The following is a 110,388-nucleotide window of genomic DNA, read 5'->3' as shown; positions in this document are numbered from 1 at the left end:
GAGTCCACTATTGGAGTGGAGCTGGCGCTCTACACCCTAATCCAGTACGCGAAGAGGAAGGGTCTGAAGGTTATAGTCGAGGACGTCCTGGACGTTCTGAGCATCTACATAAAACACCTGAGGATGATGGGCCTCGACGTTGACGTCGATTCAATAGACGTGATAAAGATCGGCGGCTCCGAGGAGTGCGGGAACGTGGTGAGGAAGATCGACCCCTCCGAGGATCCCGCGGTCTACACCAAGAAGGTCGATTCCATCCTCAACAAAGAGAAAGGGAAGGTGCTCCACATCAGCCTTGGCCTCGAGAGGTATCTGGCTTTCCAGCGGGACTTCGGCTCAATCTACAACCTCGTCAGCGCGATAAAGGCCAACCTCGGGCTCGACGACAGGTTCAACGTCTACATAGTCGAGGTTCCAATCCTCAGGGGCCTCGAGCTGGATCCCCTTCCCCTCCTCGAGGATATAGCCACGTCCGTTGTCTACCTCAAGGACGTGGAGGGCTACATCTGGGTAAGGTTTAGAAAATCCGTCTTCACCCTTGTGTACGGGGTAAACAGGACCGTCCTCTCTCCAAAAGACGTGATAGAGTGGGCCAAAGGAATCGCGGGGGAGAAAGAATGAAGTTCCTAGGTTTCCTCAGAAGGAAAGTCCCCGAGAAAGAGACCATAGAGGTCGTCTCCAGAAGTCCGGTGGGGCGTTTCAGGGTGAGCAAAATCCTCCGGGTTATGGGAAGGCAGGTGCTAATAGGGGAGGTTCTCGAGGGGGTTGTTTACCCCGCCTACAAGGTAAAGGCCGGAAAGAGGGCCGCCCTCGTCTACCGCATCGAGAAGGAGCACCGGAAGGTCGAGTTTGCGGCTCCCGGGGATAGAGTTGCGCTCATCCTTGAGGGTGAGGTAGAGGCAAAGGCTGGAGAGGAAATCGAGGTCTACCAGTCGTGAGGTGATGGCATGATAATCTGGGACGACCACTTCCACGTTGATCCATATCATGGGCTCTTCCTCGAGGCGGTGAAGGAGTTCCACAGAGCGGGAGGAACCCATCTGGTAGTCGTCTACAAAACGGCCCACGACTACGGCTTTCCGGGATTGAAAGCAGAGGACTTCATGGAGGCGATGGACTTTCACATCGAGCTCGTTGAGAGGATAAACAGGGAGACGCCGGTGAAGGCCTACGCCGTCGTTGGCGTCCACCCGGCCGAGTTTGACTATCTCGCTAGAGAGAAGGGCCTTGAATACGCCAAAAATGAGGTTATGAAGGCTTTGGAATACGCGCAGAAGCTCTGCCTCGAGGGGAAGGTGATAGGCATAGGCGAGATAGGCAGGCCGCACTACGAGGTGAGCGATGAGATCTGGAACGCCAGCATCGAGCTGATGAAGTACGGGATGGCTCTGGCAAAAGAATCCGACTGCGCCGTCCAGCTCCATACCGAGAGCTTCGACGAGGAGAAGTTCAGAGAACTCGGGGAATACGTTAAGGAGGTCGGCATAAAGCCCTACAAGGTCGTCAAGCACTTCTCGCCGCCGCTGGTTAAGGTGGCCGAAGAGGTCGGCGTCTTCCCGAGCATAATAGCCAGCAGGGAGAACATAAGGGCCGCGATAGAGCAGGGAAACAGGTTCATGATGGAAACGGATTACATAGACGACAGGAGAAGGCCCGGAGCCGTTTTAGGACCGAAGACTGTTCCAAAGAGGACGAAGGCTTTCCTGCAGAATGGCATCTTCACGGAGGAGGACGTCTACAAGATTCACGTGGAGAACCCGAGAAAGGTTTACGGGGTTGAAGTGGAGGAGTAGAGGGGCTTTCCTTCGCTCATTACCGTTTTAATGAAGCCCTCGTTTCTTCTTTTGAACTCTTTGGGCTTGATGAAGATTGGGCTAAGCTCTCATAACCCAGTATTTCTCCTTCCGCATTCCCCTCCGCTTTAGCCCCTCGAAGTGCCTCCTGGCGACCTCATAGAAGCCGCTGTCATGGAGGACTATTCCCTCCCTCATGGCATCGAGAGCTGAGGGAGAGAGGTTTTCCAGCGCCTTAAGGAACTCCACCGGGGTGTAGGCAAGTATATCAACGGGCAGGAGGTCCTCGTTGAGCTCGTAAAGCGGCTTCGTCCGCGTGAGGAAGTTTCCGGTTAATTTCCTGGAAATCACTATCAGGTCGTAGTCGCTCGCCCGGTTGTAGTCGCCCCTCGCCCTAGAGCCGAAGAGAATAATAGTGACGTCACCGTTGAAGTAGTCAACTATCCTCCCCACAAAACTCTCAATCTCAGGCGAGACGCTCTGCCGTCCTTTTGACGAAGTTGAGGACTTCCTCCGCATAATCAATCATCTCCCGGGCCACGTCCTCCGAGTAGTACTCGAAGGGGGACCCCTCCGGATAGGCATCGGGATAACGGGGCGCTATGTAGTTCCTGTCGAGCTCCATCGCCCTGTGGAACAGCTCCCTTGGAACCTCAACGCCTTCATCCCGCAGGTTTCTGAGAAGTCTCGTTATGGAGTGGCCGATGGGAGCGAAGCCCATTCCCCGAAGTAGGGCTTTAACCGCTAACTCCGCCGCCTGCTGGGCCTTGAAGCTCGCCCACTCATAGTCCTCCCCTTCCAGATCCCTGAGGGCGGAGCGAAGGGTCTTCTCCGCCTGCCTCATCCACCTATCGTACTCGCTCCACTTGAACATGGGCATCAAGGGGAATTCGGATTGGGAGTATTTAACGCCTTCGTCTTAGCCTTCCACACCTTTGGGAAGTATCGGAGGATTGCTAGTCCCTCTTCTCCGTTAGATCTCCTAGACCTTCTCAACGGGCACGTTGGAGTAAACCACGTACCTAACCCCGTCGACGACGGTCTCGCCCGACTTCCTTATCCTCCTAGAGGTCTCCCCCAGATCCAGGAGAATCGACTGGGGCGGCTTGCCCTCGATCTCAAAGGAGTACGTCAGCTCCCTCTCCTGCCTCGTCCCGTAGTCCCTGACCTCAATGGTCAGGCCATCACCACCCCTGATCACGGAGACATCGTAGGCCGGTCCAAGGGTAGCCTTTACCTTGACGAAGGCCACCGTCCTCCTAGCGCCCTCTGGGAGGAATCCTATCAGGGCGGAGAGGCCGAGAACGAAGACCACCAGCATGAGGGAGTAAGGGGGAAGGGAGAGAGAAAGGTTAGCCTCCCTGTAATAGACGAGGGTCAGGAGACCGGCCGAGAGGAGTACAAGGACGAGAGAACCCAGAACTCCGTGAAGTGCCGGATCGTAGCCCTCAACCCCCCACTCCTCAAACCTCTTAGCCCTCTCAACCGTGTCATCCAAGAGGTGGGCGAGGGGGAGGGCGATGACGAAGTAGACGAGGTAGGAGAGGTTGAGGTCCCAGGGGTGAAACTCAACGCCAAATGCGTTCATAACCCTGTTGAAGACGCCGAGGACAAGGATCGGGGGAAGTACGTAGACCCAGGACAGGAACTTGATTATCCTGGCCGTCCTACCCATGACCGAGGCAGAGACCAACAGGGCCCCAAAAACCGCCAGGAACAGGAGCCTCGGAGAAACGAAGGGCACGTATGACCCCACCAGAGACGAGGCGCCGGGAACGGCTAAAAGGGCATCGACTAAACCGAAGATGAGGGGAACGACCAGGAGAGCCTTGAGGGAGTAGGCGGTAACCTTGATCATCTTACCTCACCATCCTGATGGTTTTGGCTAGTATAGACGAGACATCGGTCCTCTTAACGTCCCACTGAAAGACGTGAGCCAGACCCCTGAGCTCGCTCTCAACGCCCATCTTCCTGAGCCTTACGAGCTCAACTTCATTCCCTTCGAACATCGAGTAGGGGAACAGGTCGAAGACTATCGCTGGAGGCCTGCCTTTGTAGTACCTCATGATGGACTTCAACGCCTGAACCAGCTCACCGGAGTGGAGCAGGTTGGAGACAACGACGACGAGCGGTGAGTACTGGATCAGAACCCTCTCGCTCCTCTTGAAGGCGTCGCTAAAGCTCTCCCCCCTCCCCTGACTTAGCTCAACCTCCATGAGCTTCTTGACGATGGCGTAGAGCTGTCTGTTGCCGGTGGAGGGCATTAGCATCTCTCCCCTGCCGACGACGTAGAGGCCGACGTTGTAGCCCCTTCTCAGGAAGTAATAAGCTAGAGATGCCACGAGCGATACGGCGTACTCCAGGGGGTTCTCCATGAAGCTGCCAACGGCCATCCCCGCTCTGGCGTCGACGTAGAACATGACCGTCTTCTTTCCTTCCCTCTCGTACTCGTTGACCAGAATATCGCCCTTCCTGGCGCTGGCCTTCCAGTTTATGAACTTAACCGGATCGCCGGGCCTGTACTCCCTTATCTCCTTGAAATCCGTAGAGATGGGCCCAGTCAGGGAGTAGCTCGTAAGGGGTATCGGTATCTGGGAGCGCGTGTTAGTGGTCCTAACCCTTCTCGGAGGCTTGACCAGGGGGAGGACGGTTACGGTGACGTTGTTTCCGGCCGGGAAAGTACCGCCCGTTCCGAACTTCAGGAGCGGCTCGACGTAGACCTCGGTCAAAGGCAGGGTGTACCTGCCCCTTCTAGGAACGCGGATTTTAAGTTCAAACTCCCTCTCGAGCTTCCTCGGGCCCTTAAAGACCGCCCAGACGTTGGAACCCGAGGTTAGTTCTACCTCAGGCGGGAGGGGCTGCCTTAGGAGGAGAAAGCCCATCCCACCTTCAACCCTGAGCCTTATCCTCACCGGGATCTCGTCACCCGGACGATAGGGGCCCTTTCCCAGGGATCTCTCCACGCTTATTCCAGAGGGCGGGCTTATGGCCAGCCCAATGGCAAGGGCAAAGAGGGGGAACAGGGAGAGGTATATTATCTCGGCTACGCCAGTGAGGGCACCGAGTATTGCTAGAGAAACGGAGGTGTAGAACAACGATCTAGCGAGCCTCAAGCTTCCTCCCCCGGCCTGAACCTCTTCGGGACTTCCACCCTCTTGAGCACTTCTTCCACTATCGCCTCGGTGGTAACGTCCTCGAAGGAGTATTCTGGCTTAAGAACCATCCTGTGGGCCAAAGCCTCGACCGCGTACATCTTAACGTCATCGGGAATTACGAAGTCCCTTCCCTCGAGCATCGCGTTGGCCTTGCTTATCTTCAGGAGCGTTAGGGCACCCCTTGGACTAGGGCCGGCCTCAACCCTCTCGTCGGCTCTAGCAGTTCTCACTATCTCCGCTATGTACCTCAGTATCTCGCGGTGGATGAAGATGGCGTTCTCGACGAAGTCCTGCATAGCTAGGAAGGTTGAGCGGTCTATAACCGGCTCCATATCAACGGTGGGATCGTCCTTGGCCCACCTTATCCTGGCCTCCAGAATGGCTATCTCGTCGTCGAGGCTCTTGGGATAACCAACGCTCATCCTGAGGGCGAAGCGGTCGAGCTGTGCCTCAGGAAGGGGGTAGGTTCCCTCGTACTCTATCGGGTTCTGCGTTGCCATTACGAAGAAGGGCCTTTCCAACGCTAGGGTTTCGCCCTCTATCGTCACCTGCCTTTCCTCCATCGCCTCAAGGAGGGCCGCCTGAGTCTTTGGTGGGGCACGGTTTATCTCGTCCGCCAGCAAAACGTTAGTGAAGATAGGCCCCTTAACGAGCTCGAACTTCCCGATGTTCTGGCGCCACACCTTGGTTCCGAGGATGTCGCTCGGCAGCAGATCCGGCGTGAACTGGACGCGCCGGTACTCAAGCCCCAGGGCCTTTCCGAAGGCTTTCGCCAGGAGGGTCTTTCCGAGGCCCGGGCGATCCTCGAAGAGGACGTTGCCGTTCACGAGCGAAGCGGCCAAGGCTTTCCTCACTACGGGCTCGTTCCCTATATAGACCTTCGAGATCTCCTTGACAACCACATCTGCCATCTTCGAGTAGGTCTTTAGCTTCTCAGAGTTCTCAGAAAACGCAACCTGGCTCATGCCTTCAACCTCCCGATTATTTTCTCCACGATCTTTATCCTCCTCTCCATGTCCTCCCTTTCGTACTTCCTAACCAGCCAGCCGGGGGTGAGGGAGGAGCGGGGGGTATCACGGTACTCAACCAAAGGCCTTAAGAGCTCCTCCAGGGAGGAGGGACTTCCGTAGACCTTCGAGCCGTAGTAGGCAAGGTAAGCCAGCAGGGGGAGCTTGTTCTTCCTCACGACGAACTCCTCTATAAGCTTCCTCGCCTCCCTCAGGGTTTCATCTTCAGCTATCCTTATCCTCGCCTCGTGCTTCTCCCACTCGCCCAGGAGGAAGGGCTCTATGTCGCTGCTCATGAAGTACCTCCCCACTATGAGGAGCACCACTACCGAAACGACTAGGAAGAGGGCCAAATCTATCAGGAAAGCCCACTGGGGTATGAGAACCCTGAGGTAGTCCCTACCCCAGACGTAGAGGGCCACTAGAACGAAGGCCAGCGTTAGGCCCTTGGCCCTCTTCTCTATGTAGCTGCCGCCGGCGAGGGCCTCTCCAAAGCCCATAACGTAGACTATCAGCGGGGCGAAGCCGAGGTAAAAAACTATCCCCGAGAGCCATGCCGGGGCCCCGAGGTCTTTCAAAAGGCCCGACAGGCCGAAGAAGACCACGAACAAGCCGACTCCCCTAACCAGAAGGTCGAACTTTCTGGGGGTTTCAGATGCCGCCCTGGCCAACGCCGAGCCGAAGATCAGGGTCGCCAGCCCGGGCTGGAAGTGGAAGCCCGTTGGGTTGTAAGGGGAGCCGCTTGGGTAGAAGTACACGAACAGGGCAATCCCCAGCCCCCGGAGAACCCCCGGAAGGGCCGGAACCGAGAATGCATCGCTCAGACTGGCCAGGAACAGCAGGACGAAGAGGTAGACCAGAGACTCCTTCAGGAGCGCGTACTGGTCAAGGGGAGGCTGGGAAAAGGCAAATACCGAAGCCAGAGCAAGGATCGGGAAGACGACGAGCCCAGTTGTGAACCGGAACCTCATTTCACCACCCCCATGGCCCTGAGGGACTCGACGAACCCTTCAAAGTCCTCCCTGGAGATCTCAACGTCCCCGTACTTGGCGAACTCAAATATCCTCGTGACCTCGGTGAGTGGACCCTCGGGAACGTCAAGGGAGAGGAGCGCTGCCTTTATTTCCTTGGGAGTGGCGTCCTCAACGCGGACGCCCTTGGACGACGCGAAAGGAAGGAAGTAGTCCTCGTAGAGCTTCATAACAGCGTTCTTGGGCCTGAGAACGTAAACCTCCCTCTCCCTCCTCCCGGCCCTTAGGATGTGGATCCCTTCAGGGAGTTTGAGGGAGAACGCTTTCCCGTGACCAACGAACTTCCCGTCCACGTAGAGGTCTGCCTCCCGGGAGAGGATCACCCTCACCGGCTCCCCGGGCAGGTACACGTCCCTCTCGAGCTCTATATCCGGACTCCCGAGGGTTTTGAGGCGGTCCAGCGGGGAAGTCTTCCACGAAGGACCTGAAAGGCCGCTTCTGGCGATCGCCACGACTGCCAAAGCCAGGAGGGGGACGAGGAGGATGTACGCGATCTCCTTCCCGACCGAAGCGTGGAAGCCCGAGACGTGAATATCGGGGCCGCTAACGTCGGGGAAGTTAAAGTTCAGGGATGGGGCCTTGCCGCCAACGGAGGGCATGTTTAAATCGGGGAAATTAAAGCTCGTCTTCGGGAGCTCCAGTTTTCCGCCTCCTTTTTTGAGGTCGACCTTTACCTTCCTGTCCCCCAGGTTCAGGTTCAGCTCCCCGGAGATAGGCTTCCCCGAGCGGTCGAAGGCCTTTATGTCGAGGTTCAGTTTGTCACCCTCGACCCCCTCGGGAGTTGAGACGAGGAACTTGTTGTCCGGAGTTTTGATGACGGTGTCGACGTTCGGAACGAGCCTGCCAGAGCTCAGAACCACCGTCTTTCCCCCGAGAGGTGCTCCATCCGCGGAGACCCTTATGGGAAGCAGGTCGAAGCCCGATCCTCCCCGGGGGAACTCAGCCGGCAGGTCGAACTCAAACCGCCCGTTTTTGACGGTAACCGGGAACCTCCCGTAGGGGGTATCGATCTCAAGCCGACCGTCCTCCATCCCCTCAACCTGCCCCAGGAGCTTCAGGTAGTCCCTCCCGCCGGAGGAGTAAGGCTTCAAGTCCAGGTCAACCTTAACAGCCCTCAGGAGCCTTTCGACGGCTTTTAAGTTTCCTGATTTAGGAACGAACTTGAACTCGTGCTCCCCGGGGGTCAGGTTCAGGGGCACAGAGAAGGTCCCGTTCTCTGGAACAACCGAGGCAACCTTCCTGCCGTCCACCAGGACGTCGATGGGGACACCGTCCGGACCGAAGCCCGTGAGGTTGAAGAGACCTGCCGGAACCACGTCGGAGGTCGCGTTGAGTCTGATCTCTAGCGGCGGAAGAACCTCAACGACCGGATCGCTGTCGCCGGTGTAGGGGAAACCAACGTACCTGACCACCAGCCAGTAGCTGCCGGGGCGTAGGCTGGCCGGAACGCTGGCCACGACGGAGTAACTGCCGTCCGAGACGTTCCCCCTTCCGATGACGTAGTCGGCCTCTCCCTTCTCCCTCCCGATGACGACCTCTACTGTTCCTCTGGATACAGGCTTTCCCTTCCACAGGACCCTGCCGAAGACCGTGAAGTTGCTTCCCGCCCTTATCCGGGACGGATAGCCCTCAACGCTCACGTGAACCCTTCCAGGAACCACGACGGGGAACATGACGCTCCCATCACCGCTGCTCAGCCTAACCCAGTAAACGCCCGGATCCTCAGGAGTGTACAAAACGAGGGTGTCCCCTTCGACCTTAACCTCCAGCTTGGAGCTGACATCAACGCGACCTCCCAGAAGGTTAACGAACCTCACGGAAACCGTCTCGCCGGGGGAAACGAGATCCGGGAGGTTTATCACGTCGATGACTGGATCGCCCCACGCGATCCTGGCGTAGGACAGGGAGCCGTTCCAGACCGGGAGGTAGGCCACGGAGTTCCACGGGAGCCCGAGGAGGGAGCGGGAAACTGTGGGCTCAACGGCCAGGGCATCGAGGTAGTAAACCTTCCCATTAACCCCGCTGAGACGAACCTCCTCCCCATTGGGAACGAAGTTCTTAACGCGCGGATTTCTGGGGACGGGGTCAAAGATCACCCAGCCGAGCTTCTCGAACTTCACCTCGGCCCAGTACGTCACGTTCTCCGATGGAACCATCCTGTACTCGGAAGAGGCCGGAAGCCTGTAGCCCTCGACCATCCTGGCCGGCAAGCCGAGAGCCCTGGCCATCATGACGAAGAGCGAAGATATATCGTAGGGGCTCCCCGTTCTGGTCCTAAAAAGGAAGTCCCCAAGCTTACCGCAGCTGTTCACGTAGGACTTACCGACGTTGAAGTACTCCCGCAGAAAAGACTCGATAGCCAGGGCCTTCTCGTAGTCGCTGCCGTTGGTTGCAATAGCGTGGGCTAGCCTCTCAACCTCGCCGGGGATGTTGTAGGAATAGGAGAACATCAGGAGCTTAACGGCGCTGTAGTTTCCGGAGGAAGGCCTCTTAAATTCACGGTAAGTTAGGGAGTACGATTTAACCGGGGTCTCGGCCCGGTAAACATCGAGGTAGGGGTTGACCTGAACCGGAACCGAGAAGTTCAGGACGTGAAGGGGTGCCAGGATCAGTGGGGAGGGGTAGGAGTAGTAAACGGAGAGGTTGATGACTCCAGTACTTCCTCCGGATTCGGATGAATAAAAACCCGTCCAGCCCCCAGAAACACTCCTCGAAGTCTCCCAGCGGCAGTTTAAGTCTAGGGAGTCGTAAGCCGAGAGCCGCAGGTACACTCTAGGCCCTGGGGAGACCAGGAAGTAAGAGCGCGGGGATGATGAAAGGTTAGAAGCCCCTCCCGATGGGGCCATACCACCAGACCCGAGACCCTGGGGGGGCACGGCCACGGGTAGGGGTGAGTAGCTGGAAGCAGCGGCCAAGAGCAGGAACGCCAGCGTCAGGAGCAACAGCGAGGCTATGTACCTCCTCATAAATTCCCCCACTAATCTGGAGAGAAGCCCCGACTTAAATGTTTATCGGAAGGGGATTAACTCGGTGAGCACGAAAAAACGAAGAAACACTAAAGGGGGAACGGTCGGGAGACCCTGACGAGGCCGGGTTTCCCTACCTCCCCCTCCACCTCGAAGACCTTCCCAAGGAACCTCTCGACAACCCAGACGTTGGTGACGAGGTGGTTGGTTACCTCCGCGACCTTCACTTCCCCGCCGGCGAAGGCCAAAAAGGGTATCAGCTGGTCACCGAGGAACCTGTCAACCGCCGCTCCGGTCTTCAGGGCATCGAGGAGCTCGTCCGCCGCTTCTCTGCCAACGACTTCAGCTGGTTTGCCGCGCTTCCCGAGCGCGTCTCCAGCAAGTCTCAGCCCGTCCGTCTCGGCCCAGACCACTATTCCGCTCCCCGGGCCGAGCGAGCGGCTAACCTCGGTCTCTATCCCCACAGGGACATCGTAAAACTCCCGCAGCCTATTCTCGGCCGCCTTTGCCTGTCTCTCCGCAACGTGGGCCGGCAGGTTTGTGGCGTGGCTTATCCCGGCAAAGCGCTTTATTCTACTCCATTCCAGAGCCACTAGAGGTTTCCTCTCCTCCCAAGGCTCAACCCTACCAGCAACAATTCCGCCGCCCTTCGGGTAGTGACCCCTTCTCCTGATCTCGATCTCGGCATTCAGACCCATCCTTTCGAGGGCGAAGAGGGTGACGTTCCTCAGGTAGTCCACGGGCGGACTCCACGGGACGTCGGTTCCACCGGTTACCTCAAAGCTTCCTCCGACGAAGGCCACAGCCGGAAGCAAAGCCTGGAGAACCAGAGTTATACTTCCCGCGGTGCTTATGGGAACGCGAATGTGCTTTGGCCCCGCTTTCCCGGGGACGAACTCGAGCTCGGTCGAGCCCACTTTAGCGCCTCTAACCCTCGCGTCACTGAGCTCCTTTAGGGCCAGAATCCCGTGGAGGTGCTGGGGCCTGAGGCCGGGATTGGGCCTATTGGCGCGGATCTTAGTTATTCTAACCGCCTTTCCGGTTACGACCGAGAGGGCAACGGCCGTCCTGAGTATCTGCCCCCCGCCCTCACCGTAGGAGCCGTCTATCTCTACCCATTCCATCGACCCCACCCCGCGACCCTACACCCGAGACCTAAAAAACCTGACGAAAGCCTTTTAGGGGGTCGATGAGAGGGAAGGGCGATGAAGATGGACGAGCTTGAGTTCTGCGTTAAGAGCCTGAGCTACCCCATCGGGATGCTCCTGGAGAGCCTTGAGCTGAGGAATGGAGAGGAAATACGGGTATCCAACGGAAAGCTGATCCTCCCGGAGATGCCCTTCGCTCCCAGGTGCTACGCGGCCGCAAGAGCACTCTACCTGAGCCTCGACCCAGTGGATGCAAAGAGGCTCTCCGACGACGTAGCGCTGATAAAGGACTTCGCGGACAGGATACTCTCCTCAAAGCTCGCCCCCAAGGTTGAGGGGTACTTCAGAATGGCGGAAGAGCTCACAAAGAGGGGCGAGACCGTTGGAATAGACTGGCTGGAGTACGAAAGGAGGGTGGAGAGGGTCAAACCGATCTTCGAAGCCCTTACCCGAGGAGAAGAGCCCGATGGGCTGGAAAGGCTGACGGTCGACGAGTGCCTCCTGCTGTCCTACCTTGCCAGGGACAGGAAGCTCAAGGAGAGGGTGAACGCGGCCCTCGGGAAGCACAACGGGGCCTTCAGGGAGGCCGTCGTGAGGTACTTCAAGGCCCTCCGAGGTTAAGCCCAACCGCCAGCTCAAGGGCCTCCTCCCGCGGGAGGCCCCTCTTCTCCATGAGGGCCCTAACCAGCTTTGCCAGGGCCTCAACGTTCCTCAAGTTCAGCTTCTCGGGAGGAAAGCTTCTGAAGAGCTCCGGATCAACGGGGAAGCCCAGCCTGTCGGACAGTTCAACGGCAAACTCCTCCACCGTCAGAGGGGGGAGTCTCAGGGTGACCGAGAAGCCGGAGGCCGAGTACTTTCCAGCGTCCGTCGTCTCGACGACCACGGGGTAATCCCTTTCGGGATCATCCAGGATGCCGGCGAGCTCCCCTGGCTCGGGTTCCCGAAGGAGCCTGGCACCCGGGGGAACCAGATCTCCAATGTCGACGCCTCTGAGGTTCTCAACTAGGACGTCAACGCCGAGGGAAAGAACTTCCTCAAGGGAGAGCTCAGGGACGGTTGGAGGCTCGGGTTCCCCAACCCCCTCACCGGCTATCCTCTGGTAGAGGGACTCGCTTACCAGGGTGAACTGATAAACCGTCTTAACATCGCCGAGGTGGAGGACGCCGTTGGAGAGAAGTTTGAGGCCGAGTCTAGCCAGTGCGGAGCTCAGGGAGGACTCCGTCCTCGTTGTTATGGCCCCCTTGCCCTCCACGCTTTCAGTACCCCTGCTCACGAGCCTGTAGTCGGCTGGAAAAAGTCCCCTAGCGTTGAAGAACTCCTCCAGCGTTCTCCTAGCTGTCTCCTCGTCCACGGCGTAGACCTTCACGAACTCCACGTTCTCCCTCTCGTCGACCCCCACAAGCACTACGGCATCGTGCCTTTCCTTCGGGGTCAGGATGTCGTCCATAGGCACCGCCCGGAGAGGATCAGAGGCTCATGGCCCCCAGCAGTTCCCCGGTGTCGAGGTTTATTATCTGGGCCTCCCTCCTCCTCGTGTCGAGGAGGGCCACGCTCTTCACGCCCGTAACGTAGCCACAGACCTCACCGGGGTTTATGAGTATCGTCCTGCCGGCTTCCCTGATCTCGTAGCGGTGGGTGTGGCCGACAACAACGACGTCGTAGAGCCTGCTGTGGGCCAGCGCCCTCACGAGAACCTCGTTCGTCCCGTGGGTTACCGCTATCTTCATGCCGTCAGCCTCAAGCTCTATGAGCTCGTCGTATATCCCGAGGGCCTCGAAGAGACCCTTCCTCTCCCCGTCGTTGTTGCCGAAGACGCCCTTGAGTGGTGCCTCAAGTTTCTTGAGCTCTTCGGCAACGAAGGGGGCAACGAAGTCGCCGGCGTGTATGACGAGGTCAACCTTCTTCGAGTTGAAGAACTCGACCGCCTTCCTTATAGCGGGGAGGTTATCGTGGGTATCGCTCATTATCCCTATCAGCATTCCCCATCACCCGAGAGGATTTCGAAAAGTGGGTTTATAGGGTTATCGTGGACCAAAAGGGCCAGGTGTACAGGTGTGCGGATGAATACTGAAACCGCCGCGGGAAGGTTTATTAGCCTGGTGGGCTAGTCGGTAGAAGGTGGTGGGATGTTCACTGGCAGGGCCCTCATACCGGTCAAGATCCTGAAGCCCTTTGAAGACTGGAACCCCGGCGACATAGCCCTAATCGAGGACTGGAAGGCCAAGGTCATGTGGGAGAGCGGGATAGGCGAGATAGTGGACGAAACCGATAAAATAATCGGGGAGATCGACAGGGTGATAGCTGAGGAGAGGGAGAGCGAGCCCCTCGTCCCCCTACCCGCCGGCCTGTATGAGAGGGCGGAGTTCTACGTCTACTACCTGGAGAACTACGTCAGGAGGAATCCCAGCGATAGCATCGACGTTCTGAGCGTCAAAATGACGAAGCTGGCCAACCTGAAGAAGAAGTACTGCTATTTGAAGGAGCTCCGCTTCAAGAAGATCCTGGAGGCGGTGAGGCTAAGGCCCAACAGCCTCGAAGTCCTCGGGAGACTCGCCCCGGAGGAGAGGAGGATCTACATAGAGCTCTCCAAGATCAGAAACGAGTGGCTGGGTGAGGGATGATGGAAAGAGAGGAGATGATATCGCGCTTCGCCACTTTCCTCAGGGAGTACAAAGACGACGAGGGCAACCAGGTCTACTTAAACAAGCTCAAAGACCTGCTCACCGTCACGCCAAAGCGCTCGCTCTCGATAGACTGGACCCACCTCAACTCCTTCGACCCGGAGCTGGCGGAAGAGCTCATAAACAACCCGGAAGAGGTCCTGGCCTCAGGAGAGGACGCTATCCAGATAGTCCTGCGCGAAGACCTGATGTACAGCGGCGAGCTCAAAGTTCACGCCCGCTTCTTCAACCTCCCCCACACGCTCCTGGTGAAGGAACTCGGAAGCGAGCACATAAACCGCTTCATCCAGGTCGAGGGAATCATCACGCGCGTGAGCGAGGTTAAACCCTTCGTTGAGAAGGCCGTTTTTGTCTGCAAGGACTGCGGCAACGAGATGGTAAGGCTCCAGAGGCCCTACGAGAACCTCGTCAAGCCGGCCAAGTGCGACGCCTGCGGCTCGAGAAACATAGACCTCGACGTGGAGAAGAGCCGCTTCATCAACTTCCAGAGCTTCCGCCTTCAGGACAGGCCGGAGAGTTTGAAGGGCGGCCAGATGCCGCGCTTCGTCGATGCCATACTGCTCGACGACATGGTCGATGCGGCCCTTCCAGGCGATCGCGTTCTCGTTACGGGAATCCTTAGGGTTATCCTCGAGCAGAAGGACAAGAGGCCTATCTTCAAGAAGGTCCTCGAGGTCAACCACATAGAGCAGCTCAGTAAGGAGATAGAGGAGCTCGAGATTTCTCCGGAGGACGAGCAGAAGATTCGCGAGCTGGCCAAGAGGAAGGATATCGTCGATGCTATAGTCGATTCGATAGCGCCGGCGATATGGGGCCACAGAACGGTGAAGAAGGGCATAGCTTTGGCGCTGTTCGGCGGTGTGCAGAGGACTCTGCCAGATGGAACGAAGCTTCGTGGTGAGAGTCACGTTCTGCTTGTGGGAGATCCGGGGGTAGCAAAGAGTCAACTTCTCCGCTACGTGGCCAATTTAGCGCCGAGGGCGATTTATACGAGCGGTAAGAGCAGTTCGGCCGCGGGGCTTACGGCGGCAGCGGTAAGGGACGAGTTCACCGGCTCGTGGGTTCTGGAAGCTGGTGTCCTCGTCTTAGCGGACGGCGGATTCGCCTGCCTGCATCCTGACTCAAGGGTATTGGTGGATGGGAAGTACGTTCGCATCGAGGACCTCTTTGAGCTGAACAAGTCATACAAGGCCCTCTCCGACGGTCAGGTCGTGGACATCCAGGAGAAGGAGATGGCCGTTGTAGCTCTCGACCTCGAAAGAATGAAGACAAAGAATTCAAAGGCCACGATAATCCGCAGGAAGCCTTGGAAGGGAGAGCTCCTCAGGATAAAGTTCCGCTCCGGCAACGAGGTAATTCTAACTCCGGACCACCTCCTGATAGACGGCCAGACCCTCGAATGGAAGGAGGCGGAGAAGTTCAGGGTGGGAAACAAGGTAGTTGCCCCGCTAAAGCTTCCCTCGGTACGAAACAGGGTTTACATACTTGACATCTTGCCCCCCAATTGGAAGGTCAAACTGACTCCTGAGGAGAAAAGAGAGCTGAAGGCCGAAGTTCTTAAGAGATTTAAGAGCCTCGCTGAGTTCAACAGGAAGTACAACGTTTCGAGGGATTTCCTCTCTGGAAAGGGTTCTATAAGTGTTGGAAAGTTCAGGGAGATACTTCGCGAGCTGGGAATCTATGATGAATGGCGCGAGAGGCCCTTAACATATGGTCCAAACTATCGGAGGGAGCGCCTTAAAGTCGCATACATAACCCCCGAACTCGCTTATTTCCTTGGCTTCCTTTACGGGGACGGGTGGATAAAACGGAACGGTTCGAAGGTTCACGTTCGCATAGTGCAGTCAAAGGTACATAACCAGCAGATTGAGAACCTCAGACGAGCCTTCAAGAGCTTCTACGATGGGCAACTGAGAGAGTACGAGCGGACCACAAGAAGCGAACTGTGGGGCAACGAGATAGAGAGCGACTCGATTACGTTCCATGTCAGCTCACCATTGCTTGCGTACCTCTACGAATACGTTACCAAAGACAACCTTAGAAATGTATTTTCCCTGGACGATGAGGCCCTGAAGGCCTTTGTTGCCGGGGCCTTGGACTCTGATGGCTGTGTATCAGTCAAGAATAGCAAGAGAGGAAGCGTTGTTCACGTTGAGTTTCTGCTTTCGAACGACATGGAGCGGGACAGAGCATTTGCACTCCTGCTCCGCAGGTTTGACGTATACGCACGCATTATTCCAGGAAAGGGCGTGAACAGGATTCGGATAACAGGGAGAGAAGATGTGATTAACATCCTTAATGCAGTTGGGAAATACAGCGTCAAGGTTAAGGAAATACCCGCCAAAAAACATCTCGTCTCGTCTAGGAGTGATAAAGTCCCCGCCGAACCAGTGAGCAGAATCGCAAGGAACATCATTGAGAGTGTTCCAGCTAAGCTACTACAGGAACGGGGGCTGTGGAGCACCGTTTATTCCTACGCCAAGGGCAAGTATCAGCCCAGCAGGATTCAGCTGAAAAAGCTTGTGGAGAAGCTCGGCGATGTTCTGAGTCCAGAAATCAGGACTAAGCTTGAAATTCTCTCGATGAGGGATTACTTCCTCGACGAAATCGTCTCTATCGAGCGCATTCCCTACGATGGCTACGTTTACGACCTCTACGTTCCGGGAGAGCACAACTTCTTGGCTGAAGGAATCATAGTCCACAACTGCATTGACGAGTTCGACAAGATGAGCGACAGGGATAGGAGTGCCATACATGAGGCGCTGGAACAGCAGAGCTACCACCACGATTTTGAAATAATGCTCGCTGACGGCAGAAAGGTTAAGATAGGCGAGCTTGTCGATTCCCTTATCGAAGCCAACCGCGATAAGGTAATCCTGGGCAGGGACACGGAGATTCTTCCGGTTGATAACCTCTACCTTCTCGCCTACGACCTTGAAAAAAAGGAAATCGTGAAGGTCAAAGCCGACCGCGTGAGCAGGCACAAAGCGCCGGAGAAGTTCATAAAGCTCACCTTCTCCAACGGCAGGGAAATAGTTGTGACACCCGAACACCCGGTAATGGTATGGGAGGGGGGTAAGATAAGGGAGAAACCCGCTGAGAAAGTCAGGCACGGCGACCTTGCACTCGCGGTTAGACGTTATCCCCCGCTTGAAGGAGACACCCTCGACGAAACTACTGCCAAACTCCTCGGTTTTCTGCTCTCCGAGGGTTTCAGTTACGCTAACCCCTCAAACGGCTACTATGAAGTAGGCTTTACTAACACCGAAGAAGGCCTCGTTAGGGAGTTCAAGGAACTCCTTGAAAAACTTGGCGTCAGGTACGGAGTTCAGATACGCGAGAGGGCTGACGAAAAGAGACTCTACACCGTCCGCATTGGATCTGAGGACTTCTATACGGAACTCAGGGAGAATTTCCCGGAGGCTTTCCCCGGTAAGGGGAACGAGAGACCAGCCAGGAGGAAGAGGGTTCCCGCCAAAATCCTCGGCGCTGGGGAAGAAGCCAAGAAAGCCTTCCTTAACGCGTTCTTCAAGGGGGACGGCTTCGTCGATAACTACCGCGTTGGCCTTACGACGTCATCGAGAGCAATGGCTGATGACCTTCAAGACCTACTGCTCAGCCTGGGGATATACTCTTACATATTCGAGGAGAGACGCGGGGATACCTCATACTACAAGGTCATAGTGAGTGGCACAGAGGACATAGAGCGCTTTGCGGAGATTGTTCGGGACGACCCCAGGATAGCGAAGATAGAGAAGCTCATTGAGACTTCCAGGAGAAAGCGCAACTATCGTGACATCGTCCCAACTGAGGTACTTCATGCCATGAGGGAGGTCTTAAACGCGCTTCACATAAACGATGGTGGCCTGACGAACAACGTAATCGCCCGCCAGAACGCTAACAGGGAGCGCGTTAGGGATTACATCAGAAAAGCCGAGGAAAGAATAGCTGAGCTCAAGGATGCCCTTGAAAGGGAAGACGTTGAAACACTAAGGACCTTTGTAACCGTTAGGGAACTCTCGGAGAATCTGGGTGTCCCGTACTCAACAACCCTTTACAGGCTAAGGACGGGGCACGAGGAAACCGTTAGGGCGTTCATGGAAATCACTGAGAAAAGGTTGAAGGAAGCAGAGGCCAAGCTGGAAAGGGTAAAGGCCTTCGCCGAGGGCAACATCCGCTTCCTCCGCGTGGTAGAGGTTAAAGAGATACCCAACGACCGCTGGGAGTGGGTCTACGACGTTACCGTTGAACCGTACCACCTTTTCGTGTCTCACGGATTAGTCCTCCACAACACGATAAGCATCTCCAAGGCGGGCATCACGGCAACCCTGAACTCGAGGACGACCGTGATAGCGGCCGCGAACCCGAAGTTCGGCAGGTTCAACAGGATGAAGTCCCTGCCCGAGCAGCTCGACCTCCCGCCGACCCTGCTGAGCCGTTTCGACCTGATCTTCCTGCTCCTCGACGAGCCGGACGAGAAGGTCGATGGGGCAATAGCGGAGCACATCCTGAAGGTTCGCCGTGGCGAGGCCGAGGCGGTGACGCCGAAGATACCCTACGACCTCCTCAAGAAGTACATAGCCTACGCGAGGAAGAACGTCCACCCGGTTCTCAGCAGGGAGGCCATGGAGGAGATAAAGAACTACTACGTCAGGATGAGGAAGGGATTCAGGAGAAAAAGCGAGGATGAGGGCCTGCAGCCGATCCCGATAACGGCGAGGCAGCTTGAGGCACTGATAAGGCTCAGCGAGGCCCACGCTAGGATGCGCCTGAGCGAGACCGTGACGAGGGAGGACGCGAGGGCGGCGATAAGGATAATCGAGGACATGCTGAAGACGATAGCCGTCGATGAGGAGGGCATGATGGACGCGGCTATACTGGAGGTCGGGAAGAGCACGAGGAAGCTGAACAAGATCGAGAAGCTCATGGACATCATAAACACCCTCGAGAGCGAGGGCGAATTCGGTGCCCCGGAGGACAGGGTCATAGAGGCCGCAAAGCAGGCCGGAATAGGGACGGAGAACGAGATCAAGAAGCTCCTGAACGATCTCAAGAAGGACGCCAGGATATACGAGCCTAGGGCAGGCTTCTACAAGACACTTTGATTTATTCATCTGCAAAAGGTTATAAACGGGCCCGCCCAGCTATGATGGAGGTGAGAGGAATGAGTGAGAAGAAGGTTGACTTTTACGATTTCGAAAGCCTGCTCGATAAGGCTTACGATGAGCTCCCCGAGAACGTCAAACACCACACATCCCGTTTCGAGGTCCCGCCGGCCCAAGTTACGATAGCGGGCAGCAGGACAATCATCGAGAACTTCGTGGACATAGCAGAGGCCATGAACCGCGACCCGAACCACCTGCTCAAGTTCATCCTGCGCGAGGTGGCAACTGCGGGAACGATCGAGGGGAGGAGGGTAATCCTCCAGGGACGCTTCACGCCCTACCTGATAGCCAACAAGCTCAAGAAGTACCTCAAGGACTACGTCATCTGCCCGGTCTGCGGAAGCCCCGACACAAAGATCATCAAGAAGGACCGCTTCCACTTCCTCAAGTGCGAGGCCTGCGGTGCTGAAACTCCAATCCAGCACCTCTGATCCCATTTTTCCACTCAACCCTTGGACAAGATATCCACCTTTAGCCGGACCTAATTTCATTGAAAACCCTTTTAAACTTTACAAACTACAAGTGCCCAGTTAATCCCAGGGGGAGTTCTCATGGGCATGGAGGAAAAGGTTAGCGAACTGTATGAGAGGAAGAGGAAGATCATGGAGATGGGCGGCGAAAAGGCCGTGGAAAAGCAGCACGCCAAGGGCAAGCTCACGGCCCGCGAGAGGATTGAGAAGCTCCTCGACCCCGGAAGCTTCGTGGAGATAGGCATGTTCGTCAAGCACCGCGGAACGGAGTTCGGCCTCGACAAGAAGGAACTCCCAGCCGACGGCGTCATCACCGGCTACGGAACTATCGACGGCCGCCTGGTTTTCGTCTACGCGCAGGACTTCACTGTCATGGGCGGCTCGCTCGGCGAGATGCACGCGGCGAAGATAAAGCGCGTCATGGAGCTTGCTCTGGAAGCCGGCGCTCCGGTCATAGGCCTCAACGACTCAGGTGGCGCGAGGATCCAGGAGGGCGTTGATTCCCTCAAGGGCTACGGCGAGATATTCAAGATGAACACCCTGCTGAGCGGTGTAGTCCCGCAGATCACAGCTATTATGGGCCCCTGTGCGGGTGGGGCAGTTTACAGCCCGGCGATAGGAGACTTCATTCTGATGGTCGACAATCCAGCTAGCTTCATGTTCATCACCGGGCCGCAGGTCGTTAAAGCTGTCACCGGTGTCGAAGTCACACCGATACAGCTAGGTGGAGCGATGGTACACGCCCAGAAGTCCGGACAGGCCCACCTCATAGGGAAGAGCGACGAGGAAGTCTTAGCGCTCATCCGGAGGCTCGTCGGCTACCTGCCCTCAAACAATATGGAGAAGCCGCCGCGAGTTAAGACGAACGACCTGCCCTTCAGGAAGACCGAGAACCTCTACACCATCGTCCCTGACGACCCCAACAAGGGCTACGACGTGAGGCAGGTTATATACGAGATCGTTGATAGGGACGAGAACGGCAACCCGGACTTCCTCGAGATTCTCCCGTACTTCGCACCGAACGCGGTCGTCGGCTTCGGAAGGATGAACGGCCAGACCGTTGGAATAGTCGCCAACAACCCGATACACTTCGCGGGCGTTCTCGACATAGACAGCTCGGACAAGATCGCGCGCTTCGTTAGAACCTGCGACGCCTTCAACATCCCGATAGTTACCCTCGTCGATGTTCCGGGCTATTTACCGGGCACCCAGCAGGAGTACGGAGGAATCATCAGGCACGGTGCCAAGGTCCTCTACGCCTACGCGGAAGCCACCGTCCCGATGGTGACCGTCATCCTCAGGAAGGCCTACGGAGGAGCTTATCTCGCGATGGGAAGCAAGCACCTCGGTGCCGACTTCGTCTACGCGTGGCCCACAGCGGAGATAGCGGTCATGGGTCCGGAGGGTGCTGCAAACATCATATTCAGGAAGGAGATAGCCGCCGCCGAGAACCCCGAGGAGGTTCGCCAGCAGAAGATAGCCGAGTACAGGGAGAAGTTCGCCAACCCGTACGTTGCAGCCGCGAGAGGCTACATCGACGACGTCATAGACCCCGCTGAAACGAGGGCGAAGATAATCATGTCGCTCGAGGCCCTCGAGAGCAAGCGCGTTAAGCTCCCGCCGAAGAAGCACGGCAACATACCGCTGTGAGGTGGAGAGGATGAACACCCAGGCGTTCATGGAGGGCCTCAACATAACGGTCATCGGCGTTACGGTGGTCTTCGCCATACTCGGCATACTCGCGTTGGTCCTTTATTTCGTGGGGTGGCTGGAGAGAAGGTTGGTGGAGAAGGAGACAAAGGCCGCCCCCATTCCTGCTCCAGCCCCAGCTGAAGCCAAGGAGGAAAAGCCGGCCATACCGCCGAGGGACCTTGCAGTGATAACCGCGGCTGTTCTGGCTTACACCGCCGAGAAGGCGAGCCAGCTCAGGCCCCTGCCGTTTAGGAGGAAGGTTTCAGATGCGTGGCGCCTCTACGGCGTCCAGAGCCAGATGGAGGAAGTTGAGGATTTCAACTACGAGATGGGGAAGTGGTGAAGATGGCGAAGGTCAAGGTCATCGTCGACGGTGTTGAGTACGAGGTCGAGGTTGAGGAGCTCCCGGGAGGGAAGTTCAGGGTAAGCTTCGAGGACAAGAGCTATGAGGTCGAGGCCAAGGGGCTCGGGATAGACGTCGGGGCTTTAAGCGCCCCGGCCCAGGTTTCTGCTCCGAGTGTTCCTTCTGCTCCAGTCCCGGCACCGGCTCCAGCTCCAACCGCTCCAGCAGCATCGACCCCAGCACCAGCTGGAGAGGGCGTAGTCACAGCCCCAATGCCCGGCAAAATCCTCAGAATACTCGTCAAAGAAGGCGAACAAGTAAAAACCGGACAAGGATTACTCGTACTCGAAGCCATGAAAATGGAAAACGAAATCCCAGCACCAAAAGACGGAGTGATCAAAAAAATCCTCATCAAAGAAGGAGACACCGTAAACACAGGCGACCCACTCATGGAGATAGGGTGAAGGGCCATGGCAACGTTCGTAGACTTCCTCAACACCCTCGGACTTCTCCACCTCACGGTAGGGAACGTCATAATGATCATCGTCGGCCTAACGCTGGTCTACCTAGCCATAAGGTACGAGATGGAGCCCCTGCTCCTCCTGCCCATAGGGATAACGGCGGTACTGGTTAACCTCCCGCTGAGCCACATAGCCAACTGGCCCGTTGGAGTTAACCTACCCGAAAACGTCAGCGACAGCATATTCAAGACGATATCCTACATGAGCGACAAATACGGGGAGCCGGGCCTGTTCGACCTGATCTACTACCTCCTCGTCAAAACAGAGGTGGTACCGCTCCTGATATTCTTCGGCCTCGGGGCCATGACCGACTTCGGGCCCATGATAGCGGATCCAAAGACTGCCCTCATGGGTGCCGCTGCGCAGATAGGCGTCTTCGTTGCCATGCTCACGGCCCTCGCCCTGGGGTTCAACCTCAACCAGTCGGCGAGCATAGGCATCATCGGGGGTGCCGACGGCCCGACGACGATCTACCTTACGACGAAGCTCGCGCCGGAGATACTGGCAGCGACGGCGGTTGCAGCTTACAGCTACATGAGTCTAGTCCCACTAATACAGCCGCCGATCATCAAGGCCTTAACCACCCCCGAGGAGAGGCGCATAAGGATGGAGCAGCTCAGGCCGGTCTCAAAGCGCGAGAAGATACTCTTCCCGATAATCACCATGATCGTCATCGGCCTGCTCGTCCCGAGCGCGGCGCCGCTCATAGGCATGCTCATGATAGGCAACCTGTTCAGGGAGAGCGGCGTCGTCGAGAGGCTGAGCAAGGCGGCACAAGAGGAGCTCATGAACATAGTCACCATCTTCCTCGGCCTGGGCGTCGGTTCAACCATGCGCGCCGAGAGCTTCCTCACCCAGCAGACCCTCATGATCCTTGGACTCGGCGTCGTAGCATTCGCAAGCGCCACAGCAGGGGGAGTGCTCTTCGGAAAGCTCATGATGAAGCTCAGCGGCGGCAAGATCAACCCAATGATAGGCGCGGCCGGTGTTTCAGCCGTTCCCATGGCGGCTAGGGTGGTCCAGAGGATGGCCAGCGAGGAGGATCCGGGCAACTTCATCCTCATGCACGCAATGGGCCCGAACGTCGCAGGCGTTATAGGAACCGCGGTCGTGGCGGGTGTTTTCCTGGCCCTGCTCGGGTGACGCTTTCATTTCTTTCCGCCGGCCTAATTTTCTCGCCCAAAACAAAACCTTAAATAATAGAACACCTCTTTAGGTTAAGCGGTGGTGAGCATGAGGGTAAAGACGATAATGACAAAGGACCCAGTGGTCATAGAGCTCCCCGCGACCAGGGGCTACGCCCTCGACCTGTTCAAGAAGCACAACGTCAGGTCTTTTCCAGTCGTCAGTAAGAAAACCGGCCAGCTGGCCGGAATAGTGAGCATAAAGAGCGTTCTCCTTCACCCTGACGAGGATCAGCTGGCCATGCTCATACGAAGGGAAGTTCCCGTCGTCAGGCCGGACGATGACCTCAAGAAGGCCGTGAGGAGAATGCTGGAGATGGACTACCGCAGGGTAGTCGTCGTGGATGAGGACGGAAAAGTTGTGGGCATACTCACCGTCGGGGACATAGTGAGGCGCTACCTGGCCAAGAACGAGAAGCTGAAGGACATCACCATAGAGAACTACTACCAGAGGAACGTCGGCGTTGTGTGGCAGGGGACGCCGCTTAAGGCGGCCCTCAAGGCGCTCCTCCTCTGCAACGCGATGGCGATTCCGGTTATAGACGACGACGGCAACCTAGTCGGAATGGTTGACGAGACCGACCTCCTCAAGGACAGCGAGGTCGTCAGGGTGATGAAGCAGACAGCCCTAGCGGCCTCGAGCGAGGAAGATTGGATCCTCGAAAGCAACCCCACCTTACTCTTCGAGAAGGCAGAACTTCAACTGCCGAAGAAGCCCGTCGAGGACATAATGAACCGCGAGCTGGTCGTTGCTACGCCGCACATGAGCATCTACGACGTCGCCCAGAAGATGGTCAACTACGAGATAGAGCAGCTGCCGGTCATCAAGGGCGAGGGCGAGCTCGTCGGCATCGTCAGGGACATGGACATCATAAAGGTAATCCTCAACAAGTGATTTAACCCCTCCCTCTCCATTCTTAGCGGTGGTGTCTGTGAGAGAGGTTGGAGTTTCCCTCTTCGGTTTTGGAAACGTTGGAAGGGCCGTCGCGAGGGTTCTCCTCGAGAAGGAAAAACTCTTCCGCGAGAGGTATGGTATAGCGCTTAAGGTCGTGAGCATCGCCGACACCAGCGGGGTCGTCTGGTTGCCGGAGGGAATAGACCTCAGGGAGGCCTTGCTAATTAAGGAGACCTTTGGAAAGCTCTCGTCGTGGACGAACGACTACGAGGTTTACAATCTCACTCCGGGGGAAGCGGTGAGAGAAGTTGACGCCGATATCGTTGTCGATGTTACCAACGACAAAAACGCCCACGAGTGGCACCTCACCGCACTCAGGGAAGGCAAAGCGGTCGTCACGAGCAACAAGCCGCCTCTAGCTTATCACTACGCGGAACTTATGAGCGAGGCCGAGAAGAAGGGCCTCCCCTACCTCTTCGAGGCGACGGTCATGGCGGGGACACCGGTTATAGGCCTTTTGCGCGAGAACCTGCTTGGAGATACCGTCGAGAGAATTGAGGCGGTTCTGAACGCGACGACAACCTTCATCCTGAGCAGGATGGAGATGGGGCTCGAGTTTGAGGAGGCCCTCAAACAGGCCCAGAAATTGGGAATAGCCGAGAGGGACCCGAGCGGGGACATCCTTGGAATGGATGCAGGCTACAAGGCCACCATTCTGCACTGCGTAGCTTTTGGGCCCATAACATTCAACGAGGCTAAGGTGAAGGGTATAGCCGAGGTAACGAGAGGAGAGGTTCAGAGGGCCAGGAAGAGGAACAGGACGATAAGGCTCGTAGCAACGGTGGAGAGGGAAAAGGTAGTTGTCGAACCGAAGGAAGTTCCACTGGGGAGCCCCCTTGCAGTTGAGAGCCACGAGAACGCGGCGATTATATGGACGGATCTCCTGGGCGAGCTGGTGATCAAGGGTGCAGGGGCGGGACTGAAGGAGACCGCGAGCGGGGTTGTGGGCGACATCCTGAAGGCCGCGCTGAGACTCTGAGGGAAGATTTTTATCCGGACGGAGAAAGTGGAGCCGGGTGAGAGGATGGAGCACGTCATAGCACTCCACCAGGTCTACGCGGAGCTGCTCTTTCGCGGACTGAAGACGGTGGAGCTTAGGAAGTCTAGGGCCTTCGGCGAGGGCGACCTCGTTTTCCTCTACGTCGCGAGGGGCAATCCCTACGAGCTCCGCGATACGCTCAGGAGGCTCGGCCTCCACGAGGAGCAGACGCTGACGAAGAGGGGAACTATAGCCGGAGGCTTCGAGGTTGGCGAGGTGATGAAGGCAGACCTGGATACCCTCTGGGAGATGACGAAGGAGACGAGCGGCTTAACCCTCGTCCACGGCGAGAACGGGAAGAAGTGGCTGGGGGAGTACATAAGGGACTACGGTTACGCCTTTACCATTGAAAGACCCTTCCTCTTCAAGGAGCCGGTGAGCAGGGAAGAGCTCAGGGAGCGCTACGGCGTCCAGGTAGAGGGGATAATCCACCTCTCGAGGAGGACGAGAAAGGAGTGGGTAAAGAACCTGATAGAGGACCTCCTGACGAGGGAAGTGGTTTACCTCTGATAGGTTTCTTCTTCGGGCCTCTCTCAGGAGGAGTCCCCTGATTTCTCCTCCTGGGCCCCCTGGGAGGCCTCTTCTCCACCGTTCTCTGCCCCGACCTCCTCCGGCTCGACCTTCACGTAGGGGCCGAGGCTTAAACTGTCTATCTCCTCCTGCGTTAGGAGCCTGCTCTTGACCTTCTCCCCTATCAGCGCGCTGTTTCCGAGGGGGTCCATTATCCTCACGGTGAGGGGCTTTTTGCCGTCCTTCACTTCCTCGATGTACTCGAGGATCTCATCGGCCCTCTTAACCGCCTCCTCATCGCCCTCCTGCTCCTTGAAGTGCTTCGCCATCAGGAGGGTCTCGCGAACCCTCTCAAGGACGCCTTCAACGTTGGTGACGAAGCCTTCCGCAGCAGGGCCGGGCTCTATCTTGACCCCTATCTCGTCCAGCTCTATGGTTCCGCTCTTGCTCCTCACGACCCTCGTGAAGAGATCCTTTTCCTCCTCGACTTTGACAGTGTAGAGCTTCGGCGGCCTGTCTTCAAGTATCATGACGTCCGCGTTCCTGTAGCCGCACTTCTCGCAGATTATCGTGCTCTCCATGACCTTTCCGAAGTAGGGGATGTCGTGAACGTACTGGATGGCCTTCAGAGTCCCCTTACCGCCGCATATCGGGCAGTCGCCGAGGGAGATAACCTGAACGTCCTCGGGCCTTGCCTCACTCTCGCGCTTTTCCGTCATCCCTCACCACCCTGGAGAAAGGGAAGGGACAGTTTATAAAGTTGAGCACAGGGAAAATCGAAGAAACGAAGACAAAGAGGATCACTTGGCAAGCTTTATGTCCTCCGGCGTGAGGAGGAGCCTTATCTCGGCCTTACAGACCTTGGCCACCTGGCCGCCAAGGGCGGCGGTCATGCCTTTTATCTGCTCAACGACCTTCTCGAGGATGTCCGGTTTGATCTCAAGGGGGCTCAGATCGACGAGAACGAGGTTGCCCTCCTGGAGCTCTTCAGATATCCTCTCGAGGTCGGAGTAGCTGGTCACGACGATCTTCTTTATGTACCTGAGCTGGGGCTTTACGATCTCCCTGGCGAGGACGTCCTCCTCGAGGGGTATAACGTCAACGTCCCTCGGCTGGACCTTCTCCTCCCTGGGCTCCTTGCCCTTAACGGCCTCCTTGACGGAGGGAGCGGGAGGCTTCTTGGGCTTTTCCTTCTCCTTCTTGATTATGCTATCGAACAGTCCCATATTTTTCACCCCGGGGTTTGATCGTAACGAAAGCTGAACTTTTATGCACTTCAATGTTTATATCTCTTTCCCAAAGGGCGGCAAAATTAAAGGGTCAGGGAGCGGATCCGACCGCTTCTAGCAGTATCTTCCTGAGCTCCTCGGCCTTCTTCATGGCAGTATCGACAGCGTACATGACCTCCTCAAGCTTGAAGGAGCCCCCTTCTCCCTTCTGGACCGAGGATATGTGGCCGGTCTCGTCGGTGGTTACGGTTATCCTGCCGTCCATAACGGTCTCCTCGTCCAAGTTGGGGTCGACCACTATGCTGGAGCCTATCTTGGCGAAGGTAACGGGGAGCGGAACGTGTCTGACCGGGAGGGGCTCGTACTCGTCGAGTTTGGTGAGCTCCCCGGTTTCCTCGTTGTACTCGACCTTTGGAACCCTCGTCGTCATGAGGGCAGCCATCGCCGCCAGGCCCGTTGCGTCGAACAGGTTTCCGTCGTGGTCGAGGACGTGGACGTCGATGAAGACGACCCTAACGAGCTTGCCCGGAACGATGACCAACTTCTCAAGCTCGACCGCCCCGCTCTCTCTGATCCCCCTGTCAACCACGCGGGCAAGTTCGATGGCCCTCTCGTCAGGCGGGCCTGGCTCAAAGGTCGGCGAGGCGAGGGGAACGAGCTCGACGTTGGTCGTCATCACTCCCTTGTCCGGCAGGTCGGGGAAAGGCTCGCCGACGTCGACCTTTATACCCACCAGAACCCTGGTATCGCCGAGCCTCACCCAGGCCGATCCCTCGGCCTTCTCTATGAGGCCGGTTTTGATCTCGACGTCCCTGTAGTCCTCAAAGCCCCTTCCGTCTATTCTCTTCCCCTCCTTGAGGAGGCTGAGTATCCTGTCCCTCATTATGCCGGCCATGATCTCCATCTCACTCATCCCCTGCCACCTCCTGGGCCACCTTGAGGTACTTCTCCTTCAGCGCCTCCCTCTGCTTCTGATAGACGGCCTTTGCCCCCTTGATAGCGAGCTTCACGGCCTCCATGAACTCCTCCTTCGTTAGATAGCCGTCCATCTGGAGGAGCGTTATGTCGTTCTTGAGCGGCATTATCGCCACCGGGACGTCGGCCTCGCCGTAGTTGTCCTCGTCCTTGTTGAGGTCGAGGACTATCTCGCCGTCGATCTTTCCAGCGGCGCACGCGGCCACAAGATCCCTCATCGGAACGCCGGCATCGGCGAGGGCCAGAGAAGCCGCCGTTATTCCAGCGACGCGGGTTCCTGCGTCTGCCTGGAGAACCTCGATGAAGACGTCTATGACGGTCCTCGGGAACATCTCAAGTATAAGGGCCGGTTCGAGCGCTCCCCTTATGACCTTGCTTATCTCAACGCTCCTCCTGTCGGGGCCCGGCTTTTTCCTCTCCTCGACGCTGAAGGGCGCCATGTTGTAGCGGACCCTGAGGACTGCCATGTCGGGCCTCTGGAGGTGCTTGGGGTGGATCTCCCTCGGGCCGTAAACCGCCGCGAGGATCTTGTTTTTGCCCCATTCGATGTAGGCGGATCCGTCGGCGTTCTTTAAAACGCCAACTTCCATGTGGATCTTTCTCAGCTCGTACTTCTTCCTCCCGTCGATTCTCCTGCCGTTCTCATCGATGAGCTTCAAACCCTCAGGCCTACCCATCATTGTCCTTCACCTTCGCCACCATCATCAAGCCTCGGGATCTCCTCGATCACTCCACTCTCCTTGAGCTCTTGGAGTCTGGAGAGGAGGAACTCCTTCACCCTGTCGGTGAGGCCCTGAGTGTGGCTCTCCCTGTCCACCTTCAGTATGGCCTCAACAGCAAGCTTCTCAAGCTCGTCCTTCTTCCCGCTGACCCAGACCCAGCCGTTCTGGCCGACTATTATCCGCGTACCCGTGAGCTTCTTTATCATGTTGATCATCGAACCGCCCTTGCCTATTACCCTGGGAACCTTGGAGGGCGTTATCGTGACCAGTTGTCCCCCCCTCAGAGGGCCTCCTTTGAAGGGCATCCCCTTCGTCGTGAGGTCTATCTGGTTCACCTCGTTGTAGGCCTTTATCTTGGCGTAGATTATGTCCCCAATGTCGAAGATCTTCCTGAGATCGGTCTTGAGGAGGTCTATGCGCTCCTCAACCGCATCCTGAACCCTGAGCCCCGCCTGATAGGGGGCGCCTATGTCGACGGTCCAGCTGGAGAACTTCACGTCTATTATCTTGCCGAGGACGTTGTCCCCGACTTCCGGTATGTACGGCCCCTCGAGGGGTATTACGCGCACGAGGTCTCCCCTGATCTCAACGAGGCCAACCACCGTCGAATAGATCCTGTTGCCTTCCCTGAAGGTCCCCCTTCCGTTCTTAAAGGGGCCCTGCGCCAGCAGCGTTCCTGGAACCACTAACTCCCGGGGTTTTACAAAAACTCTCCTCATATTCCCTTCCTCTCTATCAGTTTAGTTATCGCACTGCCCTTCGTCAGGGTGTTCAGCTTCTCATAAAACTCCTCCTCGACCCCTCCCGGAATCTCGATGAGGAACATCCACGAGCCGTCGCTGGCCCACTCCTCCCTCTTTATGTTCCCGAACTTCCTAACCTCCCCATATGCCCTGCCCACGTAGTCGCTAGGTATCTTGACGGCTATGACCTTCATCTCCAGCTTTATCGGGAGGAGCGGCCTTATGGCCTTGATAACGGCCGGAACCTGTGCCTCCGCGTCCTTGAAGAGGTCTATGTGGACTCCAGCTTCTTCCATCGCCCTGAGAATCCTGTCGACGGGGTGTGGGTAGCCGGTTCTCGGGTCAACGGCGTGCCTGTGTATCACCGTCGCTATGTAGCGCCTCTTGTCCTCGAGCATCTGCCTCCTCTGCTCTGCCGTGAGCTGAACCTCACCCTTGCGGAGAATAACCTTGGCGACCTCGTAGGGGTCGCTGGTTCCGAATATCTTCTCCATCTCGTGCTCGCTCGCTTTATCACCCTTGTGGGCGTCCTTGAAAACGTAGGGAGTGGCGAGGATCTCCTCTATGGGGACGTCCTTGCCCTCCTTGAAGTCCCTAGCTAAATAAGGGTCAACCAATATCTCGAAGGTCTCGCCGTGCGTCTTCAGACGGGCGATTACCGCTTTGTCAACGCTTATGGGCATCGCCCGTCACCTCAGTAGTTCTGGTCGAGTTCGGAGTAGTCCTCTTCCCTCTCCTCGACTTCCTCTTCCTTGAGCTCCTCAAGGATCTCGGAGAGGTAGCGCTCAACGTCCTCCCTTGAGAGCTTCTTCCAGCGCTTTTCGTCGGTTGTTATGTAGGCCACCTCTATCCCTTCCGCGCTCGGCTCCTCGAGGGTCTTCGCGAGGGCCAGTACGGCGAGCTTTATGGCACCATCCATGTCTATGTCATCCTTATAGTGCTCCTCGAAGATCGCCATGGCGGTGTTCCTGCCGCTTCCTATCGCGACTGCCTTCCACTCGAAGTAGGCACCGCTCGGGTCGGTCTCGTAAAGTTCCGGCTTGTCGTTGACGCCGGCCATCAACAAAGCCGCACCGAAGGGCCTCACACCGCCGTACTGGGTGTGGGCCTGCTTTAAATCGCAGATCTTCTTCACCAGAACGGTGAGCGGAACGGGTTCGCCGTAGGTGAGGCGGTAGATTTGAGCCTCGAGCCTGGCCCTGTCAACGAGAACCCTCGCGTCGGCTATTATACCGCTTGGAGCGGCCGCTATGTGGTCGTCGATCTGGAATATCTTCTCGTAGCTGCTCGGCTCGATTAGCCTGCTGGTTATCCTCTTCTCAACGGCCAGAACAACCCCGTCCTTCCATTTAACGCCGACAGCCGTTGCCCCGCGCTTCACTGCCTCCCTTGCGTAGTTCACCTGGAACAGCCTTCCGTCCGGACTGAAAACGGTAATGGCCCTGTCGTAACCGGCCTGCGGTGGTACAAACGCCATCCCAATCACCTCCCAACACTCATTTTCTCGCCCAATAATTAAGCTTTTCTATCAACCCCTCTCGATAGCAATGAGGGCGAGCCTCTGGGCTGTCCTCCTGGCGAGCTCGAGGGGGATGAACGCCACCGGAAAGAGCACGGCCCCAAGGACTACCGAAGCCGTGCCAAAGGGCTTCGCTATGAGCAGACCGAACGCCAGCAGGAGCAGGAGGAGGCCGCTCAGCATAAGCTTCCTGTACATTGCCTGGAGCTGCGAAAGATCCCCTTCCATCCACACCACCGATGGAAAGGGTTTAAATTTCGGGGTTTTAAGCCTTTGGTAGGGGATCAAAATGGAATGCCCGTTCTGCAGTCCAGCCAGGGAAAGCGTCCTGTACGAGGGAGAGATGATAATGATCCTGCTCGACGGTTACCCCGCCAGCAGGGGGCACCTGTTGGTTGTTCCCAAAAGGCACGTAGAAACGTGGAACAAGCTCAGCTGGGAGGAGAAGGAGGCCCTCCTGAAGGGAGTGGAGCTGGCCATGGAAGCCCTGAAAAATGCCCTCAAGCCGGACGGCTTCAACGTCGGGATAAACCTCGGAAAGGCCGCCGGGCAAACGGTTCCGCACCTTCACGTCCACGTCATCCCGAGATGGAGCGGAGACTGCAAAAGCCCAAGGGGAGGCGTCAGAAAGGCCGTTCTCGATCTGGAGGACGAGAACCTGAGCATGAAGGAAAGATGGGAGAGGAACAGGTTGAACAAAAGAGAGATCCAGGAGCTGAAGCATCACTTCGACAAACTTATAAACGCTAAGATTTAGATCACCCCATGCTCTCAGAGTACGGCAGGGACGCGAGGATACTCATAGGTGCAAACGCACTGGGCCAGACCTTCCTGTGGTTTTCGTTCTTCATAATGCCCTTCTATTTAAAGGCCCTGGGCTACGACATGAAGGCCATGGGAGCATTCTTTTCGGCACAGACGATAGTTGGGGGCCTGTTCTTCCTCCTTGCAGGGCCGATATCCCTGCGTCTCGGTTACAGGAAAACCCTCCTCCTGAGCGCGTTTCTGGGTCTGGCCGGCAGGCTCCTCCAGGTGCTGGCCATAGATTCTCTCGTTCTTTTCCTCGGCTTCGTCCTCGTGGGAGTTAACATGGGACTGAGGCAACCTAACTACAACGCCTACCTGAGCGAGCTCGTTCCCGATGAGAGGCGACACGAGGCATTCTCCAAGAGCTTCGGTCTCGGGACGCTCTTCAATTCCTGGGTGTTCTCCTCGCGGGTTTTCTGCCGGGTTATTTTATGGGCCTGTCTCTCACCGAGGAAACTGCCTACAGGATAACGTTTTCCCTCTCGCTCCTCCAGTTCGTCTTCGTCATCCCTGCCCTGCTTATGGTCAGAGACGTCGTTGTAAGGGAAAAGAAGATTAGATGGGAAAAGGCCCTCGTTCTCAAAATCCTTAAGTTCTCCCTGCCGAGCGCGCTTATCGGCCTAGGCGCGGGGATAACCATACCCTTCATGAGCCTCTACTTCAAGCTCCGCTTTGGTGAAACACTCCAAGCGATAAGCTGGATTTTCTTCTTCCAGCAGTTGGCCATGGGGCTAGGCTCCTTTGGATTGCCCGAGCTCGTCAGGAAATACGGGCCCGTGAAGGTCATATCATTCTTCCAGGGGCTCGCCACTCTCCTCTTCGCAATCTTCCCCTCGATAGAGACCTTCGCTTTAGCGGGAGCGGTTTACGTCCTCAGGGCAATACTCATGAACATAATCTGGCCTATAAACAGCTCCTTCATGATGGGGTTCTTCAGAACCGAGGAGAAGGCCACAGCCAACGGAATCCAGCAGGCGTTTTCAACGTTTATGAGAGGAATAGGGAACTCAATAGGTGGAACGCTCTTCGCCGTTTCCTTAGCTTATCCCTTCTACGCCACCGCGCTCCTCTATGCCTCTGCAACGGCACTCTTCTATGCCTTCTTCATCAAGCACAATGAATAAGGAAAAGGCTCACTTACCGGCAAGCTCCTCGCCGCGCTCAAAGGCCCTGAAGTTCATCTCCCAGAGCTTCTCGCGGAGGGTGAGCCTTATGCCCTCAAGCAGGGACTCGCGCCTGAGAGGAATTAAACCCTTACCGTAGGCGTAGCCGAGCATCAGAACGCCCAAAGTGCGGGGGTTTATCTTATCGGCTTCCCTCTGGAAGTTGGCCATGTGAACCGGGCAGATTTTTCCAATGGCCTCCCTTATCTCGTCGAGCTCAGGATACTTTTCCTTGCCGACCAGCGTCGTTGCCGTGTGGATGGGATAGGCGTTGATTATCGCCACGCTATTCTTCCCCAAAAAGCGGGCGTTCCTTAAAGCTTCAGCCGGCTCAAGAGCCAGCATGAGGTTGGCCTTGCCCTCCTCGATGAGGGGCGAATAAACCTCCTCACCGAAGCGCAGATAGCTCAGAACGCTCCCGTAGCGCTGGCTCATTCCAAGGGTCTCGCCTATCCTAACGTTGTAGCCCTCGACCATCGCCGCGTTCCCGATTATCCTGGAGAGTGTTAACCCACCCTGGCCCCCGACACCGGTGATGATAAGGTTGAACTCCATGAACACCACCGAGATTGATTGGGGGAAAGGAATAAAAAGCTAAGCTCAAAAAAATTCGCCTAAAGGATTAGCTCTTCGAAAATCTTGAGCCTATCGCGTTCCTTCAGGTTTACCCAGTCAAAGATTGAGCCCGAGCTTTCCCTCAGGCGGAGCGTCTCGACGAGGTCTTTATATTCTCCTCCCGCGATGCCGTTGGCTATTATAGCGCTCCCCTCGGCGGCCTCTTTGGCCTTTGCCCGGCTCTCAAGCTTGAGGACCTCAATTGAAAAGCCGTAGCTCTCGAAGGCCTCCTCAAGGGCCCCCTTGACGTCGTTGAAGAACCCGGGAATCCTTGAAAAGCGGCCGCTGATGTAGATTGACTCCGGCTTTACCGAGGGCAGTAAAGCGAAGACGTCCTTGACTATGGCCTCTATCATGGCCTTGTAACCTTTCTCGACCCTTTCGTCCTTCCTTGAGAGCTTCACAAACTCCTCAGGGGTTATTGAGAAAGGGTCTATCCCGGCAACGTAAGAGGCACCGCCCTGGAAGAGGACGAGCTTTCCGAAGTCATCCAGTGCGTTGGCCAGAGCGTAGGCAAGTTCACCGTCCATGAAACCCATTCCGAGGTAGCCGGGGAAACCGGCAGTTCCGGCCATGGAATCAACGATTTGGCCGTTTTTGACGGCCATCGCCGAGGTGTAGGCAAAGCCGACCTCGACCGCTATGAGGTTGGTCTGGAAGTAGGGTATGCCCTTCCTCTCGGCTTCCCTCACCATCGCAAGGGCCACGGTGAAGACCTTGTCAGCCGTTCCAAGGTCAATCCTGTTGGCCTTCCTCCACTCGGGAACCGTCGGGAGGTGTATGACGCCGGGCGTGAAGTAGACGTTTAAGTCCCCCGCCTCCCTGAGAAGGAGCATTAACTCCCTCAGGCCGACTATCTTGAGCCTCCTCCTCACGTCGGCCTCCGTGATGAAGGTCGCGAGGGCTATCTCTTCGTCGGTCGCTTCCCTTGCGGGCTTGAGAGGGATTCCGTAGCCGCAGGGGCCAACTATAGCGTCAATCTTTCCGTATTTTTCCTGAACCTCGCGCAGGAGCTCGACGATTATGGCCGGGTTCTCGGTTACTTTATTCCTGTCAACGGCGGTATCAACGATTATCTCGCCGGTCTCGTCGTCGAAGCCGAAAACGTCCATGCTCTTCGTCCCGGAGTCTATACCAACGGCCTTAACCACGTTCCACCACCATCCCGCGGTTGTCGGCACGGGTTATAAAGACCTCGCCGCCGTCACCGTTCTCGCGGAGAAACTCCACCACGAGGGATTTTAGCCTTTCCGCTTGAGTTTTTCCCTCAACGAGGGCATAGAAAGTCGGCCCCCAGCTCGTCTGGCAGGCGCAGTAAGCTTTGTCCAGCATCAGCCTTATTCCCTCGTTGACCAGGTCACAGCAGTAAACGTTCTCCTGGTAGTCGCTCCAGAACTCGCCGAGGAGGTGGTTGAACTGGTAGAGGCCCTCGCCAAAGGTTTTGATGTCGCGCTCGACGAAAGCTGGGAGGATTTTCATGAGGACTATCCGTGAGAGCCTGTCGGCCAGTTCCGGGGGCATCGTCTTCAGGTTGTCCAGTATCTCGTCCTCCCTCTTCCTTACCTCCGCCAGGGCCTTCCTCGGCGTCTCCGGAATGGCAACGACGAAGAGCCAGTCATCTGGCATCTCGCCCCTGAAGATGAGGGGCGGGACCACCTTCTCGCGTTTGTCCACCGGGAAGCCACCCTCGTAGATGAAGCCACCTACCTTGAGGGCGTAGAAGCCGAGGGCCGTTATTAGGCCGCGCCTCATCGCGAGGGCAATATCTTCAAGCGAGAGGTTGAGGTCGTAGAGCTCGCTTACGGCCCTCCCAAGGCTCAAGGCCAGGGTCGTGTGGAAGCCTATTCCGACCCACTTCGGGATGTAGCTCTTAACGGTGACTTCCACCGGAGGAAAGTCGTAGCTCTCGCGGAAACGTTTAAGGAACCTGAGGGCGTCTTTGTCGTTTGAGGTGTCCTTATCGGCTTCCTTTACCTCTATCTCAAGCCTCGGCGTTTCGATGGCGAAGCCAACCGTTCCGTAGAGCCTCCCCATGTCACTGCTTAAGTCCGGGTTTCCGGTGTGGAGGTGGGCTGGAGCGCTTACCCTTATCACCGCGACCACCGAGGATAGAGTCTGGGACAAGTATTTAAGGTGTGCGGAGAATCAGGGAACATGTCCTTCGAGAAGTACTACGAGGTCTTCAAGGCCTACAGCGACGTATACTCGGACGAGTACAGGAGAAGGATAGAAAGCCTAGAACCTCTTCTCCTCAAGTACATGCCCAGAAAGGGAAGGGTTCTCGACCTGGCGTGTGGAGTGGGCGGCTTCTCCTTCCTGCTGGAGGATCTGGGCTTTGAAGTTGTCGGGCTTGACAACAGTCCACTAATGCTGGAGAAGGCAAGGGAGTTCGCGAGGGACAGGCGCTCGAAGGTGGAATTCATCGAGGGAGACGCCAAAAGCCTGCCCTTCGACGAGAACAGCTTCGACTACGTGCTCTTGATAGACAGTCTGGTTCACTTTGAGCCGAAGGAACTGAACGAGGTCTTCCGCGAGGTCGCCAGGGTTCTACGGCCCGGGGGGAGGTTCATCCTTCAGTTCACGGATCTGAGGGAGCTTCTCCCAGTGCTGAGGAACGGCCAGGTTGTCGGTGCCGAGTACTGGATAAGCAGGGTCCTAACGGATCCCGACGAGAAAACCGTCGTGATAGAGTTCCAGAGCGAGAAAGAGAGCTTCAGGGTGCGCTTCAACGTGTGGGGGAAAACAGCGGTGGAGCTACTGGCGAGGCTCTACTTCAGAGGGATACACAGCGAAAAAATGAACGAGCACAGCTACTTCCAAGTCTACGTCCCGAAAAAATGAATCAGGCCTCGAGGCGGAGCCTCTTAATCACAAAGTTCCTGTCCAGGGAAGCCAGGAAAGGAGCGAGCCTTGGGCCGCGGTCCTTGCCGATGAAGACGTTGTAGAGGGCCTTGAACCACTTCTTGCTCGGGATTCCGCGCTTCTTTGCCGCGTCAAATATGACGTTGTTGAGCTCCTCAACGCTGAACCTCTCGTTCTCCTTGAGCCATTGGGCAACTTCGAGCATTGCCTCCCTGACCTCGGGCTGGAGGTCGATCTCCGGCGGTCTTTCAAGCAGGCTGAACTTGACGTCATCGGGTGCGTACTTTTCGACCCAGTTCTTTGCAAGCATTATGCGGAGCCTTATCCTCTCCAGGTCTTCTTCGCTCAGCTCCCCCGGAACGTGTCCCTGCTCCTGGAGGATTCTGATGATGCCCTCCTCGTCGAGGTGCGGCATCTGGACGAGGGTCACGAGGAAGCGGAAGGGGGCCTGGGCCGTGAGCCTCTCGGGAACCTCGGGCATGGAAAGCTCGTAGGTCCTCTTCAGTTCCTCTTCCTCCTCCGGGTTCTTGGCATGCTCAAGGCCGAAGTATATCCTTTCAACCTTGTCGAACTCGTCGTAGAGGTTGAGCAGTCCAAGGCCGAGGTCTATCTTCAGCTCCTTGTTGGGCCTCGACTTGGCGTAGATGAAGCGGATTATTCCAGGCTCTAAAACTTCGTAGAGGTCGCTGAGCAGGATAACGTTGCCCTTACTTCCCGACATCTTGCCCTTCTGGCCCTTTATCCCGACGAACTCGTACATCAGCGTCATGGGGGCCGGCCAGCCGAAGACCTTCTCCACTATCTCCTTTCCGGTGTCATAGGAGCTGCCAGCGGCGAGGTGGTCCTTTCCTGCCGGCTCGAAGTCAACTTTGAAGTGGGCCCACCTCATCGGCCAGTCAACGCGCCAGCGGAGCTTCACGTTGCCCTCTCGGATGTCGGTCTCGCCCTCTCTCCCGCAGTGGGAGCACTTATAGGAGACCTTCCACGCACCGTCCCATCCGAGGAATTCGGCCTCCTTCCTGCAGTGCGGGCAGTAGATCATGACCGGCTGCCAGCTCTCCTCAAGGGGCGGCTGCTTCGCCCTCTCGCGGTACTTGTCGAGGACGGCCTTTATCTCGTCGCGCTTCTCAAGGGCGAGCCTTATCTCCTCGGCGTATTCACCTGACTTGTATAGCTCGCTTGCGTAGAGGAAGTCCACCTCGATGCCGAGCTTCCTCACTTCCTCTTCGAACTTCTCCATGAAGTGCTCGGCGTAGCTGTCGTGGCATCCCCAGGGGTCGGGAACCTCGCGGACTGGCATTGTGAGGTACTCCTTCCATTCCTGCGGGACGTTCTTCGGAACCTTCCTAAAGCGGTCGTAGTCGTCCCACATGTGGATGTGCCTCACCCTCTTGCCCCTATCCCTGAGGGCGTGGCCGACTATGTAAGCGGTGAAGAACTCTCTAAAATTGCCTATGTGAACGTAACCGCTCGGGGTTATCCCGCTCTCGACGACGTACTCCTCCTTGTCGCCCCTTTCCCTGATTATCTTCTCAGCCATGTAGTCAGCCCAGTGAACCATTCTCACCACCGCGCTTAGCTCTGTCGAGGCCCTTTTAAGCTTAAGCTCGGCCACTGGTAACGATTCGGGAAGGGAAAATTTTATAAACATGAATAGTAAAAACTCCCCAAGAATGTAAGGAGGCACCCCAATGGAAGTTGAACTGGAGAGGATGCAGATTTTCTTCCCAGCCTCGCTCGAAATCCAGGAGGAGCTCCTGAAGGCGGGCTTCAAAGTCCCCCACGATAAGGAAACGGGAAGGAAAACGCCGGTTCCCGTAGTGGTAAGTTCGAGGGAAGAGAGAAGACTGAGAAGGGACAGACTCCTAAAGGCGAAGGACTTTGAGAGCGACGGGAAGTTCGCTCTGGTGCCCGGGAAGAGGGCAGTCATGGAGATGGAGCTCACGGAGAAGGGCTTCCTGATACTGAGGCCGAAGCCCCTCGAATACCACCTCGAGGAGATGAGCTTCGTCTCGGTTCCTCCGAGGATATGGGGAACGTGGGCGAGCTTCTCGATACCGTTCTCTTTCTACGAAAACGCTCATGGACTTTTTGAGCGAGTTCAGGCGGGAGGAAACGAACGGCCTCTACCTCGCCTCGAGGGGCTCCGGAAGGAGGATAGAGGTCTACGCCTACAAGGGAAGAACCAGAAAAGACCTTGGAATTCCCGTCTTCGGCTACGCCCTCGGCCTGCACGGGCTTACACTTGCCGAAGACTATCTTAGGGAGAAAGCCAGAGAGAACGACGTTCCGGAGGAGAGGCTCCGCTACCTCAAGCTCGGCCTCAGAAAGAAGAGGGAAACCAAAGCGGACCTGAAGGTGGGGGTCGTTTGGGAGGATGGAAAGCCGAGCGAGATAACGCTGAAGCTCTCAACCACGGAGCCGAGGGTGAAGATTCAAGGCCTTTACGGGGAGCTGGTTGGGAAATCGCGCGGAGAACTCACGAGAACCGAGGACTGGTATATTGTAGTCCACGCGGAGGACTTCATAAATACCCTCCACAAGGTCATAACGGCTTTCGGGTGAAGGTATATTAACCCCAACCCCCTCTTTCATTTTTGGTGAAATCGATGCTTGAGTGGCTCCCCTACGCGGGACTGGCGGCGCTCTTCATTCTGGCCGCGATAGCCCTCACCAGGAGGATGGGCGAAGAGTGGGCGTGGGTGAACAGAAAGATAATCCACTTCAGCATAGTTCCCGCGGTTCTGATGTTCTACTGGGGACTTATCCCGGCGTGGGTTTTCAGCGCTGCCGCATTCGTCTTTGGAGTCTTCCAGCTCTGGTCGCACCTGAGGAGAAAGGAACTGAGCTGGTACCAGATAGAGCACAACTACGGCGAGGTCTTCTTCGCGTTCTCTGCCTCGGTAATTCCGCTTGTACTTCCACTCGAATACGCGACCGCTCTGTTGCTCGCGATGGCGATAAGCGACGGGGTCACGGGAATAGTAAGGCATCACTACTTTAGACGGCACGGGTTCAACGTGAAGCTCAAAAAGCACTGGACGGGGAGCATAGGCTACTTCGTCACGGCGCTCCTGATAGCATTTCCCCTCCTCGAAGCCGGAACTGTGGGAAAAATAGGGTGGGCGGCGGTGCTGACCCTGGCCGAGTACCAAAGCTGGCTCGACGACAACCTGGCAGTTCCGCTCGTTGGAGGTTTGTTGTTCCTCCTCTACTGAGCCCACCTGACCTTCAGGCTGTCCTTCTTCACCTTGTTGAACTCCTCAACCAGGGCTTTCCCGGTCTTCTCCATGAAGCCCTCGACGTCGGTGATGCCGAGCTCTTTGAGGCCGATGGCATCGACACCCTCCGGAATTCCCTTCCCCTCAACGTTTATCCCGATGTGTATCTTAACGCTGACCGGAGAGACCGTAGCTATCGAGATGCTCAACTTTTTGCCGTTCACGTAGATGTCGTCGCCCTTCCTGACGGTTTCAACGCCGTATTCCCGGAGAACCTCACAGAGCCTCGCTATGAACAGCTTTTGCAACGTTGAGGCAAAGAGGGTGTTAACGAGGTCAAAGACCTCGATTATGTAGTGCACCATGTCGTCGCTCTTTATCTCCTTGCTCTGACGGAGATCTTCTATGTCAATCATCTCCTCGACTTTAACGTCGCACTTGCCGCGGAAGACGACGAGAGAGTTTCCGAGGATTCCGAAGTTCCTGTAGGCCCAGTGGCTTCCAATGGCCGAGCCGTCGTAATCAATGCGCTTATCCTTAACGACCAGCAGTTCCATCGTCATCACCCCGTCTTTCAAGGAGTTCTCTCAGTTCTTCAAAAGACTTTACATCGACCCACATATGGACGAAGTCAACCTCGGGGAGGGTCATCCTGACCTCATCGACGTGAAGATCTCTGTCGTCCACGTAGATGACGTCCTCAACATTGTAGCCAATGGACGCGAGTTCCTCAAGGGTTCGTCTTATCATGTCGGCCTTGTTGGGATGACCTTCGATCTTAGGGAACATGAAGTAGTCCCAGAGGCCGAAGCCCTCAAGGATGGGTCTCACCCGCTCCTCAAGGTTCCAGCTGGCTATGCTAAGAACGAACCTTTCGCTCGCCCATTCAAGGAACTCGTGAACGCCGGGGAAAAGGCATAGCATCTCGCCTCTAGAATCAAAGAGACAGTCACCTGAGAAACGGTAGGGTGGCTTGAGCCGGGAAGCATCCTCATGGTCCCATAGGGTACCGTCCAAGTCGAGAACGAGCAGTCTCATCAGAACCACCGGGATAAACGGGATTGAGGAAATTTAACGATTGCTGATGCAAGATCTTCAGAAGAGTTTTAGGGTAAGCCACATGAGGGCCGTGCATAGGCGAGCTGGTCTATCAGACGCCCCGCCCGGGGCACTCGGGCTGTTGGGAGCGGCAGACTGAACGGGTCGGTTTCCCTTCCCGCTTACATCCCCGCCCCATCAAACGGGTCTTCTTCCCGAGCCCTCGTCCTGGGCAACGGACCGGTCGCCCAGGCCCAAACGCCCAGGAGTGGCCGCCTTTTTTCGGGGGCCGCTTCGGCCTTAGATGCTTTCAGGCCTTATCGGCTGCGGCGTAGCTGCCCGGCGTTGCCCTGTAGGACAACCGGTAGACCAGAGGCCGCGGCTCCCTGTTCCTCTCGTACTGGGGGAGCCTTCCCCTCAGGCGGCCAGCACCTCCGGTAGATAGCATCCGACCTGTCTCACGACGGTCTAAACCCAGCTCACGTTCCCCTTTAATGGGTGAACACCCCCACCCTTGGCCCCTGCTGCAGGGCCAGGATGGGAAGAGCCGACAGCGAGGTAGCAAGCCTCGGGGTCGATATGGGCTCTCGCCCGAGACGACTCTGTTATCCCCAGGGTAGCTTTTCTGTCATCCCTGGCCCCCACCGGGGAGGCACAGGGGTTCGCTAGGCCACGCTTTCGCGGCTGGACCCGCCTCTGTTACGGGTCCAGTCAGGCCGGCTTTTGCCCTTGCACTCTACGGCGGATTCCTGACCCGCCTGAGCCGACCTTAGGGCACCCTCGATACCTTTTCGAGGGTGTGCCGCCCCAGCCAAACTGCCCACCTACCGCTGTCCCCCCATCGGGGGTTAGCCGTACGGCAGAGGGTGGGCGGTGTCTCATGGACGGCTCCACCCGCCCCGGAGGACGGGCTTCGACGCCTCCCGCCTACGCTGCGCACCCCCCGCCGTACGGCAACGGCAGGCTGCAGTAAAGCTCCATGGGGTCTTCGCTTCCCACCGGAGGTCCCAGGCATATGCGCCTGGCAGAGGTTTCGCCGGGCCCCAGCCGGGGACAGTGGGGACCTCGTTACGCCATTCATGCAGGTCGGCATTTAACCGACAAGGAATTTCGCTACCTTAAGAGGGTTATAGTTACCCCCGCCGTTTACCGGTGCTTCACCCGGTTGGACCCGGGCTTCACATACCGGCACTGGGCAGGCGTCGGCCCCAGTACAAACCCTTTCGGGCTAGCTGGGACCTGTGTTTTTACTAAACAGTCGGGCCCCCCTAGTCACTGCGACCTGCGGGTTACGCACCCGCAGGCACCCCTTCTCCCGAAGTTACGGGGCCAATTTGCCGAGTTCCCTCGGCTGGGTTTCCCCCGACACGCCTTAGGCTTCTCACCCAGGGGCACCAGTGTCGGTTCTCGGTACGGTCGCGGTGGATCGTTCCCAGAGGGCTTTTCACGGGCCCCAGGGATCGGCGGAACCCCCCTTACGGAGGGCCATTCGCGCTTTCACCCGGTTCTCGCCATTACGGCACTCCCCGGGCTTATACGCTTAGCCGGCCTTGTGGACCGGTCCGCCTACCCCGAGGCGTCACCCTCTGGGCTTGCGTTGCCGCGCCTACCACCGCGGTACGGGAATATAAACCCGTTTCCCTTTCGCGGGCGCCGAGTTACGGACCCGCTTAGGACCGACTAACCCACGGCTGACGAACATTGCCGTGGAACCCTGGCCCCTACGGCGGCCGGGATTCTCACCCGGCTATGCTGCTACTCCCGGCAGGATCCACAATACCGACGGGTCCACCGGACCTTACGGCCCGGCTTCCGCCCCATCGGCACGCCCGCCTACCCGATCACGGACCAATCGGTCCGTGCGCCGGGGTCTCGGCAGCCGGCTTTAGCCCCGTCCATTTTCGGGGCCCCTGACCTCGACGGGTGAGCTGTTACGCACTCTTTAAAGGATGGCTGCTTCTAAGCCTACCTCCCCGCTGTCTAAGGCCAGGGACACCCTTTGGAGTAACACTTAGCCGGCATTTAGGGGCCTTAACCCCGGTCTGGGTTGTTCCCCTCTCGGTTGACGGCTTACACCGCCACCCTACTCCGGCCATCTACGGCGGCGGTGGGTTCGGAGTTTGACAGGGAGCCGGGGGATTTCTCCCCCTAAACCCCCAATCAGTGCTCTACCCCACCGCCTACCTCCGGCCGGGCTATCCTGGGGGATAATTCGGCGGGAACCAGCTATCGCCGGCCTCGATTGGCCTTTCACCCCTAGCCCGGGGTCACGGGAGCGAATTGCACGTCAGCACCCCTAGCGGGCCTCCATCCCTCTGTTGAGGGACTTCACCCTGCCCCGGGCTAGATCGACCGGCTTCGGGTCTCACCCGAGCGACTCCGGGCGCTTTCACACCCCGTCCCTCGCCCTTACGGGCTGCGGACCTGTCGGTTTCCCTGCGGCTTCGGGGTTGACCCCCTTAACCTCGCCGCTCGGGTGAACTCCCTGCCCCGTGATCCAAGACGGACGGTGCAACCCCGGTCACCTCCCCTCGTACTCCACGGTCGCCCGTGTTTCCTTCGGGGAGGGTCAACCCTTTCGGGCCGCACCCTCCTATCGCCGCCTGGTTTCAGGCTCTTTTCACCCCCTGCCAGGGGTGCTTTTCAGCTTTCCCTCACGGTACTAGTTCGCTATCGGTCTCGGGACGTATTTAGGGTTGGGAGCCGATGCCTCCCAGCTTCCCGCCGGATATCCGACCGACGGTACTCAGGGACACCCCAGGAGCTCGGGGGCTTACGCCTACGGGGCTATCACCCTCTACGGCGCCGCGTTCCAGCGGACTTCGGCTTCACCCCCAGGGCTCCAGCGGGGACCCTACAACACCACATCCCCCGGACCTTTCGGCCCGGGGTTCAGTTTGCCCTGTGCCGCTTTCGGTCGCCCCTACTCACGGCATCGCTTTTGCTTTCTTTTCCTGCGGGTACTAAGATGTTTCAATTCCCCGCGTTCCCCCTCCCGACTGGGAGTGCGGCAAAAGCCGCGGGAGGTCCCATTCGGGAATCCCCGGTTCGACGGCTGCCTGCGCCTCGCCGGGGCTTATCGCAGCTTGCCACGCCCTTCGTCGGCGCCCCGAGCCGAGCCATCCACCAGGCGGCTTAGTTGCCACCGGGCGGGACGTTTCCTGGACCAGCTCGCCTATGCACGGCCCTCATCGTGACCCCTGTTCGGGGTCTCGGGCCCTTCCACCCCGAGCTGGGCTCGGGATGTGCACCTCTTCGTGGTGGACCGGCCGGGATTTGAACCCGGGGCCTCCGCCTTGCAAGGGCGGCGCTCATACCAGGCTGAGCTACCGGCCCACCCATGGCAGGCCCGACATCCCTTAAACCCCCCGGACGGGATTTCCGGCGATAGGAGGTGATCGAGCCGTAGGTTCCCCTACGGCTACCTTGTTACGACTTCTCCCCCCTCACGGAGCCCAGGCTCGACCCGGCCTCCCCGAAGGGAGACCAGGCCTCACCCGGACCCCGCTCGGGTGGAGTGACGGGCGGTGTGTGCAAGGAGCAGGGACGTATTCGCCGCGCGATGATGACACGCGGGTACTAGGGATTCCAGCTTCACGCGGGCGAGTTGCAGCCCGCGATCCGAACTGAGGGCGGGTTTAGGGGATTCCCTTCCCCTTTCGGGGTCGGATCCCATTGTCCCGCCCATTGTAGCGCGCGTGTAGCCCGGGGGTTTCGGGGCATACTGACCTACCGTCGCCCGCTCCTTCCTCCGGCTTATCGCCGGCGGTCCCCCCAGAGTGCCTCCTCCCCAGCGGGGAGGACTGGCAACTGGGGGCGCGGGTCTCGCTCGTTACCACACTTAAGTGGACGCCTCACGGTACGAGCTGACGGCGGCCATGCACCTCCTCTCGGCGTGTCCGGCAAGACCTTCAGCCTGGCCTTCATCCTGCCGTCGCCCCCGGTGAGGTTCCCGGCGTTGAATCCAATTAAACCGCACGCTCCACCCCTTGTAGTGCTCCCCCGCCAATTCCTTTAAGTTTCAGCCTTGCGGCCGTACTCCCCAGGCGGCGGGCTTAACGGCTTCCCTTCGGCACCGGGCGAGCTCGAAGCTCGCCCGACACCTAGCCCGCATCCTTTACAGCCAGGACTACCCGGGTATCTAATCCGGTTTGCTCCCCTGGCCTTCGTCCCTCACCGTCGGACCCGTTCCAGCCGGGCGCCTTCGCCACTGGCGGTCCCCCTGGGATTACAGGATTTCACCCCTACCCCAGGGGTACCCCCGGCCTCTCCCGGTCCCAAGGCCCGCAGTATCCCCAGCAAGCCCCACGGTTGAGCCGTGAGATTTCGCCAGGGACTTACGGGCCCGGCTACGGACGCTTTAGGCCCAATAATAGCGGCCACCACTCGGGCCGCCGGTATTACCGCGGCGGCTGCCACCGGCCTTGCCCAGCCCTTATTCCCGGAGCTCTTTACACTCCGGAAAAGCCGTGGCTGTGCCACGGCACTGGGGGTCCCCCCGTCGCGGTTTCCCGCATTGCGGAGGTTTCGCGCCTGCTGCGCCCCGTAGGGCCTGGACCCGTGTCTCAGTGTCCATCTCCGGGCTCCCACTCTCATGGCCCGTACCGATCTTCGGCTTGGTGGGCCGTTACCCCACCAACTACCTAATCGGCCGCCGGCCCATCCTCGGGCGGTCAGAGACCCTTTCGGCCTGAGGACCTTCCAGTACCTCAGGCCTATGGGGGATTAGCCCCAGTTTCCCGGGGTTATCCCCCTCCCGAGGGTAGGTTACCGACGTGTTACTGAGCCGTCCGCCGGTGCGCGCAGAGCGCGCCCCATGACTCGCATGGCTTAGTCGGACCCCCATAGCAGTGGCCTCCGGCAGGATCAACCGGAATTGAGCAAGGAGTACGGCCGGTGGGACTTCCCTCAAAGGGGAAGTACCAAAATTCCCGTCCGGGGTTTGGTCGGGATGTCGGGCCTGCCTTACCCCCGAGGGGTCCGCCTTTCGGCGTTTCCTCGGGAGCGCACCTTTTTGTGACCCGGGCTGGAGGGCGGGGTTCATAGTGGGTGCTTTGCACCCTGTCCCCCCGACGCCGCCGTCTTGGCGCCCGGGTGTTTCGCGCCCTGTTCGGGCGCTCCACCCAATAGGCGGGAACCCCAGCAGTACAAAATTTTTGCAAAACCCGCGACGGGCGGTATTTTTGAAAAAGAAACTGTCAAAAATCTGCAACAAAATGCGAAAATTTAGACATAAAAACGGCAAAATTTTTGCACGGTCAGAACGGGCAGGCGTTATACAAACGAACGCGACCACCGAGACCACAACTCCAACCCTATGAGAATTCCCCACCCCTATGCGGGCCAGGAGGACATATCCCCCAGAGTGCCCAGATAGAGCGGCAGAACCAGGCGCCATACCTCACAAGGGTAAAGAAAATGACGGGCAACGACCCACGCATCACCGTTAAAGTCCCAGTATGTCGGGGACTATGCTTATCCTAGAGACCGGCGTCGGGATCGTGTTGGTAACGGCGAGCTCGTCAACAGCACTGGAGACCCTTTCAATAGCCCCCTCTGAGAAAACACCGTGGGTGACCCCCACGAATATCCTCCCCGCACCCATCTCCTTCAGTATCGACGCCGCCTTGACCATAGTCCCCCCGGTGCTTATTATGTCGTCGACTATGAGGACGTTCTTGCCCTCGACCTCAATTTCCACCGGCCGCATCTCGACCTCGGTCGGCGACATCCTACGCTTCTCGAAGTGGCTGTACTCCAGACCAAGCTTCTCGGCCACGGCCCTGGCTCTCCCAAGGGCTCCCTTGTCCGGGGCCAACACTATGCCATCGCCGAGCTTGTCCCTGAAGTAATCCGCTATTGCCCTGGCCGGTGAGACGTTAACCGCCTTTCCCGGAAAGAACCTCAGCGTCTCGGGGTTGTGTAAGTCCACCACGTAGAGCTCGTCGTAGTAAACCCCAAGGGCCCTCATCACGGCCCTAACGCTTATCGCTTCCCCCTCCTTTGTAACCCTGTCCTGGCGGGAGTAGGCAAGGTACGGGACGATGAGACGGAGCCTCCGGAAACCCCTCTCGCGCAGGGCATCCCCGATGAGCAGGGCTTCGACAACGTTCTCGTCCTGGGGCCGGTACATCGACTGAACCACGGTGGCCTCTTCCCCCCTGGACAGCACCCTGACGTACTTCTCCCCATCCGGGAACTTCTTTATCTCCATCTCAGCCAGCTTTTCCCCGAGTTGCTCTATCTCGTCCCTGAGATGCACAGCTCCCGAACCGATGACAATCATCGCCATCACCTCTATTGCCGCCAGTCTGTAAATCACTCCCCCTTAAAAAACCGACTGTGCCAGGGATATGTCAAACCAGGAGAACCGCTATGATACCCGCAAGGAAGATTCCATCGAAGGTCCCGGCGCCGCCTATGCTGACCAGCTGGGCGCCCAGGTTCTTGATCCGGTTCCAGTTCATCAGGTCGGCCCCTATTAGGACGCCCATCGTGCCGCTGGCGTAGGCTACGAGCGGCTTCCACTGTCCCCCAATGAGGATCGCCAAAGAAACCGCTATCAGGGGGGGCACGAGGGTCGGCAGGGCTATCCCCACCCCAGGTACGGGCTTCGCAACGGCATGGCTTATCAACGAGGCGACCGCTATGGACACCCCAAGCCTCAGAAGGGGTTCGTACATTCCAAGGGAGATCAGACGAGTTACCTCATAGAAAACTATGCTCAGGGGCACGAGGGCGCCGCCGACGTTAATCGCTATAACGACCTTCTCCTCCTCCCAGTCGAAATACGGAACCGGGTAGGGGATCCCAAAAAAGCGAACCTCCCTGACTCTGACAACCGGGACGTACGATCTCTCCTCAGCGATTGGTATGTTCACGAAGCTACCGATGAGGGACGTCAGGAAGAGGACGTAGGCCAGGGAGGGGGGGATGCCAAGCCTGAGAAAGGCCGCCGTGACAAGGCTTGAGAAGATCGTGAAGAAGAGGACGAAGAGCACGATTAGGAGGAGGAAGAACGGAAAGGCTATCGGGGGGACTATGTACCTGTACCTCGGCATCCCCGTCCATCTCCTGCTAAGGCACAACGCCGCAGGAAAAGCTAAACCAGCAGCGGCTCACCCCTTGAACTCAACGAACTCCTCCAGCATGCCCTCTTTGGTTATGGAAACGACCTGCACCTTCCTCTCCCCAGTATAAACGTCCCTCTTTCCAGCCGTTCTGACGGCCCTCACGGCGAGTTCCTTCGCCTCCTCAACGCTCATGTCCTCCTTGTAGCCATCCTCGATTATGGCTATCGCGAACGGGCTTCCAGATCCCGTCGCGGTGTACTTCTCGAAGACGAGCCCCCCGAGGGCGTCCAAGCTGGCGAGCTCGGGCTCATCGACGTAGCCGCCTATGAGGATCTGGACCATGTAGGGGAACCACTTGTTCTCGTTGAGGATGTTGCTCAGCAGGTTGGCCATGGCCCTAGTCGTCATGGGCCTACCCCACGTGAACTGGTAGTACCTGGCCTGAGCCTCGAGCATCCTGGCGAGGGCCTGAACGTCCCCGACGCTTCCGGCGGTTGTTATAGCGATTCTCTCCGTTATCGGGAGGATCTTCCTTATGTTGAGCGTTTCGACCATGTTGCCTAGTGACGCCTGAGTATCGGCCGCGAGAACAACCCCGTCCTTCGCCTTTATTCCAACGGTCGTCGTTCCGGTCTTCTTCTCTTCCATAATCTCCCACCCCCTGACTAACTCCCCCCATCAGAATTTAAAGGTTTGGTGGGTCAAAGTGCCGCCACTATGGCCCTCCCCAATTCTCCCTCGACGAGCTCCACATTAACCCCGTAGACCCCCTCAAGAACGCGGGGATCCAGCTCGGTCACCTTTCCCTCCCAGAACTTTGAGCCGTCCTTCATGATGAGCACCCTGTCCGCGTACCTGAGGGCGAGGTTGAGATCGTGGAGGACGGCGACGACGATCTTCTCGAACTTGAGCGCGTTCAGCAGCTCCATTATCTCAAGGGCGTTGTTTATATCGAGGTGGCTGGTTGGCTCGTCGAGGAGGAGAACCCTGCCCCCCTGGGCCAGAGCTCTCGCTATCAGGGCGAGCTGGTACTCCCCTCCCGAGAGGGTGAAGATGGACTCCCTTCTCCTCTCCCAGAGCCCGACGCGCTTTAAAGCTTCTTCGACGCTTCCACGCGTGAAGTAAGTTCCCATCTCAACGAACTCCTCTATCGTGAAGTTGAACTCCGGAAAGGAGGTCTGGGGGACATAGGACACGAGCCTCGCCCGCTCGGGAGGCTTCATCGATACGAGATCCCTCCCGCCCAAGAGCACCTTTCCGCGGGGGTTCAATATGCCAGCTATGCATTTCAGGAGCGTGGATTTGCCGGCCCCGTTCGGCCCTATAACGGCCAAGAGCTCACCGCTCTCAGCTTTAAAGGAAACCCCCCTAAGGACGTCCTCGCCACCGTACGAAAAAGAAACGTTCACCTCGAGCTTCATAGCCTCATCTCCCCCCTCTTGTGCTTCCGGAGGAGGTACAGGAAGAAGGGGCCGCCCATCATCGCGGTGACTATGCCGACGGGCACCTCGGTAGGTCTCGCGATGATCCTCGCCGCCAAATCGGCCAGAACCATGAGGATCCCCCCGAGCAGGGCGGCGTTTATCGTGAGCCTTCTGTGGTTGGGACCGACCAGGAGTCTGGCTATATGGGGGCCGATGAGCCCCACGAAGCCGATTATTCCAGCGGCCGCAACTGAGACAGCGCTCATAACCGCTATCACGAGGATCACCATCTTCCTGAAGGCATCAACGTCTAAGCCCAGGGCAACACTCTCCTCGCCCAGGAGGAGCAGGTTGAGCTCCTTCCACTTCCAGAGTAGGAACGAGAGCCCCAGGACAGAAACCAGGAGGACTTCCCCGACCTTACGCCAACCGGCCCCGTTGAAGCTGCCCATGAGCCACATGTACGTCAGATGGGCCCTTGGCCCCATCGTGAGGACAAGATAGGAAGTTATTGCCCCGGCCATGAATCCAAAAGCCACCCCGGCAAGCAGGAGCGTGTCCACCGGGATCCTACCGTCGACCTTCGCAACCGAGTAGACCGCGTAAACTGCCAGGAGGGCGAAGGCAAAGGAGAGTACCGGGACGTAGTCGGGGGCGTAGATCATCCCCAGGGCAGCCCCCACGCTAGCCCCACCGCTGACGCCTATGATGTAGGGATCCGCCATGGGGTTCTTGAAGAGGGCCTGGCTAGCAACGCCCGCAGTTGATAGCGAGAGGCCGACGAAGTAGGCCAGCAGAACCCTAGGAAGGCGGAGGTTCCAGACTATAAAGAAGTACCTGGGGCCCCTTTCACTGGCGACGGAAGCGAGGGAACTAGAGAGCCGCAGAAGGGCCTCGGAGTGAAGGAACGAACCCAGTTTCCCGAGAAAGAGGGAGAGCCACCCTGCAAAGGTCGTCTTAAAGCCGTGGACGATCGCCCCGCTGACCGTACCGGGTCTGATGTAAACGGATCCAACGTAGACACCGAGGAACACCGAAGCCAGCGACAGCACCACCAACGACGCGAGCCACTTTCTCATGTGCTGGACTATTTGTCCATCGTTTAAAGCTTTTCGTCATCAGCCAGGAATCCGGTCATCATCCCCGCGGTCAGATTCGAGAGTGCTCATCACGGCCGCACTCCAGTTCCCCTCAAGCCTTAAAAGTCCTAGGGTCGTAGGATGGAACATGAGCGTCTCAACGAAGCAGCTGAGCGGAAGGGTGCCCCTGGCGATGGTGGTCATAAGGCCCGCCAAGCTCTTCGACATACCCGAGGTCATGAGGATAGAGGGCGACTCCTTCCGCGAACGGTACCCGAGGGGGATATTCCTCACCTTCCTGGACAGGAACCCGGACACCTTTCTGGTCGCGGAGTACAACGGGAAGGTCATAGGTTACGTAATGGCCTACCTGAGACCCGACCTAGAGGGTCACATAATGAGCATAGCAGTCGATCCCGCCTACAGGGGCAACGGGATAGGCTCGGCCCTGCTGACCGAGGCCATCGAGAGACTCATAAAGAAGGGGGCCCGCTACATCGGCCTCGAGGTGAGGGTCAGCAACCAGGGGGCAATAAGGCTCTACCAGAGGTTCGGATTTAAAAAGGTGAAGAGGGTGATAGGCTACTACTCCGACGGCGAGGACGCCTACTACATGCTCCTGCCGGCCGACGAATGGAGGGGCAACTGATGATAGTCTTCTACCTCAGCGGGAACAGGGCGTTTTCAACGGATAAAAACGCCGTCGACGGCCTTCACAACAACCGCCACTACGGAAAGCTCGTCAACGGCAAGGTCTTTCTCTCCCTCCTCGAGGCAGCCTACCTAACGGAGAGGGGGAAGATAGAGGTCAGGGACGGCAAGAAAAAGCTCTCCTTGGAGGAGATCATGAAGCTGGGGAGGAAGGAGGACGAGCTGTTCGATGCGAAGTACCTCGTCTACAAGGATCTCCGCGACAGGGGTTACACTGTGAAGTCCGGCCTAAAGTTCGGCTCCCACTTCCGCGTTTACCGCCGCGGGATGGACGAGCACTCCCAGTGGCTCGTCTGGGTCGTTCCAGAGCACAAGACCATGAGCCCAAACGACGTAACCGCTCGCGTTAGAGTTGCCCACGGGGTGAGGAAGAACATGATCATGGCCGTCGTTGACGACGACGGGGACGTGGTCTATTACAGGATCGAGTGGGTGAAGTTTTAGTTACCAGCCGGCTTTTCAAGACCTTTTAACCCCTATTCTTTGGCAAAGGGACTCACCGCCTAGAGACCTTCGGTGCGGCCTCCCAGGAGAAGGCCCAGATCACGGAGTAATACCACAGCAAGAAGAACAGCGTCGTCAATAAGTAACTCCCCGTGAGGGACATGAACGGGAACACGAACATACCGATCGCGGTCAGAGCCCAGCCGTAGCGATAAGAGGCGGGCTTATAGCCGCTGAGCTTTCTCATAGCAACTGCAACCACCACAGCTAGTATGGCCGTTGAGATCGCTTTGGGAGACAGCACCAGGCTAAGGAACTCCCCGGGGTGTACCGCGATCCCGCTCGATATCGCCCACATGGTGACCATGTACATCCAGGAAAGAAGGACGAAGCACGAGACTGCCTCTTTCCCTATCCTCCCAACGCCCTCCTCATGGGGTAGGAGTTTAATCCACTCCATCCAAAGGCCTCCATCTCGAACTACAGCGTCACCCTAAGTCCATCGAGCACCTCTACAGACACGGCACTCCACCACAAATTTTCTAGAGAAACAAAGAGAGAAAGGGCATCACTTCAGGAACCCGGTCTTCTTTCCGAGGTCCTCGAAGGCGTCGATGACGTACTGCAAATCTTCCTTGCTGTGGCCCGCTGAAGGCTCGAGCCTTATCCTCGCGGTTCCGAGCGGGACGGTCGGGTACACTATCGCCTGCGCGAAGATGTTGTACTCCTCGTATAAGCGCCTGCTGAACTCCTGGGCGAGCTTCTCATCGTAGAGCATGACCGGGGTGATCGGGTGCTTGGTGTTGCCGAGGTCGTAGCCGAGCTCTCTCAGCCCGTTCTGGAGGAAGTGGGTGTTGTCCCAGAGCTTCTTGACGAGCTCGTCGCTCCTCTGGAGTATCTCAACGGCAGCGATTGCCGCGGCAACATCGGGCGGGTTCGGGGCGCTTGAGAAGAGGAACGGCCTGGCCCTCTGGCGGAGGTACTCGATGGCCTCCTCGGGTCCGGCGACGTAGCCGCCTATGACACCGAAGGCCTTGCTCAGCGTTCCCATCTCGAAGTCGACCCTGTCGTGGAGGTTGAAATGGTCGACTATACCCCTTCCGCTGTCACCTAAGACTCCTTCACCGTGGGCGTCGTCGATGTAGAGAACCGCGTCGTACTGTTCAGCGAGCTCGGCCATCTCCGGGAGCTTGGCGAGGTCGCCGTCCATCGAGAAGACACCGTCGCTGACGATGATTTTCTTCTTCTTGTCCTTGTTCTCCTTGAGTTTCTTCTCGAGGTCCTCCATGTCGAGGTGCTTGTAGATGACCTTCGGCGCACCGCTGAGGCGCATTCCGTCGATTATACTAGCGTGGTTGAGCTCCTCGCTGATGAAGACTCCATCTTCGCCCTTCTTGAGGAGGGCGCTTATCGCTCCGAGGTTGGCGTTGTAGCCGCTCTGGAGGAGTATGGCAGCCTCGCGCTTCTTGAACTTGGCGAGCTTCTCCTCGAGCTCGACGTGGAGCTCCATCGTTCCGGCTATGGTTCTAACGGCCCCAGCGCCAACACCGTAGTCGAGGATGGCCCTTATCGCCGCGTAGCGAATCTCCGGGGCGGCGGCTAAGCCGAGGTAGTTGTTCGAGCACATGTTGAGAACCTTCTTGCCGTCGACGACCACCCACGGGCCCTGGGCGCTTTCAAGCTTCCTTATGGTCACATAGAGCCCCTTATCCTTAAGCTCCTGGAGCTCTTCCCTAATCCAGTCGAGTTTCGCCATGAGAACCACCGGTGCTTATTGGTCATCGAGGTATAAAAGTTTTGCACTGTCCGGTTCAGTGCAGCCTGATTATCAGCGCCGCGAGAGCTATGAGACCCAGCGCAACGCTCCCGCCGATGTTCAGCTCGTAGTCGTGCCTCGGGTCTGGATAGTTCTCCACGACCCTGACTCCTATTCCGAATCCCGAGGGCCCACCGCGGGCGGTTATCTCGACTCCCCAGCCGCGCCTGCTGAGCGGATAGACCGGTGGGATTACGCCGGTGAAGAAGTCCAGGAAGAGGTGGCTGAGCCAGCCGATGGAGAAGAGGAGAGCGTAAGGGTTGTCCGAGAGGTAGGCGAGGAGGAAGGCCGGGAGGGCAAAGAGGAGCGAGTGAAGGTATGAGCGGTGCTCCCTCGTGAATGCATCGAGGTCAGGGAAGGTCGCCCCGATGGCGAGGGCTAACGCTCCGCCCCACGTTGGTTCGTTCGAGAGGGCGAGGTATGCCAGAGTTGGTATCGAGGCGTGTTCCACCGGATCCATGGCAAAAGGCTAAATACCCGAACCCTTCATAACCTTTAGAGTAGGTGATAGCTATGTCGGCTGAAGTTCAGGAGGTTAAGATTCTCGAGAAGCCCTGGGTTGAGAAGTACAGGCCCCAGAGGCTCGACGATATAGTCGGTCAGGCTCACATAGTCAAGAGGCTCAAGCACTACGCCAAGACCGGCTCGATGCCGCACCTGCTCTTTGCAGGGCCTCCGGGCGTTGGAAAGTGCCTTACAGGCGATGCCAAAGTTATAGTCAACGGTGAGCTAACGACAATAGGTGAGATTGTTGAGAGGCTAAGCAACGGAAAGTTCGGCCCGACCCCTGTCAACGGCCTCAGGGTTCTCGGCGTTGATGAAGATGGCAAACTGAGGGAGTTGTCGGTTGAGTACGTCTACAAAGACAGAACCAAGGAGCTTGTTAGAATAAGGACGAGACTCGGCAGGGAGCTCAAGGTCACCCCTTACCATCCCCTCCTCGTGAACAGGAAGGACGGAAGAATCGAGTGGGTTAAGGCCGAAGAGCTTAAGCCCGGGGACAGGCTTGCAGTTCCGCGCTTCCTCCCGGCGGTTCTCGATGAAGACCCCCTGGCAGAATGGCTCGGCTACTTCATCGGCGACGGCCACGCCGATTCAACAACAAACGCCATAACCTTCACCAACACCGATGAGAGGCTGAGGAAGCGCTTCATGGAGCTGACCGAGGGGCTCTTCCCAGACGCGAGGATTAAGGAGAGAATCCATAAAAACCGCGCTCCAGACGTTTACGTGAACTCAAAGATGGCGAAGGAGCTCGTTAAACGCCTCGGCCTCGCGGGCAGAAAGGCTGACAAAGTTCACATACCGGAGCAGGGATGGAAGGGCCTGCGCTCCTTCCTGAGGGCCTACTTCGACTGCGACGCCGGCGTGGAGAAAATCGGTATCGTCCTCTCAACCGCGAGCAGGGAGATGGCGGAACAGGTTTCCTACGCTCTGGCCGGACTCGGAGTGGTTGCCAAGGTCAGGAGCAAAACCGTTAGGGGACGCACCTACTACTACGTTGTGATTTCCGGCTCTGAAAACATATCCCACTTCCTCTCGGAGGTCGGCTTCTCAGTTGAGGAGAAGAGGAGAAAGGCCGAGGCCCTGATAAAGAGGCCAAACCCCAACGTCGGCTCGCTCTACGCCGACAGGGAGCTGATTTCCTACGTCAGGGACAGGCTTAAGCTCAACTTCTACGACGACAAAGCCCGCTGGAGTCCCGAGAAGGCCAGGAAAATAGCCTGGGAGCTGATGAAGAAAATCTACTACCGCCTCGACGAGCTGGAGAGGCTTGAAAAGGCCCTCTCGAAGAGTGTACTCATCGACTGGAACGAAGTAGCTGAAAAGAGGAAGGAAATAGCCGAGAAGACGGAAATACGGGCCGACAGGCTCCTTGAGTACATCAGGGGCAAGAGGAGGCCCAGCCTGAGGAACTACCTCAAGATTGCGAAGGCCCTTGGAATTGAGCTTGAGGAAACGGTAGAGGCCATGAGAACCTTTGCCCGGAAGTACTCCAGCTACGCTGAGATTGGAAAGCTTATGGGCACATGGAACTCAAGCGTTAGAATAATCCTCGAGAGCAACACCGAGAAAATAGAAACCCTTGAGGAAATCAGGAAGGCCGAGCTGAAGCTCCTGAGGGAAATCCTGAACGACGACAAGCTCAAGCGGGGAGTGGCTTACCTAATCTTCCTCGCCCAGAACGAGCTTCTCTGGGACGAGATAGTCGAGGTCAAAAAGCTCGAAGGCGACTTCGTAATCTACGACCTCCACGTGCCTGGCTACCACAACTTCATAGGCGGCAACCTTCCGACGGTTCTCCACAACACAACAGCAGCTTTAGCCCTTGCGAGAGAACTCTTCGGCGAGAACTGGAGGCACAACTTCCTCGAGCTGAACGCGAGCGACGAGCGCGGCATAAACGTCATCCGCGAGAAGGTGAAGGAGTTCGCAAGGACGAAGCCGATAGGGAGCGCGAGCTTCAAGATAATCTTCCTCGATGAGGCTGACGCTCTAACCCAGGACGCCCAGCAGGCCCTCAGGAGAACGATGGAGATGTTCTCTAACAACGTCCGCTTTATCCTGAGCTGCAACTACTCCTCGAAGATAATCGAGCCGATCCAGAGCAGGTGCGCCATCTTCCGCTTCAGGCCGCTCAACGACGAGGACATAGCGGAGCGGATAAGGTACATCGCGGAGAACGAGGGCCTCGAGCTGACGGAGGATGGCCTCCAGGCGATACTCTACGTTGCCGAGGGAGACATGAGGCGCGCGATAAACGTTCTTCAGGCCGCTGCTGCCCTTGACACCAAGATAACAGACGAGAACGTCTTCCTCGTCGCCAGCAGGGCGAGGCCTGAAGATGTCCGCGACATGATGCAGCTCGCCCTTGAGGGCAACTTCCTCAAGGCCAGGGACAAGCTGAGGGAGATTCTCCTCAAGCAGGGCCTCAGCGGCGAGGACGTCCTCATCCAGATGCACAAGGAGGTCTTCAACCTGCCGATTCCGGAGGATAAGAAGGTCGCTTTGGCCGACAAGATAGGCGAGTACAACTTCAGGTTAGTTGAAGGGGCCAACGAGATGATACAGCTCGAGGCTCTGCTGGCTCAGTTCACCATAATGGGCAAGTGATAGCTATGCCGAGGGAGATGCCCTGGGTCGAGAAGTACAGGCCGAGAAAGCTTAGCGAGATAGTCAACCAGACGAAGGCGATAGAGCAGGTCAGGGCGTGGGTTGAGGCGTGGCTCCACGGCCATCCGCCCAAAAAGAAGGCTTTAATCCTCGCCGGCCCGCCAGGAAGCGGGAAAACCACTACCGTCTACGCTCTAGCGAACGAGTACGGCTTCGAGGTAATCGAGCTGAACGCGAGCGACGAGCGAACCTACGAGAAGATAGAGCGCTACGTTCAAGCTGCCTACACGATGGACATCCTCGGGAAGCACCGGAAGCTCATCTTTCTCGACGAGGCGGACAACATAGAGCCGAGCGGGGCCAAGGAGATAGCCAAGCTCATCGACAGGGCCAGAAACCCGATAATAATGGCCGCCAACCACTACTGGGAGGTTCCGAGGGAGATACGCAACAAGGCCCAGATAGTCGAGTACAAGCGCCTCACCCAGAGGGACATAATCAAGGCCCTGGCCAGAATACTCCACAGGGAAGGGGTTACAGTCCCCAAGGAGGTTCTCTACGACATAGCCAAGCACGCCAACGGCGACCTGAGGGCGGCTGTAAACGACCTCCAGACCGTCGTGACTGGGGGAGTTGAGGACGCCCACGAGGTCTTGGCCTACCGCGACACCGAGAAGAGCGTCTTCCAGGCTTTGGCACAGGTCTTCGCCACCGACAACGCCAAGAGGGCCAAACTCGCGGTTCTGGGCGTCGACATGTTCCCGCATGAGCTGCTCCAGTGGATAGACGAGAACGTCCCCTACGTCTACTACAGGCCCGAGGACATAGCGAGGGCCTACGAGGCGATAAGCAGGGCCGACATATACCTCGGGAGGGCGCAGAGAACCGGAGCGTATTCCCTCTGGAAGTACGCGACCGACATGATGACGGCAGGCGTTGCCGTTGCCGGCGTCAAGAAGAAGGGCTTTGTCAGGATCTACCCCCCGAAGACGATAAAGCTCCTCACCGAGAGCAAGACTGAGCGGACTTTGAGGGACTCGGTCATAAAGAAGATAATGAAAGAGATGCACATGGCCAAGCTCGAGGCTTTGGAGACCCTCAACTACCTCAGGGCGATATTCGAGAACAACCCCGACATGGCGGCCCACTTCGTCGTCTACCTCGACCTCGACCTGAAGGAGGTCGAGTTCATAGTCGGAGACAGGGAGAAGGCCAAGACGATATGGGCCAAGAGCATGAACATCGAGAAGAAGCTGAAGAGAGAGAGTGAACTGGAAGCCAGGGCCAGGGAAGCTGGAAAGGAGAGCGAAGAGGAGACTGCCGCGGAGGAAGAGGCGGAAGAAGCTGGGGAAGGGACTGAAGAGGAGATAAGCGAGGAGGAGCTTGAGAAGGCGGAGGAGGAAATCGAGCCGGTCGGAAAGGAGGAGTCAGAGAAGATAGACCGGCCGAAGAAGAAGGGCAAGCAGGCGACGCTGTTCGACTTTTTGAAGAAGTGATTTCCCTTCTCTCCCTATTCTATGGTGTTCACGGCTGGAGTTCTTCAAGGAGCGCGGTCATCTTTTCCTTCAGTTCGGGGAGCTTGTTCCTTATTAAATCCCATATCAAGACGGTGTCAACGCCGAAGTACTGGTGTATGAGGATGTTCCTGAGGCCGATTATCTTCCTCCATTCGATTTCCGGGTGTCTCTCGCGCACATCGGCCGGGATAGCCCGGCACGCTTCCCCTATTATCTCCAGATTTCGCACGACTGCATCTATGACCATCAGACTCGCCTGGAATTCCTCGAGGCTCATGCCTTCCGTGTACTCTTCAATCCGCGAGATGGCCTCCAAGACGTCGTTGATGTAGAGCCTATAATCCCTCAAGGGCCACCGCCTCCCTCCAAACGTACTCTCTAACGCCGGGTTTCAGGGCCTCAACGGTTATGAGGTCAACCTCAATCCCGAGCAGGTCTTCGAGGAGGAACTTCAGCTCCATGTAGTTATCAAAGGTCTTCTTCCCAGGCTCGAACTCGACCAGAACGTCCAAATCGCTGCCCTCCCTGGCTTCTCCCCGGGCATACGAGCCAAAAAGCCAGAGCCGCCTAACCCCAAGGCGCCGTATCTCATTGGAGTGCCTTTTGAGAACCTCAATTACCTCAGCGATGTCTCTCGGGGCCATACACTTGAAGTTACGACCTCGAGCCTAATAAACCTTCATCCCAGAATCCTCACGTCCGCACAGACCTTAAAAACGTGGGGCTTGAAGTCGCTGACCTTCTTCACCCTAACGTCGCACTCCTTTCCCTGCCTTAAGCACTCCTCGATTATCCTCTCCTTGAAGTCATCTATCTCCGCCTCGTGAACGAAGTCGTAGTAGTGGAGCCACCTCTCCGCTTTGCTCAGAGTTAGGGCTAGGGCATCGACGTCCCTCGGCGTGGGGCTTATCACGCGGTCGTAGCTCGGCAGTTCCGGCAGAACCTTGAATGCATCTCCGTGAATGAACTCTATCTCCCCTTTCAAGCACTTCCTGTTGCGCTCAATGTTCTCCAAACCCAGTTCGTAGGCCTCCCTGTTCAGCTCCACCGCAGTGATTTTTACCTTCCTGTACCGCGCTATAACGAGAGCGTACGGCAGAACGCCGGCGAAGGGGATTAGAATTCTCTCGCCATCGCGGACGAGCTGGGCAAGGCGGTAGCGTTCGCCCTTCATCCTCGGGTTGAAGAAGGCCTTTGAGAGGTCGACCTTTATCTCGACGCCGTTTTCCTTGTGGACGGTCTCGAGTCTCTTCTCGCCCCAGATTATCGAGTACTCCCTTATCCTGAAGGCCCCCTCGTGGAAGCCCTTCTGGGCCACGACCCTGATGAACGGATGAACCTTCCGCAGGCCCCAAACGATGTCGTCGACCCTGTGCCACAGCTCCCGCGGTATCTGGACTACCGCTATGTCCCCGACGACGTCGTACCTCCTTAGGTGTCTCAGCTCCTCGGGGGTTAGCCTCTCGGCCAGAACGCTCTCGAGGTTCTTGTATATCTGCCTCTCCGGCCTGAGAGGGAGTTCAACCTCTAAAACTTCGTAGCCGAGCTCGCGAACGGCTGGGTCATCGATGACGGGGAGGAGAACGGACTCACCTTCCCTCCTCGGCCGCCTCTTGCCGTCGTAGAGGCCCAGCTTCTTTAGCTTCCTCTTCACCGGCTCCGCTTCCCCCTTTGGAACCTTCAGCGCGGGCATGGCTACCGAAGTTGGTTGGAAAAGAACCTTAAAAGCTTCACTTCCAGTAGGGCTCGCGCATGAGAACAGCCTTCCTGAATATATCAACTATCTCCGCATCACTCGCGCCATTTCTCATGGCCGTGGCGAAGTCTATCAGGTCGTTCTTTCTCAGCAGGCAGGTCTTGAACTTGCCGTCCGAGGTGACCCTCAAGCGGGTGCAGTTGGCGCAGAAGACCGTGTTGTGCATCGCCCTGACCACCTCGACCTCGGCAACGCCGTAGTCCGTCGGTACGAAATACTTCTTCCGCCTGTGCATCCTCCTCTCGCGCGTCTCTATAGCTTTCTTCTCAAGCTCTCTCTCGACGGGCTTGAGCGGGTAGAAGTACTTCCTGAAGAAGCCGGTTTCAGTCATCTCCCTCGGGGCTTCAAGCTCGATGAGCTGGAGTATCGTTCCAGTTTTGGCCGCGAAGTCCACCATGTCCCAGATTTCACCATCGTTGAGGCCTTTCATAACGGTCATGTTGAGCTTGACCGGGCTGAGGTATTTCACAGCCTCCTCGATTCCCTCAAGAACTGTTTCCAGCATGTCGACGCCCGTAATGCGCTTGTAAACGTCCGGTTTGAGGCTGTGGAGGGAGACGTTAACGCGGTCGAGGCCCGCTTTCGCCAGCGGTTTCGCCAGCTCTTTAAGCCTGCTCCCGTTGGTCGTCATGCTCAGGTCGACCACGTAGGGCTTTATGAGCCTCACTATCTCCAGTATGTCACTCCTGACGGTAGGCTCGCCGCCGGTTAGCTTGACCTTCTTTATGCCAAGGCGCGATGCTATTCTAACGAGCCTCTCGATTTCAGCGGGGGTTAGCTCCAGCTTCGCGCTGAAGTGCTGGCCCTCCCTGTGGCAGAAGAAGCAGCGGAAGTTGCAGTCCTGCGTGAGCGAGATCCTGAGGTTCGTTGCGGGTCTTCCGAAGCGGTCGTAGAGCACCATGGGAACACCGGGATGATTAACCCACTGGCTTAAAAAAAGATTTTGGGTAAACGTATTTGATTAACCCAAGTGAGGGAAAAAGGTAAAGTAGGGGGAGGGAGCAAGGGTTTACAGGCTTTAACTGGGGGGAAACTTATGAAGGCCGAGAGGGTTCGTGAGGTTATGGGCAGAATAGAGGGCCTCCACAGGGAGTTTGAATCCAAGTTCCCTCTTCTGTACGAGGAAAAGAGCTACGAGGGCCTTTATGAGCTCGTCAAAGGGCTCTACACCCTCGTGAGCGAGAAGATGGATCTGGCGGGTGAGCTGTACCGCGAGATGGTTCCACTAGGTGGGGAGGTCGAATCCGTCGCCAGGGAGCTTCAGAAGAGCGAGCACCAGATGAAGTTCCGCCTTGAGGAGATAATGACGATACTCTCAAAGCCGGACGCCTACTCGGAGAGGACGAAGCTCAAGGCGGCCCTTGAGAGACTCGTCCACTTCCACAGGATATACGACTACACCGTGAGGAGAACCCTCCAAGTCATAGGCAAGGAAGTGGAGAGCCTGGAGTTCATCGAGAGGATGGGGTTGGAGAGCGAAAACCAGAAAAAGGCACCCGCCAGTATAATCGAGAGGCTGAAGAGGATCGACGAGATTGAGGAGACTCTGAACAAGACGCTGGTGTTTATGAGAAGGCTCTACAGCCATCCCGGGGACGTCCACAAGGTGGAGGAGGCTCTAATCAGCTGGCACAGGATGGGCCTGCTCTGGGTCGAGGCGAGAAACGTGGAGAAGCTGAGCGGCGTGAAGAACGCCCTGGAGATACTCGAGGGGCTCACTCTCATCGGAGTAGTGGAAAGGAAGGAACGGGGGGGTGAAAGTGTCTACAGACACAGGAGTTTCAGTTCGGGTTAGGGGCATATACAGCACGGCCCTCACGAAACTCTTGCTCGACAGGGGTTTCCGGATTTCCCAGCCCAGCCCAAGGGTTGCGGAGAGGCTAGGCATCGAAAGGACCTACGACGAGTTCGACGTCGACATATACGACAAGAGGGATCACCACGGGGTCATTCTGGTTGGAACCGGGGTTGAGAAGGTTAAGGAGGCGTTTGAGGAGGAGTTTATAGACGTCCTCTTCAGGAGGCTCCCCTACCAACTCTACGGGATCTACAAGGGGCTCGTGGTAAAGAAGGACGAGAGGTACGTCTACGTCGACATAGGGAGCGCCATAGGGACCATACCCATCGACGAAGGCAAACGCCTCCAGGAGGGGGACGAGGTTCTGGTTCAAGTTAAAAAGCACAACCTCCTCCCGCACCTCAGCACGACCCTGACGATACCCGGTGACTACGCGGTTTTAATCCCAAAACCGGTTGGATCGCAGAGGCACGTCAAGATATCCCGGAAGATAAGGGAGAACTCCGAGAGGGAGAGGCTGAGGATACTGGGGCTTAGCATCGACATGGGCGACTGGGGGATACTCTGGAGGACGGCTGCAGCTTACAAGGACTGGAACACCCTGAAGGACGAGATAATAAAGCTCTCGAAGGTGGCCGACAAGCTCAAGAAGGCAGACCGCTACTCAGCTCCGGAGCAGATAGTCGAAGGTAGGAACATCTACGAGGTCGAGTTCGGAGGAGGGGCCAAGAAGAAGCTCGACGAGATAAGGAACAAAGCCGTTCCGACCATAGAGGGACACCACCAGCTCAAAGCCTACGACGTGGAGTTCAGCTTCGCGGTTGAGATAGCTGAGGGGATACTCAGGAAGGTTCCGGGCCAGAGGTTGAAGGTAAACCAGGGCTTCTGGGAGGCCCTCGTAGATTCCAAGGGGCCCAGGCGCGGCTGGCTGTTCTTCCTGGAGCACAACAAGCCGGACGGGCAGAGGTACAAGCTTGGGCCAGGCGAAGTCCTCGAGGTCTCCTTCAACCCGCTCAAGGTCACCATAAGGAGAACCCTTAAGCCCGGCAGGTTCTACGACGGCCTCGACCTCCCGATAGAGCTCGGGGACTACGCGATAACAGAGATAGAGGCCGGCAAGTGGTGGTTCGTCCACCGCTACTACAACAGAAACGGCGAACTCAAGGGCGAGTACTACAACATCAACACGCCCGTCGAGATCTACCCGGACAGGGCCCGCTACATCGACCTCGAGATAGACATCGTGAAGTGGCCCGACGGCAAGAAGGAGATCATAGACAAGGACAAGCTCAGGGAGCACTACGAGGACGGGGTAATCGGTGAAAAGCTCTACCGCGCCGTCCTCAAGATAACGCAGGAGGTCTACGAGAGGGTTTAGGGCAGGTTTTGATGCCCAGCTTCTCAGCATCTTTTTTCAGTCTTTTATCGTAGGTCGCCAGCCTTTTGAAGTCCTCGGCAGTCGCCAGGATCACCATGTCATTGAAGCGCTTCGGATTCTTGGTCAGCTCCAGCGCGCGTTTTGTGTACTTCCCGCCATCACCGATTACCTTCGTCCTTGGGCTGTTCAGAACTGAGGAGACCACCTTCATTATGTCTTCACCGTTGTAACCCTCTCCCCTGAAAAACCAGTAGAGCTCATAGAGAACGATACTCGGTACTACCCATCTTTCCAGCGATGCGAGAAGGTTTCTAGCTTCCGGGTTGAACTCTGAATCACTAAGGATGGCGTATATGAAGACGTTGGTGTCTATTACCGTCACTCCTCATCACCCTGACCCCTTCTTATGGCCTCCTCAATATCCTCGACCTTCAGTCCCTTACCCCCGGGCAGTAGGGGGAGTTCAAGGTCGCTCTTTTTGATCACCGCCTTCCCGTCTTCGATCTCGACGACGAGAACGTCCCCCACTTTAATCCCCAGCTTCTTCCTAATATCGCTTGGGATAGTAATTTGATAATTTCTAGTTACCTTTGTGATCCCCATAGTCCCACCTGACATAGTAGAACACTGGAGTGTAAAAACGTTGCGGTGGAAATCCTTTAATATTTCCCAGTGTCTTTTACCGTTGGGTGATAAAATGAAGCCTGGAGTTTTGAGGGGTTATTCCCGGAGCCTCAAAAAAGTCCATGAAGCAGGCGCGACTACCGAGTATTCCTACCGCACGGCATTTAATGAGTTTCTCCGTAGTTTATTTCCAAGGGAATACAACGTAAAGATAATTCATGAGCCAGGAAGAGAGACATTTGGTGCCCCGGATTTCAAAATATCAACGGATACCGGAATAATTGGATACATTGAGACTAAGGCTCCCCATATTGACCTTCACAAGCTACCTAAGAGAGACAAAGGCCAGATTAAACGCTATTCTGAGAGGCTGGACAACTTCATACTGACCAACTACCGTGACTTCGTTCTCTACCAGAGGGGCGAGAAGGTTGATGAGGTTTCCCTCCTTGACGAGGACTTTAACCTGATCGAGTCAAACGTGGAGAAGTTCAACCGGCTTATCCAGAGGTTTCTGAGCTTTGCAGTCCCCAGTATTAAGGATCCTGAGAGTCTTGCCCACATTTTGGCAAAGAGGGCCATGATCCTGAAGGATGTGGTTCTCGAAAATATGGGTGAGGATGAGCAGCTCCAGTATCTCTATCAGGCATTTAAGGAGCACCTCATGGCGGGAATGAAGAAGAGCGAGTTTGCAGATGCCTACGCCCAGACCGTAGTTTACGGTCTCTTCATGGCTAGGTTCACGATAAAGGGCCGCCTCACAAGGGAGAACGTAGCCTTCAGAGGCGTTCCAAAGTCTCTCCGCGTTGTCCACGAGATTTTCAAGTACATAGCCTCCGACCTTCCGGATTACCTCGAGTGGATCCTTGAGGAGCTCATTGCGATACTCAACAACGTGGACGTCGAGGCGCTTAAGAGGCGCTTCCACTTCGGAAACGGCGAGTTCGATCCCTTCCTTCACTTCTACGAGACGTTTCTGGCGGAATATAACCCCCGGCTCAGGAAGTCGAAGGGGGTCTATTACACCCCGATTCCCGTCGTCGAGTTCATCGTCAACTCGGTCGATGAGATACTGAAGGAGAGGTTCGGAAAGAGGCTTCATGATGATGGAGTAACCATACTCGACCCCGCCACAGGAACCGGGACGTTCTTGGGCGGTGTCCTCGACAGAATACACCGGAACATCAAAGGAACCCTCTTCCAGCTCTACCTCAAGGAGAGGCTTTTAAACAACATCTACGGCTTTGAAATCTTGATTTCTCCCTATCTCGTCGCTCACCTCAAGCTCTCAATGGTTCTCAACCAGTGGGGAATAACGCTGAGGGACAACGAGAGGTTCAGGATCTATCTAACCAACACCCTTGATTTGATGCGTGAGAAGAAGCAGGCCGGCCTCTTTGAGAGGGCTTTGGACAGGGAGAGCGAGGAAGCGGATAGGGTGAAGAAGGACGCGAAGATATTCGTGGTCGTCGGAAACCCACCTTATGAAACAAGAAAAGATGAAACTTACATTCAGACTCTCCTAAAAGACTACATGAAAGGCTTGGGAGTTGAGAAGGAGAAATCCAGAAACGCCCTACAGGACGATTACGTTAAGTTTATCCGCTTCGCCCAGTGGAAGATAGAGCAGAACGGTAAAGGGACAGTCGGCTTCATCACGAACAACTCGTACCTTGACGGCCTCGTCCACAGGAGGATGAGGCAGAGTCTGATGGAGAGCTTCGACGAGATATACATCCTCAACCTCCACGGGAATACAAGGAGGGGCGAAACAGATGAGAACGTCTTTGATATCCAGCAGGGCGTTGCCATAGCGCTCTTCGTGAAGCTGAGAGAAGGAAAGCACAAAGCGGAGGAGTGTAAGGTCTACTATTACTCAATCGTCCACGACGCGGGGAAGATAACGAGGAATGAGAAGTACGAGTTTTTGAGAAACGAGAGCTGGAAAACCGTTGAGTGGAAGGAACTCAAGCCCAAAGAGCCATACTACTTCTTTGTACCAAAAGACCTCAGCCTTGAGGAAGAGTACAGCAAGTTCCCGAAGCTGGACGAGATTCTTGAAGTTTACAGCTCCGGGGTTGAAACAGGCAAAGACAGTGCCCTTGTAGCTTTTTCAGAGGAAGATTTGGAGCTAATTATCAGTGATATTTTAAACCCTCAAGTTTCCATGGCACAATTAAAAGAGAAATATGGTCTTGAGTCAACTTCTGGGTGGCGGTTTGAGGAAAGAAGGGCAAAGATTGTAGGAACTCCCATGAAGCCTAGTAACTTCAAAAAACTCGCCTACAGACCATTTGATTGGAGATGGGTGTATTACGAGCCAAAAATTCTAAGACGGGCTCATTTTAATGTCATGAAGCATTTCTTAGCTGATATGAATATTGGCATTGTTACTGAGAGAATTGTTCCGAAGATGAGACTTTTGTGGGATGCAGTTTTTGTTGTAGATACAATATCCGAGTTGCACCTGACAGGCTCTAAGTCTTATATCTTCCCCCTCTACCTCTACTCCGACGACGGCAAAACGAGAAGGCCCAACCTAAAGCAGGAATTCCTCGAAGAGCTCAAAAAACGCTATGGCGATATTACTCCGGAGGACTTCCTGTACTACGCCTACGCAGTTCTTCACGACCCTAAGTACCGGAAGCGTTATGCTGAGTTCCTCAAGTTCGACTTCCCGAGGATACCTCTCTACGACAGGGAGACCTTCAAAAAGTACAGAGAAATCGGCGAGGAGCTGGTCAAGCTCCACCTCATGAAGGTTGATTTCCCGGTCGAGCCCAAACTGGTCGGCGACGACCTCACCGTTGAGAGGGTCAAGTACGACGGTAAGGACTGCGTGGCCATAAACAAAACGACCAAGCTCTGCGGAATCCCACCGGAGGTCTGGGAATACGCGATAGGTGGCTACCGCGTCATAGAGAAATACCTCAAGGGCAGAAAGGGAAGGAAGCTGAGCCTCGATGGGCTCGAGCACATCTACAAAGTCGTTGAAATCCTGAGGAGGACGATAGAACTCGTTAGAAAGCTTGAGGATATAGAGCCGAAGTTTTGATTCCCCCGCCAAATATTACAAAATCGGTAATATACTTGGCGAGTAATATTCAGAGGTTTTCTTTTTTGTTTCCTAGTGGGGTTTCGATTGCGTCCTCAATCCCCCTCTCCGTTATCCTGAAGTAGACCATTCCTCCCTCGGGCCTGAACCTGTGCCGCTCAAGGACGGCTATCCTCCTCCCGGGCGTCGGGAGCCTGTCGAGCCTCAGTATATCCTTGCACCGGTAGCCGAGGGTCTGCTCCGCAACAGGTCGCGTCCTCTCAGTCCTGCTGTCGAAGTGCACCTGGTTTATGACCAGAACAGGGATGGAGTTCCTCCTCGCTATCCAGAGGAGAACCTGAAGCTGCTTGCTCAGCTCGGAAGTCAGAGCCCTCCAGTCCTCCTCGGCGCGGTAGTGGGCAGTTATGGAGTCCACAACGACCAGGCCGAACTCACCGTTAACGGCCTTCTTTAAGGAACCTATCGTCCTCCTCTGCTCCCTCATATCGCCCGGGGTGAAGAGTATGAAGCGCGACAGGACTTCTTCGGGGTCAAACCCCCTAGCCCGCGCCATTTGGGAAAGCCTCTCCGGGGAGAAGCCGCCCTCGGTGTCAACGTAGGCCACCTTCTTACCGCTCAGAAGGCCGGCCTGCACGGCGAGGGTAGTCTTGCCAGAGGCGTAGGGGCCGTAGATCTGGGTCAGAACCCCCTCACCAAAGCCACCCCCGAGCAGTTCATCCAGTGATTTGACCCCCGTGCTGAGCATGGACACCCCTCAGAGGACGAGCTCCTCGCCGGGCTTGAGGACCTTCACGAAGGCGAAAACCCGGTTCTTCATGAGCTCCTCCCTGAGCTTCTCGGGGCTTCCCTCCCCGTAGGTGCCGTAGTGCATCGGTATAACAACCCTGGGCCTTATGTCCTCGATTATCTGGGCCGCCTCGCGCTCGTTCGCAGTTGAACGGCCGCTTATTGGCACGAGGAGCACGTCCACCTTCCCCTTAAGCTGCTGAAGGGCCGGGAACGAGTAGGTATCGCCAGTGTGGAAGACCGTCTTATCGCCTTCAATAAGATAGCCGAGGGGGTACTGACTAGAGGGGTGTTCCATGAAGAACGCGGTGACTTTGACGCCGTTTCCGAGCTCGATGGTCTCGTCGGAGTCTATAGCCCGGACCTTGGTGACCCCGTCGCTGATGGCCATCATGTAGACCTGCTTAGGCCCTATCACCTCAGCGTCCCGGAGGCGGGAGAGGAGCTCGACCTTCCCGTAGTGGTCGGTGTGCTCGTGGGTTATCAGGATGTAGTCCACATCCCCGATGAGGTCATCATCAACGTCAGGGTACGGGTCTATCAGTATCTTAACCCCCTTCGTCTCTATCCAGAAACACGCGTGCCCATGCCATATGATCTTCATCACGTCTCACCAGTGATTGGATTGGGGGTTGAGAACTTAAACGTTTCCCAGGAAAAGCGTTTAAGGGGCTCCGCTTATCTACCCATGATGAACATGTCGGCCACAAAAGCCCTTCGGAGGGAACTTCTTTCGGTGGTGCTTATCGCCCTGCTCGCCCTGAGCCTCATAGAGGCCTCGAAACTAAACGGGCCGAGTGAAGACGTCCTCTCCCAGGTCAACTCGATCCTCGCTAAGGTGGAGGAGATAAGGGGCCTCCACTTCAAAGAGCCCCCAAGGATCATAGTCCTGACCAAGGCCCAGGCGAGGGAGAGGTTCAAGCCTGGGAAGCCGGACATCAGGAGGATGAGGCTTGAAGAAGACGTTTACAAGATGAGCCTCCTCCTGGAGCCGAACTACCCCTACGTCCACGAGAAGATCGAGCAGAGCGTGGGCTGGATAGCCGCGACAGTGGGGGACGAGATTTACATCATAGCGGAGAACTTTCTGGCCGACCCTGAGACGGCGAAGAGGGTCATAGCCCACGAGAGCGTCCACGTGCTCCAGAAGCAGTGGTTCAACGCCCCCTACGGCGGACCAACGCTCGACACGACCAAGGCCATCCAGGCGGCGATAGAGGGCGACGCGGATCTCGTAGCAGACCTATACTGCAACGAGACCGGCATACCTATCCACAAGATAACGGACCTCTACACGAGGGATCCCGTTACAGACCTGGGGATCTTCCCCTACGTCTTCGGCGACAGGTTCGTCGCTTACCTCTACAAAAAGGGCGGCTGGAACCTCGTCAACTCGATGTATCAAAACCTCCCCAACACCACCAAGGTCGTGATGTTCCCCGATCTCTACCTCGAAAACTGGACGCCCCTGGATCTCCGCCGGCAGGTAGAAGGACTGCTGGACAACGCCACCGTGTGGTATTCCAGCAGGATGGGGGCCTACTACGTCTTCCTGCTCTATTGGGGACACAACGCGACGAAGGAAGAGGCCCTGGAGATGGCCCGGGCGTGGGATGGGGACTGGCTCGTCATGGGCGACGTCAACGAGAGCGGAAAGATCGAGAGGATCCTCGTGTGGGGGATTCTGTTCGAGGACGAAGGGAAAGCCAAAGAATTCGCGGGCTTCCTAAGGAATCTGTCAAGGGGGAACGAGTACGCCCACTTCTCGGTGGAGCAGAACGGTAGGGAGGTCATCCTGAAGGCCGAGAAAGAGCTGGGGGAGGTAAAGGAAAATGAGGGCCAAGTTAGTATGCCCCCTGTGTGGATTAAGATATGATGAACCTGTGCAGAGGTGCGAATGCGGCGAACCTGTTGAGTTCGAACTCTTCACGAGCGAACCGTACATAGGAAAGACAGTCTGGGAGCGCTTCTGGGACTTCTGGCCGGTTGAACCCGCCCTAGAGTTCTCGCTCGGCGAGGGCGACACACCGCTGGTCAAATCCAAAATAGGTGGGGAGCTCGGCGTAAGGCTCTACCTCAAGAACGAGACGGTGAATCCCACGTGGAGCTTTAAAGACAGGGGGACTTTTTTGGCGATGAGCTACGCCTTAAAGGCCGGCTACAAGGCAGTCGGAACAGTCTCGACAGGCAATATGGCGGCGAGCGTTTCGGCCTACGCTTCCCGCTTCGGTCTCAATGCCAAAATCCTCGTTTCTGAAAGCGCTAGCAATGAAAAGCTGAAAGCCGTTTCGGTTTACGGCGGGGACGTGATAAGGGTCAGAGGCGACTACGGGAGGCTCTACTTCGAGAGCCTTAAGCTTGGAGAAAAGCTCGGGGTCTATTTCATCAACTCGGACAACCCCTTCCGCGTTGAGGGTTATAAGGGCATAGCCTTCGAGATAGCCGAGGAGGTAACGCCGGATTACGTCCTAATCCCGACCAGCTCAGGTGGTCTGTTCAGGGGAGTGGCTAAGGGCTTCATCGAGCTCCACAAGAGCGGGCTTATTGAAAGCGTTCCAATCCTTATAGCGGTTCAGGCAGAGGGCTGTTCGCCGATATGCAGGGCCTTCAGCGAGGGGAAAACAAAAATCGAGCGCTTTGAAGGGCCAAAAACGATAGCAAAGGCCATAGCAAACCCGTATCCACCGAGCGGGAACGCCGTTCTGAAGCTCCTGAGGGAATTAGGCTGGCTCTGTGTCGCGGTGAGCGACGACGAAATCGGGGAGGCCCAGAGAAAGCTCGCGAGAGAGGGCCTCTTCGTCCAGCCGGCGAGTGCAACCGGAATAGCGGCGCTGAGGAAGCTCGTTGAAAGCGGGACCATCCCGGAGGGAGCGAAGGTTGTCTCCATCCTCACCGGCTCCGGGCTGAAGACGCTTTCCCACGCGGAAGGTGGGAAAATAATGGAATGCGCGCTTGAAGACCTCGAAAACTGCCTGGGGTGATGGAAATGCTCGTTGGAATCGGCTTGATGCCACATGGAAATCCGGTTCTGATGCCCGAAGACGAGGAAACGAAGAGGCTTGCGGAGGTTTTGAAGGACATCGGGAAGGCGTTCAGAGACGTTGACTCCTACGTTTTGATAAGTCCCCACAACGTTAGGATGAGCGACCATATTGGCGTGGTCATGGCAGAGCACCTGATCTCGTGGCTCGGCTTCGAGGGCGTTGAACTCCCGGGGGAGTGGGATACCGACAGGGAGCTTGCGGAGAAGATATACCACGCAACGAAAGACCGTTTCCCGGTCGTTGACCTGCACTTCGCCAGCAGGAGCGGAAGGTACTCGAGGTGGCCCTTGACGTGGGGAGAGTTAATACCGTTGCAGTTTTTGGAGAAGAAGCCGCTTGTCCTTCTAACGCCGGCGAGGAGTTTAAGCAGGGAGACCCTAATCAAATTCGGAGAGGCCCTCGGCGACCTCGTCGAGGAGAGCGAGAAAAAGGTCGCGCTGATAATCAGCGCCGACCACGGGCATGCCCACGACGAGAACGGGCCCTACGGCTACAGGAAGGAGAGTGAGGAGTACGACAGGCTGATAATGGAGCTGATAAACGAGAACCGCCTCGAAGAGCTTCCCGGCGTTTCCGGGGAGCTGGTAAGGAAGGCTCTGGTAGACAGCTACTGGCAGATGCTTATGATGCTTGGCGCCATGAGGGTCGCTCACTTCGAGTTAAAGGCCTCGGCGTACGCCTGTCCTACCTACTTTGGCATGGCCGGAGCCCTGTGGGTGAGGAAATAATTCAGTCCAAAACGTCAAAGCTGATCTCAAGCAGTTCTTTGCTCCTCCTGAAGCGGATCTTACGGATTTTTATCTCCCCGATTTCTCCCGTCGTCCTTGTGTGCTCCTTATTGCACGCGTTAACGTTCCAGCCCTCTATGACGACAACCTTAAGCGTCCTTACCTCCTCAGGAACGGGGAATAGGTCGTACATATCCTCACCAAAGCGCTCCTCGGCTTCCTCTCTGGGTAGCTCGTAGACCTCAATTGGGACGTTCTCCCGAACCTTCTCGTTGGCGAGCCGCTCTATCTCGGCTATCTCCTCAGGTGTGGGCTTTCGGTCGAACTTGACCGTCAGGACTCCCCTGTTGTCCTTGACGTAGGTCGACGCCGTCCACTTCGCTCCCTCACCGAGAACCTTGACGACGGCACCCTTGACCACGTGGAGGGCAGTATGGGCTCTTACCTCAACCGGGAACACCTCCACCACCAGCCTTCAATCGATCGGAGACTATTAAAAACTGAGTGGACACGCCCGTCCGGTAAAGTTATCCACGCGCCGGGTAAATCGGGAGGGCGGTTATCCGAGCCACCTTGAACGTTTTTCAGCCCACCGGTTTTTGGGCCGAATAAATCCCAGCAGAACCTTGCATTGTTAAACAAAAACCGTTATAAATGCCAAAAACCATGCACTAATGCAGGATTACAAACTTTTGAGGTGGTCGAGATGGCCGAGAAGAGGAGGAAGAGGGTCGTTATTCTGGGAGCCGCCGGAAGGGACTTCCACAACTTCAACGTGTTCTTCAGGGACAACCCCGAGTACGAGGTTGTAGCTTTCACGGCTACGCAGATTCCGGACATCGAGGGAAGGGTTTACCCGCCTGAGCTCGCAGGAGAGCTCTACCCAAACGGAATCCCGATATGGAGCGAGGACGACCTTGAGAAGATAATCAAGGAGCACAACATTGACATAGTTGTCTTCGCCTACTCAGACGTCTCACACGAGCACGTCATGCACCTCGCGAGCAGAGCCCACAGCGCCGGTGCCGACTTCTGGCTCCTCGGCCCGAAGAGCACCATGCTCAAGTCCAGCAAGCCGGTCATAGCCGTTACGGCAGTCAGAACCGGCTGCGGAAAGAGCCAGACGAGTAGAAAGGTCGCCCAGCTCCTCCAGGAGATGGGCTACAAGGTCGTTGCGATAAGGCACCCGATGCCTTACGGCGACCTTAGAAAGCAGGTCGTCCAGCGCTTCGCCAGCTACGAGGACCTCGACAAGCACGAGTGCACCATCGAGGAGCGCGAGGAGTACGAGCCCTACATCGACAGGGGCATGGTCGTCTACGCGGGAGTTGACTACGAGAAGATCCTCCGCGAGGCCGAGAAGGAAGCCGACATAATCCTCTGGGACGGCGGAAACAACGACTTCCCGTTCTACGAGCCGGACCTCTGGATAGTCGTCACCGACCCGCACAGGCCCGGCCACGAGCTCAAGTACCACCCAGGTGAGACCAACTTTCGCGCCGCGGACGTTATCATAATCAACAAGATCGACACCGCCAACAGGGACGACGTCCAGAAGGTCAGGGAGAGCATCGAGAAGGTCAACCCGAACGCCATCGTCATTGATGGAGCTTCACCGCTCTACGTCGACAAGCCCGAGCTGATAAAGGGCAAGCGCGTTCTGGTTGTGGAAGACGGCCCGACCCTCACCCACGGCGGCATGAAGTACGGTGCCGGCTACATCGCCGCCAAGAAGTACGGCGCCAAGGAGATAGTCGACCCGAGGCCCTACGCCGTCGGCTCAATCGTCGAGACCTACAAGAAGTACAGCCACCTTGACGTTATCCTGCCGGCCATGGGCTACGGCGCCAAGCAGATCAAGGAGCTCGAGGAGACCATCAACAAGGCTGACGCCGACGTCGTCATCATGGGCACCCCCATCGACCTCCGCCGCGTCATGAAGCTCAACAAGCCGGCGGTAAGGGTCAGGTACGAGCTTGAGGAAATCGGCGAGCCGAAGCTCAAGGACATCCTCAAGGACTGGGTCGAGAAGTGCGAGAAGCTCAAGAAGTGAGCTTTTCATAACTTTTCTCTTCCATTTCCCCGAAAACATTTTATCGGTCGTGGCCAATCTAGGGAGGGGATTCCATGATCGTGTTTGCTGCGGGAATGCTGTTGTTTTGGATTATCGGGATCATGTCAGTGGTATGGGTTATCTACGACGTCCTGACGAACCAAAAGAAGATGCCCGATGGTGAAAAGATCATCTGGATCCTGGTGGCGCTGTTTCTCAACCTAATCGGCGCCGTGATCTACTACATCATCGTCAAATCCAGCGGCAGGTACGAAGAGGTCCCGGAGGAGGGATTTGAGGGCCTGGATCAACCGATCGAGATCTGACCCGAGCCTCTTAAGTCTAAACCCACGACCTCAAACACCACACGAAGTCCACTTCTATCACTTTAACTAGTTCAAGGGTAACGTGGAAATAACCAAAATAATTGGTTCTAAACCTTTGGTTAAAGCAACGTATTTTATGGATAAATACTAAATACATTCTAAGGTGGTCCCATATGCCCCGGCTTCCGGCTGCCTTTGTCTCGGTTTTCATTTTAATCGCCCTCACAGGACTCACCCTGGGGGCAAGCTTTGTGGAGTACTCCACTGGAATAGGCAAACCGGGCTTCGAGGACGTGTCCTGTGCCGGATCCATGTGCGTGGGGCTCTCGAGGGGAGATAATGGTGCCACGCTTGTGTTCTTCAGGGTCGGGAGTACGCACGCGAGGGCCGTGGAGGTGTCGGGCGCTTCCCCATCCCGTGTCGAGCTCAAAGGCTTCAGCTGGGGCTACGCGGTTCTCATCGAGCCTTACATAGTGGCGTTTGATAGCTCTCTCCAGGTCCTCTGGGTGAAGGAATGCGTTGATTGCGGGAGCATCTCGATAGGGAACGTTGGGGATAAGATCGCGGTGGCCTTTGCAAACGCCTGGGGCTACACAAACCCCCGCTCAGGGGTGGGCGTTGCGATCATAGACAAAAGCGGTTCCGTCTCTTGGAAGGCGCTGTTCAGGGACACCGGCGAGGGGACGATGGACTTTGTGGTGGCCAATGGGAACGACTACATAGCTGTAGGAGGCTTCGGTGACTATCACGGATATCCCCTCATCGTGGGATCCCACGGGGGCTCCCTATGGGCCCTCTCACTCTCAGGAGAAAGCGGGGAGAGGATATACATAGAGGACGTCGAGGCGGTTCCTGGGGGCTACGTCCTTGTTGGACGCTACCAGTACGGCTGGGAAGGATGGCAGCACTACTCCTTCCTCATGAAAATTGATGTGCAGGGAAACATTGGGTGGTACAAGGTCTTTGAGGAAACCGACTTCAAGAAGGCCGTGAAGTCCGATGGAAAGGTTCTGGTTCTCAAGCACTCCAAGGACTTCCTTGGGCTGGTTCTTGTTGACCCCTCAAACGGTGACGTCACGTTCTCAGAGGGACTCATCGTGCCGGCCATGTCGTACATATACGACCTGATCCGAGTTCCGGACGGCTACGCCGTTGTGGGTGCAGTGTACACGGGAGATTTTGATGGATGGGGCCATCATCCGGCAGTTTTTACGCTCAACAAAGCCCTTGAATGCCCGGAGTGCAGGGAAGTGAGGGAGTATCAGCCTAAGGTGAAGAAAACCGTGATGGCAGCGAAGAAGGTCTCCCTCAGTCGCGCTGACAGGCAATACTGGGACCCCAAGATACGGGACGCATCCCTAGGGATAAGCTACAGGGACGTGGAGCTCAAGGAGATAGTTCTCATGGAGCCGCAGATGACAACATCCCCCACAACTACAACCACAACCACCACAACGCCCCCCAAGACAGGTGTGGTCTTCCATGACCCCCTCGACGGTTCCTCGAAGGGCACCGCCAGGGCCAAGTATTCATCAGGCTATACCGGACAGTGCGCCCTCCTCAGCCGCGATGACGACCACGTCACGTACAGCGGAAACATCCTCCCGCGGGAGAAGGGCACCATAGTCTTTTACTGGAAACCCCCGGCGGATCTGTACGAACTCTACTCCTACAGGCACGAGGGATGGAAGGACTACGGGAAATACAAACCCCCTGCAGGAGGTTTTCTGCTTGACAACATAGGCTGGAGGGCGACCAACCATGGGTCATTCTACATATCGCTCCAGCCCATCTCGTGGACGAACCCCGAAAAGTCAGGGCAGGGAATATCATGGAACATATGGGACGGGTCAAAATGGCACTCCGCTGGATACCCAACGGTTAGCAGGCCAACACTCAGCGCAGAGGCCAAGGAGAATGGTGTTCTGCTCAGCTGGAGTTCGGAAAAGCCTCTGTGGCTCTGGGATCCAAACACATGGTATCAGATAGCGGTGAGCTGGGGACCGAAAGGGCAGAGGCTCTACATAAACGGCCGTCTAGTCGCGGAAGGAGACTATACTGGACCGATAGACACCTCAAAAGACTTCTCCCTCGGCCAGAACCCCGGCTACTGGCCCTACGGGCCCCACAGCATGCACGGCTGCTACGACGAGCTTACGATCTACAACGATCAGATAGAGCCGGAGAGCGAGCTCGCCAGTCCAAAGATCGTGGGCTACGTAATTTATTACGACACAGAGCGGGGAAGGAGGGGACACTCAGTGGAGGTTGGAGGCGCTGACAGCTACCTCCTGAATCTCCCACAGGGCACGTATTACATCTCAATAGCTGCAAAGACTGAGACGGGCTTCGTCGGCCCTCCAACCGAAGAGATTGAAGTTAGGCTCGAGGCCACCGGAACCAAACCCAGCCAACAATCCACAACGTCAAAATACCACCCCTCACCCACGACGGCGAAATCAACACCTGCCGAGACCTCCACGACGTGCGCCGACTGCGGCTCAGGGGGCCTCAGCATCTGCGGGCCGGCGGGAGTCCTACTACTCTCCATGGGGATCTGGACGACGGTTAAGCATCTGAAGAAAAAGTGAGCCCTGCCTTTTTCTTTTTGACCCTTTGGAAGCCGCCAACGGTTCAAAAGTAGTTCCTCAGCACGAAGACCACGAAACCAAGGGCCACCAAGCCCAGGACAATGATCACAACCGTCTCCAGTGTTGAGTACTCCCTGAGCTCACTCCTCTCCCCTAGGAACTCCTCGTTTTTTGCCCTCGCCTTCTTTTCGGAATCCAGAACCGTCTTCTGGTCGGGAATGATTGTTCTCACCATAGGGATCCCCGATTAACACTGCTCCCCACGGTACTTAAGTTTTCTCACGGAAGGCATAAGGCCACCCCGCGGTATATTGTAATGCGGGCACATGTTGTCCACACCCAAAACCGGAAGCCTTTTAGGAAGAAAACCCAACTCCCCCTGCCCGGGGAGTGCCGCCGAAGGCGGAGCCGATGAACTTGGGCGGGTTATTACCCCCTTTGGGTGACGGGAATGAGGGAGTACCTAATCTACTCGGTTCTGGCCGCTTTTTTCGCTTCGCTCGTCCCGATATTCGGGAAGCTCGGCCTCAAAGACGTCAACCCCACGTTAGCAACAGCTGTAAGGGCCGTTGTAATGGCGGTCTTTCTGGTTGGCGTTGCCCTCGCAAGCGGCTCAACCGGCGTTGCTGAAATCAACGGCAGGGCGCTCCTCTTGATAACCCTCTCCGGGCTTGCGGGGGCGCTCTCGTGGTTGTTCTACTTCATGGCGATAAAGAACGGAAGGGTTCCAGCTGTCATCGCGATAGACAAGACCAGCGTTGCCCTCGCGATATTCCTTTCCTGGCTCGTTCTCGGGAGTAAGATGGACCTGAAAACGGTGCTTGGGGCAGTCTTGATAGTCATCGGCACGATTTTGGTGTCGCTGTGAGGAGTTTATAAAGATTGAGAACTCACACTTCTCAACCTTTATAAAGGGTTGAGAACTATAACTTCTCAGGTGTCCACATGAGACTGGGTGATCTCACCTACATGAACCCCTGGTGGGAGGGGAAAGAGGACTACCACGTGAGGCGCTGGAAAGAGCAGAAGCTCCACTGGCGGCCAAAGTGGCTGGGGAAGCTTTCGCTTAAGCCGTTCTCCCTCAACTTCGTCCTCGGCCCGAGGCAAGTGGGGAAAACCACAGGGATAAAGCTCCGGATTCAAGAACTCCTGAAGGATAACCCGCCCGAGGCCGTTCTCTACATCAACGTTGAGGTCTTGCCAAGCCACCGCGAGCTCCTAAACCTTCTCCGCGAATTCCAGGAGCTCAAGGAGAAGGAAAGGATTAAAACGGGTTACATCTTCCTCGACGAGGTCACCTCACTTGAAGGCTGGTGGCGCGGGATTAAACCGCTCATGGACACCGGCTTCCTGGAGAACGATGTGGTTACGGTTACCTGCTCAAGCTCCCTGAGGGTCAAGAGGGACATTGAGCTCTTCCCGGGTAGGAGGGGAAGCGGGAGCACGATAGAGGTCATGCCGCTCTCATTTCCAGAGTACGTGGAGGTAATGGGGCTCGGGAAACCGAAACTGCGGAGGGAAAAAGTGCTGAAGCTTTTCGAGGCCTACTTGAGTACCGGTGGATTCCCGGCATCGATAAACGGCCTCCCGATGGACGACCTCCTCGGGGCGTATATCGGAGAGATCGTGAGGTTCGGGAAGAGCCTCGAGATAGCTAAGGAAACCTTCGCGGCGATAATAAGGAGCGCCCCCTCGGCGACGAGTTTCAGAGCCTTAGCTGGTATGACTTCAGGCTACTCCTACAAGGCGGTCCAGGACTACATCAAGTCCTTCACCGAGCTTTACATCCTCGGGATAGCCTACCTAAAGCAGGGAAGCCAGGTACTCTATAAGCGCGAGAAGAAGTTCTTCTTCCGCGATCCCCTCCTGGCTAGGCTCTTCGCCCTGTGGAGCGGGACCGAGCTTAGGGAGGACGCACTATACGAATGGGTCGTTCAGGAACACCTCCACCGCCGTTTCGGTGAGGTGTACTACTACAGGAACTCCTATGAAGTCGATGCAGTTGCCGGAGACCTCAAGGTCGAGGTGAAGGCTGGAAAGGCCCACAGGAGGTACCCGAAAAGCGTAAGGGTGCTGGAGAAGGGGGACGTGCCCTTCTTCCTCCTCGAACTCACTCCCCCACAACCTGCACTATAACCCTCCTGTGCCTCGGCCTCACGTCGAGCTCAACGAAGAAAATCTGCTGCCATGTACCCCTAACGAGACGACCATCAACGACCGGGAAGCACTCGCTAGCTCCAAGGAGCGTGGCGCGGAGGTGGCTGTGGGCGTTGTCGTCTATCCTGTCGTGGAGGTAGCCGGCCCCTTTGGGTACCAGCTCCCTCAAGGCCCTCTTGAAGTCCTCAAGAAGGCCGGACTCGTGCTCTATCGTTACTATCGCGCCCGTTGCACCGGGGACGAAAACCAGAACCTGACCGTTCTTCACCCCGGACTCCGCAACGACCCGCTCAACCTCGTGCGTTATGTCCACGAGGTCAATCTCGCCCTTGGTTGAAAAGCGGAGCTCCCCAGTGTGAACCCTCATCCCCTCACCCCCAGGAATTCGATAAGCCGCTTGACCTTTTCGACGACCTCCAGTGGATCAGCCCCGAAAACGTAGACTAGCGGCTCAACCCCATGGCCGCCCTCGTCAACGACCACGTCCGGGTTTTTCTCCAAGAAAGCGCGCGCTATCTCCCTAACAGCTTCCTCCCTCCCCATACCACCCGTTCTCACCCTGGCAACCTCGAACCCAGCGGATTTGATGGCCCCCTCAACGTCGCGGCCGTACCTAACGTTGAGGACGCTCCTCACCTCGGGCCTGAACTTCCCGACCTCAACCAGTATGCCCGCGGTGAAGCTGCTCGCCCCGAACTCGGGTGGAAGTGCATAGGGTTTGCCCTTAGCCAGGGTTATCCTGCCGGGAACGGCCGCAACATCGCCGGGTCCGGCCGGGGAGGGGAGGGCGTACGCGAAGTTGCTCCTCACCTCTGGGATCAACGCCCAGAAGCCCTCCAAACTGAGGAGGGTTTCAAGGGCTATAGACAGCTTCTCCAGCACCTCACCGCGGTCGCGCTGCACGGAGTATATCGTGTGGCACGCCTCCTCGCTTATCCCCGCGTACTCGGAGTAGAACCTGCAGAGGAAGCCGCTCTGGAAGAGTTCAACCAGCCGCCTAGAGACCATTATCACGGCCTCATCCCTGCCGCCGCCGTAGAGTATGAACCTCCCGACCTCCTCGGCGATCTCATCTATCCTGAGGGACAGCTCATCCGGCGGTTTTTTGTACTTGCCCGCCAGGTACTTGCTAACCATCGCCTGGGTAACCCCGAGGTAGTCCGCGATCTCAGCCTGCCTGAGGCCCCCCCGATAGAGGACCTCAGCGATCCTAGCGCGCAGGTAGGGCATCACTTCCTCCGCGAGGTAGACGGCGGGGGTTCTCATGGTTATCACCGACCCAAGGATAATCGGCTTATAGCTTAAAGGGATGACGGCTATTTTCATTGACATAATTGCGTCAAAAAACGTTTAAAAACCCATCGATTTTTACACCGGAAGGGCTTTTATGGACTGGAAAGGACGCGACGTGATAAGCATAAGGGACTTCTCGAAGGAGGACATCGAGTTTGTTTTGGGGGTTGCGGAACGGCTTGAGGAGGAGCTAAACGAGAAGGGCTCGCTCGACTACGCGCGCGGGAGAATCCTCGCGACGCTCTTCTTCGAGCCGTCGACGAGGACAAGGCTCAGCTTCGAGAGCGCGATGCACAGGCTCGGGGGCTCTGTCATAGGGTTCTCCTCCGCATCGAGCACGAGCGTCAAGAAGGGCGAAAGTTTGGCGGACACGATAAAGACCGTGGAGCAGTACAGCGACGTCATAGTCATCAGACACCCGATGGAAGGGGCCGCGAGGCTTGCCGCTGAAGTTGCCGAAATCCCCGTCATCAACGCCGGCGACGGTAGTAACCAGCACCCGACTCAGACTTTGCTGGACCTCTACACGATAAAGCGCGCATTCGGAAGGATTGACGGCCTGACCATAGGCCTGCTTGGAGACCTCAAGTACGGGAGAACCGTCCACAGCCTGGCGGAGGCTCTAGCTTTCTACGACGTCGAGCTCTACCTGATATCGCCCGAGCTTTTGAGGATGCCGAAGCACATAGTCGAAGAGCTCCGCGAGAAAGGTATCAAGGTGCACGAGACGGCCGATCTAGAAGGGACGATTCCTGAACTGGACGTCCTCTACGTCACGAGAATCCAGCGCGAGCGCTTCCCGGACGAGGAGGAATACCTCAAGGTCAAGGGCAGCTACCAGGTGAACTGCGCCGTTCTCAAGAACGCCAAGGAAAGCCTGAAGATAATGCACCCGCTCCCGAGAGTAGACGAGATTCACCCAGAGGTGGATAAGAGCGAGCATGCGCTCTACTTCAGACAGGTCTTCTCAGGCGTTCCTGTGAGGATGGCTTTGCTGGGATTAACGCTTGGAGTTCTGGAGGGGATCTGAATGCCCGAGCTGAAGGTTGAGGTCATCCCCGAGGGAACCGTCATAGACCATATCCCTGTTGGGAAGTGGCTGAAGGTTGTGGAAATCCTAGGCTTAACTAAGCCAAACGGCGGAACCTTGCTTATCGCTTCCAATGTTCCCAGCAAAAAGCTCGGAAGGAAGGACATCGTGAAGGTCGAGGGGCGCTACCTCAGCGAGGAGGAGGTGAACAAGATAGCCCTGATAGCGCCGATGGCTACTGTAAACATCGTGAGGGACTACAAGATCGTCGAGAAGTTCAACGTGGAAATCCCGGACGAGATAGTGGGCATCCTGAGATGCCCGAACCCGAACTGCGTCAGCAACCACGAGTACGTGGTTCCAAGGTTCAGGGTCGAGAGGAGAGAACCACTCAAGCTCCGCTGCCACTACTGCGAGAGAACGATCGAGGGGGACGAAATACTCGGCAACCTCTGAGGAAGGCTTTTAACCTATTCCTCCCTCTTCTTTCCCGCCATGTTCACGGTCGATGAAATCCACGAGCTAGTTAGACAGATCCGGAGGGAGCATAACCTCCCAGAGAGCCCTTTCAGGATAGACGAGGTCCGCTATGAGAAAGAAAACGACAAGCTCTTCATAATAGCCCACGACAGGACGGACAAGAGCGTCGTGATAGGCAACAGCCTCGTAATAGGAAAGCTCAGGGAGAGGCTTAAAGTCAAGCAGGTGACAGTCTACTCGAACCTCGACCTCGAGATAAAGAGGAGGAAGCTCGAAGAGGCTGAGAAACTCATAAGGGGAACCGAGCTGGAGTTTCTACTCCCCATAATCGAGGCGGAAAAGCGCTTCCCACCGCGGAAGTGGCCCGGGCTGAAAGGGGACGTTAAAACGCTCGTCTTCTTAAGCTTCAACGCGAAAGCCCTAATCGGCTTCGCCGAGAGGTTAGGCTTGCCCTACGAGGCGGTTGGATTGAGATACGCGTTTCCCAAGCTGCAATACGAGCCCATAGAGGGAGAACCCAAAGAGCTCCTCTTCCCGGACGAGGAGAAGCTCGTCAAGCTTGCCCGAGAGAGAAACGCGAAGCTCGTCCTCGCGGACTTCCCCTTCGGGCTGAAATGGAGGGATGAAATTGCCCTCCTCAACCCGTTCCGCTTCCTGCACATCGGCTTCTTTGAGCTCAAGTACCTCTTCGGCTTTGAAAAGCCGGTGGTCTACGACAAAAGGGCCTTAATAGAGTTCGTCGTCAGCCTAACGTATGAGGGGCTGATGGAGTCCACCGATGGGGCGAATCTAATCTGGAGGATGTGGAGAAAATGATAGTGGGCGTCGTTGGAAAGATAGCCGCCGGAAAGACGACGGTTGCAAAGTTCTTCGAGGAGAAGGGATTCTGCAGAGTTTCCTGCAGCGATCCGCTGATAGACCTGCTGACCCACAACGTCTCGGACTACTCGTGGATCCCCGAGCTTCCGAAGAAGGCTGAACCGACGCGTGATAGGCTGATAGAGTTCGGGAAGTACCTGAAGGACAAGTACGGTGGGGATGTGCTCATCAGGCTCGCCGTTGACAAGAAGAGGCACTGTGAAAACGTCGTCATAGACGGAGTGCGCTCGAAGGAGGAGATAGAGGCCATAAAGGGGCTCGGCGGAAAGGTCATCTACGTAGAAGCAAAGCCGGAGATAAGGTTCGGGAGGCTTATGAAGAGAAAGGCCAGCAAGGACAAAGGCATAAGGACTTTCGAGGACTTCAAGGCCATGGACGACGCCGAGGAGCGCTTGTACCACACGAGCAAGCTGAAGGGCCTCGCTGACTACATCATTGTAAACGAGGGCACTCTGGAGGAGCTGAGGGGGGAAGTTGAAAAAATAATAGGGGAGCTCTCAGCGTCTGGCCCATAGTGCCAAGGCCAGAGTCGAAAGCAGAACCAGAAGGGCCGAAAGCCAGGGAGGCGATTGCTCGACGTTTTCCTCACCGATCACCGAGACCTCAAGGCTAATCGGCGTCCTGTTTAAGGGAACGGCCATGTAGGTCACGCTGAGGATTTTGGGGTCAAGGCTAATTTCCCTGGACCTAACGCTCAGGCTGCACTTTTTAACCCCGGTTTTGAGCTCGTTGAAGCCAAATTCAACCGGATCAAACTTTCCGTTGAAAACCGTGACGTTGCTCGTGTTGTTCAGAGTGCGGATGGAGATGCCCTCCGGGGAGAAATAGGCACTCGTAACGTTTCCAAGGGGCTTGATGAAGGCTTTAACCTCCCCGTTTCCCTCCGACAGGAAGAGAAGCGAGGCGTTGATCAGCCGGATCCGGATCCTGCGATCAGAGCCGGGCAATTCGGAGTAGTTGACGTCCGAGGCAAACGCCTCAAAGAGTCCTTCCCCTGGGGAATAACGAGCGGAGCTTAGAATACCCTTCAGGGACAGGGTGATGTTGAGGCACTCCCCGCTCCCCAGGTGATCAACAAGCAGCCACGGGGACCATCCGTTCTCCAAACCCCAACCAACGAGAACGGGGCCGTCTCCACCGGAAAACGGGACGTAGAAAAAGTTCCCCCAGGGGTTGGTGGGACTCGTTTCTCCCGCGAGGGAGCTGGGGAGGGTGTACTGAACGGCCTCAACGACCGAACCGGAGGGATCGACCTTCACCGTTACGAAGTCCGTAGCGTTGAGAACCCAAGAGAGGAAGAAGCCGCCGTTGGAGCGGGTGATTTGGTAGGATCCCAAAACATCCCCGAAGGGAATTCTCACGGCCGAGACAACGTCCCCCGAATAGCTCAGGTTCAGGAGCGCCACCCCAAGATCCCCGTCGGGATTAGCGGTAATCGCCGCGGCCAGAACGCCACCACCGTTGGGAACCGCGTCCAGGAACACGCCCTGAACTTCCTCGCCCAGACTGTAGGCCCTGGACCACACCACTTTCCCCGAGTCGTCGAGCATAACGGCAAGGGGAACGGCGTAGCCAGAGGGCCCGGCCATCCCAAGGAGCAGGAACCCGTTTTCGGTCTTAATGCCAGTGTAGAAGGCCACGCCTCCCTTAGTCGAATAGTTGTAGGCCCACTTCAGCCCTTTGTCAGGCCCAACGTTCAGGAAGACGCCCCACGAAGGCCTGCGGGGACCTACCCAGAAAGGGGCGGCGTAGCCAAAGTAGTGATGCCCGTCCAAGCCCCGGAGGTAGAGCGCATACCCGCTGGACTTCACCTCGAGGTGAGCCGAGGCGTACGGGAGCAAGAGGAACAGTATTCCCAACGTCACCAGTGCCCTCTTCATTACAACCACCGAAGACCTCTGAGTTCCCATGTTAAAAAGTATTTCGGTGAACGACAGGGATATAAAGGGGCGTTCCGATGGTACAGGGGTGATCCCATGAAGCTCCTGGTCATCGCCCCCTGCCTGCTCAGCCCATTCTACGTCTACCGCGGGCCGAAGGAGAAGGAATATGAGACTGCTAAATGGTTGAGAGAGCTTATCGGGAAGCTTGGAGACGAGTGGAAGGTCTTAGCTTATCCGTGTCCCGAATACGCCCTAATCGACTGGCCGCGCGCTCCAGCGAGCAGGGAAGTCTATGAGCGCTTAGGCATGCGCGAGAGGGCTAAGCTCATAGCGGACTTCATAGGGAGGGTTCTAACGGAGGAAAAGCCAGAGAAGGTCGTCTTCCTCGGCGTCAAAGGCTCCCCCACCTGCGGCGTCTTCCACACGAGCTCAAGCGACCCAGAAAGATACCCCTACAGGGCGATGCAGGAGTTCTTCTACCTGAGCAAGGAGGAGAGGCTGAAGCGCTCGAAGGAGCTTGTGAGGGAGCAGGACTTTAAGCTCGTGAAGATGCCCGGGATACTCTTTGAGATACTCACGGCGAGGTTTCCGGAAGGGACTTACATCGAGTTCGACAAAGACGACTTAGAGGGTAGCCTGAAAAAGGTAAAAGAGGCCCTCCTCGACTAAGCCCGCGCTATCGCCTCCTTTACAAGCTTCTCCGCCTTCTCCATCAGTTCCTTCGCTTTCTCCTCCGTGTGGGCCTCAAGGGTTATCCTCATTATCGGCTCCGTCCCGCTCGGTCTGAAGAGAATCCACCAGTCGGAGTTTTCAATCCTGACGCCATCTATGTCTATGAGCCTCTCGTAGTCGAAGCTCTGAAGGGCCTCCCTCGCTATGATTTCCATCGCTTTAGCTTTCTTCTCGTTGGGGCAGGGAATCTTCGCCCTCAGAGTTACGTAGCGCGGGACTTCTTTAGCAAGCTCGCTGAGCGGGCCGAGTCTGTCGATCATCTCAAGAACCAGGGCCCCGGCGAAGATTCCGTCTGGTGTTAGGTTCCACTGGGGGATTATCCACGTTCCAGAAGGCTCACCGCCAAAGATACCGCCGTGCTTGGCGAGTTCATCGGCAACCGCAACGTCCCCGACGCGCGTTCTAAGAACCTCACCGCCGAGCGCTCGTATGTAATCATCCAGCGCAAAGCCTGCATCGACGGTAGTGACTATCTTGCCCTTCCCGAACTTCCTCAGCATGTAGCCCGCTATGAGCGAGAGCATGACCTCGTACTCGACGAAGTTGCCCTGATCATCGACAACTCCAATCCTGTCCGCATCGCCGTCGTGGGCTATGCCAACGTCGGCCTTCATCGCCTTCACGGTCTTCGCCAGAGCGGAGAGGCTTTTGGCGTTCGGCTCGAGCTCCCTCACAAAAAAGCCGCTCGGGTGGGAGTTGAGGCTTACAACTTTATTCCCGAGCTCGCGCTGGAGGTATGGGCTTAGGATTGAGCCGGCGCCGTTGCCTGTATCTAGGACGATAGTGTAGGAATCATCGAGGCTAACCATCTTGAGGGCTTCCCTGATGTAGTCCTCCCTCGGGTCGGCTTTTCTGACGGCTCCAATCTCGTTCCATGCCGCTTTTTTGAAGTCCCCGGAGTCGATTATGGCCTCAAGTTCCGCCTCCATCTCCGGCGTGTAGGCCATCCCGTTGGGCTGCCAGACCTTTATGCCGTTGTACTCCGGAGGATTATGGGAGGCGGTGATCGTAACGCCTGCGTCAGCTTTGTAGAGCCTTATGGCGAAGCCGGTAAGGGGCGTTGGAGCCAAACCGATGTCTATGACTTCGATGCCAGTGCTCAGTAAACCGCTTATTAGGGCCCTCTTCAGCATCTCGCCGCTCGTTCTGGTGTCCTTTCCGACCACAACGGTTCCTCCGCCGAGGTAAGTGCCGAGGGCCTTTCCAACGCGCAGGGCCAGCTCTGGAGTCAGCTTCTCGTTAACGACCTCCCTGATGCCGCTCGTCCCGAAGTACTTCCCCATGAGAATCACCCGTGAGAGTTATGATTCGTGATGAGACGGGAGGAATATAATCTTTTCCCACAGCACAAAGAGAAAAAGTTCAGAAGAGGCTGAAGCGCGGGGCTTTGACCTTGACCCCAAGCCCTTCCAGGACTTTCTTCAGCTCCCTGACCCGTATCGTACCATCGCTGGCGTAGAACTTGTGGCTCTTTCCAGCTTTGACCTCCAGCTCCTCCCTCTTGCCGGACTCGGAGTCACCGCTCTTTATCTTTACCTCCCTGACCTCGCGGAGCGGTATCTCGAAGTTCTCCTCGCTTTCACCGAGTATTTCCTCGGGGGACATCTCGTAGTACTCGTTCCAGTGGCCGTAGGCTCCGGCGACGCCACGGAAGAAGCCCCTGACGCCCCCTCCTGCCTCTTTCTTAATCTCCTTGGCGAGCTCGGGCGTTAGGAAGGCCACTATCATCCTCTCGTCCGTTATGACGAGGCTCGCCCGGCTCTCCCTCATAAAACCCCTCCTGTAGTCAACGTTTCCGACAACGTATAGAACCTTCTCCATCTCCACCACCTCAGCTCGTGAACCTCGCTATCTCCTCCCCACTCGGGCTCAGAACCCTGAGGACTACCTTTCCGCCGAGCCTCCCCGAGAGGTCGGAGACCATCTTCCTATAAACCTCCTCCGCGCTGCCTATCTCACCCTCACTGCCGAACGAACTCATCGCACTTATCGTGTAGGGCTTATCCCCGTCGATGAAGAGATCCCACGGCCCGCTCCCCGCGAAGGAAACAGCGTAGTCGAGAACCTTTCGGGCGTCGTCTTCACTAACGCCGGCGTACCAGACGGTTATCTCGTTCGACTCGATGTAGGCGTACCTGCTCTCCGCGGAGAGGATCTCCTCCCTATCGCTGTTCAGGAGCTTAAGGAAAAGCTTTGCGCCGTTGAAGACGTCCTGGGACATCTTCGACGCCATAATTTTGACGTAGAAGGCGGTTTTCTTATCGATCTCGCCCGCGCTCCCGTAGGGAGTGGTTACCTTGACGGTGTAGGTGTTCCCGCCCTTCGAGAGGTAAACGTCCGTCTTCCCGTTTATCTGGAAGTTGTCGCGGACGAAGTTAAGAGCCGCTCTGGCCTCGGAGAGCGACACATCGCCGGAGTAGTGCACGGTTACCTCGTTTATCGTGAGGGTCTTCTCGGTCTTCACGTTTGCATTGGGACTTTCACAACCAGAGGCGACGACCAGGAGGGCCACCGCGAGCAGGGCAAGGATAAGCTTTCTCATACCCATTCCTCCTCTTTCACGTGGAAAACGAAATCACTTCTTCTCAAGCCTGTAGATGCCCACGCTGACCCTGTAGGAATCAACGTTCAGCGGGGCCTTGTAGTCGACCCTGACCTTGAAGGGCTTGCTAGAGCCGTATATCATGCTCCCGGCTTCCGATTCGGTCAGGACGTTGTCCTCCTCGTCGAGTATTGTTATCTTCTCCACAGTCCCCTCACTGCTCGCGTTGATGTAGTACCTGCCAGCGGGAAGGACGTACGATAGGTAGAAGACGTCCCCGTTCACCGTTTCGGTCTTGACCTCGACCGGAACCTTGGTGTAGAAGGTGTTGTAGTAGTACTGCATGCCGAAGATGCCCGCTACGCCTATGAGCAGGAGAAGGAAGAATCCAACGACCAGCTTTTTGATGAGTCCCATACTATCACCTCCTTTCTTGCGATTCCAAACCCCTCACTCCCTCCACCTCCAGAGCAAGAGCAACGGCAGTAGGGCTAGCGCAACGATGGCCCCCGGCCCGCAGATGAAGCTTATTGACCGACTGTTAGTGCTGGAGGGACCTTCACCAGGGACCTCGCCGAAACCCCCTTCACTCGAAGTCGGGAGCGTGCTCGAGTGGACTGCACTGGAACTCTGGGACGGGGAATGGTTAGCGCCCGAGGAACTCGAACTCGTTGGTACCGGCGAGGCACTGGAACCCGGAGTGGCGGAAGCACCGGTCTGGTTGCAGGCTTCCTTGACGCTGAAGTAGTCGCTCGGATGGTCGTGAACCCAGACGTTGGGCTCTCCGATCCGGTACCACTCCCACGTCGGGAGGTCGTCGAACTCAAAGGGCTCCCCGAACTCCCCCTCCGAATAGAGCGGCACCTTCACGAACTTAACCTCATTATCCCCAAGCTCCACGAAGTTCAGAACCCACGCTTTTAGCTCCCCGCCCTGCTCGACGTGGTGGACGTCGCAGCCGGCGAACTCCATGTTCGGGCCGAGCTTCAGGAGCCTATCTGGAACGAGGAAGATGACGAAGCCCTCTCCCGAGCGGGCTATATAGTGGCCAGAGGGCACGGTGTCGTAGTAGACCTTGACGATGTCCCCTGAAGGCGAGGTCTTGACGAGGGGATGGAAGAAGACGTAGTTTCCGTCGTCGGCTAGGGCAAAACTTGAAGGGGACTGGCCGGCTGGAAGGGTCGTGTTCCAGAAGCCGCTCCAGAGGATATTGCCAGTTTTGTCGAGCTTCATCCAGATCGAGGCACCACCATCGTACTTTCCGGGGAGGCCGTTGGTGTAGAGCCACCCTCCGGGGACGCCGTAGAGCATGGGCCTTCCACCGGTGAGGGTGTTGAAGCGCCCCATCTTCCAGAGCTCGCCGCCATCGATGGCCTGTTTGTACTCCCTGACCCATTTTAGATTCCCGCTCTCGGGGTCTATGCCTATGAAGCCGAGATCCGGACCCCAGGCGGAGGAGAAGGCTATAACAACCTCCCTCCCGTCAAAGCCAACGGCCCAGACGTACTCGTGGATGCTCTCCCTGCCGTAGATGTGAACCCACTCGAGGTTCCCGGAGGAGTCGAACTTTATGGCACCAACGTCGAGGCGGGAGACTATGTAATCACCGTCGTAGGGGTCGTCCGGGTCCTTGTGGTGCATGTGCGCGTAAACCGGAGTCAGGACGATGGCCCCGTCGCCGGTAGGTTGAACCCTTATCCCCGAGTAGCCACCCTTCGAGTTCCTGAAAGCCCTGGCCCAGACCGGGTTCCCCGAAAAGTCGAACTTGACCAGCGTGAAGAGAGGATCGCCAGGCTGCCAGTCGCTCGGGGCCGAGACGTTGACGACGCCGTTCGTCATCAAAACGACGTAGATGCCGTCTTTTCCGACGGCGATGTCCTGTATCACCTGGTACTGCCCGTAGGGGAGGTTTAGGGGGAGTTTCTGGCTGAGGCTGAAGTTCTTCATCCAGAGCACTTCTCCCATCGGCGAGAGGTGAACCAGAACGGCTAGCCCCGATCCGTGGCTTCCGAGGAGGTAGTAGTCCCCTTCGCTTCCCGGAATGAAGGATACGGGGTTGTAAACACCGTCGAGCATCATTTTATCCTGCTGAACGTCGTAGATTACCTCCCAGGTGCTGGAGGAACTAACATGGGGCAAAAAGAGGCCCACAACAAGGAAAAAGGCGACGAGGATGGCGGATTTTTTCATTTTTTACACTCCTCAATGTTTCTCGATTCAAGCAGCAAAACGCTGAAACCCCCGAGGAAACTCCCCATTCTCAATCCTCCACGTTCCTGTAAGCTATCGTTATCCTGTGGGAGCATTCAGAGGTCTTCTCGTGACTCACCAAGGCGAAGACGGTGTAGGTTCCGTCAGCGTTCCTGCTGGCGTAGACGTGGCCGGCCTTTATCTCGCCGCTCATCTCGTCACCCGGATAGCCCGAGGAGGGTATGTCCTCGACAGTAACTTCCTCCAAGCTCATCTCGCCGAGGTCAACGTAGTGGCCGAGCAAAGCCGGATACTCAACGCACCATGGCTCAGCGGAGAGGTCAACGTCTTTTCCGCCAAAACTCTCCACGACCTCGCCGGTAGAGAACCTGACAGCAGAGGCCCCATCGGTGTCAAGGGTTACCCGATGAACTTCTCCCAGAGTACCAGTTATCGGGCCGGAAGACGAAGTTGTTGAGGTCGAGAAGGACTCGTAGCACTCCCTCGCCTTCAGGTAGAACTCGTAGGCCTCCACGGCCTCCTTACTTGACTGATTCTCAGCCATCAGTTTGGTAACGTTGTTATACGCTTGAACGTAGAGCCTGTAGGCGTCTTCCCTGTTGTCGGGGCACTTAAACTCAGCTTCACTCCCGTTCTCCGGCGGGTAGATCGTGACACTGCCCTCAAACTCGTCGAAGACCCCGTCGAAGTCGTAGTCGTGAAGATCGGGGTTCCCGTCGTAGTCAACGTCCCTCTCGTCTATGGTTCCATCACCGTTTAAGTCCCACGCATCGGCCTTCCCGTCACCGTTGGTGTCGTAGACGTCGGGAATACCGTTCCCGTCCATGTCCCAGGAGTAGCTCTTGACCCCGTTCAGCTCGGTTATCCAGGTGTCGGTCTTTCCGTCGTAGTCGTTGTCGAGGTACGCTGTATCAAGGTTCCCGTCGCCGGTGGTGTCAATGTATATCGCATCAACAACTCCATCGCCGTTCCTGTCACGGGTTATTACGTAGCTCCCGTTGGCCTTTACAGCCGAGAGGCCGTTTCCGACGTAAACGTCTGAACTCCCGTCTCCGTCAACGTCGTTCCAGCCCGGTTCCAGCGTTGGCTGGTTCGGCGTTTCCGTTGTGCTCGTGCCCGTAGAGGATGTACCTCCGCCCGGGGAACCGTTTCCACTCAAGTTGTCCTTTATGTGAACGGCGTCGTCTATTATGTGCGGGTTAGTGTGGTAGATGTAGAGGCCCGCGAGGATTAGGAGGATCAGCAGAATGGCGGTGAGTTTACCCATTGTCCTCCACCTCCACGAAGTTCATGTTGAGCCAGCCGCCGCCGACGCGTTTGAACTTCTTGCCCGTCTCGTAGTCCTCGTAGATTCCGGGTATGGCCGTCTCGTGGAGGACGTATCCGTTCCAGGTAAACCACCCCTGGTTGCGCTCCTCTATCTTCTTCCTGAGGTTGATGACGGCCCCAACGGTTGCATCGGCCATGTTGCCGAAGTAGCCCGTCGGGTCGAGAAGCTTGCCTATCTTGGTCGCGCCATCAAGGACTATTATCGAGACCTTGGCGTTGTTCGGGAGGTTCATGTTCTTCAGGTCGTTTGCGTGGTCCAGGAGGGCCTTCGCGTCCAAGGCCACCATGTAGACCCCTGCGGGGGTTGTGAAGAACTTGACCTTCTCCGTCCCCTTAAGCCTGACCGCGTCGCCGACCTTCTCGAAGTTATCCGCAACGAACTTCGACCAGTCGAGGACTCCCCCAGAGTTGTACTGCCCGCCCACGAGCCACTTCGGGGGCTGAAGAACGCCGGTTAAGATGAGGTTTGTTATCGCCGCCTTCTCCGCCTCGTCCTTCGCGTACTTGTAGATGAAGTTCTCCATCTCAACGTCCCTGGCAACCGGGTCGTAGCGGTACTTCTCCGCTATCTGCCTCAGCTGGTAGCGCTTCTCCGGGTCGTTCGCGAATATCGAGAGGAGCGCCCTTATCCTCTGCTGGCCGTAGACCTTTCTATCCATGTAGGCGTTCATCTCGGCGACCATCTTGTCCGGGTCCTTGATGTCCCTGTCGTGTATCTCCCTGAGGTCGTCCTCGTAGACGTTGTAGAGGGAAGCGTAGCCGGGGTGGAGGCTCTTGACCTTCTCAAGGTAGTCGATGTGGCGCTTCATTATTGACTCGGCCCACTCGAGCTTCTTCTGGTAGATACATTCGTCGCAGGTCGCTATGTCCGGGTCGTCGCAGTCTACTAAGCCATCTCCGTCGTTGTCTATCATGTCCCCGGGCTTTTCCTCGTCGTTCGCTAGAGTTATCCCAACGCTCCCGCTCGCGAGGAGCGTCTCCTTGGAGTCAACGGTTCCGTAAACCTCGACCTTCACCGTTCCCTTCTGAGGTTCGCTCAGGCCAGTGTTCTCGACTATGACGAGGTCTTCAATTGTACCGTCGCTGTACACCCTCGCCCTGCTCCTGCTCCCGTCCGGGGAGGTTATCACCGCGTAGGGGTTCTTGGCATCTCCCGAAAACCTCGCCTTCACGTTGATGACGAAGAGGCCGAAGCCGCTCGACGAGGTGAACCTCTGCCCCTCGACCGGGGCTGTTATGGCGAGCTGGGCCTTTCCGGTGGTTGTGGTACTAATCGTGGATGGAGCGGAGGTGGAGTTGGGGCTGACCTTGGAGGCCATGAGGTTCATGAGGGCCCTGCCAACGCTGACTGACGGGTTAGAAGCGTTGTAGACGGCCCTTATTTTGACCTCTATCTGGACCACACCACTCCCCCAGAAGGTCGGAGGATCCCCGCCGTCGCTCGTGCCCCCGATGACGGTCTCGGCGTAGTAGGAGCTGAAGTACTTGTAGCTCCACAGCTCCTCGTCGAGCCAGGCCACGTCGTTATCACCGCTGTACGTGCACTCTATGGTTCTCTCGGAGCGGCTGCACGTTGAACCCTGCGTGTACGCGCCCCCGCTGAGAACGGCGGAAGAACCTTTCTTGATGTAGAGGGTTATCTCCATCCAGTCCCCAGACCCGTAGTGGGCCGAGTAGTACCTGGTCTCATAGCTCCTGGAACTCTGGTGGTCGTACATCTTCGCCCCCTGGAGTCCGAGGGCCGAGAGCTCGCCCGCAGTGGGGAAGTAGGGCTCAACGCTGGACGAGGCCACCGAGAGGGGCACCCCCACGAGGACGGTTAGGATCAACAGCGCCATGATCTTTTCACGCCAGAATACCATACATTACGCCTCCTTTTCTCTCCAGAGGATCCAAACATCCCCGAAAATGAAATAGCCAGATTAGCCGGTGAGTTATTGAAGAACGGTCTCTCAGAGGAGAGTTTGCTCATGCCATCACCATCTGGCAAAACCCGTCTCGCAGAAAAGAAAAGCGGGATGGGCCCTGCTTTTCTACAAGTTACGCACTTATGGGTAATAAGCCTTTCGGAAAAGAAAATTCGCAGACAAAGGACATAGAGCCAAACATTTTCAGTGTCGAAGATTTTTAGCCAGATCCACTAGTTTCCTTGCTCTTTCCAAAGAAACTTCGTTTTCAACCCTTCCATCGCGCTTTATCCACGTCCCCACGATGAACCCGTCGGCATAGCTCCACAGCTCCGGAAGGTTGTCGTAGGTCGTTCCAGAGCCCACCAGAACCGGGACGGGTGATATCTTCTTTGCCAGGGCCAGCCTTTCGAGGTCAACGGGTTTTCCGGTCGCTTTCCCGCTCACGACGACGGCATCGGCGAGGCCGCGCTCTATGGTATCCCTCAGGGAATCCTCAAAATCGCCGAAGTGGACGGCGTGCTTGACGTGCACATCTGCAAATACCTTGATTCTGCTCGGAAGGAGCTTTCTTAGCTTTGCAAGCTCGTGGGCGATGCCCTCTATAACCCCCTGGTCTGTGTAAGCTACGCCGCTCAGCACGTTCACCCTTATGAAGTCGGCCTTTACCGCGTAGGCTATGGAGTAAGCGGCTATACCGTCGTTCCGGAGGACGTTTATTCCGAGGGGAAGGGAAATCGCGTTCCGGATCTCCTTTGCAACAGCCGTGAAGGCTGCAACCGTCGTCTTGTCAACGTACTTCGGGAAGGGCACATCTCCAAAGTTCTCGACCATCACCGCGTCGAAGCCCGCCTTCTCAATCGTTCTCGCGTCCCTTAGCGCGGCCTCAACGACCTCATCCAGGTTGTCCTCGTAGAGGTACGAGCCCGGGAGGGGCTTCAGGTGGACCATCCCGATGAGGGGTTTTCTCTCAAAGTCCATACCACCACCAAACAGAGTTCGCCGGCGGGTTAATAAGGGCTGTGGAACGGAAAAGGTGATATAGGTGTTCACCGGAAAAACGTAGAGGGTGGAAACATGGGATCGGACGAAAACCCCAAGCTACCGAAGTCGGTTCTGAGGCACCTCGAGCCCAACGAGAGGGTGCTCTTCTCGATAAGGAAGAAGGTCAGCCTCGAGAAGCCCAAGTGGCTCCTGGTCACGGACAGGAGGATAATCTACCTCGACGAGAAGATACTCGGAAGGTACGACCTCAAGGCCCTTCCCTACCAGAAGCTGGAGCAGGTCGTCGTGAAGCTGGGGATAATGTCGTCGGAGTTCATAATCGAGGGAGAGGAGAGCATAACGCTCAAGCTCGGTTGGATGAACAAGGAGGAGGCTAGGAAGGCTATAAACGCGATTAAAGATGCTCTCAACGCCATAGCGGTCGAGCCCGTGTCAATAGAGGTCAACAAAAGGATGACGAGCGAGACGTGGGTGCTGAAGAAGCCGAAGGAGCTCGTGACGAGGACGATGCCGGCTTATCAGACCGCCAAGCCGGTTGCAAGGGAGGAGAAGGAAGACCCGATAGAGCAGCTCAAGAAGCTGAAGGAGCTCTACGATATGGGCGTCATAAGCCAGGAGGAGTACGAGGAAAAGAGAAAGAAGCTGCTGGAGAAAATCTAACGCCTCTTAACAAGGGGCTGGAGGGCCAGGAGGAGCAGAAGCGCGGGCCCGCATATACCCTCTTCTCCCCCCGTGTTTTCTGTATTCGAGGTATTCGACGATGAAGCCGTCGTGGTCGGCGGAAGCGGCTGGCTGGGCGTTGTGGTGGTCGTTACCGTGCTCGCGGTGGCTGTGGTAGTAGTTGGAGTCTCGGTAACGGAGCTCGTTGTCGTAGTGGGCTCGGGCAATGGGCCCGGCTCCAGGACGACCGTCCAGTTGGCGATCCCGTGGTAGACCCTCCCAGTGGGCTCGAGTTTGTCCCAGGGGAGGCCGTCGTAGAGCTCCACCTGGAAGGGCGTGCCGTTTGGAAGCGGTGCGACCGTGAAGTAGTAGCCCGTGCTCGACTTTAGTAGGGGCCTGGGTTCAGCCAGCTCGGGGACGTTGCCCTTTATCCAGAGGAAGCCCTTGATGTCATCGGCCTTTATCGCTATTAGAGCCGGTATCTCGTTTCCGCGGTAGTAGCGGAGCTTCAGGTGGTTGCTCTCGCCGGAGGGCGTTTTAACGTAGACGTCAACCCAGGCGGACTGAGTCTCGACCCTTGGAAGCCTGAAGACGACCGTCGTTCTGTTCCAGAAGACGACGTCGGCCTTTTCGCCGTTTACAAAAACCTCCCCCGAGTCACCGAGGGCGGTTCCACCTACGATGATCTCGTCCCCGGGCTCGGCGGCGTACGGGGTCAGGGAACCTATGAGCGGCTTTTCCTGCTCCCCCTCCCTATGGAAGATCAAAACTCTACCGGAGGGCAGTTTTAAGCTGGCGGTTCCGTTTTTGACGGCCATCACCTGCCCATAGAGTGCATCCCTGTAGTTCCCGTCTGGCCAGTCTAGGGTGACGTTGAGACCCCTGGAGGAACCCTTGTTGACGACCACCAGGAGGGAGTGGTTCCCGAAGGTTCTCTCGAAGAGCCAGGTGCGGTAGTCGGCGTAGAGCGTCTTAAAGTCGCCGAAGGCGAGGGCGTCGTTCTCCTTCCTGAGCCCCGCCAGCGTCCTGATGATCCTCGCAGCTTCCGTGGTGTTGTTGAAGACCATCATGGGCCTGTTGTAGGGGTCACCCCTCCCCTCGCGGCTGACGAGGTAGCTCTCGTCGCCGTAGTATATCACGGGAATCCCGGGGAGCGTCATTGTGAGGGCGAGGGCCATGTGGAAGCGCCCCCTACTGGGGTTCTCGTTCAGGAACCTCACGAGGTCGTGGCTGTCGAGGAAGTTAACGGCCTTGTTCGGGTAGAGGAAGCGGGAGTAGTAGCTCTCGAGCGTCTCCGAGAGCCATTTGAGACTTCCTCCGTAGGCGAAGGTGTTGGCCAGATCCTTCCTTATCGGGATGCTCAGGAGGGGTGAGACGTTGGAGTACTGGTAGAAGTAGAATAGGTCGTCCGTCTCCTCGGGCAGGGTGTTGTAGTACTCCCCGTAGATGAAGAGCGGTCCCCGGCGGTAGAGGTCGAGGTAGAGGGTCTCGAGCCAGCCGAGCTGCATGTGCTTGACGGCGTCGATCCTGAAGCCGCAGGCACCGCCCCGGGCAAAGAGATCTGCACCTTCCTTCAGGTAGCGGTCGACCCAGGGGTTGTGCTGGTTGAGATCCGCCAGACCGTAGAGGTTAGCGTACTTGAGCTGGAACCCGTACCACTCCCCTATGTCGCCGTTGTGGTGGTAGACGTACTCCCTGCTTCCCGTGTAGGGGTTTACCACAGCCTTCTGGGCGTCGTGGAGGTAGTCGGCTACCTTAGTGCCGTTGTCGTAGAGGGCCCCGTACTCACCAGTTGTAGCTGGATTCGAGTGGTTGGGGACGTAGTCAACGATTATGCAGATACCTCGCTTTCTGGCCTCTTCCACGAGCCTCCGAAACGTCTCCCAGTCGCCAAAGTGCTCCTCTATCCTCTTGAAGTCCCTCGTCCAGTAGCCGTGGTAGGGGGCACTCCCGGAGGCCATAGTGTTTATGTTGTCGTTGAGCGGGGAGACCCATACCATGCTCACGCCGAGGCTCCTGATGTAGTCGAGCTTCTCGATGAGGCCCTGAAGGTCGCCTCCCCAGTACATGCGGTAGTCCGTGTGGGTCGGGTCGTAGAAGGGGCCGTTGTTGCTATGGTTGCCGTCGTAGAAGCGGTCGACCATGACCTGGTATATTACGCTCCTCTCCGGGACGCTGTAGTGAACCGCCCCAACAGGAGCCAGGGGGGAGAGCATGACGAGCAGAAGGACGAAAGCCAGCTCCCTTCGCATTTAAGTATCACCGAAAGTGGTAGAGAAGGGGGTTAAAAAGCTTAACCTCTAAGGGCCTCCTCCACCTTGAGGCGGTACTCCTTCTCGAGAAGCCCTGGGTTCGCGGACTTCAGGACGTCAAGCACGAAGTCGGACCCATCGCGGTACCACTCAACCACGGTCGTCGCTATCTCCTCGAACATCGGGAGGAAGCTCGGCTCGATGGTCTCCACCACGTCGCGGTTGACGAAGTAGAACGCTATCCTGGAGGTGTCGCCAACGAAGGACGAAACCGTCGTTAGGAAAGAGACCAGCTCCCTCCTGCTGAGGAGAGACAGCAGTTTGTGAACCCCAAGGACGGGGTTTATGTACTCCGTATCGACTTGGGGTACCCTCCTGACGGCATCGCGGTAGCTCCCTATCGGGATCGAGTACTTGTCCACCTCCAGCCTCCCGACGATCGTCCCCTCCTCCAGCTTCCCGCCCCCTATCTTGATAACCAGAACGTGACCCGGTTCGAACCCGAGAACCCTCATCCTGCCCACGAACTGGGGATAGGTGTCAAGGATGTCATCGATGAGCACGGGGTAGGATCCAGAGGCCGAGAACTCCTGGAGGAGATGGAACAGCACCTCTGGGTACGAGTCGGGTGGATACTCTATCACCACAGTCTCACCGAACTTCAGACCGGAAAAGAATGACGATAGCACCTCTGCCAAGGCTCCCACCCAGAAACATAATGGACGACAACCGTTATTAAGGTTTCCTTTCGACGTCGAGTATTCGAGGGCGGGTCGGGCTTATAAAGGGGAACCCCTAGGAGGGGACGGTGAGAGCATGGAGAAGATACTGAGGAAGACCGAGGAGATCGCGGGGAAGTACGGGATCGAGTACTTTGAAATAAGGATAGCGAGGGTCAGGGCTATATCGATATCCGTGCAGAACGGACAGCTGGAGGAGATCTCCGACAATTTCGAGACCGGAATAGGGGTGAGGGCATTCAAGAACGGGTGGGGCTTTTCGTCGGCCAACGACCTCTCAAGGGCCGAGAAGGTGATAGAGACAGCTATGAAGATAGCCAGACTCTCGAAGGGCCCCTCGAAGATCCACACGGGCGATCCGGTGGTGGACAGAGCGGAGATGCTCGGAAGGGTGAGCCTGGAAGACGTTGATATTGAGGAGAAGCTTAAACTGGCGGAAGAGACCAACAGGCTCCTCAGCGGAGAGGCCATAAAGAACAGGGGCACTACCTACGGGGAGGGCGTGAAAGAGGTAACCTACATGAACTCCCTAGGGAGCGAGATAACGAGCAGGGTATCCAGGGTCAGGCTGAGCATCTCGGCAACCGCGATGGGGAACGGCAGGGTTCAGGACTACTGGAAGAGCTTTGGTGGAACGGGCGGCTGGGAGATAATTGAGGGGATAGACATTGCTAAATGGACGGACTTCGTCTTCGAAAAGGCCAGGGCCCTTCTAAAGGCCGAGGCGCCGCCCTCCGGGGAGTTCGATGTTGTCATGGATCCCGAGCTGACGGGGGTCTTCATCCACGAAGCGGTTGGGCACGCGGCCGAGGCGGACGCTGTTAAGAACGGCGAGAGCATATTCGCGGGAAAGCTGGGGGAGAGGGTAGGGGCCGAGGAGCTGACCGTGGTGGACGACCCGACGCTACCGGGCAAGTTCGGCTCCTACGTCTACGACGACGAGGGGATTCCCGGGAGGAGGGTCGAGATAATCAAAAACGGAGTCCTAAACGCGTACCTCACCGACAGGGAAACTTCGGCAATTCTGGGCCTCGAACCCAACGGCCACGGCAGGGCCCAGAGCTACGCCCACCAGCCGCTGGTGAGGATGAGCAACACCTACGTTGAGGCGGGAACATGGAAGCCCGAGGAGATGTTCGAGGAGGTTAAACGCGGGCTCTACATGATCGGGGACAAGGGAGGAGAAGTTGACGTCGCAACGGGGACCTTCACCTTCGGTGCCAGGGAAGGCTACGTCATCGAGAACGGCGAGATAAAGGCCCACGTGAGGGACGTCGCCCTCTCAGGAAACCTCCTGGAGGTTCTGAAGAACATCAGGGCCATAGGAAGGGACGTCGAGGTCAGCTTCCCGGGCTACTGCGGGAAGGGGCAGTGGGTCCCGGTGGACGACGGCGGGCCCCACGTCCTCACGAGGGCCCTGGTCGGGGGCATGCGCTAAGCGTTTTCCGCTTTTTCCACGCTAACCTCTACGATCGCCCAGCCCCTCCACCCCACACCGGAGGCGACGATGTAGAGGTAGTAGGTCTTCCCCGGGGTTGCTCCAGAGGTGTCTATCCTAACTTCAAAGGTTCCGTTCTTTCCGGGCCCAACTTCGACCGTCCCGGGGGTTATCCTGACTTCCAGTCCAGAAACCGGCTTCAGTCTCTGCTCCAGACTGCTCCAGGCGTAAGAAACAAGAGCATCGGCCAGATAGGCTTTTAGCCTTACTTTCCCGCCGTAGTAGCCGGTGGTAGTGCTCCCGTTAGCGGAGGAGATCCCGTACTCCTTTGGGAAAACGATCCCATGGAGGGTAACCGTCCGGTTTGACGGAACCGTTAAGAGGTAGCGGGGACCCATCGCCTTTCCGTTCCCGATCAGGACGTTTTCAGCGTTGAACTCACCGTAGCCGGGATGCAGAGCTCGCGATCCCGTGGAAGTCCCTCTGGGGCCACCGCCGCATCCGCACCCCAGAACCAGGAGGAAAGCGATCGCCAGGACGAGCGGGATTACTTCCCTCATGACCACCACGGTTTTAGTTTCTCTCCCGACATTTATCGCTTTCCATAGCTTCAGCCTGATTTGAAGCCACCGGGTAAAAGTGTATATAGTTCAACGGTTCACTTATTATTTGGTGAGTGTCATGGCGATAGACGTTGACATTATCCAGGACGTGGAGACATTCCTGAGGAACCTCAACGGCTACGAACTCCTCAGCTACGCCATATGCAACGAGGACTGCGGCGCCGAGACATACGAGTGGCTGGCCGAGCGCGTGGAGGGCATTCTGGCGGACGAGTTTAGGCACCTGGCCAAGGAGAAGAGGAAGCACTCGGAACAGATGAGGGAGCTCTTCAAGAGGCTCTACCCGAAGATGGAGCCCCTGAAGTTCAACGCCCCTCCGCTGGACACGCTACCCATCTGCAGGGAGATGCTCAGAGTGGACGACGTCGAGAAGGCCTTGGCCCTGGCCCTGCTCTCGGAGGCCATAGGGAGGGACGTCTACAGGAAGCTAATGAGGATGACGAACGAGGAGGAGGTAGCCAAACTCTTCGGAGAGCTGGCGGAGATAAAGGAAGACGCGTACAAGAGACTCCTGGAGCTGTACGAGGCCCTGCAGACCTGAGTCGAATACCTTTTAAAGAAGTCCTCAAACCACGACCGGGTGGGCCGATGATAGAGAAGCTAATCAAGATGCTGGAGAAAAAGAACTACGAGTGGGAGGTCTACTGGGAGAGCGGGAGGAGCGGTTCGTTCAGGATAGAGAGGGAGAGGCTCGAAAGATCCCAGAGGAAGTTCTTCTCGGGCATAGGATTGAGGGTAGGGCTCAACGGGAGGAGTGGATTCTCATACGTCACCGGCATTAACCACGATGAGAAGGCCCTTGAGGATCTCGTTAAGAGGGCTGAAAAGCTCGCCAGGGTCGGCTCGGTTCCGTTCAAAGGGCTCCCCGGGGACGGGGGATTCCCCAAGGTCAAGGGGGTCTACGACAGGCGAGTGGAGGAGATCCCCTTTGAGGAGGCCCATGAAAAGGCCGAGGAGTACGCGGGAATGATGAGAGAGCTGAAGGATGAGAAAGGGAGCGAGTACACCTTCTCCGGTGGCCTCGGCCTGGCCTTCCTGCGCAGGGGCCTGGTGAACTCAAACGGCGTTGAGGTTGAAGAGACCAAGAGTGGCGTCTCCCTCTGGGCGTACGCGGTCAGGAAGGGGACGAGAACCGGGAACGGCTACTACTCGCAGAGCTACACCTCCCTGGACGGCCTTGGGGAGGCACGGGAAATCCTCAACAGGGCCCTCGACGACGCAGAAGCCAGCTACCGGGCGGAAAAGATAGATGGATTCACAGGGGAGGTTCTACTCGAACCCCCGGCGGTTCAGGCGCTGGTTTTCCTCTTCCTCGACAACCTCTACGGGGACAGCGTGTACTACGGGCGCTCGCGCTTCTCCGCAAAAAATAGAGAGGAGGCCGTTCTATCAGAGAAGATATCCATAACCGACGACCCGACGCTCGAAGCCTCCCCCGGGAGCTACTCCTTCGACGGCGAAGGTGCCCCGGGAAGGAGAAAGCCCCTAGTTAGAGAAGGGGTCCTGGAGAACTTCCTACTGGACTACACCTACGGGAGCTTCCTGAGGTTGGGGAGCACGGGAAACGCCGTCAGGGACTTCAGGACGGCGCCCCACATAGGGACAAGCAACATCATCGTTGAGCCTGGCGACGAGAAGCTAGGGGACTGGGAGGGGGTTGTAGTTTCTAAGGTCTTTGGGGAGCACACGGCGAACCCTGTCTCAGGGGACTTCTCGCTGACGGTCGAGCTGGGCTACGTTATCAAAAACGGGGAGGTCAGACCGTTTAAGGGCAACATGATAACAGGGAACGTCTTCGAGGCCCTGAGGAAGGTCTCGAGGGTCGGAAAAGATGTCGAGAGGAGGGGGGCTTTCCACTCCCCCGGTGTTGTCGTCGAGCTTAACGTGGTCTAGCGGACTATCATCGTGGGGACGCCGATCATCCCCACAACTTCCTCTAGCAGCGAGCCTATCCTCGTCTTCCCGCTCCTCCCGTAGGCACCCATGACGACGAGGGTGTAGTTCCCGGAGTTGGCCTCCTCAAGGATCTTATCCTTCGCCGAGCCCTCAACTATCCTGAAGGAGCAGTTCACGCCCTCCTCATGGCAGAGCTCCATGAGGCTTGTCATTATGTTCCTGATGCCCTTCTTCATCTCCTTCCATATCTCCTCCTCGAACTGCTCTATGTGCTCGAGCTTTTCGCTCAGCATGCTCAGGTTGAAGGCCATCGCCCTGGCCTCCCTCCTGTCGAGGACGGAGAATAGTATTACCTTCCCCCGCTTTCTCTTCGCTATGGCTATGGCGTGCAGGGCAGCCTTCTGGCTCCACTTGGAGCCGTCTATGAGGACGAGTATCTTAACTCCCATCTTCACACCCCCACGTAGCGCAGCCAGAGGAGACCCATTCCTGCGGCCACGGTCGCGAACATCACGGTAAGTCCCACCTTAAGGAAGTCGTTGAAGGTTATCCTTATCCCCTCCTTCCCGGCTATACCTATGACGACGACGTTGGCGCTGGCACCTATGGCTGTACCGTTACCGCCCAGGCACGCGCCGAGCGAGAGGGCCCACCACAGGGGGTAGGTGTTGAGCGAGCCACCCATGGCCTTTATGAGGGGTATCATCGTCGCGGTGAGGGGTATGTTGTCCACTATTGCCGAGGAGATAGCGGAGAACCACGTAATGATGACTATAGCTTCCCCCGTCGAGTGGACGTAGCCCATTATCCACAAAGCCACGTCCTGTATGGCCCCGGTCTCGACGAGGGAACCGACGATGATGAATAGGCCGACGAAGAAGAATATCGCGCTCCACTCAACCTTTTCGAGTATGCGATCAGGATCCTGCCCGCTCCAAATGAGGAGGAAAGAAGCCCCGCTGAGCGCCACCACAGCGGGCTCAAGACCCAGCCTGTCGTGGACGAAGAAGAGAACCACCACAGCTAGTATAACCACCAGAGACTTCCTGAAGAGGACGGGATCCTTTATCGCCTCCTCCTCGTCGAGACCCTCTATTATGGCCAGCAGCTTCTCCCTCTTAGCCGGGCTAACCTTCATGTCCCCCTTGTAGGCCAGGTATATGATGACAACGGTTATCAGGAGGTCGAGGAACGCTATCGGCCCCATGTTGACCAGGAAGTCGTTGAAGCTCAGCTTGGCGGCGGAGCCTATCATGATGTTGGGCGGATCGCCTATCAGGGTCGCAGTTCCGCCGATGTTCGAGGCGAAGACCTCCGAGAGGAGGAACGGAACGGGATCGACCTCCATCAGGCGGGTTATGTAGATGAGCATCGGGGTCAGTAGGAGTACGGTAGTGACGTTGTCGAGGATAGAGCTCACCAGTGCCGTCACCACTGAGAACAGGAGGAGGACCTTCATGGGGCTCCCTTTGGCGAGCTTTGCCGTCTTGATGGCTATGTACTCGAAGAGACCGCTTTCCTTAGCCGTGTTCACGACTATCATCATCCCGATGAGGAGGAATATGGTGTCGAGGTCCAGGTACTCCGGAATAGCGTCCCAGGGCACTACCCTAAGGAAGAGGATTACTGCCGCACCGAAGAGGGCAGCTACCGTCCTGTGAACGCGTTCGCTTATGATGAGGGCGTAGGTGAACAGGAACACCGCCACCGCTATGACCAGCTGGGCATCCATTGGATCACCTCCTCAGTAGACCACGACCGGTCCCTCGATGTGCTGAAGGATCTTGAGGACCACCGGGCTGGTGGGAGAGGTCTTGGTGGGTTCCGCGCCGAAGCTGCGGGAGATCACCAAGAGGTCGTACTTCCCGCCGGCCATTAGACCTATAACGTCATCGCTCTTGCTCCCGATTATGTGATCGCCCTCGACTTCAAGGCCAAGCTCCTCAAGTCTAGGGGCAAACTTCTGGACGACCTCACGGGCGAACCTGATCTTCTCCTCCCTGAGCCTCTCGGCCTCCTCCCTCCCGAGGGTCTGCTCTATAAGGCGAAGCGTCCTCTCCTCCGAAATGTAGACCAGCTTAATGGAGGCACCGTAGTAGGCGCTGAGGATATCGAAGAGCTCCTCGGGGATCTCTAGCGAGAACCTGTCTATCGGGAACAGGATGGAGCTGACCTCGGGGAGAACGAGCTCCTCGGGGAGGAGCAGAAACTCGCGGTAGCGCTTCGCTATCTGTTCGTACCTGTCCTCGGCTATGTTCTTGAACTTCCTCGAGATGATGCGGTTGAATATGTCCATCCCCATCCCCTTGGTGAGAACATATGAAGCGGCTTTAAGCATTTTGCTCAGAGCCGGCTTTTCAGAACCGTGTCACGAACCGAAACCCATTTAACACGACTGGCATCATTTTTTCCGGTGGTGAGAATGAAAAAAATCTACGGCATTGTCGCCATGATACTCCTCATTCTGGCCGCCGTTCCCCAAGCGGCGGCACAGTGCACGAGCGAAGGCCACACCGTCGTTCTAAAAGCACCCGCCGTCTCCAGAACCCCTGATGGAAGGCTCATTGGTGTAGCAACCGACTTCGTTGTTACAGTGAAGCCCGGAAGCGGCCACGTCTACCTAGAGACCTGGCCGTTGGCCGAGGTCGACATGCAGGCCAGCGCGAGGCTCGCGACGCAGATAGCTGGGGAGGTAACGGGGAAGGACATGAGCAAGTACGACGTCTTCATCCAGGTCAGGGCAGACACACCGATAATAGGCGGTCCCTCAGCGGGCGGCACCATGACGGTCGGGATAATAGCGGCCCTGGAGGGCTGGAAGGTCAGGAGCGACGTCATGATGACAGGAATGATAAACCCGGACGGAACGATAGGGCCTGTCGGCGGAATCCTTGAAAAGGCCGCCGCTGCGGCTTCAGTGGGGGCAAAGCTCTTCCTCATACCAGAGGGCCAGAGGATACAGGTCGTCCAGGAGAACCAGCAGAGGAACATAGGCGGCATCGTCCAGATAACAACGAAGACCGAGAAGGTCGACGTTGTGAAGTACGCGAAAGACCGCTGGGGGCTTGAGGTCAAGGAGATAAGCGACATCTACGACGCCGTCTACTACTTCACGGGCCACAGGCTGCAGAAGCCCCAGGTTCCGGGGGTCATAAACATCGACACCTCCTTCCTCAAGGGGGACGCCGAGAAGGACTACCAGAACACGACGGACTACTACAACTCGGTTCTCCAGAAGCTCAAATCTAGCAACGTCGACTACGCCACCTACACCACCCTGAAAGAAGCCCTGGACCAAGCCAAGTCCATCCTCAACGGTGCCAAAAAGGCACTCGACAGCGGCATGTACTACACCACCCTCAGCAAGGACTTCCAGGCGAGGATAGTCATAAGGCACGTCGACTGGTACATAGGCCTCCAGAGTGCCCAAGACGTGGGGAATCTCCTGACCAGGGTTAACGGTTACATAAACTCGACCGAGGCCTTCGTCTCAGGCAAGGAGATAAGGGGCATCACAATGCTCCAGGCCATAGCCGCGGCGGAGGAGAGGGTGGAGGAGGCCAAGGACATCCTCCAAGATGCGTGGAAGGACTTCTACAACGCGGACTACTGGGACGCCGTTGGGAACGCCGCTTATGCTTACGAGAGGGCCGACACGGCGCGCTTCTGGGCGAGCCTCGGGGAGCGCTTCGCCAAGGGGGACGTGATAGAGAGGGACGAGCTCAAGGACACGGCCAGAAACTACATAGATGAGTCCAGCCTGATAGCGACCTACATCGAGTCAATGTACGGTAACGTAATCGGCAACAGCCTGAGCGACACCATCCAGAAGGCCGAGGAGTACTACAACGACGGCAAGTACTCGGCGGCGATATTCACGGCCATGGAGGCCAGGGTGAGGGGAGAGGTCTTCCTTGACACCCTGGCGATAGACAACACCACGATACTCAGGGACAAGCTCAAACAGATGAAGAACGCCGCAAAAGCGGCCATATGGCTGGCCCAGAGCAAGGGCGTGACACCGCTCCTGGCGATGGCCTACTACGAGTTCGCCGAGAGCTACGAGAACGGGAGCACCCTCGACGACCTCCAGAACGCCATGATATTCTACCAGTACTCGAGGGAGAGCGCTGGAGTGTTCCTGATGAACATAAAAGCCCCGGCCGAGCCCTCCCAGAGCTGGACCAACCCGATAGCCCCAGTTAACACCACCACAACTCCCGAAACGTCAACTTCCTCCGGAACAAGCAGCTCCAGCACGGGGGTAACTTCCCTCTGCGGCCCGGCCTTTTTAGTGGGCCTTACCCTAATCCCGCTCCTCCTCAGGAGGCGCCGTTAGGGGGGCCCCAACGCCCCTCCTTTTTAACAGTTCAACCTCCCACTCGGCCAGACTGGGGCAAACCGTGCACCCGAGTCTATAAAAGCCCTCGTAGTACAGCGGGTGAAGCTCGACCCCCTTCGAGAGGATGTAGAGCTGGACCATGAACCCGCTCCAGAACTTAACTGGCATCACCTCCTTGAAAACGCCGAAGGGGGTTTTCCTCTCGATCACCGGCGGCTTCAGCCTCCTTCTAGCGCTCTCCCCATCCCTGTCACCCACGACGAGAACCGGGTTTTCAAACTCGCTCGCCACCTTGTAGAGGGCCTCCACCTTCATCCTCGTGCACCAACGGTTCGAGTGAGTGGGAAAGCCGTACCTGTCGATGGGCATCGGGACGTCCACCCTCACGAGCTCAACGCCGAGCCTCTTGGAGAGCCTCTCGACGTACTCGTCCGTCAGGGGCATCTCGTACTCCATCCGGACATAAACGGCCGTGACCTTTCCAAAGGCCTCCTTCGCCAGTATCAGGGCGGCCGTTGAGTCCTTACCTCCGCTCCAAGGGACCACGACGTCGTGATCCCCGAAGTTCTCGAGGAAGGCCCTGCTGGCCCGGGCGAACGCTTCCACGTAGTCCCTGTTGGCCTCGAGGATGGACTCCAGGGGAACGTCCTCCGCACATGGGCACTTCCATAGAACCTCGGTCGGAAAGCCGAGCTTCTTGCTGACCTCGGCAACTTTGTTGGGGCCCGAGAAGTAGACTTCCTGGTTCATCCGCTTCCTCAGAACCAGGGAGTTATCACCGAGCTCAACGCCGAGGATCTCCCGCATAGCCCTCCTAAAACCGTCCCCCACCGCCAGGTACACGTCGTAGTCTGGGTTCAGCTCGATCCCGAAGGGGTTCCGGGGGTTCAGGGAATAGGCGTTTCTCCACTCCATCCCGAGCCTGAAGCGGGCCTTTATCTCCTCTATGTTGGAGTAGAGCTCGTCAACGCGCATGTTCCTGACCCTCTTAGTCCTCAGGAGCCTCGCGTAGAAGGGTTTGCCCCCCTCCTCAAGGAGGGGGAGGAGGTCGTTCATGAGCTCGCCCTCGCTCCTCCCGAGGAGCAGAACGGGTACGTAAGGTCCTTTCAGTACCTCCTCAAGCCTGTCCACTACCTCCTCAGCTCTTCTACCGCCGCCAAGGCTCTCAACCCTGAGGAATCCCCCGTAGTTCCTCTCGTTTATGTACTGGAGGGCCTTCGCATCCTTTCTGGCCCTGGCTATGAGGACGAACATGGAAGGGTTTTTATGCCGGGACTTAAAACCCTTGCCGGTGATGCTCATGCCCTACCTGATAATCGAGCACCTCGAGGAGATAAGCGAGTGGCTCTGGCTCGAGTACAGCCACGTGAGCGAGTGGTGGAAGGACAGGCTGATCTTCACGAACGTCCGCGAAGACGAGAAGGAAAAGCTCGCGAAGCTTGGGAGCGTCATAACCGAGAGCGTCACGCGCTTTCCCTTCGACCGCTCGAAGGTCATAGTCCTCGACCTCCAGGCGGAGGATGAGCTCAAGCCCGAGGACATAGACGAGGACACGATGATAGTTGTCGGCGGGATCCTCGGAGACGCGGTTCCGAGAGGCAGGACGAAGGAGTTCATAACTTCGAGGATGGAGGGCGTTAAGGTAAGGCACATTGGAAAGCCCCAGTACTCGATAGATGGGGCAAGCATAGTGGCGAAGCTCATAGCGGACGGGAAGAGACTGGAAGAAATCGAGTACGAGGAGAACCCGACGATTAAACTGGACGAGTTCAGCGAGATAACGCTCCACTACGCGGTGCCGAAGCTGGACGGGAAGCTCTTACTCACGCCAGGCCTCATAGACCTCCAGAGGAGGGAGCTCGGCTACACAGACGCAGATGAGGAGATAAGCGACGAGGAGCTTGAGGCCTTCTTCGAGGGGAATGGAGAGTTAAGGTGAGGCCGTTGGAAGTTCCCAGTGAGCTTGAGAAAAATCCTTGAAGTGCTTGAGGCAGCTGGTGCCAAAGCGTATCTAATAGGCGCCGCGCCCTCCTGATGTACGAGACCATAACAAGAACAACGAAGGACATCGACGTGATGATAACAGTTGAAGATCTAAAGACGTTGAGGGAAACTCTAACTGAGGAGCTCAGAAAGCGCGGATTTATAGTTCAGTGGAGATCATGGGGTCTGCTCGTGAAGTCAAAGAGAGGCCTTGAGATTGATCTAAACACTCCCATGCTGCTCCTTGATGAAGAGTTCCAAAGGAGGGCAAGGAAAATTTATAGAAACCTTTACCTCCCTTCGCTGGAGGATCTAATAGTGACCAAACTGATGTCCCTTGAAAGGAAAGACTACGGGGACATTAAGGAAGTTTTTAAATTGGCAGGGAAGATAGATTTTAAGTACCTGTTGCAAGCGGATACAGCAGGCAAACCTTAAGAGGGAGTTCAACAGAATCGCAAAACGGATAGGTGTACCAACATGCTAAAGCTCCACTGGATAATGCCAAAAGAGGTTATTAGGATTCTCTCAAAGCACGGCTTTCGGTTAGTTGGCCCCTGGAGAGAGTACTACCTTCTTAGGGGGAACGCGCTCCTGATAAGGGAGCTCCAGCTAAAGATAACCTTCAGGGGAAAGGATAGGGGCGTCGTGGACGAGCTCAGGCCCTTTACTTCCCGTGTGATTGAGAGTAAGAACAGGGCATCGATAAAGCTGAAGGAGAGCAGGCACTGGATTGTCGTGGAGTTTGAGGAATAGAAAAGGATGTGGTCCTCAATCCCCTCCGGTTTTCTTTAAAAACCTATCAAGCAGGTCAACGTCTCCCTTCCTGGGCCAGGTTATACCCAGTGAGCGCACGCGGACAAAGGCAAAGCCTGCGTGGATGCGCACAAGCCCCCTGATAACCCTCCGCGCAGACATCATGACATCACCGTAGAATTTTGGATCATGTGACTTAAAAAGATTTCCACGGGTGAGAGGATCAATGAAAGAGCCGAAGAATATGGTTTTTGCATCAGGGTATCGCCCTTATACCCTCACAACCTCCAGAGCCCAAGCTTTTCCCCGCAAAGCCCGATCACCTTGACCCAAACAGCTTTTCAATTTCCTCCCAAACCTTCGTCCTGTCAGCCTTATCGACGACCAGGAAGATCTCCTGAACGGAACCGTCGCTCTTGGCGACAAGCTTTAGGCCAGTCTGAGTTTCTCGCGTCACCTTAATCTCGAAGCCCCTCGAATCGCTCGCGTATATCCTTCCCGGGATTACCTTCTTGACACTGGAGATCGAGGCTATCTCCTCGAGCGGTTTCTCAAGTCCCTTGAGGAAGTGGTGCTCCCGCTTGACGCCTTTTTTGAAGTGCTTGGGCATGGAGAAAAGTTGGAGGGAGAGTTTAAAAGTTAAGCCCTCTTCCTCACCTTAACCGCGACGCCCTTCTTCGAACGAACCATCTCCTCTCCAGACAGAACGGCCTTTCCAACACCAACGACCTTCTCATCGCGGACTACGCCCACGATGTCTTCCGGCCTAATCCTCTCGTCGGCCTCGTCAACGCCGATTGCGAAGACGTCGCCGCGGAGCTCGAAGTCCACCTTGACCCAGTATGCCTTGAGGGCGTCGTATATCCTCTGCATGCCAAAGGGCGTGACGCTTATGACGCCGTCCTTGAAGGTTCCGGTCTGCTGGTTGTCCACAAAGAGGCGGAGCATCTTCGAGCCCTTGACCTTTCCGTTCTCCGGGAGAACGGCCTCTCCCGCTCCTGCGCCAAAGTAGAAGTCGAAGACCTTCCTTATATTCTCAAAGTAGCGGTATGTCCTGTCCTCCTTGGTCCCCTCAAGCCGGAACTCCTTGAGAGTCTCGGTGAGCGATTTCAGGCTCTCCTTGCTTGTAGTTCCGTTCTTAACTTCCGTGAAGACTATCTCCCTTCCACTCAGTTCACTTGCAAGCTTCGCTATCTCGACGTAGGCCTCGTCGAGGTGGGCTATGATGGGCACGTCCTTCGGATACTTCTCGAGGGTCTTGGCAAGCAGTTCAGCGGCCGGTTTTATCTCCTCCTCGCCCCAGTGACCGGTGACGACTATGTCGTATTTGGCCAGCCACTCCCATTCGCGCGGGACGACGCCGAATGGTGAAGTGAGGATTAGCTCGTGGACTCTGGAAACACCGGAGCCAAGGGCCTCTTTCATAGCTTTCCTGTAGAGTGTATGAGAGCGGGAGAAGGAGTAGGGCTTCTTGGCGGAGCAGGGGAAGAGGAGCACAAGCTCGGTGTTCTTGGGCGGGAGGAAGCGCTCGATAACGCGGGAGTGCCAGCGCTTTACCTCAGGCCTTCTTATCGAGGCGTCGCTTATGAAATAGACGGTCTCTTTCTGAATTGGCGTGTACTTCTCGAGGTAATTCCCGTGCTCCATGTCGGCTATCCTCAGTATTCCCGCGTGGTACTGGGTGTGGAAGAAGTTCTCAACGAGGTAGCGGAGCTTCCCGCTTTCGAGAGCCTTCCTGACCTCTAAGATTGTCCTCCTCGCGAACTCGATGGAATTCGGAGTATCGCTCCAGAGGAAGGGGCTGTACTGGGTGAAGCCCTTCCCCTCGAAGTCGTAGAGCTTGAGCGAGCGCGTATCAAAGGCATCAACGCCGAGGTAAACGGCCAGCGGGTAGAAGAAGGGCTCCAGATCGGCTATTATCATGACGTTGGGGAACCTCTCGCGGAGCTCGCGGAGGATTTTAACGAAGTAGCGGTACTCCTTGATTAGAATCTTCGAGTTGCCGAGGTAGACGGCGTCAAAGTTGTACCGCTCGATTATCTTGAAGAACTCGTCAAGGTACTCGGTTCTCCTCAAGGCCGGCAGATAGAAGGCGTTGAAACCCTCGTAGTTCACGCTCCAGAGCCTTCCAATTGCCTTTTCTATAACCTCGCCCGGCGTGTAGAAGCCGAGGGGGATGGAGGGAGCCAGGTTGAAGTCGTAGTCGCCGGGCTCGTCCGGGTGGAAGAAGGAGTTGAACGGGGAGAGGGTGAAGTCTACCCCTGCTAAAGCGGGGGTTCTGAATGAGTGCTCCCCCAACCTAACCAGGCCCAGTCTTCCTGGTCCTTCGTGCCTAAGGACTTCCATAGCAAGGCCTCAGACGAGGTTGTACCTCTGGAG

Annotated in this window: 109 protein-coding genes, 1 tRNA gene, 2 rRNA genes and 2 pseudogenes (2 of these 114 cut by a window edge); 47 read left to right on the top strand and 67 right to left on the bottom strand. The window is 56.8% G+C overall.

Annotated elements, in window-relative coordinates:
- The 3 genes in view from ACZ5AM_RS02970 to ACZ5AM_RS02960 are tightly spaced (at most 9 nt apart) and all read left to right on the top strand, a layout consistent with a single transcriptional unit that may run on beyond the window.
- Positions 1–621: the 3' portion of a DUF257 family protein gene (locus ACZ5AM_RS02970; protein ID WP_464915436.1), read on the top strand. 93 nt of this gene lie to the left of the window's left edge; only the last 621 of its 714 coding nucleotides appear in the window; the start codon falls outside the window, past its left edge; its stop codon occupies positions 619–621.
- Positions 618–938: a tRNA-binding protein Pbp11 gene (pbp11, locus tag ACZ5AM_RS02965; RefSeq protein ID WP_464915435.1), complete on the top strand. Its 321-nt coding sequence runs from the start codon at positions 618–620 to the stop codon at positions 936–938. Before ACZ5AM_RS02970 ends, pbp11 begins: the two co-directional genes overlap by 4 nt.
- A gap of 9 nt (positions 939–947) precedes the next feature.
- Entirely contained in the window at positions 948–1,793 is an 846-nt protein-coding gene (locus ACZ5AM_RS02960) for a TatD family hydrolase (RefSeq protein WP_464915434.1), read from the top strand.
- Positions 1,794–1,874: 81 nt separating this feature from the next.
- On the opposite strand, the gene ACZ5AM_RS02955 is transcribed toward ACZ5AM_RS02960, so the two are convergent.
- The 8 genes from ACZ5AM_RS02955 to rtcA form a co-directional block, all read right to left on the bottom strand.
- Positions 1,875–2,312, bottom strand: a complete 438-nt coding sequence (locus tag ACZ5AM_RS02955; protein WP_464915433.1) for a nucleotidyltransferase domain-containing protein — start codon at positions 2,310–2,312, stop codon at positions 1,875–1,877.
- Positions 2,260–2,673, bottom strand: a complete 414-nt coding sequence (locus ACZ5AM_RS02950; RefSeq protein WP_464915432.1) for a HEPN domain-containing protein — start codon at positions 2,671–2,673, stop codon at positions 2,260–2,262. Before ACZ5AM_RS02950 ends, ACZ5AM_RS02955 begins: the two co-directional genes overlap by 53 nt.
- Before the next feature lie 102 nt (positions 2,674–2,775).
- The gene (locus ACZ5AM_RS02945; protein WP_464915431.1) at positions 2,776–3,651 is read right to left on the bottom strand and encodes a hypothetical protein; all 876 of its coding nucleotides are present in this window, start codon (positions 3,649–3,651) and stop codon (positions 2,776–2,778) included.
- A 1-nt stretch (position 3,652) separates the two neighbouring features.
- Positions 3,653–4,906 carry a DUF58 domain-containing protein gene (locus ACZ5AM_RS02940; protein WP_464915430.1) on the bottom strand — a complete coding sequence of 418 codons (1,254 nt, stop codon included), beginning with the start codon at positions 4,904–4,906 and terminating at the stop codon, positions 3,653–3,655.
- Complete coding sequence (locus tag ACZ5AM_RS02935; protein WP_464915921.1) at positions 4,903–5,859, bottom strand: AAA family ATPase; 957 nt, start codon at positions 5,857–5,859, stop codon at positions 4,903–4,905. Before ACZ5AM_RS02935 ends, ACZ5AM_RS02940 begins: the two co-directional genes overlap by 4 nt.
- Before the next feature lie 50 nt (positions 5,860–5,909).
- A complete protein-coding gene (locus tag ACZ5AM_RS02930) occupies positions 5,910–6,926 on the bottom strand; it encodes a hypothetical protein (protein WP_464915429.1) in 1,017 nt (338 codons plus the stop codon).
- Positions 6,923–9,952, bottom strand: coding sequence for a transglutaminase domain-containing protein (locus tag ACZ5AM_RS02925; protein WP_464915428.1), 3,030 nt, complete (start codon positions 9,950–9,952; stop codon positions 6,923–6,925). The genes ACZ5AM_RS02930 and ACZ5AM_RS02925 overlap by 4 nt, the downstream gene beginning before the upstream one ends.
- Positions 9,953–10,041: 89 nt before the next feature.
- Positions 10,042–11,076 carry an RNA 3'-terminal phosphate cyclase gene (gene rtcA, locus ACZ5AM_RS02920; protein ID WP_464915427.1) on the bottom strand — a complete coding sequence of 345 codons (1,035 nt, stop codon included), beginning with the start codon at positions 11,074–11,076 and terminating at the stop codon, positions 10,042–10,044.
- Positions 11,077–11,157: 81 nt separating this feature from the next.
- Between rtcA and ACZ5AM_RS02915 the strand changes: the two genes are divergently transcribed.
- On the top strand, positions 11,158–11,721 hold the full coding sequence (locus tag ACZ5AM_RS02915; RefSeq protein ID WP_464915426.1) for a hypothetical protein: 564 nt from the start codon (positions 11,158–11,160) through the stop codon (positions 11,719–11,721).
- Here the strand turns inward: ACZ5AM_RS02915 and ACZ5AM_RS02910 are convergent.
- Both ACZ5AM_RS02910 and ACZ5AM_RS02905 read right to left on the bottom strand, forming a co-directional pair.
- The gene (locus ACZ5AM_RS02910; RefSeq protein WP_464915425.1) at positions 11,702–12,547 is read right to left on the bottom strand and encodes a hypothetical protein; all 846 of its coding nucleotides are present in this window, start codon (positions 12,545–12,547) and stop codon (positions 11,702–11,704) included. The genes ACZ5AM_RS02915 and ACZ5AM_RS02910 overlap by 20 nt on opposite strands.
- Positions 12,548–12,566: 19 nt before the next feature.
- On the bottom strand, positions 12,567–13,079 hold the full coding sequence (locus ACZ5AM_RS02905) for a metallophosphoesterase (protein ID WP_464915424.1): 513 nt from the start codon (positions 13,077–13,079) through the stop codon (positions 12,567–12,569).
- Positions 13,080–13,226: 147 nt separating this feature from the next.
- On the opposite strand from ACZ5AM_RS02905, the gene ACZ5AM_RS02900 reads away from it, so the two are divergent.
- The 10 genes from ACZ5AM_RS02900 to ACZ5AM_RS02855 all read left to right on the top strand — a co-directional run bounded on the left by ACZ5AM_RS02900 (position 13,227) and on the right by ACZ5AM_RS02855 (position 25,660).
- Positions 13,227–13,721: a hypothetical protein gene (locus tag ACZ5AM_RS02900; RefSeq protein ID WP_464915423.1), complete on the top strand. Its 495-nt coding sequence runs from the start codon at positions 13,227–13,229 to the stop codon at positions 13,719–13,721.
- Positions 13,721–18,886 carry an LAGLIDADG family homing endonuclease gene (locus ACZ5AM_RS02895; RefSeq protein ID WP_464915422.1) on the top strand — a complete coding sequence of 1,722 codons (5,166 nt, stop codon included), beginning with the start codon at positions 13,721–13,723 and terminating at the stop codon, positions 18,884–18,886. Before ACZ5AM_RS02900 ends, ACZ5AM_RS02895 begins: the two co-directional genes overlap by 1 nt.
- 59 nt (positions 18,887–18,945) lie before the next feature.
- Positions 18,946–19,377: a translation initiation factor IF-2 subunit beta gene (locus ACZ5AM_RS02890; protein WP_464915421.1), complete on the top strand. Its 432-nt coding sequence runs from the start codon at positions 18,946–18,948 to the stop codon at positions 19,375–19,377.
- A 120-nt stretch (positions 19,378–19,497) separates the two neighbouring features.
- Positions 19,498–21,066: a carboxyl transferase domain-containing protein gene (locus ACZ5AM_RS02885; protein ID WP_464915420.1), complete on the top strand. Its 1,569-nt coding sequence runs from the start codon at positions 19,498–19,500 to the stop codon at positions 21,064–21,066.
- A gap of 10 nt (positions 21,067–21,076) precedes the next feature.
- Positions 21,077–21,451, top strand: coding sequence for an OadG family protein (locus tag ACZ5AM_RS02880; RefSeq protein WP_464915419.1), 375 nt, complete (start codon positions 21,077–21,079; stop codon positions 21,449–21,451).
- 2 nt (positions 21,452–21,453) lie between these two features.
- Positions 21,454–21,915 carry a biotin/lipoyl-containing protein gene (locus tag ACZ5AM_RS02875; RefSeq protein WP_464915920.1) on the top strand — a complete coding sequence of 154 codons (462 nt, stop codon included), beginning with the start codon at positions 21,454–21,456 and terminating at the stop codon, positions 21,913–21,915.
- A 6-nt stretch (positions 21,916–21,921) separates the two neighbouring features.
- Positions 21,922–23,115, top strand: a complete 1,194-nt coding sequence (locus ACZ5AM_RS02870) for a sodium ion-translocating decarboxylase subunit beta (protein WP_464915418.1) — start codon at positions 21,922–21,924, stop codon at positions 23,113–23,115.
- 90 nt (positions 23,116–23,205) lie between these two features.
- Positions 23,206–24,051: a CBS domain-containing protein gene (locus tag ACZ5AM_RS02865; protein ID WP_464915919.1), complete on the top strand. Its 846-nt coding sequence runs from the start codon at positions 23,206–23,208 to the stop codon at positions 24,049–24,051.
- Between the two features lie 37 nt (positions 24,052–24,088).
- Positions 24,089–25,090, top strand: coding sequence for a homoserine dehydrogenase (locus tag ACZ5AM_RS02860; protein ID WP_464915918.1), 1,002 nt, complete (start codon positions 24,089–24,091; stop codon positions 25,088–25,090).
- 45 nt (positions 25,091–25,135) lie between these two features.
- The gene (locus tag ACZ5AM_RS02855) at positions 25,136–25,660 is read left to right on the top strand and encodes an ASCH domain-containing protein (RefSeq protein ID WP_464915917.1); all 525 of its coding nucleotides are present in this window, start codon (positions 25,136–25,138) and stop codon (positions 25,658–25,660) included.
- A gap of 23 nt (positions 25,661–25,683) precedes the next feature.
- Here ACZ5AM_RS02855 and ACZ5AM_RS02850 read toward each other — a convergent pair whose 3' ends face one another.
- From ACZ5AM_RS02850 to ACZ5AM_RS02815, 8 genes are all read right to left on the bottom strand, one after another.
- Positions 25,684–26,379: a ZPR1 zinc finger domain-containing protein gene (locus ACZ5AM_RS02850; protein WP_464915417.1), complete on the bottom strand. Its 696-nt coding sequence runs from the start codon at positions 26,377–26,379 to the stop codon at positions 25,684–25,686.
- Positions 26,380–26,460: 81 nt separating this feature from the next.
- Positions 26,461–26,886 (bottom strand): cell division protein SepF, encoded by a 426-nt coding sequence (locus ACZ5AM_RS02845; RefSeq protein ID WP_464915416.1) that lies wholly within the window; start codon positions 26,884–26,886, stop codon positions 26,461–26,463.
- Between the two features lie 94 nt (positions 26,887–26,980).
- On the bottom strand, positions 26,981–27,802 hold the full coding sequence (gene rrp42, locus ACZ5AM_RS02840) for an exosome complex protein Rrp42 (protein WP_464915415.1): 822 nt from the start codon (positions 27,800–27,802) through the stop codon (positions 26,981–26,983).
- Complete coding sequence (gene rrp41 / locus ACZ5AM_RS02835; protein ID WP_464915414.1) at positions 27,795–28,544, bottom strand: exosome complex exonuclease Rrp41; 750 nt, start codon at positions 28,542–28,544, stop codon at positions 27,795–27,797. Before rrp41 ends, rrp42 begins: the two co-directional genes overlap by 8 nt.
- Positions 28,541–29,305: an exosome complex RNA-binding protein Rrp4 gene (gene rrp4 / locus ACZ5AM_RS02830; RefSeq protein WP_464915413.1), complete on the bottom strand. Its 765-nt coding sequence runs from the start codon at positions 29,303–29,305 to the stop codon at positions 28,541–28,543. Before rrp4 ends, rrp41 begins: the two co-directional genes overlap by 4 nt.
- Positions 29,302–30,012, bottom strand: a complete 711-nt coding sequence (locus ACZ5AM_RS02825; protein WP_464915412.1) for a ribosome assembly factor SBDS — start codon at positions 30,010–30,012, stop codon at positions 29,302–29,304. The genes rrp4 and ACZ5AM_RS02825 overlap by 4 nt, the downstream gene beginning before the upstream one ends.
- 11 nt (positions 30,013–30,023) lie before the next feature.
- Entirely contained in the window at positions 30,024–30,806 is a 783-nt protein-coding gene (gene psmA / locus ACZ5AM_RS02820; RefSeq protein ID WP_464915411.1) for an archaeal proteasome endopeptidase complex subunit alpha, read from the bottom strand.
- Between the two features lie 51 nt (positions 30,807–30,857).
- On the bottom strand, positions 30,858–31,076 hold the full coding sequence (locus ACZ5AM_RS02815) for a hypothetical protein (RefSeq protein WP_464915916.1): 219 nt from the start codon (positions 31,074–31,076) through the stop codon (positions 30,858–30,860).
- A 61-nt stretch (positions 31,077–31,137) separates the two neighbouring features.
- Here ACZ5AM_RS02815 and ACZ5AM_RS02810 point away from each other — a divergent pair, with 61 nt between their 5' ends.
- On the top strand, positions 31,138–31,605 hold the full coding sequence (locus ACZ5AM_RS02810; protein WP_464915410.1) for an HIT family protein: 468 nt from the start codon (positions 31,138–31,140) through the stop codon (positions 31,603–31,605).
- Between the two features lie 8 nt (positions 31,606–31,613).
- Positions 31,614–32,779, top strand: a pseudogene (locus tag ACZ5AM_RS02805) (MFS transporter).
- 9 nt (positions 32,780–32,788) lie between these two features.
- On the opposite strand, the gene ACZ5AM_RS02800 reads toward ACZ5AM_RS02805, so the two are convergent.
- From ACZ5AM_RS02800 to ACZ5AM_RS02790, 3 genes are read right to left on the bottom strand one after another with little or no spacing between them, the layout of a single operon-like run.
- Positions 32,789–33,373 (bottom strand): indolepyruvate oxidoreductase subunit beta, encoded by a 585-nt coding sequence (locus ACZ5AM_RS02800; RefSeq protein ID WP_464915915.1) that lies wholly within the window; start codon positions 33,371–33,373, stop codon positions 32,789–32,791.
- 59 nt (positions 33,374–33,432) lie between these two features.
- Positions 33,433–34,584 carry a DUF1464 family protein gene (locus tag ACZ5AM_RS02795; protein ID WP_464915409.1) on the bottom strand — a complete coding sequence of 384 codons (1,152 nt, stop codon included), beginning with the start codon at positions 34,582–34,584 and terminating at the stop codon, positions 33,433–33,435.
- Positions 34,577–35,527: a beta-ribofuranosylaminobenzene 5'-phosphate synthase family protein gene (locus tag ACZ5AM_RS02790; RefSeq protein WP_464915914.1), complete on the bottom strand. Its 951-nt coding sequence runs from the start codon at positions 35,525–35,527 to the stop codon at positions 34,577–34,579. Before ACZ5AM_RS02790 ends, ACZ5AM_RS02795 begins: the two co-directional genes overlap by 8 nt.
- A 60-nt stretch (positions 35,528–35,587) precedes the next feature.
- Here ACZ5AM_RS02790 and ACZ5AM_RS02785 point away from each other — a divergent pair, with 60 nt between their 5' ends.
- Positions 35,588–36,274 (top strand): class I SAM-dependent methyltransferase, encoded by a 687-nt coding sequence (locus ACZ5AM_RS02785; protein ID WP_464915408.1) that lies wholly within the window; start codon positions 35,588–35,590, stop codon positions 36,272–36,274.
- A 1-nt stretch (position 36,275) separates the two neighbouring features.
- Here ACZ5AM_RS02785 and lysS read toward each other — a convergent pair whose 3' ends face one another.
- On the bottom strand, positions 36,276–37,856 hold the full coding sequence (gene lysS / locus ACZ5AM_RS02780) for a lysine--tRNA ligase (protein ID WP_464915913.1): 1,581 nt from the start codon (positions 37,854–37,856) through the stop codon (positions 36,276–36,278).
- 130 nt (positions 37,857–37,986) lie between these two features.
- Between lysS and ACZ5AM_RS02775 the strand changes: the two are divergent.
- Together ACZ5AM_RS02775 and ACZ5AM_RS02770 are read left to right on the top strand one after the other, a co-directional pair.
- A pseudogene (locus ACZ5AM_RS02775) lies at positions 37,987–38,860 on the top strand (PhoI).
- 44 nt (positions 38,861–38,904) lie between these two features.
- Positions 38,905–39,513, top strand: coding sequence for a hypothetical protein (locus ACZ5AM_RS02770; RefSeq protein ID WP_464915407.1), 609 nt, complete (start codon positions 38,905–38,907; stop codon positions 39,511–39,513).
- Here the strand turns inward: ACZ5AM_RS02770 and ACZ5AM_RS02765 are convergent.
- From ACZ5AM_RS02765 to ACZ5AM_RS02720, 10 genes are all read right to left on the bottom strand, one after another.
- A complete protein-coding gene (locus tag ACZ5AM_RS02765) occupies positions 39,507–40,073 on the bottom strand; it encodes a DUF366 family protein (RefSeq protein WP_464915912.1) in 567 nt (188 codons plus the stop codon). The two genes, ACZ5AM_RS02770 and ACZ5AM_RS02765, sit on opposite strands and share 7 nt — an antisense overlap.
- Positions 40,054–40,554, bottom strand: coding sequence for a magnesium-dependent phosphatase-1 (locus ACZ5AM_RS02760; protein ID WP_464915911.1), 501 nt, complete (start codon positions 40,552–40,554; stop codon positions 40,054–40,056). The genes ACZ5AM_RS02765 and ACZ5AM_RS02760 overlap by 20 nt, the downstream gene beginning before the upstream one ends.
- A gap of 122 nt (positions 40,555–40,676) precedes the next feature.
- Positions 40,677–43,705: ribosomal RNA gene (locus tag ACZ5AM_RS02755) — 23S ribosomal RNA — on the bottom strand.
- 107 nt (positions 43,706–43,812) lie between these two features.
- Positions 43,813–43,890, bottom strand: a tRNA-Ala gene (locus ACZ5AM_RS02750).
- Positions 43,891–43,943: 53 nt separating this feature from the next.
- Positions 43,944–45,431 (bottom strand): 16S ribosomal RNA (locus tag ACZ5AM_RS02745).
- Together the 16S and 23S rRNA genes with 1 tRNA gene alongside form the textbook arrangement of a ribosomal RNA operon.
- A 569-nt stretch (positions 45,432–46,000) precedes the next feature.
- The gene (locus ACZ5AM_RS02740; protein ID WP_464915910.1) at positions 46,001–46,840 is read right to left on the bottom strand and encodes a ribose-phosphate diphosphokinase; all 840 of its coding nucleotides are present in this window, start codon (positions 46,838–46,840) and stop codon (positions 46,001–46,003) included.
- A 70-nt stretch (positions 46,841–46,910) separates the two neighbouring features.
- Positions 46,911–47,615, bottom strand: coding sequence for a DUF1614 domain-containing protein (locus ACZ5AM_RS02735; RefSeq protein ID WP_464915406.1), 705 nt, complete (start codon positions 47,613–47,615; stop codon positions 46,911–46,913).
- A gap of 57 nt (positions 47,616–47,672) precedes the next feature.
- Positions 47,673–48,275: an archaeal proteasome endopeptidase complex subunit beta gene (gene psmB / locus ACZ5AM_RS02730; RefSeq protein ID WP_464915405.1), complete on the bottom strand. Its 603-nt coding sequence runs from the start codon at positions 48,273–48,275 to the stop codon at positions 47,673–47,675.
- A gap of 53 nt (positions 48,276–48,328) precedes the next feature.
- Positions 48,329–49,048, bottom strand: coding sequence for an ABC transporter ATP-binding protein (locus tag ACZ5AM_RS02725; protein ID WP_464915404.1), 720 nt, complete (start codon positions 49,046–49,048; stop codon positions 48,329–48,331).
- Entirely contained in the window at positions 49,045–50,130 is a 1,086-nt protein-coding gene (locus tag ACZ5AM_RS02720) for a FecCD family ABC transporter permease (RefSeq protein WP_464915403.1), read from the bottom strand. The genes ACZ5AM_RS02725 and ACZ5AM_RS02720 overlap by 4 nt, the downstream gene beginning before the upstream one ends.
- Before the next feature lie 148 nt (positions 50,131–50,278).
- Here ACZ5AM_RS02720 and rimI point away from each other — a divergent pair, with 148 nt between their 5' ends.
- The gene (gene rimI / locus ACZ5AM_RS02715) at positions 50,279–50,779 is read left to right on the top strand and encodes a ribosomal protein S18-alanine N-acetyltransferase (RefSeq protein ID WP_464915402.1); all 501 of its coding nucleotides are present in this window, start codon (positions 50,279–50,281) and stop codon (positions 50,777–50,779) included.
- Complete coding sequence (endA, locus tag ACZ5AM_RS02710) at positions 50,779–51,285, top strand: tRNA-intron lyase (protein WP_464915401.1); 507 nt, start codon at positions 50,779–50,781, stop codon at positions 51,283–51,285. Before rimI ends, endA begins: the two co-directional genes overlap by 1 nt.
- A gap of 52 nt (positions 51,286–51,337) precedes the next feature.
- Here the strand turns inward: endA and ACZ5AM_RS02705 are convergent, their stop codons facing one another.
- The 3 genes from ACZ5AM_RS02705 to ACZ5AM_RS02695 all read right to left on the bottom strand — a co-directional run bounded on the left by ACZ5AM_RS02705 (position 51,338) and on the right by ACZ5AM_RS02695 (position 53,561).
- Entirely contained in the window at positions 51,338–51,745 is a 408-nt protein-coding gene (locus tag ACZ5AM_RS02705) for a hypothetical protein (protein WP_464915400.1), read from the bottom strand.
- Between the two features lie 108 nt (positions 51,746–51,853).
- On the bottom strand, positions 51,854–53,041 hold the full coding sequence (locus ACZ5AM_RS02700; RefSeq protein WP_464915909.1) for a glycine C-acetyltransferase: 1,188 nt from the start codon (positions 53,039–53,041) through the stop codon (positions 51,854–51,856).
- Between the two features lie 55 nt (positions 53,042–53,096).
- Positions 53,097–53,561 (bottom strand): metal-dependent hydrolase, encoded by a 465-nt coding sequence (locus ACZ5AM_RS02695; RefSeq protein ID WP_464915399.1) that lies wholly within the window; start codon positions 53,559–53,561, stop codon positions 53,097–53,099.
- A gap of 53 nt (positions 53,562–53,614) precedes the next feature.
- Between ACZ5AM_RS02695 and ACZ5AM_RS02690 the strand changes: the two genes are divergently transcribed.
- Both ACZ5AM_RS02690 and ACZ5AM_RS02685 read left to right on the top strand, forming a co-directional pair.
- Positions 53,615–56,215: a replication factor C small subunit gene (locus ACZ5AM_RS02690; RefSeq protein ID WP_464915908.1), complete on the top strand. Its 2,601-nt coding sequence runs from the start codon at positions 53,615–53,617 to the stop codon at positions 56,213–56,215.
- Between the two features lie 5 nt (positions 56,216–56,220).
- Entirely contained in the window at positions 56,221–57,711 is a 1,491-nt protein-coding gene (locus tag ACZ5AM_RS02685; RefSeq protein ID WP_464915398.1) for a replication factor C large subunit, read from the top strand.
- Between the two features lie 28 nt (positions 57,712–57,739).
- Here ACZ5AM_RS02685 and ACZ5AM_RS02680 read toward each other — a convergent pair whose 3' ends face one another.
- From ACZ5AM_RS02680 to moaA, 4 genes are read right to left on the bottom strand one after another with little or no spacing between them, the layout of a single operon-like run.
- Positions 57,740–58,081 carry a HepT-like ribonuclease domain-containing protein gene (locus ACZ5AM_RS02680; protein ID WP_464915397.1) on the bottom strand — a complete coding sequence of 114 codons (342 nt, stop codon included), beginning with the start codon at positions 58,079–58,081 and terminating at the stop codon, positions 57,740–57,742.
- A complete protein-coding gene (locus ACZ5AM_RS02675) occupies positions 58,068–58,376 on the bottom strand; it encodes a nucleotidyltransferase family protein (RefSeq protein WP_464915396.1) in 309 nt (102 codons plus the stop codon). Before ACZ5AM_RS02675 ends, ACZ5AM_RS02680 begins: the two co-directional genes overlap by 14 nt.
- Positions 58,377–58,411: 35 nt before the next feature.
- The gene (gene taw22, locus ACZ5AM_RS02670; protein ID WP_464915395.1) at positions 58,412–59,425 is read right to left on the bottom strand and encodes a tRNA (guanine(37)-N1)/4-demethylwyosine(37)-methyltransferase Taw22; all 1,014 of its coding nucleotides are present in this window, start codon (positions 59,423–59,425) and stop codon (positions 58,412–58,414) included.
- Positions 59,426–59,462: 37 nt separating this feature from the next.
- Positions 59,463–60,386, bottom strand: a complete 924-nt coding sequence (gene moaA / locus ACZ5AM_RS02665; protein WP_464915907.1) for a GTP 3',8-cyclase MoaA — start codon at positions 60,384–60,386, stop codon at positions 59,463–59,465.
- Between the two features lie 138 nt (positions 60,387–60,524).
- On the opposite strand from moaA, the gene ACZ5AM_RS02660 reads away from it, so the two are divergent.
- Positions 60,525–61,283, top strand: coding sequence for a hypothetical protein (locus tag ACZ5AM_RS02660; protein ID WP_464915394.1), 759 nt, complete (start codon positions 60,525–60,527; stop codon positions 61,281–61,283).
- Entirely contained in the window at positions 61,249–62,664 is a 1,416-nt protein-coding gene (locus tag ACZ5AM_RS02655; protein WP_464915906.1) for a ribonuclease FAU-1 family protein, read from the top strand. Before ACZ5AM_RS02660 ends, ACZ5AM_RS02655 begins: the two co-directional genes overlap by 35 nt.
- On the opposite strand, the gene ACZ5AM_RS02650 is transcribed toward ACZ5AM_RS02655, so the two are convergent.
- Both ACZ5AM_RS02650 and ACZ5AM_RS02645 read right to left on the bottom strand, forming a co-directional pair.
- Positions 62,630–63,046, bottom strand: coding sequence for a PIN domain-containing protein (locus tag ACZ5AM_RS02650; RefSeq protein WP_464915393.1), 417 nt, complete (start codon positions 63,044–63,046; stop codon positions 62,630–62,632). The two genes, ACZ5AM_RS02655 and ACZ5AM_RS02650, sit on opposite strands and share 35 nt — an antisense overlap.
- Positions 63,043–63,267 carry an AbrB/MazE/SpoVT family DNA-binding domain-containing protein gene (locus ACZ5AM_RS02645; RefSeq protein ID WP_464915392.1) on the bottom strand — a complete coding sequence of 75 codons (225 nt, stop codon included), beginning with the start codon at positions 63,265–63,267 and terminating at the stop codon, positions 63,043–63,045. The genes ACZ5AM_RS02650 and ACZ5AM_RS02645 overlap by 4 nt, the downstream gene beginning before the upstream one ends.
- 94 nt (positions 63,268–63,361) lie before the next feature.
- On the opposite strand from ACZ5AM_RS02645, the gene ACZ5AM_RS02640 reads away from it, so the two are divergent.
- A complete protein-coding gene (locus ACZ5AM_RS02640) occupies positions 63,362–66,343 on the top strand; it encodes a type ISP restriction/modification enzyme (protein ID WP_464915391.1) in 2,982 nt (993 codons plus the stop codon).
- Positions 66,344–66,392: 49 nt separating this feature from the next.
- Here the strand turns inward: ACZ5AM_RS02640 and radB are convergent, their stop codons facing one another.
- Positions 66,393–67,088, bottom strand: coding sequence for a DNA repair and recombination protein RadB (radB, locus tag ACZ5AM_RS02635; protein ID WP_464915390.1), 696 nt, complete (start codon positions 67,086–67,088; stop codon positions 66,393–66,395).
- A 9-nt stretch (positions 67,089–67,097) separates the two neighbouring features.
- On the bottom strand, positions 67,098–67,733 hold the full coding sequence (locus ACZ5AM_RS02630; protein WP_464915389.1) for an MBL fold metallo-hydrolase: 636 nt from the start codon (positions 67,731–67,733) through the stop codon (positions 67,098–67,100).
- 87 nt (positions 67,734–67,820) lie between these two features.
- Between ACZ5AM_RS02630 and ACZ5AM_RS02625 the strand changes: the two genes are divergently transcribed.
- The 3 genes from ACZ5AM_RS02625 to ACZ5AM_RS02615 are packed head-to-tail and all read left to right on the top strand — an operon-like array spanning position 67,821 to position 70,901.
- Entirely contained in the window at positions 67,821–69,005 is a 1,185-nt protein-coding gene (locus ACZ5AM_RS02625; RefSeq protein WP_464915388.1) for an eCIS core domain-containing protein, read from the top strand.
- On the top strand, positions 68,962–70,110 hold the full coding sequence (gene thrC / locus ACZ5AM_RS02620) for a threonine synthase (RefSeq protein ID WP_464915387.1): 1,149 nt from the start codon (positions 68,962–68,964) through the stop codon (positions 70,108–70,110). The genes ACZ5AM_RS02625 and thrC overlap by 44 nt, the downstream gene beginning before the upstream one ends.
- A gap of 5 nt (positions 70,111–70,115) precedes the next feature.
- Positions 70,116–70,901, top strand: coding sequence for a DODA-type extradiol aromatic ring-opening family dioxygenase (locus ACZ5AM_RS02615; RefSeq protein ID WP_464915905.1), 786 nt, complete (start codon positions 70,116–70,118; stop codon positions 70,899–70,901).
- 1 nt (position 70,902) lies between these two features.
- Here the strand turns inward: ACZ5AM_RS02615 and ACZ5AM_RS02610 are convergent, their stop codons facing one another.
- Complete coding sequence (locus ACZ5AM_RS02610) at positions 70,903–71,361, bottom strand: alanyl-tRNA editing protein (RefSeq protein WP_464915904.1); 459 nt, start codon at positions 71,359–71,361, stop codon at positions 70,903–70,905.
- 246 nt (positions 71,362–71,607) lie between these two features.
- Here ACZ5AM_RS02610 and ACZ5AM_RS02605 point away from each other — a divergent pair, with 246 nt between their 5' ends.
- The 3 genes from ACZ5AM_RS02605 to ACZ5AM_RS02595 all read left to right on the top strand — a co-directional run bounded on the left by ACZ5AM_RS02605 (position 71,608) and on the right by ACZ5AM_RS02595 (position 75,871).
- Positions 71,608–72,954, top strand: coding sequence for a cyclic 2,3-diphosphoglycerate synthase (locus ACZ5AM_RS02605; RefSeq protein ID WP_464915386.1), 1,347 nt, complete (start codon positions 71,608–71,610; stop codon positions 72,952–72,954).
- Positions 72,955–73,028: 74 nt separating this feature from the next.
- Positions 73,029–73,280, top strand: a complete 252-nt coding sequence (locus ACZ5AM_RS02600) for a PLDc N-terminal domain-containing protein (RefSeq protein ID WP_464915385.1) — start codon at positions 73,029–73,031, stop codon at positions 73,278–73,280.
- 173 nt (positions 73,281–73,453) lie between these two features.
- The gene (locus ACZ5AM_RS02595) at positions 73,454–75,871 is read left to right on the top strand and encodes a LamG-like jellyroll fold domain-containing protein (RefSeq protein ID WP_464915384.1); all 2,418 of its coding nucleotides are present in this window, start codon (positions 73,454–73,456) and stop codon (positions 75,869–75,871) included.
- A 43-nt stretch (positions 75,872–75,914) separates the two neighbouring features.
- Here the strand turns inward: ACZ5AM_RS02595 and ACZ5AM_RS02590 are convergent, their stop codons facing one another.
- Positions 75,915–76,106: a hypothetical protein gene (locus ACZ5AM_RS02590; RefSeq protein WP_464915383.1), complete on the bottom strand. Its 192-nt coding sequence runs from the start codon at positions 76,104–76,106 to the stop codon at positions 75,915–75,917.
- A 216-nt stretch (positions 76,107–76,322) separates the two neighbouring features.
- Between ACZ5AM_RS02590 and ACZ5AM_RS02585 the strand changes: the two genes are divergently transcribed.
- Entirely contained in the window at positions 76,323–76,739 is a 417-nt protein-coding gene (locus ACZ5AM_RS02585; RefSeq protein WP_464915382.1) for an EamA family transporter, read from the top strand.
- A gap of 77 nt (positions 76,740–76,816) precedes the next feature.
- Complete coding sequence (locus ACZ5AM_RS02580; RefSeq protein WP_464915381.1) at positions 76,817–78,007, top strand: ATP-binding protein; 1,191 nt, start codon at positions 76,817–76,819, stop codon at positions 78,005–78,007.
- Here ACZ5AM_RS02580 and ACZ5AM_RS02575 read toward each other — a convergent pair.
- The gene (locus ACZ5AM_RS02575; protein WP_464915380.1) at positions 77,982–78,395 is read right to left on the bottom strand and encodes a secondary thiamine-phosphate synthase enzyme YjbQ; all 414 of its coding nucleotides are present in this window, start codon (positions 78,393–78,395) and stop codon (positions 77,982–77,984) included. The two genes, ACZ5AM_RS02580 and ACZ5AM_RS02575, sit on opposite strands and share 26 nt — an antisense overlap.
- Positions 78,392–79,294, bottom strand: a complete 903-nt coding sequence (locus ACZ5AM_RS02570; RefSeq protein ID WP_464915903.1) for a thiamine-phosphate synthase family protein — start codon at positions 79,292–79,294, stop codon at positions 78,392–78,394. Before ACZ5AM_RS02570 ends, ACZ5AM_RS02575 begins: the two co-directional genes overlap by 4 nt.
- Positions 79,295–79,415: 121 nt before the next feature.
- On the opposite strand from ACZ5AM_RS02570, the gene pyrB reads away from it, so the two are divergent.
- The 4 genes from pyrB to ACZ5AM_RS02550 are packed head-to-tail and all read left to right on the top strand — an operon-like array spanning position 79,416 to position 82,225.
- Positions 79,416–80,351: an aspartate carbamoyltransferase gene (pyrB, locus tag ACZ5AM_RS02565; protein ID WP_464915379.1), complete on the top strand. Its 936-nt coding sequence runs from the start codon at positions 79,416–79,418 to the stop codon at positions 80,349–80,351.
- Positions 80,352–80,807, top strand: a complete 456-nt coding sequence (pyrI, locus tag ACZ5AM_RS02560; RefSeq protein WP_464915378.1) for an aspartate carbamoyltransferase regulatory subunit — start codon at positions 80,352–80,354, stop codon at positions 80,805–80,807.
- Between the two features lie 39 nt (positions 80,808–80,846).
- A complete protein-coding gene (locus ACZ5AM_RS02555; RefSeq protein ID WP_464915377.1) occupies positions 80,847–81,647 on the top strand; it encodes a hypothetical protein in 801 nt (266 codons plus the stop codon).
- Positions 81,644–82,225, top strand: coding sequence for an AAA family ATPase (locus ACZ5AM_RS02550; protein WP_464915376.1), 582 nt, complete (start codon positions 81,644–81,646; stop codon positions 82,223–82,225). Before ACZ5AM_RS02555 ends, ACZ5AM_RS02550 begins: the two co-directional genes overlap by 4 nt.
- On the opposite strand, the gene ACZ5AM_RS02545 is transcribed toward ACZ5AM_RS02550, so the two are convergent.
- On the bottom strand, positions 82,208–83,599 hold the full coding sequence (locus tag ACZ5AM_RS02545; protein WP_464915375.1) for a hypothetical protein: 1,392 nt from the start codon (positions 83,597–83,599) through the stop codon (positions 82,208–82,210). The genes ACZ5AM_RS02550 and ACZ5AM_RS02545 overlap by 18 nt on opposite strands.
- Before the next feature lie 87 nt (positions 83,600–83,686).
- Here ACZ5AM_RS02545 and ACZ5AM_RS02540 point away from each other — a divergent pair, with 87 nt between their 5' ends.
- Positions 83,687–84,262, top strand: a complete 576-nt coding sequence (locus ACZ5AM_RS02540) for a hypothetical protein (protein WP_464915374.1) — start codon at positions 83,687–83,689, stop codon at positions 84,260–84,262.
- On the opposite strand, the gene glmM is transcribed toward ACZ5AM_RS02540, so the two are convergent.
- The 8 genes from glmM to ACZ5AM_RS02500 all read right to left on the bottom strand — a co-directional run bounded on the left by glmM (position 84,259) and on the right by ACZ5AM_RS02500 (position 93,295).
- Entirely contained in the window at positions 84,259–85,608 is a 1,350-nt protein-coding gene (glmM, locus tag ACZ5AM_RS02535) for a phosphoglucosamine mutase (RefSeq protein WP_464915373.1), read from the bottom strand. The genes ACZ5AM_RS02540 and glmM overlap by 4 nt on opposite strands.
- A 79-nt stretch (positions 85,609–85,687) precedes the next feature.
- Positions 85,688–86,152 carry a hypothetical protein gene (locus ACZ5AM_RS02530; RefSeq protein WP_464915372.1) on the bottom strand — a complete coding sequence of 155 codons (465 nt, stop codon included), beginning with the start codon at positions 86,150–86,152 and terminating at the stop codon, positions 85,688–85,690.
- 4 nt (positions 86,153–86,156) lie between these two features.
- The gene (locus ACZ5AM_RS02525; RefSeq protein ID WP_464915371.1) at positions 86,157–86,867 is read right to left on the bottom strand and encodes a hypothetical protein; all 711 of its coding nucleotides are present in this window, start codon (positions 86,865–86,867) and stop codon (positions 86,157–86,159) included.
- A 33-nt stretch (positions 86,868–86,900) separates the two neighbouring features.
- A complete protein-coding gene (locus tag ACZ5AM_RS02520; RefSeq protein WP_464915370.1) occupies positions 86,901–87,284 on the bottom strand; it encodes a hypothetical protein in 384 nt (127 codons plus the stop codon).
- Between the two features lie 33 nt (positions 87,285–87,317).
- On the bottom strand, positions 87,318–89,057 hold the full coding sequence (locus tag ACZ5AM_RS02515) for a hypothetical protein (RefSeq protein WP_464915369.1): 1,740 nt from the start codon (positions 89,055–89,057) through the stop codon (positions 87,318–87,320).
- 70 nt (positions 89,058–89,127) lie between these two features.
- Positions 89,128–90,345 (bottom strand): calcium-binding protein, encoded by a 1,218-nt coding sequence (locus ACZ5AM_RS02510; protein WP_464915368.1) that lies wholly within the window; start codon positions 90,343–90,345, stop codon positions 89,128–89,130.
- Entirely contained in the window at positions 90,338–92,269 is a 1,932-nt protein-coding gene (locus ACZ5AM_RS02505; RefSeq protein WP_464915367.1) for a hypothetical protein, read from the bottom strand. Before ACZ5AM_RS02505 ends, ACZ5AM_RS02510 begins: the two co-directional genes overlap by 8 nt.
- Before the next feature lie 249 nt (positions 92,270–92,518).
- Positions 92,519–93,295 (bottom strand): BtpA/SgcQ family protein, encoded by a 777-nt coding sequence (locus tag ACZ5AM_RS02500; RefSeq protein ID WP_464915366.1) that lies wholly within the window; start codon positions 93,293–93,295, stop codon positions 92,519–92,521.
- 96 nt (positions 93,296–93,391) lie between these two features.
- On the opposite strand from ACZ5AM_RS02500, the gene ACZ5AM_RS02495 reads away from it, so the two are divergent.
- Positions 93,392–93,979: a PH domain-containing protein gene (locus ACZ5AM_RS02495; RefSeq protein WP_464915365.1), complete on the top strand. Its 588-nt coding sequence runs from the start codon at positions 93,392–93,394 to the stop codon at positions 93,977–93,979.
- Here ACZ5AM_RS02495 and ACZ5AM_RS02490 read toward each other — a convergent pair.
- Positions 93,976–96,231 (bottom strand): alpha-amylase family glycosyl hydrolase, encoded by a 2,256-nt coding sequence (locus ACZ5AM_RS02490; protein WP_464915364.1) that lies wholly within the window; start codon positions 96,229–96,231, stop codon positions 93,976–93,978. The genes ACZ5AM_RS02495 and ACZ5AM_RS02490 overlap by 4 nt on opposite strands.
- Positions 96,232–96,272: 41 nt before the next feature.
- Positions 96,273–96,938, bottom strand: a complete 666-nt coding sequence (locus ACZ5AM_RS02485; RefSeq protein WP_464915363.1) for a DUF257 family protein — start codon at positions 96,936–96,938, stop codon at positions 96,273–96,275.
- Positions 96,939–97,047: 109 nt separating this feature from the next.
- Between ACZ5AM_RS02485 and ACZ5AM_RS02480 the strand changes: the two genes are divergently transcribed.
- A complete protein-coding gene (locus tag ACZ5AM_RS02480) occupies positions 97,048–98,409 on the top strand; it encodes a TldD/PmbA family protein (RefSeq protein ID WP_464915362.1) in 1,362 nt (453 codons plus the stop codon).
- Here ACZ5AM_RS02480 and ACZ5AM_RS02475 read toward each other — a convergent pair.
- Positions 98,406–98,975: a hypothetical protein gene (locus ACZ5AM_RS02475; protein ID WP_464915361.1), complete on the bottom strand. Its 570-nt coding sequence runs from the start codon at positions 98,973–98,975 to the stop codon at positions 98,406–98,408. The genes ACZ5AM_RS02480 and ACZ5AM_RS02475 overlap by 4 nt on opposite strands.
- A 115-nt stretch (positions 98,976–99,090) precedes the next feature.
- On the opposite strand from ACZ5AM_RS02475, the gene ACZ5AM_RS02470 reads away from it, so the two are divergent.
- Together ACZ5AM_RS02470 and ACZ5AM_RS02465 are read left to right on the top strand one after the other, a co-directional pair.
- Complete coding sequence (locus ACZ5AM_RS02470) at positions 99,091–99,573, top strand: ferritin family protein (protein ID WP_464915902.1); 483 nt, start codon at positions 99,091–99,093, stop codon at positions 99,571–99,573.
- 47 nt (positions 99,574–99,620) lie between these two features.
- Positions 99,621–100,925 (top strand): TldD/PmbA family protein, encoded by a 1,305-nt coding sequence (locus ACZ5AM_RS02465; protein ID WP_464915360.1) that lies wholly within the window; start codon positions 99,621–99,623, stop codon positions 100,923–100,925.
- Here the strand turns inward: ACZ5AM_RS02465 and ACZ5AM_RS02460 are convergent.
- From ACZ5AM_RS02460 to ACZ5AM_RS02450, 3 genes are read right to left on the bottom strand one after another with little or no spacing between them, the layout of a single operon-like run.
- Positions 100,922–101,377 carry a universal stress protein gene (locus tag ACZ5AM_RS02460; RefSeq protein ID WP_464915359.1) on the bottom strand — a complete coding sequence of 152 codons (456 nt, stop codon included), beginning with the start codon at positions 101,375–101,377 and terminating at the stop codon, positions 100,922–100,924. The two genes, ACZ5AM_RS02465 and ACZ5AM_RS02460, sit on opposite strands and share 4 nt — an antisense overlap.
- Positions 101,378–101,379: 2 nt before the next feature.
- Complete coding sequence (locus ACZ5AM_RS02455; RefSeq protein ID WP_464915358.1) at positions 101,380–102,660, bottom strand: ArsB/NhaD family transporter; 1,281 nt, start codon at positions 102,658–102,660, stop codon at positions 101,380–101,382.
- 12 nt (positions 102,661–102,672) lie between these two features.
- On the bottom strand, positions 102,673–103,230 hold the full coding sequence (locus ACZ5AM_RS02450; protein ID WP_464915357.1) for a universal stress protein: 558 nt from the start codon (positions 103,228–103,230) through the stop codon (positions 102,673–102,675).
- 120 nt (positions 103,231–103,350) lie between these two features.
- On the opposite strand from ACZ5AM_RS02450, the gene ACZ5AM_RS02445 reads away from it, so the two are divergent.
- Entirely contained in the window at positions 103,351–105,267 is a 1,917-nt protein-coding gene (locus ACZ5AM_RS02445) for a S16 family serine protease (RefSeq protein ID WP_464915901.1), read from the top strand.
- Here ACZ5AM_RS02445 and ACZ5AM_RS02440 read toward each other — a convergent pair.
- The gene (locus ACZ5AM_RS02440; protein WP_464915356.1) at positions 105,235–106,524 is read right to left on the bottom strand and encodes a phosphoadenosine phosphosulfate reductase domain-containing protein; all 1,290 of its coding nucleotides are present in this window, start codon (positions 106,522–106,524) and stop codon (positions 105,235–105,237) included. The genes ACZ5AM_RS02445 and ACZ5AM_RS02440 overlap by 33 nt on opposite strands.
- A 46-nt stretch (positions 106,525–106,570) precedes the next feature.
- On the opposite strand from ACZ5AM_RS02440, the gene ACZ5AM_RS02435 reads away from it, so the two are divergent.
- The 3 genes from ACZ5AM_RS02435 to ACZ5AM_RS02425 all read left to right on the top strand — a co-directional run bounded on the left by ACZ5AM_RS02435 (position 106,571) and on the right by ACZ5AM_RS02425 (position 108,009).
- Positions 106,571–107,209, top strand: a complete 639-nt coding sequence (locus tag ACZ5AM_RS02435) for a hypothetical protein (protein ID WP_464915900.1) — start codon at positions 106,571–106,573, stop codon at positions 107,207–107,209.
- 95 nt (positions 107,210–107,304) lie between these two features.
- Entirely contained in the window at positions 107,305–107,691 is a 387-nt protein-coding gene (locus ACZ5AM_RS02430; protein ID WP_464915355.1) for a DUF6036 family nucleotidyltransferase, read from the top strand.
- Positions 107,692–107,733: 42 nt separating this feature from the next.
- The gene (locus ACZ5AM_RS02425) at positions 107,734–108,009 is read left to right on the top strand and encodes a hypothetical protein (RefSeq protein WP_464915354.1); all 276 of its coding nucleotides are present in this window, start codon (positions 107,734–107,736) and stop codon (positions 108,007–108,009) included.
- A 15-nt stretch (positions 108,010–108,024) separates the two neighbouring features.
- On the opposite strand, the gene ACZ5AM_RS02420 is transcribed toward ACZ5AM_RS02425, so the two are convergent.
- The 4 genes from ACZ5AM_RS02420 to ACZ5AM_RS02405 all read right to left on the bottom strand — a co-directional run.
- Positions 108,025–108,174 (bottom strand): hypothetical protein, encoded by a 150-nt coding sequence (locus tag ACZ5AM_RS02420; protein ID WP_464915353.1) that lies wholly within the window; start codon positions 108,172–108,174, stop codon positions 108,025–108,027.
- A 154-nt stretch (positions 108,175–108,328) separates the two neighbouring features.
- Positions 108,329–108,619 carry a DUF2103 domain-containing protein gene (locus tag ACZ5AM_RS02415; RefSeq protein ID WP_464915352.1) on the bottom strand — a complete coding sequence of 97 codons (291 nt, stop codon included), beginning with the start codon at positions 108,617–108,619 and terminating at the stop codon, positions 108,329–108,331.
- A 29-nt stretch (positions 108,620–108,648) separates the two neighbouring features.
- Entirely contained in the window at positions 108,649–110,355 is a 1,707-nt protein-coding gene (gene arcS, locus ACZ5AM_RS02410) for an archaeosine synthase subunit alpha (protein ID WP_464915351.1), read from the bottom strand.
- A gap of 9 nt (positions 110,356–110,364) precedes the next feature.
- Positions 110,365–110,388: the 3' portion of a coiled-coil protein gene (locus ACZ5AM_RS02405; protein ID WP_464915350.1), read on the bottom strand. Its footprint extends 882 nt past the window's final position; the window shows 24 of its 906 coding nt (coding positions 883–906); its start codon lies beyond the right edge, outside the window; its stop codon occupies positions 110,365–110,367.

The organism is Thermococcus fumicolans (genome assembly GCF_055386755.1).
This window is presented reverse-complemented; position numbering and strand designations above follow the sequence as displayed.

Excerpts from the sequence above, each read along its gene's own strand:
- rrp42 (WP_464915415.1), bottom strand. The coding sequence starts at position 27,802 with ATGAGTGAGATGGAGATCATGGCCGGCATAATGAGGGACAGGATACTC.
- ACZ5AM_RS02910 (WP_464915425.1), bottom strand. The coding sequence starts at position 12,547 with ATGGACGACATCCTGACCCCGAAGGAAAGGCACGATGCCGTAGTGCTT.
- endA (WP_464915401.1), top strand. The coding sequence starts at position 50,779 with ATGATAGTCTTCTACCTCAGCGGGAACAGGGCGTTTTCAACGGATAAA.
- ACZ5AM_RS02575 (WP_464915380.1), bottom strand. The coding sequence starts at position 78,395 with ATGAGGGTTCACACTGGGGAGCTCCGCTTTTCAACCAAGGGCGAGATT.
- ACZ5AM_RS02495 (WP_464915365.1), top strand. The coding sequence starts at position 93,392 with ATGGGATCGGACGAAAACCCCAAGCTACCGAAGTCGGTTCTGAGGCAC.
- ACZ5AM_RS02785 (WP_464915408.1), top strand. The coding sequence starts at position 35,588 with ATGTCCTTCGAGAAGTACTACGAGGTCTTCAAGGCCTACAGCGACGTA.
- ACZ5AM_RS02550 (WP_464915376.1), top strand. The coding sequence starts at position 81,644 with ATGATAGTGGGCGTCGTTGGAAAGATAGCCGCCGGAAAGACGACGGTT.
- ACZ5AM_RS02955 (WP_464915433.1), bottom strand. The coding sequence starts at position 2,312 with ATGCGGAGGAAGTCCTCAACTTCGTCAAAAGGACGGCAGAGCGTCTCG.
- ACZ5AM_RS02875 (WP_464915920.1), top strand. The coding sequence starts at position 21,454 with ATGGCGAAGGTCAAGGTCATCGTCGACGGTGTTGAGTACGAGGTCGAG.
- ACZ5AM_RS02630 (WP_464915389.1), bottom strand. The coding sequence starts at position 67,733 with ATGAAGATCATATGGCATGGGCACGCGTGTTTCTGGATAGAGACGAAG.
- ACZ5AM_RS02735 (WP_464915406.1), bottom strand. The coding sequence starts at position 47,615 with ATGCCGAGGTACAGGTACATAGTCCCCCCGATAGCCTTTCCGTTCTTC.
- ACZ5AM_RS02870 (WP_464915418.1), top strand. The coding sequence starts at position 21,922 with ATGGCAACGTTCGTAGACTTCCTCAACACCCTCGGACTTCTCCACCTC.
- rimI (WP_464915402.1), top strand. The coding sequence starts at position 50,279 with ATGAGCGTCTCAACGAAGCAGCTGAGCGGAAGGGTGCCCCTGGCGATG.
- ACZ5AM_RS02515 (WP_464915369.1), bottom strand. The coding sequence starts at position 89,057 with ATGAAAAAATCCGCCATCCTCGTCGCCTTTTTCCTTGTTGTGGGCCTC.
- pyrI (WP_464915378.1), top strand. The coding sequence starts at position 80,352 with ATGCCCGAGCTGAAGGTTGAGGTCATCCCCGAGGGAACCGTCATAGAC.
- ACZ5AM_RS02605 (WP_464915386.1), top strand. The coding sequence starts at position 71,608 with ATGGCCGAGAAGAGGAGGAAGAGGGTCGTTATTCTGGGAGCCGCCGGA.
- ACZ5AM_RS02850 (WP_464915417.1), bottom strand. The coding sequence starts at position 26,379 with ATGACGGAAAAGCGCGAGAGTGAGGCAAGGCCCGAGGACGTTCAGGTT.
- ACZ5AM_RS02455 (WP_464915358.1), bottom strand. The coding sequence starts at position 102,660 with ATGGATGCCCAGCTGGTCATAGCGGTGGCGGTGTTCCTGTTCACCTAC.
- ACZ5AM_RS02950 (WP_464915432.1), bottom strand. The coding sequence starts at position 2,673 with ATGCCCATGTTCAAGTGGAGCGAGTACGATAGGTGGATGAGGCAGGCG.
- ACZ5AM_RS02695 (WP_464915399.1), bottom strand. The coding sequence starts at position 53,561 with ATGGATCCGGTGGAACACGCCTCGATACCAACTCTGGCATACCTCGCC.
- ACZ5AM_RS02600 (WP_464915385.1), top strand. The coding sequence starts at position 73,029 with ATGATCGTGTTTGCTGCGGGAATGCTGTTGTTTTGGATTATCGGGATC.
- rrp41 (WP_464915414.1), bottom strand. The coding sequence starts at position 28,544 with ATGATGGGTAGGCCTGAGGGTTTGAAGCTCATCGATGAGAACGGCAGG.
- ACZ5AM_RS02815 (WP_464915916.1), bottom strand. The coding sequence starts at position 31,076 with ATGGAAGGGGATCTTTCGCAGCTCCAGGCAATGTACAGGAAGCTTATG.
- ACZ5AM_RS02890 (WP_464915421.1), top strand. The coding sequence starts at position 18,946 with ATGAGTGAGAAGAAGGTTGACTTTTACGATTTCGAAAGCCTGCTCGAT.
- ACZ5AM_RS02930 (WP_464915429.1), bottom strand. The coding sequence starts at position 6,926 with ATGAGGTTCCGGTTCACAACTGGGCTCGTCGTCTTCCCGATCCTTGCT.
- ACZ5AM_RS02615 (WP_464915905.1), top strand. The coding sequence starts at position 70,116 with ATGCTCGTTGGAATCGGCTTGATGCCACATGGAAATCCGGTTCTGATG.
- psmB (WP_464915405.1), bottom strand. The coding sequence starts at position 48,275 with ATGGAAGAGAAGAAGACCGGAACGACGACCGTTGGAATAAAGGCGAAG.
- ACZ5AM_RS02685 (WP_464915398.1), top strand. The coding sequence starts at position 56,221 with ATGCCGAGGGAGATGCCCTGGGTCGAGAAGTACAGGCCGAGAAAGCTT.
- ACZ5AM_RS02865 (WP_464915919.1), top strand. The coding sequence starts at position 23,206 with ATGAGGGTAAAGACGATAATGACAAAGGACCCAGTGGTCATAGAGCTC.
- ACZ5AM_RS02590 (WP_464915383.1), bottom strand. The coding sequence starts at position 76,106 with ATGGTGAGAACAATCATTCCCGACCAGAAGACGGTTCTGGATTCCGAA.
- ACZ5AM_RS02595 (WP_464915384.1), top strand. The coding sequence starts at position 73,454 with ATGCCCCGGCTTCCGGCTGCCTTTGTCTCGGTTTTCATTTTAATCGCC.
- ACZ5AM_RS02470 (WP_464915902.1), top strand. The coding sequence starts at position 99,091 with ATGGCGATAGACGTTGACATTATCCAGGACGTGGAGACATTCCTGAGG.
- ACZ5AM_RS02570 (WP_464915903.1), bottom strand. The coding sequence starts at position 79,294 with ATGAGAACCCCCGCCGTCTACCTCGCGGAGGAAGTGATGCCCTACCTG.
- ACZ5AM_RS02880 (WP_464915419.1), top strand. The coding sequence starts at position 21,077 with ATGAACACCCAGGCGTTCATGGAGGGCCTCAACATAACGGTCATCGGC.
- ACZ5AM_RS02800 (WP_464915915.1), bottom strand. The coding sequence starts at position 33,373 with ATGGAGTTCAACCTTATCATCACCGGTGTCGGGGGCCAGGGTGGGTTA.
- ACZ5AM_RS02915 (WP_464915426.1), top strand. The coding sequence starts at position 11,158 with ATGAAGATGGACGAGCTTGAGTTCTGCGTTAAGAGCCTGAGCTACCCC.
- taw22 (WP_464915395.1), bottom strand. The coding sequence starts at position 59,425 with ATGCCCGCGCTGAAGGTTCCAAAGGGGGAAGCGGAGCCGGTGAAGAGG.
- ACZ5AM_RS02765 (WP_464915912.1), bottom strand. The coding sequence starts at position 40,073 with ATGGAACTGCTGGTCGTTAAGGATAAGCGCATTGATTACGACGGCTCG.
- pyrB (WP_464915379.1), top strand. The coding sequence starts at position 79,416 with ATGGACTGGAAAGGACGCGACGTGATAAGCATAAGGGACTTCTCGAAG.
- ACZ5AM_RS02520 (WP_464915370.1), bottom strand. The coding sequence starts at position 87,284 with ATGGGACTCATCAAAAAGCTGGTCGTTGGATTCTTCCTTCTCCTGCTC.
- ACZ5AM_RS02425 (WP_464915354.1), top strand. The coding sequence starts at position 107,734 with ATGCTAAAGCTCCACTGGATAATGCCAAAAGAGGTTATTAGGATTCTC.
- ACZ5AM_RS02640 (WP_464915391.1), top strand. The coding sequence starts at position 63,362 with ATGAAGCCTGGAGTTTTGAGGGGTTATTCCCGGAGCCTCAAAAAAGTC.
- ACZ5AM_RS02540 (WP_464915374.1), top strand. The coding sequence starts at position 83,687 with ATGAAGCTCCTGGTCATCGCCCCCTGCCTGCTCAGCCCATTCTACGTC.
- ACZ5AM_RS02525 (WP_464915371.1), bottom strand. The coding sequence starts at position 86,867 with ATGAGAAAGCTTATCCTTGCCCTGCTCGCGGTGGCCCTCCTGGTCGTC.
- ACZ5AM_RS02740 (WP_464915910.1), bottom strand. The coding sequence starts at position 46,840 with ATGATTGTCATCGGTTCGGGAGCTGTGCATCTCAGGGACGAGATAGAG.
- ACZ5AM_RS02625 (WP_464915388.1), top strand. The coding sequence starts at position 67,821 with ATGAACATGTCGGCCACAAAAGCCCTTCGGAGGGAACTTCTTTCGGTG.
- ACZ5AM_RS02900 (WP_464915423.1), top strand. The coding sequence starts at position 13,227 with ATGTTCACTGGCAGGGCCCTCATACCGGTCAAGATCCTGAAGCCCTTT.
- ACZ5AM_RS02770 (WP_464915407.1), top strand. The coding sequence starts at position 38,905 with ATGCTTGAGTGGCTCCCCTACGCGGGACTGGCGGCGCTCTTCATTCTG.
- ACZ5AM_RS02660 (WP_464915394.1), top strand. The coding sequence starts at position 60,525 with ATGAAGGCCGAGAGGGTTCGTGAGGTTATGGGCAGAATAGAGGGCCTC.
- ACZ5AM_RS02555 (WP_464915377.1), top strand. The coding sequence starts at position 80,847 with ATGTTCACGGTCGATGAAATCCACGAGCTAGTTAGACAGATCCGGAGG.
- ACZ5AM_RS02490 (WP_464915364.1), bottom strand. The coding sequence starts at position 96,231 with ATGCGAAGGGAGCTGGCTTTCGTCCTTCTGCTCGTCATGCTCTCCCCC.
- ACZ5AM_RS02420 (WP_464915353.1), bottom strand. The coding sequence starts at position 108,174 with ATGATGTCTGCGCGGAGGGTTATCAGGGGGCTTGTGCGCATCCACGCA.
- ACZ5AM_RS02460 (WP_464915359.1), bottom strand. The coding sequence starts at position 101,377 with ATGGGAGTTAAGATACTCGTCCTCATAGACGGCTCCAAGTGGAGCCAG.
- ACZ5AM_RS02885 (WP_464915420.1), top strand. The coding sequence starts at position 19,498 with ATGGGCATGGAGGAAAAGGTTAGCGAACTGTATGAGAGGAAGAGGAAG.
- ACZ5AM_RS02435 (WP_464915900.1), top strand. The coding sequence starts at position 106,571 with ATGCCCTACCTGATAATCGAGCACCTCGAGGAGATAAGCGAGTGGCTC.
- arcS (WP_464915351.1), bottom strand. The coding sequence starts at position 110,355 with ATGGAAGTCCTTAGGCACGAAGGACCAGGAAGACTGGGCCTGGTTAGG.
- ACZ5AM_RS02465 (WP_464915360.1), top strand. The coding sequence starts at position 99,621 with ATGATAGAGAAGCTAATCAAGATGCTGGAGAAAAAGAACTACGAGTGG.
- ACZ5AM_RS02725 (WP_464915404.1), bottom strand. The coding sequence starts at position 49,048 with ATGAAGCTCGAGGTGAACGTTTCTTTTTCGTACGGTGGCGAGGACGTC.
- ACZ5AM_RS02645 (WP_464915392.1), bottom strand. The coding sequence starts at position 63,267 with ATGGGGATCACAAAGGTAACTAGAAATTATCAAATTACTATCCCAAGC.
- ACZ5AM_RS02925 (WP_464915428.1), bottom strand. The coding sequence starts at position 9,952 with ATGAGGAGGTACATAGCCTCGCTGTTGCTCCTGACGCTGGCGTTCCTG.
- glmM (WP_464915373.1), bottom strand. The coding sequence starts at position 85,608 with ATGGGGAAGTACTTCGGGACGAGCGGCATCAGGGAGGTCGTTAACGAG.
- ACZ5AM_RS02675 (WP_464915396.1), bottom strand. The coding sequence starts at position 58,376 with ATGGCCCCGAGAGACATCGCTGAGGTAATTGAGGTTCTCAAAAGGCAC.
- ACZ5AM_RS02945 (WP_464915431.1), bottom strand. The coding sequence starts at position 3,651 with ATGATCAAGGTTACCGCCTACTCCCTCAAGGCTCTCCTGGTCGTTCCC.
- ACZ5AM_RS02810 (WP_464915410.1), top strand. The coding sequence starts at position 31,138 with ATGGAATGCCCGTTCTGCAGTCCAGCCAGGGAAAGCGTCCTGTACGAG.
- ACZ5AM_RS02480 (WP_464915362.1), top strand. The coding sequence starts at position 97,048 with ATGGAGAAGATACTGAGGAAGACCGAGGAGATCGCGGGGAAGTACGGG.
- ACZ5AM_RS02720 (WP_464915403.1), bottom strand. The coding sequence starts at position 50,130 with ATGAGAAAGTGGCTCGCGTCGTTGGTGGTGCTGTCGCTGGCTTCGGTG.
- ACZ5AM_RS02440 (WP_464915356.1), bottom strand. The coding sequence starts at position 106,524 with ATGTTCGTCCTCATAGCCAGGGCCAGAAAGGATGCGAAGGCCCTCCAG.
- ACZ5AM_RS02825 (WP_464915412.1), bottom strand. The coding sequence starts at position 30,012 with ATGCCCATAAGCGTTGACAAAGCGGTAATCGCCCGTCTGAAGACGCAC.
- ACZ5AM_RS02895 (WP_464915422.1), top strand. The coding sequence starts at position 13,721 with ATGGAAAGAGAGGAGATGATATCGCGCTTCGCCACTTTCCTCAGGGAG.
- ACZ5AM_RS02855 (WP_464915917.1), top strand. The coding sequence starts at position 25,136 with ATGGAGCACGTCATAGCACTCCACCAGGTCTACGCGGAGCTGCTCTTT.
- ACZ5AM_RS02445 (WP_464915901.1), top strand. The coding sequence starts at position 103,351 with ATGAAAAAAATCTACGGCATTGTCGCCATGATACTCCTCATTCTGGCC.
- lysS (WP_464915913.1), bottom strand. The coding sequence starts at position 37,856 with ATGGTTCACTGGGCTGACTACATGGCTGAGAAGATAATCAGGGAAAGG.
- thrC (WP_464915387.1), top strand. The coding sequence starts at position 68,962 with ATGAGGGCCAAGTTAGTATGCCCCCTGTGTGGATTAAGATATGATGAA.
- ACZ5AM_RS02845 (WP_464915416.1), bottom strand. The coding sequence starts at position 26,886 with ATGGGACTGTTCGATAGCATAATCAAGAAGGAGAAGGAAAAGCCCAAG.
- ACZ5AM_RS02690 (WP_464915908.1), top strand. The coding sequence starts at position 53,615 with ATGTCGGCTGAAGTTCAGGAGGTTAAGATTCTCGAGAAGCCCTGGGTT.
- ACZ5AM_RS02510 (WP_464915368.1), bottom strand. The coding sequence starts at position 90,345 with ATGGGTAAACTCACCGCCATTCTGCTGATCCTCCTAATCCTCGCGGGC.
- ACZ5AM_RS02580 (WP_464915381.1), top strand. The coding sequence starts at position 76,817 with ATGAGACTGGGTGATCTCACCTACATGAACCCCTGGTGGGAGGGGAAA.
- ACZ5AM_RS02960 (WP_464915434.1), top strand. The coding sequence starts at position 948 with ATGATAATCTGGGACGACCACTTCCACGTTGATCCATATCATGGGCTC.
- rrp4 (WP_464915413.1), bottom strand. The coding sequence starts at position 29,305 with ATGAGGAGAGTTTTTGTAAAACCCCGGGAGTTAGTGGTTCCAGGAACG.
- radB (WP_464915390.1), bottom strand. The coding sequence starts at position 67,088 with ATGCTCAGCACGGGGGTCAAATCACTGGATGAACTGCTCGGGGGTGGC.
- ACZ5AM_RS02450 (WP_464915357.1), bottom strand. The coding sequence starts at position 103,230 with ATGGGGATGGACATATTCAACCGCATCATCTCGAGGAAGTTCAAGAAC.
- ACZ5AM_RS02935 (WP_464915921.1), bottom strand. The coding sequence starts at position 5,859 with ATGGCAGATGTGGTTGTCAAGGAGATCTCGAAGGTCTATATAGGGAAC.
- ACZ5AM_RS02905 (WP_464915424.1), bottom strand. The coding sequence starts at position 13,079 with ATGCTGATAGGGATAATGAGCGATACCCACGATAACCTCCCCGCTATA.
- psmA (WP_464915411.1), bottom strand. The coding sequence starts at position 30,806 with ATGGCGTTTGTACCACCGCAGGCCGGTTACGACAGGGCCATTACCGTT.
- ACZ5AM_RS02700 (WP_464915909.1), bottom strand. The coding sequence starts at position 53,041 with ATGGCGAAACTCGACTGGATTAGGGAAGAGCTCCAGGAGCTTAAGGAT.
- pbp11 (WP_464915435.1), top strand. The coding sequence starts at position 618 with ATGAAGTTCCTAGGTTTCCTCAGAAGGAAAGTCCCCGAGAAAGAGACC.
- ACZ5AM_RS02500 (WP_464915366.1), bottom strand. The coding sequence starts at position 93,295 with ATGGACTTTGAGAGAAAACCCCTCATCGGGATGGTCCACCTGAAGCCC.
- rtcA (WP_464915427.1), bottom strand. The coding sequence starts at position 11,076 with ATGGAATGGGTAGAGATAGACGGCTCCTACGGTGAGGGCGGGGGGCAG.
- ACZ5AM_RS02415 (WP_464915352.1), bottom strand. The coding sequence starts at position 108,619 with ATGCCCAAGCACTTCAAAAAAGGCGTCAAGCGGGAGCACCACTTCCTC.
- ACZ5AM_RS02430 (WP_464915355.1), top strand. The coding sequence starts at position 107,305 with ATGTACGAGACCATAACAAGAACAACGAAGGACATCGACGTGATGATA.
- ACZ5AM_RS02585 (WP_464915382.1), top strand. The coding sequence starts at position 76,323 with ATGAGGGAGTACCTAATCTACTCGGTTCTGGCCGCTTTTTTCGCTTCG.
- ACZ5AM_RS02705 (WP_464915400.1), bottom strand. The coding sequence starts at position 51,745 with ATGGAGTGGATTAAACTCCTACCCCATGAGGAGGGCGTTGGGAGGATA.
- ACZ5AM_RS02505 (WP_464915367.1), bottom strand. The coding sequence starts at position 92,269 with ATGGTATTCTGGCGTGAAAAGATCATGGCGCTGTTGATCCTAACCGTC.
- ACZ5AM_RS02760 (WP_464915911.1), bottom strand. The coding sequence starts at position 40,554 with ATGAGACTGCTCGTTCTCGACTTGGACGGTACCCTATGGGACCATGAG.